Origin of the sequence: Massilia pinisoli, from assembly GCF_024753285.1 — a bacterium.
GTDB classification, from domain to species: domain Bacteria; phylum Pseudomonadota; class Gammaproteobacteria; order Burkholderiales; family Burkholderiaceae_D; genus Telluria; species Telluria pinisoli.
Window position 1 is genome coordinate 57672 of record NZ_JANUGW010000013.1, and the last position, 109672, is coordinate 167343.

The 109672-nt window shown below is 66.4% G+C and carries 113 protein-coding genes (2 of these 113 only partly in view); 68 read left to right on the forward strand and 45 right to left on the reverse strand.

Going from position 1 to position 109672, the window contains the following annotated elements:
- From rho to hutC, 3 genes are all read right to left on the reverse strand, one after another.
- Window positions 1-610, reverse strand: the 5' portion of a protein-coding gene (gene rho / locus NX784_RS17595) for a transcription termination factor Rho (protein ID WP_036236120.1). It extends 653 nt beyond the left edge of the window; 610 of the gene's 1263 nt are visible here — the first part of the coding sequence; its start codon is at window positions 608-610; the stop codon falls past the left edge of the window.
- Window positions 611-748: 138 nt separating this feature from the next.
- Complete coding sequence (gene trxA / locus NX784_RS17600) at window positions 749-1075, reverse strand: thioredoxin TrxA (protein ID WP_036236119.1); 327 nt, start codon at window positions 1073-1075, stop codon at window positions 749-751.
- Between the two features lie 342 nt (window positions 1076-1417).
- Window positions 1418-2137 (reverse strand): histidine utilization transcriptional repressor HutC, encoded by a 720-nt coding sequence (gene hutC, locus NX784_RS17605; RefSeq protein ID WP_258817993.1) that lies wholly within the window; start codon window positions 2135-2137, stop codon window positions 1418-1420.
- 159 nt (window positions 2138-2296) lie between these two features.
- Here hutC and ada point away from each other — a divergent pair, with 159 nt between their 5' ends.
- The 3 genes from ada to NX784_RS17620 all read left to right on the forward strand — a co-directional run bounded on the left by ada (window position 2297) and on the right by NX784_RS17620 (window position 4736).
- Window positions 2297-3421 carry a bifunctional DNA-binding transcriptional regulator/O6-methylguanine-DNA methyltransferase Ada gene (ada, locus tag NX784_RS17610; RefSeq protein WP_258817994.1) on the forward strand — a complete coding sequence of 375 codons (1125 nt, stop codon included), beginning with the start codon at window positions 2297-2299 and terminating at the stop codon, window positions 3419-3421.
- Entirely contained in the window at window positions 3418-4107 is a 690-nt protein-coding gene (locus NX784_RS17615; protein WP_258817995.1) for a 2OG-Fe(II) oxygenase, read from the forward strand. The genes ada and NX784_RS17615 overlap by 4 nt, the downstream gene beginning before the upstream one ends.
- 128 nt (window positions 4108-4235) lie before the next feature.
- Window positions 4236-4736: a hypothetical protein gene (locus tag NX784_RS17620; protein ID WP_258817996.1), complete on the forward strand. Its 501-nt coding sequence runs from the start codon at window positions 4236-4238 to the stop codon at window positions 4734-4736.
- A gap of 20 nt (window positions 4737-4756) precedes the next feature.
- Here the strand turns inward: NX784_RS17620 and NX784_RS17625 are convergent, their stop codons facing one another.
- Complete coding sequence (locus tag NX784_RS17625) at window positions 4757-5395, reverse strand: glutathione S-transferase family protein (RefSeq protein WP_258817997.1); 639 nt, start codon at window positions 5393-5395, stop codon at window positions 4757-4759.
- Between the two features lie 183 nt (window positions 5396-5578).
- Between NX784_RS17625 and NX784_RS17630 the strand changes: the two genes are divergently transcribed.
- From NX784_RS17630 to NX784_RS17670, 9 genes are all read left to right on the forward strand, one after another.
- The gene (locus tag NX784_RS17630) at window positions 5579-7249 is read left to right on the forward strand and encodes an amidohydrolase (RefSeq protein ID WP_258817998.1); all 1671 of its coding nucleotides are present in this window, start codon (window positions 5579-5581) and stop codon (window positions 7247-7249) included.
- A 20-nt stretch (window positions 7250-7269) separates the two neighbouring features.
- Window positions 7270-7950 carry a hypothetical protein gene (locus NX784_RS17635; protein WP_258817999.1) on the forward strand — a complete coding sequence of 227 codons (681 nt, stop codon included), beginning with the start codon at window positions 7270-7272 and terminating at the stop codon, window positions 7948-7950.
- A gap of 92 nt (window positions 7951-8042) precedes the next feature.
- Window positions 8043-9749 carry a urocanate hydratase gene (gene hutU / locus NX784_RS17640; protein WP_258818000.1) on the forward strand — a complete coding sequence of 569 codons (1707 nt, stop codon included), beginning with the start codon at window positions 8043-8045 and terminating at the stop codon, window positions 9747-9749.
- A 16-nt stretch (window positions 9750-9765) separates the two neighbouring features.
- A complete protein-coding gene (hutH, locus tag NX784_RS17645; protein ID WP_258818001.1) occupies window positions 9766-11307 on the forward strand; it encodes a histidine ammonia-lyase in 1542 nt (513 codons plus the stop codon).
- A gap of 16 nt (window positions 11308-11323) precedes the next feature.
- A complete protein-coding gene (gene hutG / locus NX784_RS17650) occupies window positions 11324-12124 on the forward strand; it encodes an N-formylglutamate deformylase (RefSeq protein WP_258818002.1) in 801 nt (266 codons plus the stop codon).
- Window positions 12121-13482, forward strand: a complete 1362-nt coding sequence (locus tag NX784_RS17655; RefSeq protein WP_258818003.1) for a formimidoylglutamate deiminase — start codon at window positions 12121-12123, stop codon at window positions 13480-13482. Before hutG ends, NX784_RS17655 begins: the two co-directional genes overlap by 4 nt.
- A 43-nt stretch (window positions 13483-13525) precedes the next feature.
- Window positions 13526-14143 (forward strand): HutD/Ves family protein, encoded by a 618-nt coding sequence (locus NX784_RS17660; RefSeq protein ID WP_258818004.1) that lies wholly within the window; start codon window positions 13526-13528, stop codon window positions 14141-14143.
- Window positions 14136-15347, forward strand: coding sequence for an imidazolonepropionase (gene hutI, locus NX784_RS17665; protein ID WP_258818005.1), 1212 nt, complete (start codon window positions 14136-14138; stop codon window positions 15345-15347). The genes NX784_RS17660 and hutI overlap by 8 nt, the downstream gene beginning before the upstream one ends.
- 45 nt (window positions 15348-15392) lie before the next feature.
- Window positions 15393-16931, forward strand: coding sequence for an ABC transporter permease/substrate-binding protein (locus tag NX784_RS17670; RefSeq protein WP_258818108.1), 1539 nt, complete (start codon window positions 15393-15395; stop codon window positions 16929-16931).
- Here the strand turns inward: NX784_RS17670 and NX784_RS17675 are convergent.
- From NX784_RS17675 to NX784_RS17700, 6 genes are all read right to left on the reverse strand, one after another.
- Window positions 16919-17110, reverse strand: a complete 192-nt coding sequence (locus tag NX784_RS17675; protein ID WP_258818006.1) for a hypothetical protein — start codon at window positions 17108-17110, stop codon at window positions 16919-16921. The genes NX784_RS17670 and NX784_RS17675 overlap by 13 nt on opposite strands.
- 240 nt (window positions 17111-17350) lie before the next feature.
- Window positions 17351-17842: a GNAT family N-acetyltransferase gene (locus NX784_RS17680; protein ID WP_258818007.1), complete on the reverse strand. Its 492-nt coding sequence runs from the start codon at window positions 17840-17842 to the stop codon at window positions 17351-17353.
- Window positions 17839-18780 (reverse strand): DMT family transporter, encoded by a 942-nt coding sequence (locus tag NX784_RS17685; protein ID WP_258818008.1) that lies wholly within the window; start codon window positions 18778-18780, stop codon window positions 17839-17841. The genes NX784_RS17680 and NX784_RS17685 overlap by 4 nt, the downstream gene beginning before the upstream one ends.
- Before the next feature lie 48 nt (window positions 18781-18828).
- Window positions 18829-19284 (reverse strand): outer membrane lipoprotein, encoded by a 456-nt coding sequence (locus tag NX784_RS17690; protein WP_258818009.1) that lies wholly within the window; start codon window positions 19282-19284, stop codon window positions 18829-18831.
- Window positions 19285-19384: 100 nt separating this feature from the next.
- Window positions 19385-19822, reverse strand: a complete 438-nt coding sequence (locus NX784_RS17695) for an Mpo1 family 2-hydroxy fatty acid dioxygenase (protein ID WP_258818010.1) — start codon at window positions 19820-19822, stop codon at window positions 19385-19387.
- Window positions 19823-19867: 45 nt separating this feature from the next.
- On the reverse strand, window positions 19868-20833 hold the full coding sequence (locus NX784_RS17700; protein WP_258818011.1) for a LysR family transcriptional regulator: 966 nt from the start codon (window positions 20831-20833) through the stop codon (window positions 19868-19870).
- Between the two features lie 173 nt (window positions 20834-21006).
- Here NX784_RS17700 and NX784_RS17705 point away from each other — a divergent pair, with 173 nt between their 5' ends.
- From NX784_RS17705 to NX784_RS17730, 6 genes are all read left to right on the forward strand, one after another.
- Complete coding sequence (locus tag NX784_RS17705) at window positions 21007-21222, forward strand: hypothetical protein (protein WP_258818012.1); 216 nt, start codon at window positions 21007-21009, stop codon at window positions 21220-21222.
- On the forward strand, window positions 21219-22079 hold the full coding sequence (locus NX784_RS17710) for an alpha/beta hydrolase (RefSeq protein ID WP_258818013.1): 861 nt from the start codon (window positions 21219-21221) through the stop codon (window positions 22077-22079). Before NX784_RS17705 ends, NX784_RS17710 begins: the two co-directional genes overlap by 4 nt.
- A 165-nt stretch (window positions 22080-22244) precedes the next feature.
- Window positions 22245-23453, forward strand: a complete 1209-nt coding sequence (locus tag NX784_RS17715) for an efflux RND transporter periplasmic adaptor subunit (RefSeq protein WP_258818014.1) — start codon at window positions 22245-22247, stop codon at window positions 23451-23453.
- Window positions 23454-23482: 29 nt separating this feature from the next.
- Window positions 23483-26692 (forward strand): efflux RND transporter permease subunit, encoded by a 3210-nt coding sequence (locus NX784_RS17720; protein WP_258818015.1) that lies wholly within the window; start codon window positions 23483-23485, stop codon window positions 26690-26692.
- A gap of 1 nt (window position 26693) precedes the next feature.
- Window positions 26694-28220 carry an efflux transporter outer membrane subunit gene (locus NX784_RS17725; RefSeq protein WP_258818016.1) on the forward strand — a complete coding sequence of 509 codons (1527 nt, stop codon included), beginning with the start codon at window positions 26694-26696 and terminating at the stop codon, window positions 28218-28220.
- Between the two features lie 112 nt (window positions 28221-28332).
- Window positions 28333-28827 carry a DNA-deoxyinosine glycosylase gene (locus NX784_RS17730; protein WP_258818017.1) on the forward strand — a complete coding sequence of 165 codons (495 nt, stop codon included), beginning with the start codon at window positions 28333-28335 and terminating at the stop codon, window positions 28825-28827.
- A gap of 10 nt (window positions 28828-28837) precedes the next feature.
- On the opposite strand, the gene NX784_RS17735 is transcribed toward NX784_RS17730, so the two are convergent.
- The 4 genes from NX784_RS17735 to NX784_RS17750 all read right to left on the reverse strand — a co-directional run bounded on the left by NX784_RS17735 (window position 28838) and on the right by NX784_RS17750 (window position 33895).
- Window positions 28838-31825, reverse strand: a complete 2988-nt coding sequence (locus NX784_RS17735; protein ID WP_258818018.1) for an EAL domain-containing protein — start codon at window positions 31823-31825, stop codon at window positions 28838-28840.
- A 334-nt stretch (window positions 31826-32159) separates the two neighbouring features.
- Window positions 32160-33290: an acyl-CoA desaturase gene (locus tag NX784_RS17740; RefSeq protein ID WP_258818019.1), complete on the reverse strand. Its 1131-nt coding sequence runs from the start codon at window positions 33288-33290 to the stop codon at window positions 32160-32162.
- A gap of 30 nt (window positions 33291-33320) precedes the next feature.
- Window positions 33321-33653: a CcdB family protein gene (locus NX784_RS17745; protein WP_258818020.1), complete on the reverse strand. Its 333-nt coding sequence runs from the start codon at window positions 33651-33653 to the stop codon at window positions 33321-33323.
- Window positions 33638-33895, reverse strand: coding sequence for a type II toxin-antitoxin system CcdA family antitoxin (locus tag NX784_RS17750; protein WP_258818021.1), 258 nt, complete (start codon window positions 33893-33895; stop codon window positions 33638-33640). The genes NX784_RS17745 and NX784_RS17750 overlap by 16 nt, the downstream gene beginning before the upstream one ends.
- Before the next feature lie 307 nt (window positions 33896-34202).
- On the opposite strand from NX784_RS17750, the gene infA reads away from it, so the two are divergent.
- Complete coding sequence (gene infA / locus NX784_RS17755) at window positions 34203-34466, forward strand: translation initiation factor IF-1 (RefSeq protein ID WP_258818022.1); 264 nt, start codon at window positions 34203-34205, stop codon at window positions 34464-34466.
- Window positions 34467-34540: 74 nt separating this feature from the next.
- Here the strand turns inward: infA and NX784_RS17760 are convergent, their stop codons facing one another.
- Together NX784_RS17760 and NX784_RS17765 are read right to left on the reverse strand one after the other, a co-directional pair.
- Window positions 34541-35719 (reverse strand): tetratricopeptide repeat protein, encoded by a 1179-nt coding sequence (locus NX784_RS17760; protein WP_258818023.1) that lies wholly within the window; start codon window positions 35717-35719, stop codon window positions 34541-34543.
- A 78-nt stretch (window positions 35720-35797) separates the two neighbouring features.
- Window positions 35798-36667 carry an HDOD domain-containing protein gene (locus NX784_RS17765; protein WP_258818024.1) on the reverse strand — a complete coding sequence of 290 codons (870 nt, stop codon included), beginning with the start codon at window positions 36665-36667 and terminating at the stop codon, window positions 35798-35800.
- Between the two features lie 151 nt (window positions 36668-36818).
- On the opposite strand from NX784_RS17765, the gene NX784_RS17770 reads away from it, so the two are divergent.
- Window positions 36819-37388 (forward strand): DNA-3-methyladenine glycosylase, encoded by a 570-nt coding sequence (locus NX784_RS17770; protein ID WP_258818025.1) that lies wholly within the window; start codon window positions 36819-36821, stop codon window positions 37386-37388.
- A 6-nt stretch (window positions 37389-37394) separates the two neighbouring features.
- On the opposite strand, the gene NX784_RS17775 is transcribed toward NX784_RS17770, so the two are convergent.
- Both NX784_RS17775 and NX784_RS17780 read right to left on the reverse strand, forming a co-directional pair.
- Complete coding sequence (locus NX784_RS17775) at window positions 37395-39068, reverse strand: methyl-accepting chemotaxis protein (RefSeq protein WP_258818026.1); 1674 nt, start codon at window positions 39066-39068, stop codon at window positions 37395-37397.
- 44 nt (window positions 39069-39112) lie between these two features.
- On the reverse strand, window positions 39113-39568 hold the full coding sequence (locus NX784_RS17780; RefSeq protein WP_258818027.1) for a cache domain-containing protein: 456 nt from the start codon (window positions 39566-39568) through the stop codon (window positions 39113-39115).
- 293 nt (window positions 39569-39861) lie between these two features.
- On the opposite strand from NX784_RS17780, the gene NX784_RS17785 reads away from it, so the two are divergent.
- Genes NX784_RS17785 through NX784_RS17795 form a run of 3 tightly spaced genes read left to right on the forward strand, consistent with a single transcriptional unit; the run spans window position 39862 to window position 43412 of the window.
- The gene (locus NX784_RS17785; RefSeq protein ID WP_258818028.1) at window positions 39862-41268 is read left to right on the forward strand and encodes a KamA family radical SAM protein; all 1407 of its coding nucleotides are present in this window, start codon (window positions 39862-39864) and stop codon (window positions 41266-41268) included.
- Window positions 41269-41284: 16 nt separating this feature from the next.
- Window positions 41285-42592, forward strand: a complete 1308-nt coding sequence (locus NX784_RS17790) for an MFS transporter (RefSeq protein WP_258818029.1) — start codon at window positions 41285-41287, stop codon at window positions 42590-42592.
- Entirely contained in the window at window positions 42561-43412 is an 852-nt protein-coding gene (locus NX784_RS17795) for a fumarylacetoacetate hydrolase family protein (protein WP_258818030.1), read from the forward strand. The genes NX784_RS17790 and NX784_RS17795 overlap by 32 nt, the downstream gene beginning before the upstream one ends.
- Window positions 43413-43484: 72 nt before the next feature.
- Here NX784_RS17795 and NX784_RS17800 read toward each other — a convergent pair whose 3' ends face one another.
- Window positions 43485-44843, reverse strand: a complete 1359-nt coding sequence (locus NX784_RS17800; RefSeq protein WP_258818031.1) for an aspartate aminotransferase family protein — start codon at window positions 44841-44843, stop codon at window positions 43485-43487.
- Between the two features lie 101 nt (window positions 44844-44944).
- Here NX784_RS17800 and NX784_RS17805 point away from each other — a divergent pair, with 101 nt between their 5' ends.
- From NX784_RS17805 to NX784_RS17820, 4 genes are all read left to right on the forward strand, one after another.
- Window positions 44945-45499: a carboxymuconolactone decarboxylase family protein gene (locus NX784_RS17805; RefSeq protein ID WP_258818032.1), complete on the forward strand. Its 555-nt coding sequence runs from the start codon at window positions 44945-44947 to the stop codon at window positions 45497-45499.
- A gap of 118 nt (window positions 45500-45617) precedes the next feature.
- On the forward strand, window positions 45618-46181 hold the full coding sequence (locus NX784_RS17810; RefSeq protein WP_258818033.1) for a transcriptional regulator: 564 nt from the start codon (window positions 45618-45620) through the stop codon (window positions 46179-46181).
- Window positions 46182-46189: 8 nt separating this feature from the next.
- Window positions 46190-47230, forward strand: a complete 1041-nt coding sequence (locus NX784_RS17815) for a sensor histidine kinase (RefSeq protein WP_258818034.1) — start codon at window positions 46190-46192, stop codon at window positions 47228-47230.
- A complete protein-coding gene (locus tag NX784_RS17820) occupies window positions 47227-47976 on the forward strand; it encodes a LytR/AlgR family response regulator transcription factor (protein WP_258818035.1) in 750 nt (249 codons plus the stop codon). Before NX784_RS17815 ends, NX784_RS17820 begins: the two co-directional genes overlap by 4 nt.
- 4 nt (window positions 47977-47980) lie before the next feature.
- On the opposite strand, the gene NX784_RS17825 is transcribed toward NX784_RS17820, so the two are convergent.
- Genes NX784_RS17825 through yjgA form a run of 4 tightly spaced genes read right to left on the reverse strand, consistent with a single transcriptional unit; the run spans window position 47981 to window position 50070 of the window.
- Window positions 47981-48178, reverse strand: a complete 198-nt coding sequence (locus tag NX784_RS17825; RefSeq protein ID WP_105376471.1) for a hypothetical protein — start codon at window positions 48176-48178, stop codon at window positions 47981-47983.
- A gap of 2 nt (window positions 48179-48180) precedes the next feature.
- Window positions 48181-48849 (reverse strand): alpha/beta hydrolase, encoded by a 669-nt coding sequence (locus tag NX784_RS17830; protein WP_258818036.1) that lies wholly within the window; start codon window positions 48847-48849, stop codon window positions 48181-48183.
- On the reverse strand, window positions 48846-49481 hold the full coding sequence (gene mog / locus NX784_RS17835; RefSeq protein WP_258818037.1) for a molybdopterin adenylyltransferase: 636 nt from the start codon (window positions 49479-49481) through the stop codon (window positions 48846-48848). The genes NX784_RS17830 and mog overlap by 4 nt, the downstream gene beginning before the upstream one ends.
- A complete protein-coding gene (gene yjgA, locus NX784_RS17840) occupies window positions 49465-50070 on the reverse strand; it encodes a ribosome biogenesis factor YjgA (RefSeq protein WP_258818038.1) in 606 nt (201 codons plus the stop codon). The genes mog and yjgA overlap by 17 nt, the downstream gene beginning before the upstream one ends.
- A 93-nt stretch (window positions 50071-50163) precedes the next feature.
- On the opposite strand from yjgA, the gene pmbA reads away from it, so the two are divergent.
- Both pmbA and nfsB read left to right on the forward strand, forming a co-directional pair.
- On the forward strand, window positions 50164-51516 hold the full coding sequence (gene pmbA, locus NX784_RS17845; RefSeq protein ID WP_258818039.1) for a metalloprotease PmbA: 1353 nt from the start codon (window positions 50164-50166) through the stop codon (window positions 51514-51516).
- A gap of 101 nt (window positions 51517-51617) precedes the next feature.
- Window positions 51618-52271 carry an oxygen-insensitive NAD(P)H nitroreductase gene (nfsB, locus tag NX784_RS17850; protein ID WP_258818040.1) on the forward strand — a complete coding sequence of 218 codons (654 nt, stop codon included), beginning with the start codon at window positions 51618-51620 and terminating at the stop codon, window positions 52269-52271.
- 75 nt (window positions 52272-52346) lie between these two features.
- Here the strand turns inward: nfsB and NX784_RS17855 are convergent, their stop codons facing one another.
- On the reverse strand, window positions 52347-53483 hold the full coding sequence (locus NX784_RS17855; protein WP_258818041.1) for a M14 family metallopeptidase: 1137 nt from the start codon (window positions 53481-53483) through the stop codon (window positions 52347-52349).
- 138 nt (window positions 53484-53621) lie between these two features.
- Here NX784_RS17855 and NX784_RS17860 point away from each other — a divergent pair, with 138 nt between their 5' ends.
- On the forward strand, window positions 53622-53876 hold the full coding sequence (locus NX784_RS17860; RefSeq protein ID WP_258818042.1) for a DUF2442 domain-containing protein: 255 nt from the start codon (window positions 53622-53624) through the stop codon (window positions 53874-53876).
- Here NX784_RS17860 and paaX read toward each other — a convergent pair whose 3' ends face one another.
- A complete protein-coding gene (gene paaX / locus NX784_RS17865; RefSeq protein WP_258818043.1) occupies window positions 53877-54803 on the reverse strand; it encodes a phenylacetic acid degradation operon negative regulatory protein PaaX in 927 nt (308 codons plus the stop codon).
- 104 nt (window positions 54804-54907) lie between these two features.
- On the opposite strand from paaX, the gene paaA reads away from it, so the two are divergent.
- From paaA to NX784_RS17930, 13 genes are all read left to right on the forward strand, one after another.
- Window positions 54908-55894 carry a 1,2-phenylacetyl-CoA epoxidase subunit PaaA gene (gene paaA, locus NX784_RS17870; protein ID WP_258818044.1) on the forward strand — a complete coding sequence of 329 codons (987 nt, stop codon included), beginning with the start codon at window positions 54908-54910 and terminating at the stop codon, window positions 55892-55894.
- A gap of 90 nt (window positions 55895-55984) precedes the next feature.
- A complete protein-coding gene (paaB, locus tag NX784_RS17875) occupies window positions 55985-56269 on the forward strand; it encodes a 1,2-phenylacetyl-CoA epoxidase subunit PaaB (protein ID WP_036170214.1) in 285 nt (94 codons plus the stop codon).
- A gap of 7 nt (window positions 56270-56276) precedes the next feature.
- Window positions 56277-57032 (forward strand): 1,2-phenylacetyl-CoA epoxidase subunit PaaC, encoded by a 756-nt coding sequence (paaC, locus tag NX784_RS17880; RefSeq protein WP_258818045.1) that lies wholly within the window; start codon window positions 56277-56279, stop codon window positions 57030-57032.
- Complete coding sequence (gene paaD / locus NX784_RS17885; protein ID WP_258818046.1) at window positions 57032-57553, forward strand: 1,2-phenylacetyl-CoA epoxidase subunit PaaD; 522 nt, start codon at window positions 57032-57034, stop codon at window positions 57551-57553. Before paaC ends, paaD begins: the two co-directional genes overlap by 1 nt.
- Window positions 57554-57560: 7 nt before the next feature.
- Entirely contained in the window at window positions 57561-58640 is a 1080-nt protein-coding gene (gene paaE, locus NX784_RS17890; protein ID WP_258818047.1) for a 1,2-phenylacetyl-CoA epoxidase subunit PaaE, read from the forward strand.
- Between the two features lie 24 nt (window positions 58641-58664).
- Entirely contained in the window at window positions 58665-59456 is a 792-nt protein-coding gene (gene paaG, locus NX784_RS17895) for a 2-(1,2-epoxy-1,2-dihydrophenyl)acetyl-CoA isomerase PaaG (RefSeq protein ID WP_258818048.1), read from the forward strand.
- On the forward strand, window positions 59453-60982 hold the full coding sequence (gene paaH / locus NX784_RS17900) for a 3-hydroxyacyl-CoA dehydrogenase PaaH (protein ID WP_258818049.1): 1530 nt from the start codon (window positions 59453-59455) through the stop codon (window positions 60980-60982). The genes paaG and paaH overlap by 4 nt, the downstream gene beginning before the upstream one ends.
- A complete protein-coding gene (gene paaI, locus NX784_RS17905; protein ID WP_258818050.1) occupies window positions 60975-61418 on the forward strand; it encodes a hydroxyphenylacetyl-CoA thioesterase PaaI in 444 nt (147 codons plus the stop codon). The genes paaH and paaI overlap by 8 nt, the downstream gene beginning before the upstream one ends.
- A gap of 16 nt (window positions 61419-61434) precedes the next feature.
- Complete coding sequence (gene paaK, locus NX784_RS17910) at window positions 61435-62745, forward strand: phenylacetate--CoA ligase PaaK (protein WP_258818051.1); 1311 nt, start codon at window positions 61435-61437, stop codon at window positions 62743-62745.
- A gap of 10 nt (window positions 62746-62755) precedes the next feature.
- The gene (gene pcaF / locus NX784_RS17915; RefSeq protein ID WP_258818052.1) at window positions 62756-63961 is read left to right on the forward strand and encodes a 3-oxoadipyl-CoA thiolase; all 1206 of its coding nucleotides are present in this window, start codon (window positions 62756-62758) and stop codon (window positions 63959-63961) included.
- 1 nt (window position 63962) lies between these two features.
- The gene (gene paaY / locus NX784_RS17920; RefSeq protein WP_258818053.1) at window positions 63963-64556 is read left to right on the forward strand and encodes a phenylacetic acid degradation protein PaaY; all 594 of its coding nucleotides are present in this window, start codon (window positions 63963-63965) and stop codon (window positions 64554-64556) included.
- 10 nt (window positions 64557-64566) lie between these two features.
- A complete protein-coding gene (paaZ, locus tag NX784_RS17925) occupies window positions 64567-66618 on the forward strand; it encodes a phenylacetic acid degradation bifunctional protein PaaZ (RefSeq protein WP_258818054.1) in 2052 nt (683 codons plus the stop codon).
- 42 nt (window positions 66619-66660) lie between these two features.
- On the forward strand, window positions 66661-67251 hold the full coding sequence (locus NX784_RS17930; RefSeq protein WP_307736032.1) for a cupin domain-containing protein: 591 nt from the start codon (window positions 66661-66663) through the stop codon (window positions 67249-67251).
- A gap of 3 nt (window positions 67252-67254) precedes the next feature.
- Here the strand turns inward: NX784_RS17930 and NX784_RS17935 are convergent, their stop codons facing one another.
- From NX784_RS17935 to argH, 3 genes are all read right to left on the reverse strand, one after another.
- Window positions 67255-67926: an HAD-IA family hydrolase gene (locus NX784_RS17935; protein WP_258818055.1), complete on the reverse strand. Its 672-nt coding sequence runs from the start codon at window positions 67924-67926 to the stop codon at window positions 67255-67257.
- 16 nt (window positions 67927-67942) lie between these two features.
- Window positions 67943-68182, reverse strand: coding sequence for a hypothetical protein (locus NX784_RS17940; protein ID WP_258818056.1), 240 nt, complete (start codon window positions 68180-68182; stop codon window positions 67943-67945).
- A gap of 61 nt (window positions 68183-68243) precedes the next feature.
- Complete coding sequence (gene argH / locus NX784_RS17945) at window positions 68244-69641, reverse strand: argininosuccinate lyase (protein ID WP_258818057.1); 1398 nt, start codon at window positions 69639-69641, stop codon at window positions 68244-68246.
- A 161-nt stretch (window positions 69642-69802) separates the two neighbouring features.
- Between argH and NX784_RS17950 the strand changes: the two genes are divergently transcribed.
- The 3 genes from NX784_RS17950 to NX784_RS17960 all read left to right on the forward strand — a co-directional run bounded on the left by NX784_RS17950 (window position 69803) and on the right by NX784_RS17960 (window position 72249).
- Complete coding sequence (locus NX784_RS17950; RefSeq protein WP_258818058.1) at window positions 69803-70411, forward strand: hypothetical protein; 609 nt, start codon at window positions 69803-69805, stop codon at window positions 70409-70411.
- Between the two features lie 93 nt (window positions 70412-70504).
- Complete coding sequence (locus tag NX784_RS17955; RefSeq protein WP_258818059.1) at window positions 70505-70948, forward strand: GNAT family N-acetyltransferase; 444 nt, start codon at window positions 70505-70507, stop codon at window positions 70946-70948.
- An 83-nt stretch (window positions 70949-71031) separates the two neighbouring features.
- Window positions 71032-72249: a cyanophycinase gene (locus NX784_RS17960; protein WP_258818060.1), complete on the forward strand. Its 1218-nt coding sequence runs from the start codon at window positions 71032-71034 to the stop codon at window positions 72247-72249.
- 64 nt (window positions 72250-72313) lie between these two features.
- On the opposite strand, the gene NX784_RS17965 is transcribed toward NX784_RS17960, so the two are convergent.
- The gene (locus NX784_RS17965) at window positions 72314-72601 is read right to left on the reverse strand and encodes a YciI family protein (protein ID WP_258818061.1); all 288 of its coding nucleotides are present in this window, start codon (window positions 72599-72601) and stop codon (window positions 72314-72316) included.
- Between the two features lie 74 nt (window positions 72602-72675).
- Window positions 72676-73638 carry a transcriptional regulator FtrA gene (ftrA, locus tag NX784_RS17970; protein WP_258818062.1) on the reverse strand — a complete coding sequence of 321 codons (963 nt, stop codon included), beginning with the start codon at window positions 73636-73638 and terminating at the stop codon, window positions 72676-72678.
- Between the two features lie 88 nt (window positions 73639-73726).
- On the opposite strand from ftrA, the gene NX784_RS17975 reads away from it, so the two are divergent.
- The 9 genes from NX784_RS17975 (at window position 73727) to NX784_RS18015 (ending at window position 81213) form a co-directional block, all read left to right on the forward strand.
- Complete coding sequence (locus NX784_RS17975; protein ID WP_258818063.1) at window positions 73727-74131, forward strand: rhodanese-like domain-containing protein; 405 nt, start codon at window positions 73727-73729, stop codon at window positions 74129-74131.
- 59 nt (window positions 74132-74190) lie between these two features.
- The gene (locus NX784_RS17980) at window positions 74191-74859 is read left to right on the forward strand and encodes a hypothetical protein (RefSeq protein ID WP_258818064.1); all 669 of its coding nucleotides are present in this window, start codon (window positions 74191-74193) and stop codon (window positions 74857-74859) included.
- Between the two features lie 13 nt (window positions 74860-74872).
- Entirely contained in the window at window positions 74873-76291 is a 1419-nt protein-coding gene (locus NX784_RS17985) for an IgA Peptidase M64 (protein WP_258818065.1), read from the forward strand.
- Window positions 76292-76392: 101 nt separating this feature from the next.
- Window positions 76393-76914 carry a hypothetical protein gene (locus NX784_RS17990; protein WP_258818066.1) on the forward strand — a complete coding sequence of 174 codons (522 nt, stop codon included), beginning with the start codon at window positions 76393-76395 and terminating at the stop codon, window positions 76912-76914.
- A gap of 160 nt (window positions 76915-77074) precedes the next feature.
- The gene (locus NX784_RS17995; protein ID WP_307736033.1) at window positions 77075-77632 is read left to right on the forward strand and encodes a hypothetical protein; all 558 of its coding nucleotides are present in this window, start codon (window positions 77075-77077) and stop codon (window positions 77630-77632) included.
- Between the two features lie 584 nt (window positions 77633-78216).
- Window positions 78217-79155: an EXORDIUM family protein gene (locus NX784_RS18000; RefSeq protein WP_258818067.1), complete on the forward strand. Its 939-nt coding sequence runs from the start codon at window positions 78217-78219 to the stop codon at window positions 79153-79155.
- Between the two features lie 83 nt (window positions 79156-79238).
- Window positions 79239-79751: a nuclear transport factor 2 family protein gene (locus NX784_RS18005; protein WP_258818068.1), complete on the forward strand. Its 513-nt coding sequence runs from the start codon at window positions 79239-79241 to the stop codon at window positions 79749-79751.
- Between the two features lie 5 nt (window positions 79752-79756).
- Window positions 79757-80488: a hypothetical protein gene (locus NX784_RS18010; protein ID WP_258818069.1), complete on the forward strand. Its 732-nt coding sequence runs from the start codon at window positions 79757-79759 to the stop codon at window positions 80486-80488.
- On the forward strand, window positions 80485-81213 hold the full coding sequence (locus tag NX784_RS18015; protein ID WP_258818070.1) for a DsbC family protein: 729 nt from the start codon (window positions 80485-80487) through the stop codon (window positions 81211-81213). The genes NX784_RS18010 and NX784_RS18015 overlap by 4 nt, the downstream gene beginning before the upstream one ends.
- A gap of 51 nt (window positions 81214-81264) precedes the next feature.
- Here the strand turns inward: NX784_RS18015 and parC are convergent, their stop codons facing one another.
- On the reverse strand, window positions 81265-83619 hold the full coding sequence (gene parC, locus NX784_RS18020; protein WP_258818071.1) for a DNA topoisomerase IV subunit A: 2355 nt from the start codon (window positions 83617-83619) through the stop codon (window positions 81265-81267).
- Window positions 83620-83751: 132 nt separating this feature from the next.
- Complete coding sequence (locus NX784_RS18025) at window positions 83752-85752, reverse strand: DNA topoisomerase IV subunit B (protein WP_258818072.1); 2001 nt, start codon at window positions 85750-85752, stop codon at window positions 83752-83754.
- A gap of 274 nt (window positions 85753-86026) precedes the next feature.
- Here NX784_RS18025 and NX784_RS18030 point away from each other — a divergent pair, with 274 nt between their 5' ends.
- Together NX784_RS18030 and NX784_RS18035 are read left to right on the forward strand one after the other, a co-directional pair.
- Complete coding sequence (locus NX784_RS18030; RefSeq protein WP_258818073.1) at window positions 86027-87016, forward strand: gamma-glutamyl-gamma-aminobutyrate hydrolase family protein; 990 nt, start codon at window positions 86027-86029, stop codon at window positions 87014-87016.
- Window positions 87017-87090: 74 nt separating this feature from the next.
- Entirely contained in the window at window positions 87091-87441 is a 351-nt protein-coding gene (locus NX784_RS18035) for a hypothetical protein (protein WP_258818074.1), read from the forward strand.
- Between the two features lie 12 nt (window positions 87442-87453).
- Here the strand turns inward: NX784_RS18035 and NX784_RS18040 are convergent, their stop codons facing one another.
- Window positions 87454-88128, reverse strand: a complete 675-nt coding sequence (locus NX784_RS18040; protein ID WP_258818075.1) for an ArsR/SmtB family transcription factor — start codon at window positions 88126-88128, stop codon at window positions 87454-87456.
- A gap of 73 nt (window positions 88129-88201) precedes the next feature.
- On the opposite strand from NX784_RS18040, the gene NX784_RS18045 reads away from it, so the two are divergent.
- On the forward strand, window positions 88202-88519 hold the full coding sequence (locus tag NX784_RS18045; RefSeq protein ID WP_258818076.1) for an NIPSNAP family protein: 318 nt from the start codon (window positions 88202-88204) through the stop codon (window positions 88517-88519).
- Window positions 88516-88860, forward strand: coding sequence for an antibiotic biosynthesis monooxygenase family protein (locus tag NX784_RS18050; protein ID WP_258818077.1), 345 nt, complete (start codon window positions 88516-88518; stop codon window positions 88858-88860). The genes NX784_RS18045 and NX784_RS18050 overlap by 4 nt, the downstream gene beginning before the upstream one ends.
- 4 nt (window positions 88861-88864) lie before the next feature.
- Here NX784_RS18050 and NX784_RS18055 read toward each other — a convergent pair whose 3' ends face one another.
- The 4 genes from NX784_RS18055 to NX784_RS18070 form a co-directional block, all read right to left on the reverse strand.
- Window positions 88865-89311 carry an SRPBCC family protein gene (locus NX784_RS18055; RefSeq protein ID WP_258818078.1) on the reverse strand — a complete coding sequence of 149 codons (447 nt, stop codon included), beginning with the start codon at window positions 89309-89311 and terminating at the stop codon, window positions 88865-88867.
- 96 nt (window positions 89312-89407) lie between these two features.
- Entirely contained in the window at window positions 89408-90589 is a 1182-nt protein-coding gene (locus NX784_RS18060; protein ID WP_258818079.1) for a vWA domain-containing protein, read from the reverse strand.
- 10 nt (window positions 90590-90599) lie between these two features.
- Window positions 90600-91187 (reverse strand): GNAT family N-acetyltransferase, encoded by a 588-nt coding sequence (locus NX784_RS18065; RefSeq protein WP_258818080.1) that lies wholly within the window; start codon window positions 91185-91187, stop codon window positions 90600-90602.
- The gene (locus NX784_RS18070; protein ID WP_258818081.1) at window positions 91184-92038 is read right to left on the reverse strand and encodes an AAA family ATPase; all 855 of its coding nucleotides are present in this window, start codon (window positions 92036-92038) and stop codon (window positions 91184-91186) included. Before NX784_RS18070 ends, NX784_RS18065 begins: the two co-directional genes overlap by 4 nt.
- Before the next feature lie 235 nt (window positions 92039-92273).
- On the opposite strand from NX784_RS18070, the gene NX784_RS18075 reads away from it, so the two are divergent.
- Together NX784_RS18075 and NX784_RS18080 are read left to right on the forward strand one after the other, a co-directional pair.
- Window positions 92274-92612, forward strand: a complete 339-nt coding sequence (locus tag NX784_RS18075; RefSeq protein ID WP_258818082.1) for a c-type cytochrome — start codon at window positions 92274-92276, stop codon at window positions 92610-92612.
- Between the two features lie 10 nt (window positions 92613-92622).
- Complete coding sequence (locus NX784_RS18080) at window positions 92623-92979, forward strand: c-type cytochrome (RefSeq protein WP_258818083.1); 357 nt, start codon at window positions 92623-92625, stop codon at window positions 92977-92979.
- A 74-nt stretch (window positions 92980-93053) separates the two neighbouring features.
- On the opposite strand, the gene NX784_RS18085 is transcribed toward NX784_RS18080, so the two are convergent.
- From NX784_RS18085 to NX784_RS18105, 5 genes are all read right to left on the reverse strand, one after another.
- Entirely contained in the window at window positions 93054-93479 is a 426-nt protein-coding gene (locus NX784_RS18085; RefSeq protein ID WP_258818084.1) for a DUF1841 family protein, read from the reverse strand.
- A 96-nt stretch (window positions 93480-93575) separates the two neighbouring features.
- Complete coding sequence (locus tag NX784_RS18090; RefSeq protein WP_258818085.1) at window positions 93576-95081, reverse strand: retroviral-like aspartic protease family protein; 1506 nt, start codon at window positions 95079-95081, stop codon at window positions 93576-93578.
- Between the two features lie 32 nt (window positions 95082-95113).
- Window positions 95114-96619, reverse strand: coding sequence for a retroviral-like aspartic protease family protein (locus tag NX784_RS18095; RefSeq protein WP_258818086.1), 1506 nt, complete (start codon window positions 96617-96619; stop codon window positions 95114-95116).
- A 55-nt stretch (window positions 96620-96674) separates the two neighbouring features.
- The gene (locus tag NX784_RS18100) at window positions 96675-98246 is read right to left on the reverse strand and encodes an aspartyl protease family protein (RefSeq protein ID WP_258818087.1); all 1572 of its coding nucleotides are present in this window, start codon (window positions 98244-98246) and stop codon (window positions 96675-96677) included.
- Window positions 98247-98382: 136 nt separating this feature from the next.
- Window positions 98383-99090 (reverse strand): RNA pyrophosphohydrolase, encoded by a 708-nt coding sequence (locus NX784_RS18105; protein ID WP_258818088.1) that lies wholly within the window; start codon window positions 99088-99090, stop codon window positions 98383-98385.
- Between the two features lie 234 nt (window positions 99091-99324).
- Between NX784_RS18105 and NX784_RS18110 the strand changes: the two genes are divergently transcribed.
- Both NX784_RS18110 and NX784_RS18115 read left to right on the forward strand, forming a co-directional pair.
- On the forward strand, window positions 99325-101058 hold the full coding sequence (locus NX784_RS18110) for a proline--tRNA ligase (protein ID WP_258818089.1): 1734 nt from the start codon (window positions 99325-99327) through the stop codon (window positions 101056-101058).
- Window positions 101058-101708: a lytic transglycosylase domain-containing protein gene (locus NX784_RS18115; protein ID WP_258818090.1), complete on the forward strand. Its 651-nt coding sequence runs from the start codon at window positions 101058-101060 to the stop codon at window positions 101706-101708. The genes NX784_RS18110 and NX784_RS18115 overlap by 1 nt, the downstream gene beginning before the upstream one ends.
- A gap of 208 nt (window positions 101709-101916) precedes the next feature.
- Here NX784_RS18115 and NX784_RS18120 read toward each other — a convergent pair whose 3' ends face one another.
- The gene (locus tag NX784_RS18120; protein WP_258818091.1) at window positions 101917-102810 is read right to left on the reverse strand and encodes a LysR family transcriptional regulator; all 894 of its coding nucleotides are present in this window, start codon (window positions 102808-102810) and stop codon (window positions 101917-101919) included.
- An 86-nt stretch (window positions 102811-102896) separates the two neighbouring features.
- Between NX784_RS18120 and NX784_RS18125 the strand changes: the two genes are divergently transcribed.
- Window positions 102897-103661, forward strand: a complete 765-nt coding sequence (locus NX784_RS18125; RefSeq protein ID WP_258818092.1) for a sulfite exporter TauE/SafE family protein — start codon at window positions 102897-102899, stop codon at window positions 103659-103661.
- A 210-nt stretch (window positions 103662-103871) separates the two neighbouring features.
- Here the strand turns inward: NX784_RS18125 and NX784_RS18130 are convergent, their stop codons facing one another.
- Both NX784_RS18130 and ffh read right to left on the reverse strand, forming a co-directional pair.
- On the reverse strand, window positions 103872-104276 hold the full coding sequence (locus NX784_RS18130) for an SWIB/MDM2 domain-containing protein (protein ID WP_160409423.1): 405 nt from the start codon (window positions 104274-104276) through the stop codon (window positions 103872-103874).
- 233 nt (window positions 104277-104509) lie between these two features.
- On the reverse strand, window positions 104510-105877 hold the full coding sequence (ffh, locus tag NX784_RS18135) for a signal recognition particle protein (protein ID WP_258818093.1): 1368 nt from the start codon (window positions 105875-105877) through the stop codon (window positions 104510-104512).
- Between the two features lie 261 nt (window positions 105878-106138).
- Between ffh and NX784_RS18140 the strand changes: the two genes are divergently transcribed.
- The 4 genes from NX784_RS18140 to NX784_RS18155 form a co-directional block, all read left to right on the forward strand.
- Window positions 106139-107113: an ABC transporter substrate-binding protein gene (locus NX784_RS18140; protein WP_258818094.1), complete on the forward strand. Its 975-nt coding sequence runs from the start codon at window positions 106139-106141 to the stop codon at window positions 107111-107113.
- 131 nt (window positions 107114-107244) lie between these two features.
- Window positions 107245-108078, forward strand: coding sequence for an ABC transporter permease (locus NX784_RS18145; protein WP_258818095.1), 834 nt, complete (start codon window positions 107245-107247; stop codon window positions 108076-108078).
- Window position 108079: 1 nt separating this feature from the next.
- Complete coding sequence (locus NX784_RS18150) at window positions 108080-108874, forward strand: ABC transporter ATP-binding protein (protein ID WP_258818096.1); 795 nt, start codon at window positions 108080-108082, stop codon at window positions 108872-108874.
- A 50-nt stretch (window positions 108875-108924) separates the two neighbouring features.
- Window positions 108925-109672 carry the 5' portion of a cytochrome C assembly family protein gene (locus tag NX784_RS18155; protein ID WP_258818097.1) on the forward strand. Its footprint extends 56 nt past the window's final position, so only the first 748 of its 804 coding nucleotides appear in the window; the start codon lies at window positions 108925-108927; its stop codon lies off the right edge, out of view.

Below are 109672 nucleotides of genomic sequence, written 5' to 3' on the forward strand. Positions count from 1 at the left end.
GCGTGCAGTCCGGGTGGTTGGCGGTGATCGCGTGGGCGATGTGCTGCAGCATGACGGACTTGCCCGACTTCGGCGACGCGACCAGCAGGCCGCGCTGGCCCTTGCCGATCGGCGAGATCAGGTCGACGATGCGGCCCGTGATGTTTTCCGCGCCGTTCATGTCGCGCTCGAGGCGCAGCGGCTCGTTCGGGTGCAGCGGCGTCAGGTTCTCGAACAGGATGCGGTGCTTCGAGGCTTCCGGCGATTCGCCATTGACCTTGTCCACCTTTACCAGCGCGAAGTAGCGCTCGCCGTCTTTCGGCGTGCGGACTTCGCCTTCGATCGAGTCACCCGTATGCAGGTTGAAGCGGCGGATCTGCGACGGCGAGATGTAGATGTCGTCCGTCGAAGCCATGTAGCTCGCATCCGGCGAGCGCAGGAAACCGAACCCGTCCGGCAACACTTCGAGCGCACCGTCGCCGAAAATCTGTTCGCCTTGTTTCGCGCGCTTCTTCAGAATCGCGAACATCAGTTCTTGTTTGCGCAGGCGGGCTGCGTTGTCGATATCCAGGCTGATCGCCATCTCCAGAAGGGCGGAGACGTGCATTGCCTTCAGTTCAGATAAGTGCATGTGTCGGGTGTCCCGTGACGGGAAAGTAAAGGTAGGGGAGGGAACTGCGTGGGTTAATCAAAGGGATAGGATCGGAATCGATCGTCTACCCGGTCTGGAACAGGCGGCAGTGCGGGCGCGCTGCCGCCACCAATGGTATCAGATGTTGCTATCGATGAAAGCAGTCAGCTGGCCTTTTGCCATTGCGCCGACTTTCTGGGCGGCTGCCACACCGTTCTTGAACAGGATCAGCGTCGGGATGCCACGGATGCCGAACTTGGCCGGCACGGCCTGGTTCGCATCGACGTCCATCTTCGCGATCAGCAGCTTGCCATCGTATTCTTTCGCGACTTCTTCCAGGATCGGCGCAATCATCTTGCAGGGGCCGCACCACTCGGCCCAGAAGTCGACGAGGACCGGACGCTCGGACTTCAGCACGTCGGTTTCGAAAGATGCATCGCTGATGTGTTTGATGTTTTCGCTCATGTTTTCCTCAAGTGAGGTAGGTCAATTAACGCCTGCAGGTCTTTCATCGACCTTTGTCGATCCTGCTCGGTAGTGTCAGCCGGTTCCCGTACTTGTCAGACTGGCTTGCTGCACAAAGGTGGTGCCAATGTGTGCAATATTCAATAGTGGAAGAGCTGCAAGAGGATATCAGGCGGGGTTTAATCGGAATAATAACCGATTTTTTTGGAACGTGTTCGTAAGCTTTGTACAAAATCTCAACATGCTCACGGTTCCTGATCGAACGCAGTGATGATCGCGAATCCGGGCCGCTATGGCGACGACGGCGGAACTATCTTGTGCGCCGTGGTCCAATCGGCATCGTCAGCCCACGCTGCCCGTGAACTTGTACAAATGGCCCGGGTGCCACATCGTCACGACGGACGCCACCCGGCCGTTCGACGTCGTGCGGCGCTTGAGCACGAGGCACGACGTGCCCGGGGCCACGTCGAGCATCTCCGCCACGTCGCGCGGTGCCGGCAGTGCTTCGATGCTGTAGGTGGCGCCTTGCAACGGCGCCGCTTCCATCAAGTGTTCGTTTGGAGTGATGCGCGCGAAGTCCTGGTCGAGGTAGGCCGGTGCGCATTCCGGGTTGACCCAGCGGTCTTCCACCTGGATCGGCTGGCCGTTCTCGTCGTGCACGATCAACGAATGGAACAGCGTCGTGCCGGGCGCGAGGTCGAATTGGCGCGCCAGCGCTTCGCCCGCAGGGCTTTGTTCCAGCAGGCGTGGACGGCTTGCGTGCACGTGGCCGCGTGCATGGACCTCGTCGGCGATGTTGCGGATCTCGACCAGCGTCGCCTGGTACTTCTGCGGCGCGACATAGGTGCCCGAACCCTGGCGGCGCGTGAGCACTTGTTCCGCCGTCAGTTCGCGCACGGCGCGGTTGACGGTCATGCGCGAGACGCCGAACTGGCGCACGAGCGCCTGCTCGGACGGCACGAGGTCGCCTTCCTTCCAGCGGCCCGATGCGATCTCGCCCAGCAGGAAGTCCTTGATGCGCTGGAAAATGGGCGTGCTGTCTTGCGCGATCTGTTCGTCCAAACTACTCTCCGGAATTCGGGATGCCATCTCGTCGATTAGAGTCGCCATTCTAACACCGCGAACCGGGCCCGACCCGGCCGCGAATTCGAAAGCAAGACCCGAAGTGTTTGCCGCGACGCCCGCGCTTACGATGGGGCCATCGAGAACCTGGAGAACGAGATGAACACAGCCACCATCCGCCGACCGGCCGCCGCACCTGCCTCGCCTGCAACCTATACCACCGACGACGAGCGCTGGGCCGCGGTCGTCGCCCGCGCGCGCGAGGCCGACGGCCAATTCTTTTATTCCGTGCGCAGCACGGGCGTGTATTGCCGGCCCTCGTGCCCTTCGCGCACGCCGCGCCGCGCGAACGTCGCCTTCCACGCGACGACGCACGACGCCGAGGCGGCGGGCTTCCGCGCCTGCCTGCGCTGCCGGCCCGACGAACCGCCGCTGGCGGAGCGCCAGGCCGAGGCCGTGGCGAAGGCGTGCCGGCTGATCGACGCCGCCGAGGAAGAACCGGACCTCGCCAGCCTGGCGACGGCCTGCGGCATGAGCCGTTTCCACTTCCACCGCATCTTCAAGGCCCACACGGGCATCACGCCGAAGGCCTATGCGGCGGCGCGGCGCGCCGAGCGCCTCAAGCAGGGCCTCGCGCAGGCCGGCACCGTCACCGCGGCCGCCTACGATGCGGGCTTCAATTCCAGCGGCCGTTTCTATGCCGCGTCGTCCGGCGTGCTGGGCATGACGCCGAAGCGCTACCGCGCGGGCGGCGGCGGGGAGGCGATCCGGTTTGCCGTCGCGCAGTGCTCGCTGGGCGCGCTGCTCGTCGCGGCGACCGACAAGGGCATCTGCTGCATCCTGCTCGGCGACGACCCGGACGCGCTCGTGCGCGACCTGCAGGACCGCTTCCCGAAGGCGGAACTGATCGGCGCCGAGCCGGGCTTCGAGCGCACCGTCGCGCAGGTCGTCGCGTTCGTCGAGGCGCCGCGCCTCGGCCTCGACCTGCCGCTCGACGTGCGCGGCACCGCGTTCCAGCAGCGCGTCTGGCAGGCGCTGCGCCAGATCCCGGCCGGGCAGACGGTCGGTTACGCGGAACTGGCCGCGCGCCTGGGCATGCCCCAGGGCGCGCGCGCCATCGCGGGCGCGTGCGCCGCCAACCCCGTGGCGGTGGCGATTCCCTGCCACCGCGTCGTGCGCAACGACGGCTCGATCTCCGGCTATCGCTGGGGCGTCGAGCGCAAGCAGGCGCTGCTCCAGCGCGAGGCGAGCCAGGCGGATGCAGGCAAGGTCGAGGCAGCATGAACGGCATCGACTGGGACCGCGTCGGCAACGACCTCGACGCCTTCGGCTGCGCCGTGCTGCCCGCGCTGCTGGATGCCGGGCAGTGCGCGGCCTATGCGGCCGGCTATGCGGACGACGCGCGCTTCCGCAGCCGCGTCGTGATGGAGCGCCACGGTTTCGGGCGGGGCGAGTACCGCTATTACGCCTACCCGCTGCCGGATGGCCTTGCGGCCTTGCGCACGGCGCTGTATCCGCCGCTGGCGCGCATCGCCAACCGCTGGCAGGGGGCGCTCGGGCTGCCCGAACGCTATCCGGACGCGCACGCCGACTACCTGGCGCGCTGTCACGCGGCCGGCCAGTTGCGGCCCACGCCCTTGCTGCTGCAATACGGCCCGGGCGACTACAACTGTCTTCATCAGGACCTGTACGGCGACTTCGTGTTCCCGTTGCAGGTGGCCGTGCTGCTGTCACGCCCGGGCTTTGACTTCGCCGGGGGCGAATTCGTGCTGACGGAGCAGCGCCCGCGCATGCAGTCGCGCGTCGAGGTGGTGCCGCTGGGGCAAGGCGACGCCGTCGTCTTCCCCGTGCACACGCGCCCCGTGAACGGCACGCGCGGCATCTACCGCGTGAACATGCGCCACGGCGTCAGCCGCATCCGTGGCGGTCGGCGGCATACGCTCGGCATCATCTTCCACGACGCGGCCTGAATCGCAATTACGAAATTTGCCGAGCGCCTCAGAATTTTTGCGAGGCGCTACGCATGCATACATTTCGGGCGTAGGATCGACGAACCTGCACCTCAGCAGGCATTACAACGATTCCAATGGAGACAAACATGAGCGTATCGCGTCGCCTATTCCTGGCCGCCCTCGGTGTGGCCGGTGTCGCCGGCGGGAGCCTGGCCCGGGCCGGGGACCTGCCGCAACCCCTCGTCGCCTTTGACGACGAATTGAAGAACGGTTTCCAGAACTGGAGCTGGGCCAAGGTGCAGTTGTCGGTCCCTGCCGGCAGCGGCAAGGCGATCCGCGTCGAAGGCGATCCGTGGAGCGCGCTCGTGCTCCACCACGACGCGTTTTCGACCGAGGGTTACACCAAGCTCACCTTCCTCATCAACGGCGGCAAGGACGGCAACCAACCGCTGATGATCAAGGCCACGGCGGACGGCAAGATGATCGACGCCAGCTACGTCATCCAGCCGAAGGCGAAGACATGGGCCGTCGTCGAAGTGCCGCTGAAGGACATCAACGCGGTGGGCAAGACCATCGACGGCATCACCTGGCAGGCCCAGGGCGACCCGTATTCCGCGTACTTCATCGCGCGCATCCAGTTCGAGTGAATGCGCGCCGCTGACGGCAATCAGGGCAGCTCGCCGCCCGAGAACGGATCGATCGAGTACGGGTACACGGTGCCCAGGAAGCCCGGCTGCGCGCGCACCCGCTCGATCCAGCGCATGACGCCCGGATGGTCGGCCAGCGCCAGCTCCGCCTCGTCGGCCCGGTGGACGTAGGCGAACAGCGACATGTCCGCGATCGTGTAGATGTCGCCCGCGATGAACGGGCGCCCTGCCAGCTCGTGCTCGAGGATCGCCAGCGCCCGGTGCGCGACGTGGCGCAGGCGGTCGACGAGCGCCGGTGCGCGCCGCGCCAGCTTGCCCGTCAGCGTCCAGTGGCGCAGGGTGGCGATCGACGCCACGTGGTCCTGCTCGAACGACAGCCATTGCTGCACCTTCGCCTGCCCGAACGGATCGGCCGGCAGGTATGGCGTGCCGTGCGCCAGATAGGTCAGGATGGCATTCGATTCGGCCAGGGTGCGGCCGTCGTCCAGGCGCAGCGCGGGCACGGCGCCGGTCGGATTCACGGCCAGGAAGCCGGGCTGCTGGCCCTCTCCCTCGAAGATGCGGACGATCTCCGTGCGGTACGGGATGTCGAGGTGGTTCAGCAGCAGGCGCACTTTCCAGGCGTTTTGCGAAGGCAGGTAATCGTAGAGCGTAAGCATTGTCGTCTCCAGTGGTCGGATGCCCATTGGACCATCGCGCCCCTGCCGCGCACGCTCCGAATCTTGCGCTCGAACTCCGGTCCGCCGATGAGCCGCGCATTGACCACGATGTAAATTTATATACACTCTGTTTCTTGCTGTTGAACCGTACCCCGGCTCATCCATCACAAGAACGGAGACCCCATGCGCAAGCCCACAAGGCCCCTGCAGTGTTCCATGCTCGCCCTGGTCGTCGCGGCCGCCGCGGCCCACGCCACCACCGTCATCGACAATGCCAACGGCTACACCTTGAATGCGCAGGGCGACGTCGTCCAGTTCACGTCGCTCGCATTCGACGATGCCGGCCGCATCCTCGCCGTCGGTGCCGCCGCCGACGTGGCGGCGAAAGTGCCGCGGGCCACGCACGTCGACATGGCCGGCCGCACCGTGCTGCCGGGCCTCATCGACGCCCACGGCCACGTGTTCGGTCTCGGCGAGATGCTGACGCAGCTGGACTTGTCCGCCACGACCTCGTTGCCGCAGGCGCTGGCCGCGATCGGCGACTACGCGCGCGCGAACGCGAAGGCCGCCTGGGTGCGCGGGCGCGGCTGGAACCAGGAGAACTGGAAGCTGGGCCGCTTCCCCACGGCGCAGGAATTGGACGGCGTCGTGGCCGATCGCCCCGTCTGGCTGGAGCGCGTCGACGGCCATGCCGGCTGGGCCAATGGCCGCGCGCTGGCGCTGGCCGGCATCGCGGACAAGACGCCCGACCCGGTCGGCGGCAAGATCGTGCGCGATGCGGCCGGCCACGCGACGGGCGTCCTTGTCGACGCAGCGCAGGACATGATCCACAAGGTGCTGCCGCAGCCGACGGCGCAGGAAGCCCGCACGATGCTCGACCGCGCGCTGGCAACGATGGCCAGCGTCGGCCTCACGAGTGCGCACGACGCGGGCATCGGCGTCGGCGAGGACCGGCTGTACCGCGACTACGCCGACCACGGCAAGCTGACGGCCCGGATCTACGCCATGATCGGCGGCACCGGCGCCGATTTCGATCAGCTGGCGAAGAACGGTCCGCTGAACGGCTACGGCCACGACATGTATGCGCTGCGCGCCGTGAAGCTGTACGCGGACGGCGCCCTGGGCAGCCGCGGCGCCGCGCTGCTGGCGCCGTACACGGACGATCCGCATTCGCACGGCCTGCTGTTCCATTCGAACGCGGAGATTGACACGATGATCGCCAAGGCCATGAAGAAGGGCTACCAGGTCAACGTGCACGCGATCGGCGACGCCGGCAATCGCCAGATCCTCGACACGTTCGCGAAGGAGATCCCGGCCAACCACGGGCAGGCGCTGCGCCACCGCATCGAGCATGCGCAGGTCGTCACGCTGGCCGACATCTCGCGCTTCAAGAGCATCGGCATCATCCCGTCGATGCAGCCGACGCACGCGACGTCCGACAAGAACATGGCCGAGCAGCGCATCGGCCCCGAGCGCATGAAGGGCGCGTACGCGTGGCGCACGTTCCTGGTGCAGGGTTCGCGCATCGCGTGCGGTTCTGACTTCCCCGTGGAGGCGCCGAACCCGTTCTTCGGCATCCACGCCGCCGTCACGCGCCAGGACGCGGACGGGAACCCGATCGCGGGCTGGTATCCCGAGCAGGAGATGTCGCTCAAGGAAGCGTTCCGCTGCTTCACGCTCGACGCGGCGTACGCCGGACATCAGGAAAACACGCTAGGCTCCCTCGAAAGAGGCAAGTACGCGGATTTCATCGTCGTCGACCGCGATCTGTTCAAGATTTCGCCCTACGACATCCACAAAACAGTCGTGCTGGAGACGTGGGTCGGCGGGCACCGGGTCTATCGCAAGCAATGACATCGCCATCTGGAGGAACCGTGTTGAAAGCCGTCGCTGCCGTTCCTGTTCTCGCCCTCGCTCTCGCTGCCCCGTCGCCGGCCAGCGCCCAGCAGACCAGCGCGTCGTATGCGCGCATGGTCGTCATCGTGCCCAAGCCCGGCCAGGCCGAGGCGTTCGAGAAGGGGTACGAACGGCACCTGCAATGGCACCGCGGCGCGAAGGATACGTGGACGTGGTATGGCTGGACGTTCGTGCTGGGCAACCGCATCAACCGCTTCATGGACGGCACGTTCGGCCATGCGGCCCTCGATTTCGACGCCGCCGTGCAGCCGGCGGCCGACGCCGCCGACAACAACGTGAACGTGGCGCCGTACGCGGACTTCGTCAGCCACGGCATCTACCAGCGCATGGATGCGATGAGCGCGGGCGAGCCGCTGCCGGATGCGTCGCCGTTCCTCTCGATGACGACCTACCACATCCGCCCCGGCCAGGAAGGGGCGTTCGAGCAGGCGGTGGCGAGCGCGCGCGGCACGGCGGGCCGCCAGACGTGGTACCGGTTGCAGGCCGGCGGCGAGGCGCCGCAGTACGTGCTGATGCGCGCCGTGACGTCGTTCGGTGCCGCCGCGACGCTGGGCACGCCCTACACGCTGTCCGGCCTCGTCGACCGCGTGGACAACGAATTGCTGCGCTATCGGCCGAACCTCAGCTACCGTCCTTGACGGTCGCGCTTGACGTAGTTGTATAGACAACTTAGACTTTCTGGAATGCGGGGCGAGCGTTCGTCCCGCGCATCCTTATCGAGGAGTCTGTCATGACCAAAGCCTCTCCCAGCGGTGATCCGCGTTTCGATCCCACCCGCGTCATCCGCGCCCCGCGTGGCAGCGAGCTCTCCTGCAAGAGCTGGCTGACCGAGGCGGCCTATCGCATGCTGCAGAACAACCTCGATGCCGAGGTGGCGGAAAACCCGCAAGGGCTCGTCGTGTACGGCGGCATCGGCCGCGCGGCGCGCGACTGGGCGTCGTTCGACCAGATCCTCGCGTCGCTGCGCGAACTGGACGACGACCAGACGCTGCTCATCCAGTCCGGCAAGCCGGTCGGCGTGTTCCAGACGCACCCGGACGCCCCGCGCGTGCTGCTCGCGAACTCGAACCTCGTGCCGAAATGGGCGACGTGGGAGCATTTCAACGAGCTCGATCGCAAAGGCCTGTTCATGTACGGCCAGATGACGGCCGGCAGCTGGATCTACATCGGCACCCAGGGCATCGTGCAGGGCACGTACGAGACGTTCGCCGAAGCCGGCCGTCAGCACTTCGGCGGCGATATGTCCGGCCGCTGGATCCTGACGGCAGGCCTGGGCGGCATGGGCGGCGCGCAGCCGCTGGCGGCCACGTTCGCGGGCGCCGTGTCGCTGAACGTGGAATGCCAGCAGAGCAGCATCGACTTCCGCCTGCGCACCCGCTATCTCGACAAGCAGGCGAAGGACATCGACGACGCGCTGGCCATGATCCGCGAACACAAGGACCGCAAGGAAGCCGTCTCCATCGGCCTCTTGGGTAACGCGGCCGACGTGTTGCCGGAACTCGTGCGGCGTGCAAAAGAAGGCGGCCTCGTGCCGGACCTGGTGACGGACCAGACGTCCGCCCACGACCTGATCCACGGCTACCTGCCGCGCGGCTGGACCGTCGAGCAATGGATCTCGGCGCAGCGCGATCCGGCCCAGCATGCGGCGCTGAAGCAGGCCGCGGCCGAATCGTGCGCAGTGCACGTGCAGGCCATCCTCGAATTCAAGGCGATGGGATCGTATGCGGTCGATTACGGCAACAACATCCGCCAGGTCGCGTTCGACCAGGGTGTGAAAAACGCGTTCGACTTCCCCGGCTTCGTGCCGGCGTACATCCGCCCGCAGTTCTGCGAAGGCCGTGGCCCGTTCCGCTGGGTGGCGCTGTCCGGCGACCCGGAAGACATCTACAAGACCGACGCGAAGATCAAGGAACTGTTCCCGCACCACGCGCGCGTGCATCGCTGGCTCGACATGGCGCGCGACCGCATCGCGTTCCAGGGCCTGCCCGCGCGCATCTGCTGGCTGGGCCTCGGCGAGCGCCACCTGGCCGGCCTCGCGTTCAACGAGATGGTGCGCACGGGCGAATTGAAAGCGCCGATCGTGATCGGGCGCGACCACCTGGACACGGGCTCCGTCGCGAGCCCGAACCGCGAGACGGAAGCAATGCGCGACGGCACGGACGCCGTGTCCGACTGGCCGCTGCTGAACGCGATGCTGAACACGGCCGGCGGCGCGACGTGGGTGTCGCTGCACCACGGCGGCGGCGTCGGCATGGGCTATTCGCAGCATGCCGGTGTCGTCATCGTGGCGGACGGCACGGAGGCCGCCGACAAGCGGCTGGCGCGCGTGCTCGTCAACGATTGCGCGTCGGGCGTGATGCGCCATGCGGACGCCGGCTACGAACTCGCGATCGAGACGGCCAAGCGCTTCGGCCTGCGCCTGCCGATGATCAAGTAACACGGACTATCGAACCATGACCCAAGACCACCACCTGACCCTGCAACCCGGCGCCCTGGCGCTGACCGACCTGCGCGCCGCGTGGGGCACGCCCGGCACGCTGGCCCTTGCTCCCGAGGCCTATGCCGCGATCGAGACGTCGGCCGCGACGATCCAGGCCATCGTCGCCAAGGGCGACCCTGCGTACGGCATCAACACGGGTTTCGGCCTGCTGGCCAAGCGCCACATTCCCCAGGCGCAGCTCGAGCAGCTGCAGCAGAACCTGATCCTGTCGCATGCCGTGGGCACCGGAGAGTATCTGCCGGACCACGTCGTGCGCCTGATCCTGCTGACCAAGATCGGCAGCCTGGCGCGCGGCTATTCCGGCGTGCGTCCCCTGATCGTCGACACCTTGATCGCCCTGTACAACGCCGGCATCATGCCCGCGATTCCGTGCCAGGGCTCGGTCGGCGCGTCGGGCGACCTCGCGCCGCTGGCGCACATGACGCTCGCGATGCTGGGCGTCGGCGAGGTGCGCATGCGCGGCGAGATCATGGACGCGCGCACCGCGCTGGCCGCGGCCGGCATCGAGCCGGTCGTGCTGGCTGCGAAGGAGGGGCTCGCGCTGATCAACGGCACGCAGGTGTCGACGGCGCTGGCACTGCACGGTCTGTTCCTCGCCGAGCGCCTGCTGGAAGCGGCGATGGTGACGGGCGCCCTGGCGCTGGACGCCGCGCGCGGCAGCGACGCACCGTTCGACCCGCGGGTGCATGAAGTGCGTGGCCAGCCGGGCCAGATCGCGGCGGCGAAGATCTATCGCCAGCTGGTGGCGGGCAGCGCGATCCGCGCGTCGCACCTCGTCGGCGACGAGCGCGTGCAGGACCCGTACAGCCTGCGCTGCCAGCCACAGGTGATGGGCGCCGTCATGGACCTGATTGCACAGGCCGGCCGGACCCTGCTCATTGAAGCCAACGCCGTCACGGACAATCCGCTCGTGTTCCCGGAAACGGGTGAAGTGATTTCCGGCGGGAATTTCCACGCGGAACCTGTCGCGTTCGCGGCCGACACGCTGGCGCTCGCGATCGCGGAGATCGGCGCGCTGGCCGAACGCCGCATCGCGCTGCTGATCGATTCCACGCTGTCCGGGCTGCCGCCGTTCCTCGTGCGCGAGCCTGGTGTCAATTCCGGCTTCATGATCGCGCACGTGACGGCGGCCGCGCTGGCGTCGGAAAACAAGTCGTTGGCGCACCCTGCCAGCGTCGACAGCCTGCCCACGTCCGCGAACCAGGAAGACCACGTGAGCATGGCGACGTTCGCGGCGCGCCGTCTCGGCCAGATGGCGCACAATACGGGTGTCATCGTCGGCATCGAGCTGCTGGCGGCGGCGCAGGGAATCGAATTCCACCGGCCGCTGACGAGTTCCGGCCATCTGGAACATGTCCATGCCAAATTGCGCGAGCAAGTGCCGGCGTTCGACGAGGACCGGTTCTTCGCGCCGGACATCGAGGCCGCGCGCCGGATGGTGATGGACGGCGCGCTGTCCGCTGCGTGCAAGGACTTGTTCGCCGCGCTGCACTGAAAGGACGGGAGTCACGATGGATTTCAGGTTCAAGCCGGGGCATGTACCGCTGCTGCTGTCGATGCCGCACGCCGGCACCGACATTCCCGACGACATCGCCGCGCACATGGCGCCGTGCGCGCTCGCGCGGGCCGACACCGACTGGCATCTGCCCGACCTGTACGCGTTCGCCGACAGCCTCGGCGCGTCCACGTTGTCCGCGCGCTGGTCGCGCTACGTCATCGACCTGAACCGCCCGCCCGAGGACACGAATCTGTATCCCGGTCAGGACACGACGCGCCTGTGCCCCGTCGACACGTTCGGGCGCGAGCGCCTGTGCCAGGAGGGGCACGAGCCGGACGCGGACGAAATCGAACGGCGCCTCGACCAGTACTGGCGCCCATACCACCGCCAGCTGCGCGCGGAGCTCGACCGGCTGCTGGCGCTGCACGGCCAGGTGGTGCTGTGGGATGCGCACTCGATCGCGTCGGTCGTGCCGCGCTTCTTCGAGGGCCGCTTGCCCGACCTGAACTTCGGCACGGCGGACGGCCGTTCGTGCTCGCTGCAGCTGCAGGGCGAGATGATGCGCGTGGCCGAAGCGCAGGACCGCTATTCGTTCGTCTTCAACGGCCGCTTCAAGGGCGGCCACATCACGCGCTTCTACGGCGACCCGGCTGCCGGCGTGCACGCGATCCAGCTCGAGATGTGCCAGTGCGTGTACATGGACGAAGCGCCGCCGTTCGACTACCTGCCCGACGTCGCCGGCAAGGTGCAGCCGCTGCTGCACGAATTGCTGGAAGCGGCCATTGCGTGGGCGCGCGCGGGAGGGCACGCATGAATGCGTTATTCGCGCGCCACGCGCTGCTGGCGGATGGCTGGCAGCGCGACGTGCTGCTCGAATGGGACGTGCATGGTGACCTGACGAAAGTGGCGCCGGAGGCATCGCCGCCGCTCGGCGTGGCGCGCGTCGACTACGTCGTGCCCGGCATGATCAATCTGCATTCGCACTCGTTCCAGCGCGCCATCGCCGGCCTGACGGAACGGGCGGGCGAGAGTCCCGACAGCTTCTGGACGTGGCGCGACCTGATGTACCGTGTCGCCAACCGCATCACGCCCGAGCAGATGGAAGCCGTGGCCGCGCAGTTGTACGCGGAATGCCTGCGCCATGGCTACACCGCGGTCTGCGAATTCCATTACGTGCAGCGCGCGCCCGGCGGCCACGAGTACGGCAACCCAGCGGAGACGGCGCAGCGCGTCGCCCAGGCCGCGCGCGAGTCCGGCATCGGCGTGACCTTGCTGCCCGTGATGTACGCGTACGCCGGCTTCGACGACGCGCCGCTGCGTCCCGACCAGGAGCGATTTCGCACCGATCCCGCCCACGTGCTGCGCATCGTGGAGGCGCTGGAACCCCTGCGCGGGCCGCAGCTGGAAGTGGGCGCGGCGCCGCATTCGCTGCGCGCCGTGTCCGCGGGCCAGCTGCGCGAGCTCGTGCAAGCGCTGCCGGCCGGGCGCCCGCTGCACATCCACATCGCGGAACAGCAGCTCGAAGTGGCGCAGTGTCTGGAGGCCACGGGCATGCGCCCCGTCGACTGGCTGATGCAGCAGACGGACGTCGACGCGCGCTGGTGCCTCGTGCACGCGACGCATCTGTCCGACGGGGAGCGCGACCGCGTCGCGGCGAGCGGCGCCATCGCGGGCCTATGTCCGACGACGGAAGCGAACCTGGGCGACGGCCTGTTCCCGCTGGCGCCGTATGTCGCGGCCGGCGGCCGCTTCGGCATCGGCAGTGACAGTCACGTGTCGCAAAGCCCCGTGGAAGAACTGCGCTGGCTCGAATACGGCCAGCGCCTTGCGCACCAGCGCCGCAACATCGCCGTGCGCGGTGACGAGCGCGACGTCGGCACGTTCCTGTGGCAGGGGGCGTTGGTCGGCGGCGCGCAGGCGGCGGGGCGTCGCCTCGGCGTGCTGGCACCGGGCCGCCGCGCGGACCTGCTCGTGCTGGACAGCGCGCACCCGAACCTGGACGGCGTGCCGCCGCACGAGGTGCTCGGGCGTTTCCTGTTCAGTGGCAACGACAACCTCGTGCGCGACGTGCTGGCCGGCGGGCATTGGGTGGTGCAGGGCGGCCGCCACAAGGCGCAGGACGCCATCGCCCAGCGCTACAAGGCCGCCGTGCGCACGCTGCACGCGTATTGATGCGACAATCGCTTCCGTTTCAAACGACGATGAGGTGCAAGTCATGACGATGCTGATCCCGTTTGCGGCGCTCGAACCGGTATCGTGGAAGAATGGCGGCGGCAGCACGACCGAGATCGCCGTGTTCCCGCCCGATGCCGGCTTCGACGACTTCGACTGGCGCGTGAGCCTGGCCACCGTCGGCGCCGACGGTCCGTTCTCCGTCTTTCCCGGCATCGAGCGTACGCTGGTGCTCGTCGACGGCCACGGCATGACCTTGGAGATCGACGGCGAGCCCACCCTGCTGTCGAAGGCCGATCCCATCGTCGCGTTCGACGGCGAGTCGCGCGTGGAGGCCAAGCTGAACCGCGGCGCCAGCACCGACTTCAACGTCATGACCCGCACCGACCGCTGCTGGCACCGCTTCGGCCGCCGCCAGCTCGATGGCGACTCGACGTTCGTCGCGCGCGCCGACGTCACCGTGCTGTTCCTCGCCGACGGCGACAGCCTCGAGCTGTGCAGCGACGACCAGCGCATCAACCTCGTGCGCTTCGACGCCGTCGTGATCGACCCCGACACGACCTGGAAGCTGCGCGCGGAGCAGGGCGCCATCTTCATCGTCGACATCCATTACTACGACGACGAGAACGACCTCGAACACGAGGACGGCGCCTATGAGTGAGGTGGCCGACGTCCTGTACGTGAATGCCCGGCTGGCCACGCTGGCGGACGGCTACGGCATCGTGGAGGACGGCGCCGTGGCCGTGCGCGACGGACGCATCGTGTGGACGGGGCCTCGCGCCGGCGCGCCGCAGGCGGCCGCGATCCACGATTGCGACGGCCTGTGGCTGACGCCAGGCCTCGTCGACTGCCACACGCACATCGTCTACGCGGGCAATCGCAGCGACGAATGGGAAGCCCGGCTGAACGGCGCCAGCTACGAAGACATCGCGCGCGCGGGCGGCGGCATCATGTCCACCGTGCACGCTACCCGCGCGGCGTCCGAGGACGACCTGCTGCGGGCCAGCCTGCCCCGCATCCGCGCGCTGCTGGCCGAGGGTGTCACCACGCTGGAGATCAAGTCGGGCTATGGCCTCGACCTCGACTCCGAGGCGAAGATGCTGCACGTGGCGCGCCGCATCGGCGAGCTGCTGCCCGTGACCGTGCACACGACGTTCCTCGGCGCGCACGCGCTGCCGCCGGAATACGCGGGCCGGCCCGACGCCTATGTCGAGATGCTGTGCACGGACATGCTGCCGGCGCTGGCGGCGCAAGGTCTCGTGGATGCCGTCGACGCATTCTGCGAGCGCATCGGCTTCACGCACGACCAGACGGCGCGCATGTTCGACGCCGCGCGCCGGCTCGGGCTGCCCGTCAAGCTGCATGCGGAGCAGTTGTCGGACCAACGCGGCGCGGCCCTGGTGGCGCGGTACGGCGGCCTGTCTGCGGACCACCTGGAATGGCTGTCGCCCGAGGGCGTGGCCGCGATGGCGCAGGCCGGCACCGTCGCCGTGCTGCTGCCCGGCGCCTACTACTTCCTGCGCGAGACGCGCATGCCGCCGCTTGCCGCGTTGCGCGAGGCGGGCGTGCCGCTGGCCGTCGCCACCGATTGCAATCCCGGCACGTCGCCCATGACGTCGCTGCTGCTGGCGATGAACATGGCGTGCACGATGTGGCGCCTCACGCCGCTGGAGGCGCTGCGCGGCGTGACCGTCAATGCGGCGCGCGCGCTGGGCCGCACGGACATCGGCACTTTGGCACCGGGCATGCGTGCCGACTTTGTCCTGTGGGACATCGCCCGCCCGGCTGACCTGGCATACGCGATCGGCGCGAATCCGTGCCGGGGCGTCGTCCAGGCCGGCGCGTGGCGCGATCGGTTATCCTGACCGCTGATCCACAACGCCAACGGAAGCCGCATGCTGAGATTTGCCATGCTGGTGCTGGCCTGCGCCGGCATCCTGTCGTCCGCCCACGCCGGTGAGCCCTTGCGCGTAGGCTCCAAGCGCTTCACGGAGTCTTACATTCTCGGCGAAATCCTCACGCAGACGGCCGCGCGCACGGGACCGGCGGAACACAAGCAGGGTCTCGGCAACACGGCCATCGTGCTGGGGGCGCTGCGCTCCGGTGCGATCGATGTCTATCCGGAATACCTGGGCACCATCGACCTGGAAATCCTCAAGAATCCGCAGCCGACGTCGCTCGACGCGATGCGCGCGGCGCTGCGTCCGCTGGGCCTCGGTGTTGCCGTGCCGCTAGGCTTTTCCAACGGCTATGCGCTCGCGGTGCGGGGCGACGTGGACCTGCGCCGGCTGTCGGACCTGTCGGCCCAGCCGGACATCAAGATCGGCCTGTCGCACGAGTTTCTCGGCCGCGCCGACGGTTGGCCCGGCCTCGCGCGGCGCTACGGCCTCGCACAACAGCCGCGCGGGCTGGACCACGGCATCGCGTACGAAGCGCTGGCGCAGCGGCAGGTGGATGCCATCGACATCTATTCGACGGACGCAAAGATCCGTCAGTACGGCTTGCGCGTGCTGGACGACGACAAGCAGTATTTCCCGCGCTACGACGCCGTGCTGCTGTACCGGCTCGATCTGCCCCAGCGCTTCCCGCAGGCGTGGCGCGCGATCGAGTGGTTGGAGGGCAGCATCAAGGCCGACGACATGATCGCGATGAACGCGGCGGCCGAACTGGACGGACAAAGCTTCGCGGCCATCGCGAAAACGTGGCTGGGTAGGGTGGACGGGTCTCCCGTCCACGCGTTCAACAGGCCGTCGAACGGCGCGGCAATACATGCGTCGGGTGGACGCGTGGACGGCAAAGCGGTCCACCCTACGCGTGATGGCCTGCTCACCAAAACCTTCGGCAATGGCTTCGCGTCACTGGCACGTCAGCACTTGCTGCTCGTCGTTTTCGCAGTCCTGCTCGGCTGTCTCGCCGGCATACCACTCGGCATCGTGGCTGCGCTCGTGCCCCGGCTGCGCCAGGCCGTGCTGGCCGTGGCGGGTGTGCTGCAGACGGTGCCGTCGCTGGCCCTGCTGGCGATCCTGATCCCGCTGCTTGGCCGCATCGGCACGGTGCCCGCGCTCGTCGCCCTGTGCGCGTACGCGCTGCTCCCGATCGTGCGCAACACGTGCACGGGGCTGCTGCAAGTGCCGGTCGGCCTGCGCACGGCGGCGCTGGCGCTGGGGCTGACCCGGCGGCAATCGCTGCTGCAGGTCGAGTTGCCGCTCGCCGCGCCGACGATTCTCGCCGGCATCAAGACGGCCGCCGTGATGAGCGTCGGCACGGCGACCATCGCCGCATTCATCGGCGCGGGCGGCTTCGGCGAACGCATCACGACGGGCCTTGCGCTGAACGATAACGACATGCTCCTGGCCGGCGCCATCCCGGCCGCGCTGCTCGCGTTGCTGACGCAGGCGGCGTTCGAAGTGGGCGAGCGTGTGCTGGCGCGGCGGCGCTACAGCGACTGAAGCTTGGACCGTGTGGTGGAGATCGCGCGGTGCAGGATACGTTCCGCGTGGAAGTCGTTTTCGCGCTGGACGGCGATCGCGTGCAGGTTGCGGGTATAGGTGTCGATCCGGGAACGCAGCCAGGCGCGGTAGACCCATCGGGTGATCGACTTGCTGTGCGGTTTTGTCGGCGGTTTCATCTCCGTGTCCTCGTCGTTGGCCACATTGTCCCGCTCGACGCGCGCTTGCATTTGTGATCACTCAATCGCGTCCGGTCGACCGAATCCAACCATTCTGTTACCGAGGTAAGCATTTGTAAGGAACCTGCAAATGCGGTGGTGTGCGGCTTATATTGAAGCCGTTGGATTCAAGTCTCCCCTCCCCATCCGACGAATGGGTTCACCCACGGCGCTGCGACGCAGCCCGTGGGTTTTTTCTTTTCAACTTTCGGCCAGCGCCGTCAGCGGCGCGCCCGTGACGCGGCAGATGCGCCAGTCGGGCAGGATCTCGGCGCCCATGGACTTGTAGAAATTAATTGCCGGCGTGTTCCAGTCCAGCACGGACCATTCGAAGCGCCCGCAGCCGCGCTCGACCGCGAGGCGCGCCAAGTGCTTCAGCATGCGGCTGCCGTAACCCTGGCCGCGGTGGGTTTGCCGCACATACAAGTCTTCCAGATACAGGCCGCGCTTCGTGAGGAAGGTCGAGAAATTGTGGAAGAACAGCGCGAACGTCACGACTTCGCCGTCGACTTCGCCCACGATGGCTTCGCAGGCAGGATGGGCGCCAAACAAGCCTTCGTGCAGTTTCTCTTCCGTCGCCACGACGAGGTGCTCGAGTTTTTCGAAGACGGCCAGCTCGACGATCATCGATTGGATGTGGGTGACGTCGGCCGGGGTGGCGGGGCGGATCGCGAAGGTGGTATCAAGAGTCATGGAGTCGTTTCGATTGCATCGTTGAGGTTGACGGGTGCGGCGGGTTTCGCGGCAGGCGCGCGCAAGGCCCAGGCGACGCTGCCCAGGCAGACGGCCATGCCCAGCCATTCGGCGGGGCCGGGACGGTAGTGTTCCAGCTTGATCGACAGCAGCACGGAGATCACGGGCGTGATGACACCGATATACACCGCCTTGTTCGAACCGATGCGGTTGATCAGCGTGAAATAGCAGATGAACGCGACGACGGAACCGAAGATGGACAGGTGCAGCAAGCCCAGCACGTAGCTCGCGGTGCGCGGAATGATGAACGGCTGCCCCGTCGCGAGGCACCACACGGCGACCATGCATGTGCCCCAGAACATCGACCATCCGGTCGAGAGCATCAGGTTGTTCGTTTCCTCGCGCACCTTGCCGACGACGATGCTGCCGCCCGCGCTGGCGATCGACGCGACGATGCCGATCAGCAGGCCGAAGATGAAATGGCCCTGACCGCCCTGTTGCAGTTCGCGCAGCGCGTTGGCAAGCGAATGCCAGAACAGCAGCGTGACACCGCCGATCGCGGCCGCGCCGGCGCTCCACGTACGGCGCGGGATCGGCGTGCCGAACGCGAGGCGCGACAGGATCGGCGTCCAGAACACCATCAGCGCGAACAGCACGGCGACGAGCGCCGAGACGACGTATTGTTCGGCGTTATACGTGCAGACGTACGACACGCAGAACGTGAAAAAGCCCTGCAGCAGGAGCCAGCGTTGCGCGCGCCACGGCAGGCGCAGCTTGTCGCCGCGCAGCAGGCAGAACGCGAACAGCGCCAGCGAGGCCAGCGCGAAGCGGTAGACGACCGAGACGGCGGGCGGGACTTCGCCCAGCTCGAGGGTGATCGCAAAGAATGTCGATCCCCATATCAAAGAGGCGATGGCGAACAGGGCGTAGGAGGGCATCGCGAAAGTATATCGCGATCCCTCATCGGTCGTGGCCCGAGGGTCCCGTCAGTGCGTCACGCGCGTCGTGTAGCCGTTGCTGAGCAGCCGCACGCGTTCGCCCGGCCGGAACATTTCGTCGGCGGCCTGCGTGATGGAGCGCAGTTCGCCGTTGTCGAGCTTGACCGTGATCTCGAAGCCGGGGCGGTTGTTGGCCTGGTTCTCGACGTGGTTGCCGATGATGCCGCCCGCGACGGCGCCGATGATGCCGACGGCGGCCGAGCCGTTGCCGTGCCCGACCTGCGAACCACCGAGGCCGCCCAGCGCGGCGCCGGTCATGGTGCCGACACCGGATTCCGGATTGGCGATGGTGACGTTGCGGACGGATTCGACGGTGCCCATGCGCACGATCTGTTCATTCATCGTCTGGGCGCTGCTGTAGACGCTGGCCGAGTTCGACGGGCCCGCGCAGGCGCCCAGCAGCGCGGTCAGCGGGAGCAGGGCGAGGATGGCGTATCGTTTCATGTTCAAAACTCCAATGCGGTCGGATTGACCTAGCTTAACCGTTCGCGTACCGATGTTGGCGCGTACATCTTCGCTGTCGAGCACTGTCAATAGTCTGGCGTCAATAAGCGACGTGAAAACGGCGGTACAGGAAGCCCAGCACGAACAGGGGGCCGATCAGCAGGAAACGCAGGTCGTCGAAGAACGACGGTTTCTTGCCTTCGATCTTGTGACCGATGAACTGGCCGACCCACGCGACGACGAAGATCGCGATCGACAGCGGCAGCACGGTTCCCGCCGGCATCAGCGCCAGCAGGGCCAGCATCACCGCGCTCATCAACAGCATGCCGAACGCGAACGGCGGCGACAGCCGGAAGTAATACACGAGCGCCGCAACGACGGCCGCGACGGCGAGCACCGCGTGGATGCTCCACAGGATGCCCAGCAACGTGAACACGATCACGGGCACGCACACGAAGTGGATGAGCTCGTTGGTCGGGTTGCGGTGGCTGTCGCTGTACTGGTCGAGCAGCACGTCGATGGTGCGCGGCTGGTTCATCGGAGTCTCCTGTTCGTTGTTATGTCTCCGATTCTACACCTGGCCCTAGGCCGTGAGCGGCACCAGCAATGGCGCCGTCGGCGCCGACGTCCGGGGCACGGCGCCCATGTGCATGTACGGGTTCGCGGCGAACAATTCGGCCACCCATTCCACGAACACGCGCACCTTCGCCGACAGGTGGCGGTTCTGCGGATACACGACGTGGACCGGCGCCGGATCGCTGCGCCAGTCGCCCAGCACCTGCAGCATGCGGCCCGTCTCCACGTACTTGTCGAGCATGTAGTCCGTCATCTGGATGATGCCCAGGCCCGCGAGCCCTGCCTGCACGTAGGCGTTGGAATCGTTCAGCGCGATCACGCCGCGCATCGGAATGTCGATGCGTTCGTCGCCGCGGCTGAAGTCCCAGTCGTAGATCTTGCCCGTCTTGGCTGAGAAGTAGTTCACGCAGCGGTGGCGGTCGAGGTCGCGCGGGTGCTGCGGCATGCCGTGGCGCGCGATGTAGTCAGGGGAAGCGGCCGTGACGAAATTGATGACGCCCACGCGCCGCGCGATCAGGCTCGTGTCGGCCAACGCGCCGCCCCGCACGGCGCAGTCGACGCCTTCCTCGACGAGGTCGACGGGGCGGTCGGAACTGCCCAGCTCCAGCATGATATCCGGATAGCGCTCGAAGAACGCGGGCAGGGCGGGCACGAGGATTTCGCTGGAGAGGCCCGTCGGCGCGTCCACGCGCAGCCGGCCGCTGGGCGACAGCCGGGTGCGCGACAACGATTCCTCGGCGTCGCGCACGTCGGACAGGATGCGCAGGCAGCGTTCGTAATAGGCGGCGCCGTCCGTCGTCACCGTCACCTGGCGCGTCGTCCGGTGCAACAGCTTGGCCGACAACGCCCCCTCCAGCGATTGCACGAGCGTCGACACCGTCGCCTTGGGCAGGTTCATCATCTCGGCCGCACGCGTGAAGCTGCCGGCATCGACGACCTGCACGAAGACTTCCATGGCTTGTAGCTTGTTCATGACACAACCTTATCGTTCAGCTCACGCGTTTTTCGCCGTGAGAATGTGTGATTGTTCAAAAATCTGAACAATGGATTCGTAAATCGACTATTTATTGGATTGTAGATGAAGACTATAGTGTCGGTACGGTAGTGATAAAAGCGATTTGTAAAACCCAACGACAGGAGAGCATCATGAAAACGCATCGCGATGCAATCGCGGCAGTGTTCGGGCTGATACTCGGCGTAGTGGCCATGGCAGGCACGGTACTCACCGACGAGTACGCGCATGCAGCCGTTGCCGAGGCACGCGGATACGATGCGTTGTTCCACGTCGTCGCCACGGGCGAGCAATGCGATGCGAAAGAGATCCCCGCCGTGCTGGTCGCAGCCAACGAGGTGAACCGATGAGCGTGGCGCGCAAGGTCGACGATGGCCATACGCTGGCGGTGCGCGACCTGCAGGTCGTGGGCGCGGAAGGACCGCTGGCGGCGCGCCTGTACAAGGCCGCCGTCGACGGCAGGCGCGACGTGCTGATCGTGTTCTTCCATGGCGGCGGCTTCGTCGACGGCGACCTGGAAGATGCCGATCCGTTCCTGCGCCACTTGTCCGTGGCGAGCGGCTATCCGGTCGTGCTGTCGTCGACCTACACGTTGGCGACGGTGAAACCGTTCCCGGCCGCCGCGGAAGATGCGCACGCCGTACTGATGTGGGCAAAGAAGAACAAGACCAAGCTCGGCTGGACTGGCAAGCGCATGCTGGTCGCAGGCATCGAGGCGGGCGCGAACCTCGCCGCCGTGTGCACCCTGATGGCGCGCGACCGGGGCGCGCCGCAGCTGGCGGGACAGATCCTTCTCATGCCGATGCTGGACCCGGGCCTCTCGACGTGCTCGATGCGCGAGATGCCGACGTGCCCCGACAAGGCCAAGGTGTTCGACGAATGCGCCGCCGCGTACCGGGGTTATCTGCCGCACGCGGCCGACCGCAGCCATCCGTATGCGTCGCCGCTGCAGTCGAGCCGTTTGAAGAATTTGCCGCCGGCCTTGATCCTGTCGATCGAGGACGATCCGCTGCGCGACGAAGCGGAAGCCTACGGCGGCAAACTGATCCAGTCGGGCGTGCCGACGACGGTCAGGCGCCTGCATGCGGCGCAAGCCCTGCAGGAACCGAATGCACGCGATACGTGTGCCTGCAGGGGCCAGGCCCTTGCCGAGATCGCCAATTTCATTGCCGGTCTCGACGAGGAAGGCGAGCCGGCCAGCTGTTGATCCTGCGGATGACCCAACTTAATTGATCGCCGCGATCAATTAATCCATCACTAACCATAACAACGTGCCTGCGAGGCGCGAGAGACCTGTCTTTTCCTGAAAAAAGCCTGGGAAGGACCGTTCTCGTCCAACCATTAATAAATAGTTAATAACGGAGGGCTAACCATGAAACCGATTCAACAATTCCAGATGGCCGTGCGTCCCGTCGTGCTGGCGCTGGGTGCCGCCGGCATCGCGGCCCTGATCGCCGGCTGCTCCGACGCGACCGGCAAGGCGGCGGAAGCGCAGGCTCAGGCCCAGGCGCAGGCAGGTCCGCCGGTCTCGGCCTCCGTCGTGCTCGAGAAATCCGTCGCGGAAACGCAGGAATTCTCGGGCCGGCTGGAAGCCATCGAGCACGTCGAGATCCGTCCGCGCGTGTCCGGCTACATCACGGCCGTGAACTTCAAGCCGGGCGCCGAAGTCAAGAAGGGCGACGTGTTGTTCGTGATCGATCCGCGTCCGTACCAGGCGGAAGCCGATCGCGCCGAAGCCGCCGCCAAATCGGCCCGCGCCAAGGCCGAACTGGCCCGCACGGAACTGACGCGTGCCGAGCGCCTGCTGGGCGACAAGGCGATCGCGCAGCGCGAATACGACGCGAGCCTGTCGAGCCAGAAGGAACTGGACGCGTCCGCCCGTGCCGCCGAAGCGCAGGCCCAGGCCGCGCGCCTGAACCTGTCGTACACCCGCGTCGTCGCGCCGATCAACGGCCGCGTGTCGAAGGCCGAGATCACGTTGGGCAACCTGGTCGACGCATCGGCCGTGCTGACGTCCGTCGTGTCGCTGGACCGCATCTACGCGAGCTTCGACGGCGACGAAGAGACGTATCTGCGCGTCGCGAAGGAAGCGCACGACGGCCAGGCCGTGCCGGTGAAGGTAGGCCTCGTCAACGAAGACGGCTACCCGCACGAGGGCAAGCTGGAATTCGTCGACAACCAGCTCGATTCGCAGACCGGCTCCGTGCGCATGCGCGCCACGTTCGAGAACAAGGACCGCAGCATGGCGCCCGGCCTCTTCGCCCGCGTGCAGATCGGCGGCGGCGATGCCAAGCCCGCGCTGCTGATCACGGACCGCGCCGTGGGCACGGACCAGAACCACAAGTTCGTGTTCGTCGTCGGTGCGGACGGCAAGGCCGAATACCGCGAAGTGAAGCTCGGCCCCGTCGTGGACGGCCTGCGCGTCGTGCGTGCCGGCCTGAAGCCGGGCGAGAAGATCGTCGTCAACGGCCTGCAGCGCGTGCGTCCGGGTTCGCCCATCACGGCGCAGGTGGTGCCGATGGTCGCGTCGCTCGCGCCAGCCAAGAAGGACGCGAAGCTGGCCATGGCGGACACGAAGTAATCCCACAAGAATTCGAGGGACAAGAACAAATGAACATCTCACGCTTTTTCGTCGACAAGCCGATCTTCGCGGCCGTGCTGTCGGTGCTGGTCTTCGTGGCCGGCCTCATCTCGATCTTCGAGTTGCCGATCTCCGAGTACCCGGACGTCGTGCCACCCTCCGTGGTGGTGCGCGCCCAGTACCCGGGCGCCAATCCGAAGGTCATCGCGGAAACCGTCGCGACGCCGCTGGAGCAGGAAATCAACGGCGTCGAAAACATGCTGTACATGACGTCGCAGAACACCTCCGACGGCGCGTTGATGCTGACGGTGACGTTTAAGATCGGCACCAACGTGGACCAGGCCGAGACGGCCGTGCAGAACCGCGTCCAGCGCGCGCTCCCGCGCCTGCCGGACGAGGTGCGCCAGATCGGCGTCACGACGGTCAAGAGCTCGCCCAACATCACGATGGTGGTCCACCTGCGTTCGCCGGATGGCCGCTATGACGACCTCTATCTGCGTAACTACGCCACGCTGAACGTCAAGGACGAACTCGCGCGCATCAACGGCATGGGTGAAGTCGCCCTGTTCGGTTCGGGCGACTACGCGATGCGCGTCTGGCTCGACCCGCAAAAAGTCGCCGCCCGCAACCTGACCGCGAGCGACGTCGTGAACGCGATCCGCGAGCAGAACGTGCAGGTGGCGGCAGGTGTCGTCGGCCAGGGCCCGTCGAAAGGTGCGGACTTCCAGCTGACCGTCAACACGCAAGGCCGCCTGCAGTCGGTCGAGGAGTTCGGCAACATCGTCATCAAGACGAACGCCGACGGCGCGACCACCTTGCTGAAGGACGTCGCACGCCTCGAGATGGGTTCGAACTCGTACGCCCTGCGCGCGCTGCTGGACAACCAGTCGGCCGTCGCGATCCCCATCTTCCAGGCACCGAACGCCAACGCGCTACAGCTGTCGTCGGACGTGCGCGCCAAGATGAAGGAACTGTCGAAAGATTTCCCGGAAGGCGTCGAATACAGCATTGTGTACGACCCGACCCAATTCGTGCGCGAGTCGATCCGCTCGGTCATTCACACGCTGATCGAAGCGGTGATCCTCGTGGCCATCGTCGTCATCGTGTTCCTGCAGACGTGGCGCGCCTCGGTGATCCCGCTGCTGGCCGTGCCGGTGTCCGTCGTCGGTACGTTCGCGGTGATGCTCGCCTGCGGCTTCTCGATCAACACGCTGTCACTGTTCGGCCTCGTGCTGGCGATCGGTATCGTGGTGGACGACGCGATCGTCGTGGTGGAGAACGTCGAGCGCAACATCGCGAACGGCCTGAATCCGCATGACGCCACCGTGCAGGCGATGAAGGAAGTCTCCGGCCCGATCATCGCGATCGCCCTCGTGCTGTGCGCCGTGTTCATCCCGATCGCGTTCGTGTCGGGCCTGACCGGCCAGTTCTACCGCCAGTTCGCGCTGACCATCGCCATCTCGACCGTGATCTCCGCGTTCTCGTCGCTCACGTTGGCGCCTGCGCTGGCCGCCGCGCTGCTGAAATCGCACAACGCGCCGAAGGACCGCCTGACGCGCATGATGGACGCCGTGTTCGGCCGCTTCTTCGCCGGCTTCAACCGCTTCTTTGGCCGCTCGTCGCACAAGTACGAAGACGGCGTGAAGGGCGTCCTGAAGCGCAAGAGCGCCGCCCTGGGCGTGTACGTGCTGCTCGCCATCGCCGGTATCTTCATGTTCAAGGCCGTGCCGCCGGGCTTCGTGCCGTCGCAGGACAAGGCCTACCTGATCGGCTTCGCGCAGCTGCCGGACGCCGCCTCGCTCGACCGCACCGACACCGTGATCCGCAAGATGTCCGACGTCGCCAAGCAGATCCCTGGTGTGGAATCGTCGGTCGCGTTCCCGGGCCTGTCGATCAACGGCTTCACGAACGCGCCGAACGCCGGCATCGTGTTCACCACGCTGAAGCCGTTCGATGAACGTAAAGGCAAGGCGCAGAGCGCCGATGCGATCGCCGCCGAGATCAACAAGCGCATGGGCGCGATCGAAGACGCATTCGTGATGGTGCTGTCGCCCCCGCCGGTGAACGGCCTGGGCACGACGGGCGGCTTCAAGATGATGATCGAAGACCGCGCGGGCGTCGGCTACGATGAGCTGTACAAGGCCGTGCAAGCGATCCAGGCCAAGGCCGCCACGGACAAGCGCCTGATGGGCGTGTTCTCGGGCTACCAGATCAACGTGCCGCAGCTGTTCGCCGACGTCGACCGCGTGAAGGCCAAGCAGCTGGGCGTGCCGCTGGCCGCCATCAACCAGACGTTGCAGATCAACCTCGGTTCGCTGTACGTGAACGACTTCAACCAGTTCGGCCGCACGTACCAGGTGCGCGTGCAGGCGGATGCGCCGTTCCGTTCGCAGCGCGAACAGATCGCGCAGCTGAAGGTCCGCAACGACAAGGGCGAGATGATCCCGCTGTCCTCGCTCATGAAGATCAAGGACACGTATGGTCCCGACCGCGTGCAGCGCTACAACGGCTATGTCGCCGCCGAGATGAACGGCGGCCCGGCACCGGGCGTGTCGTCGGGCCAGGCGCAGGCCGCGATGGAAGAAATCGTCAAGTCCTCGCTGCCGAAAGGGATCTCGTATGAATGGACCGACCTGACGTACCAGGACATCCTGGCCGGTAACACGATGATCTATGTGTTCCCGCTGTGCGTGCTGCTCGTGTTCCTCGTGCTCGCCGCGCAGTACGAAAGCTGGACCTTGCCGCTGGCCGTGATCCTGATCGTGCCGATGTCGATCCTGTGCGCGCTGATCGGTGTGAAGCTCACCGGTGGCGACAACAACATCTTCACGCAGATCGCCCTGTTCGTGCTGGTGGGCCTCGCATCGAAGAACGCCATCCTGATCGTGGAATTCGCGCTGGAGCTGGAACACCACGGCCGCAGCATCGTCGCCGCCGCGCTGGAAGCCTGCCACCTGCGTCTGCGCCCGATCCTGATGACGTCGATCGCGTTCATCATGGGCGTGGTGCCGCTGGTGCTGTCGCACGGTGCCGGTGCCGAGATGCGCCACGCGATGGGTGTCGCCGTGTTCGCCGGCATGCTGGGGGTGACGTTCTTCGGCCTGTTCCTGACGCCGGTGTTCTACGTCCTGCTGCGCACGTTGGCCAAGCGTTTCGAGAAGCCCAAGCATGCCCACGCCCACGACGCCGCACCGAATGCCGCCGGTGGCGACCATGCGCCGGCACTGAAAGGACACTGATATGAAAACGATGATTGCAAGGGGCGTGGCGCCGAAGTTAGCTCCATTATTGGCAGCACTGCTGCTGACGGCTTGTGCAGCCCCAGAGTTCAAGCAACCGGACGTCGTCACGCCGACGGCGTTCAAGGAATCGCAGACCGTGCCTGCTGCCGCGGCGAACGACGTGCGCAGCGCCGCCGACGGCACCACGTGGACCGTCGGCCGTCCGGCCGAAGCGCAGCCGCGCGGCGAATGGTGGCGCGCGTTCAACGACGAGACGTTGAATGGCCTCATGGTTGACGCGACCGCGAACAACCAGAACCTGGCGGTGGCCGCCGCCCGCGTGAAGCAGGCCCGCGCCATCGCGGGCATCGCGGAAGCGGACCGCATCCCGCAGGTCGGCGTGGGCGTCGGTGCCGAGCGCACCCGCCTGTCGCCGCTGGAGGCCAACCTGCCGAAGGGGACGAACGTCCCCGCCGCCAACGTGTATTCGGCGCGCCTGTCGGCCAGCTACGAAGTCGACCTGTTCGGCCGCGTCTCGTCGAACGTCGCCGCGGCGCGCGGCGATGCGGGTGCCGTGGAGGCGACGTACCGCTCCGTGCTGCTGTCGCTGCAGGCCGACGTGGCGCAGACGTATTTCCGCCTCCGTTCGCTGGATGCGGAAATCGCGACGGTGAACCACACGGTGCAGCTGCGCGAGGAAAGCGTGCGCGTGACGGGCCACCGCTTCGATGCGGGCGACATCGGCGAATTCGACCTGTCGCGGGCGAAGACGGAACTGGCGACGGCGCGTTCGGAAGCCATCGGCCTGCAACGCCAGCGCGCCACGGCGGAACACGCGTTGGCTGTCCTGCTGGGCAAGCCGGCGTCGAACTTCACCGCGCCTTCGACGCCGCTGCTGGACGCCGCCGCGCTGCCGCTGATCCCGGCGGGATTGCCGTCGACGTTGCTGGAACGCCGTCCCGACATCGCCAGCGCCCAGCGCTCGATGGAAGCGGCCAACGCCCGCATCGGCGTGGCACGCTCGGCGATGTTCCCGGCGCTGAACCTGTCGGCCGGCGCCGGCGGCGTCGGCACGAGCTTCGCCGAGGTCTTCAAATGGAGCAGCCGTTCGTGGCTGCTGGGCGCCGCGCTGTCGATGCCGCTGATCGACGGTGGCCGCAACCGCAACAACGTCGTGCGCAGCGAGGCCGCGCTGGAAGAAGCCGTCGGCTCCTACCGCCAGAGCGTGCTCACCGCGTTCGCCGAAGTCGAGGACAACCTGGCCGGCCTGCGCATCCTGGCAGGGCAGAGCGCCGAGATCGAGGCGGCGGTGCTCTCCGCACGTCGTTCGGCCGACCTGGCGCAGAAGCTGTACGACGCGGGCCGCGGCAGCTACCTCGAACTGCTGGACGCGCAGCGCAACCTGGCCAACGTCGAGCGCAACGCCGTGCAGCTGCGCGGCGACCGCGCGATCACCACCGTGGCGCTGATCCGCGCGCTCGGTGGCGGCTGGGATGCGGCGCCTGCCGTCGCGAAAATCGACGACGCGGCGCAGGCGCGCAACTGATCGAATCGACTGTCCCTGGCCTTACTGCTTACTGATATGCGGTAATGCCCTTTGCGGCGGTACGTGCAAGCGTATCGCCGCTTTTTTCTGGCGCGGACGCTAGAATCGTCGCATGCCGACATCTCCCCAGCTCACGGGCCTCGCACCCGTCATCGCTCCCGACACCCGCATCCTCATCCTGGGCAGCTTCCCGGGCGCCGCGTCGCTGGCTGCCCAGCAGTATTACGCGCATCCGCGCAACCAGTTCTGGAAGCTGGTCGGCGCCCTGATCGGCGAAGACCTCTATTCGCTGCCCTATGCCGAGCGCCTGCCGCGCCTTCTCTCGCACCGCTTCGGCCTGTGGGACGTGCTGGCCGCGTGCGAACGCGAAGGCAGCCTCGATTCCGCGATCCGCAAGCCGGCCGCGAACGATTTCGACCGGCTGCACCGCTTGTGTCCGGAGCTGGAAACGGTGGGCTTCAACGGGCAGACGTCGGGCAAGTTCGCGCCGCAGTTTGCCGAGCATGGCTACCGCACGGTGGTGCTGCCGTCGAGTTCTCCGGCGCATATGGCGATGACGTTCGAGCAGAAGCTGGACGTGTGGCGCCGGTTGCTCGAGCCGCGCTGAACCTGCCGCCTTACTGCGCCTCGGCCGCCATCACCGCCGCCCGCACCTGCGCCTCGAATTCGCCCACGGGCACCGGCTTGCCGAACAAATAGCCCTGGAACGAATAGCACCCCTGCGCCACGAGAAAATCGCGCTGCGCGGTCGTCTCGACGCCCTCGGCGATCACGTCGAGTCCGAGGCCGCGGCCCATATTGATGATCGTCTGCGCGACCATCGCGTCGCGGTGGCTCGCCGGCAGTTCGTCGACGAAGGACTTGTCGATCTTGAGCTGCGTGAGCGGCAGCTTCGTCAGGTAGTTGAGCGAGGAATTGCCGGTGCCGAAGTCGTCGAGCGAGATGCTGAAGCCGTGGTCCCTCAGCGTATGCAGCTTGCGGCTCGAGGATTGGACGTCGCCGATCGCCAGGCTTTCCGTGACCTCCAGTTTCAGCTTGTCCGCCGGTGCCCCCGTGCGCCTGATCTCGGCCAGGATGTCGTCGACGAAGCTGTCCGACTCGAACTGGCGCGCACTGATGTTGACGGCGAGCGTCAGGCCACGCATGGCGTCTTGCCGCGCCCAGGCGGCGAGCTGCCGGCACGCGGTGGCGAGGACCCAGCGTCCGATCGGTTCGATCAGCCCGGTCTCCTCGGCCAGCGGGATGAACGCGGCGGGCGGGATGGCGCCGCGGTCGGGATGGAACCAGCGCAGCAGCGCCTCGGCGCCGATCGGACGATCCTCGGCATCGACCTGGATCTGGTAGTGCAGTGTCAGCTGGTGGTCGCGGATGGCGTCGTGCAACGCCTTCTCGAGCCAGTTGCGGTCGTCGAGTTCGGATTGCATCTCGTGCTCGAAGACGCGCGCCGTGTTGCGTCCGCTGCGCTTGCTCTGGTACAGGGCCAGCTCGGCCTGGCACAGCAAGGCCTCGGGATTCTCGGTGGCGTCGCGGAACAGCGTGATGCCGATCGATCCGGTGCAGGTCAGCCGATGGCCGTCGAGGATCATCGGCTCGGCGATCGTCGCCCTGATCGCATCGGCCGTCTGCAGCGCGCGAGCGGCGGCCGCCTGCCGGTCGGTGCCCAGGCGTTCGGCCAGCAGCACGAAGCTGTCGCCGCTGAAGCGCCCCAGCGTATCGTTGTCGCGCATGATCGAACGGATGCGCCGCGCCATTTCCACGAGCAGCCGGTCGCCTGCCGCGTGGCCGAGGGAATCGTTCAGTTTCTGGAAGTGGTCGAGGTTCACCATCATGACGGCGCCGAATTCCTGGGCGGCGCCGGCCATCGCGCGGGTCATGCGGTCGGCGAGCAGGGCGCGGTTCGGCAAGTCGGTCAGGTGGTCGAACAGCTTGAGGTGCTCGGCCAGGGCGTGGGCCCGCTTTTCCGCCGTGACGTCCTGCAGGTTGCCGACGTAGTGGATCGTCCGGCCCTGCGCGTCCGGTACGGCCGTGATGGACAGGCGCGCCGTGTACAGGCTGCCGTCGCGGTGGCGGTTGATCACTTCGCCGGTCCAGTAGCCGGTCGTCGTCAACTGCGACCACATCGAGGTGTAAAAATCGTCTTCGTGCAGGCCGGAGCGCAGCAGGCGCGGACTGTGCCCGATGGCCTCAAGCGCGGTGTAGCCGCTGATGCGGGTGAAGGCGGCGTTGACGCGCTCGATGCGGCCCTGGGCGTCCGTGATCAGCATGCCGTCCTGGCTTTCGAACGCGACGGACGCGATGCGCAGTTCACGCTCCGCGCGGCGGTGCTCCGTGATGTCGCGCGCGACGGCGAGGACGCCCGCGATCTCGCCCTCATGCGCATGGATCGGTACCTTGATCACGTCCAGGTTGCGCATCGTCCCGTCCGGCCCCGCGAGCTCTTCTTCGTACCGGTGCGTCTGGCCGGTGCGCAGGACGTCGTCGTCGGTTTCCTTGATGAACGCGGCGAACGTCTTGTCCAGGAACAGCTCGTCATCGGTCCGCCCGATGACCTGGTCGCCCGGCAGGCCGAGCAGTGCCTGGGCGCCGGCATTGCAGTGTACGTAGACGTTGTTCCGGTCTTTCAGCACCATGGCGTCCGGGCTGTTCTCGACGAGCGTGCGCAACTGGGCTTGCTCGACCATGAGCGCGCGGGAGGATGCCTCGAGTTGTGCGTTCTTTTGCTGGATCTCGGCGGTGCGCGCGTGGACGGCGCGGCGCAGCGAGCGAATCCACAGCAGCGTGGCCGCCAGCGCCGCCAGCGCGCCGAGACCGACGAACGCGATGATGCGCAGATAGGGCTGGAACTGGATCGGCTGGGTGAACCACTTGTCGCGCAGCGCCTGGCGTTCGTCCGGCGTGATGCGCGCCATGCCTTGCTGGACCAGATCGTAGGCCGCTTGGTCGCCCTTCGCGACGGCCCAGTGAAACTGCGCCGTATAGAGGGTGAAGGCCTTGGCGAACTTCTTCTGGTCGCGATAGAGATAGAGGTAGTAATTCGCCGGGGTGTCGTCCATGCAGAAGATCTTGATGTCGCCGGCCCGCACGGCGTCCAGGATGGCGACATAGCCCGGGTAGGGCACCTGGTTGGTGATCCCTTGCCTTGCCAACTGTTCGGCGCAGGCGTCGCCGCGCTGTACGCCGACGAGGAAGCCGTTCAGCGACTGTACGTCGTGGATACCGGAGATCGATGGGTCGACATAGATCCCGACCGACACCGTGTCGTACGGCGGCGAGTAGTCATACAGGGGTTCGCGTCCCGGGGTGCGGAAAATCATGTCGATCACGTCGGCCTGGCCGTCGTGCATCCGCTGGAGTGCGTTGCTCCACTGCATGGGCTGGAGGTCGACGTGGACGCCGGTCTTGCGCTCCCACAGGTGCCAGAGGTCGACGACATACCCTTCGGGACGTCCGCTCGAATTCAGGTAGAGGTAAGGCGGATAGTTGTTGTCGGTGACGACGCGCAGCGTCCTGGCGTCGGCATGCAATGCGTACGCCAGCAGCGCGATGATCAAGACGAGCCGACGGCGGATCCCGCCCCCTGGCATGATGGGACTCTTCGAGCCCATGAATTCTCCCTCCCGCACGCTGTGCCCTGGCTGCGTGCCGGTACCGGCCTGACCGCGCGGCGGTTATCTATCCTTGTTGATCGCGGCTTCTTTCAGTGGCCGATCTTTATGAACGCAAGCTTAACATGGGATGTTGGGAAACTCGACATGTTTTGGCTGTACGGCAATACTTGTTGTAAATATCGTTCTGCCGACGGTTTCCGATGCCCCATTTTGGAGCATCGCAGTCTGGTTCAGGCTTGGAACTGGCCGCGGACCACTTCGCACATCGTGGCCAGCGGCAGGAGGACGAGCGCGCCGGCGGCCATCCAGACGTTGCGCGAGCCGATGGCGATCAGCACGGCGGGCAGGCCGCGTACGTCGTTGCGGTGGCCGTCGTAGCGCAGGACCAGCCGCGCCTGCGCGGGCGCGCGCACGACGTGCACGGACGCACCGGCCAGGCGCCGCAACGATTGTTCCGACAATCCGACGCACGGCCCCTGCAGCACGACGTGCCCGCGCCGCGCCAGCAGCCGGACGCTCGCCGCGACCGTCGACCGCAGCGTGGACAGTACGGACACGCGCGGTCCGGATACGGCGACGGGATCGCCGTCCCCGTGGTTGCGCAGCTCGGCCGGGTGGGGCAATCGGCGGGCAGCTTGAGGCGCCATGCCCATCCGGCCCGTTCGAGCAGCACGAGCACCCACCAGCCGGGATCCCATTCGCCGGGATACAGGCCCAGTTTCGCGGAGCCCGGCCACGCATGATGATTGTTGTGCCACGATTCGCCCATGGTCAGAAGCGATGCGGCGGTGACGTTGCGCCCCTGGACGGCCGCGCCGTCGACGGTGTGATGCATGCCGCCGTGGTTGTGGGCGAAATACCCGACCAGCCAGTGGCCCGTCACGCCCGTCGCGATACGGGCGCACACGCCCCAGATGACGAACGCCCAGCCGCCGAGGGCGTACAGGACCAGCGCGGGCGGGATCTGCTGCAGCATCCACGTGCGTTCGAGGAAGCGGTAAAACTTGTCGTCGGCAATCGTCGGAGGGACGGGCAGGACCGGCGGATCGGCGAGCGCGAGGTCGCAATGGAGTTGCCACCATCCGTCCCGCCAGAACGACCTGCCGTGGCGGAGATAATCATGGCAATCGGGCTGGCGCTGGGCGTAGTCGCGCAGGTTGTGCTGCGCAAGCAGGCCCAGCGGCCCAGCCAGGCCGACCTGCACGCCCGCGTACACGAGCGCATATTCCAGCCATTTGGGGCAGCCGAAACTGTCGTGGATGAGTTTGCGATGGCTGCCGAGGGAATGGCCGAATAACAGCACCGTGGCGGTTGCCGCCAAAAACAACGTCAACGCCACCCAGCTGAACGTCAGCCATCCGCCGACGACGCTGGCGCACACCATCGCGGTCCACCAGAGCGATTTGGCCGGCGACCAGCGGACGTTGCCGACTGCGACGTTGCCACGATATGTGTGATGCATGACACCTCCACATGAGACCATCCAAGAGCGTCAGTAGGACCCGAACACCCTGTCCAGTGCAGCCTGGATCTCGGACCGGCAATCTTGAGCCGAACCGATCTTTATCTTGAGTTCACTCGATGGTATCGCGCCCAGTTGCGGCGTATCAAGAAAAAGCTCTGTGCCGTCGATGGTGATGAGCGGGAACAGGTCAGGGGGAAGCGTGACCTTGGAAAAACCGGCAAGCTGGCGCAGCGGTATGACGACCCTCGTCGCCAGGCCGCTGATCACATTGCTTTGCACGTCGACCAGATAGGGAATGCTCGCCTTGTTCCTGCCCGGATTTTCGTAGATATCGAAGCGCGCCATCAGAACGCGCGCCATTCCTGCAACGCCACGCCTTCCGTTTCGACCACGCTGTTATAGGTGGCGAGAAAGCCGGCGTGCTGCTCGTTCCACTGTTGTTCCTTGCGTTTCTGTATTTCTTCGCGCAGTTTTTGTTCGCAAAGTTGAGAAATGTTGATACCCATCTCTTTGGCATCCAGGTATACGTCCATCGCCAGAGTGATGTTCGTGGCTTTCTTACCCGGCACTTTCTCTGCAGATGATGAATGTACAAGTTTCATTGTGGGCTCTCAATGCGCATTCAAAATGTGGGGTTGGCATGGGGGTTGCGGGGCAATTGTACTCTCGGCAGACTTAAGGCGCTACCGCATGGCCTTGATGCAGATCGTGCTGTCCCCTTTTTTTCCGGCACGACGTCCCCATATCGAGTGCATCCCCTCCACGGCGCCGCGCTGCAACCGGCGCCGCATTTTTTCCCGACCCTTTGCAGGCAATGCGTGACCGGCGTCCCGAGGATGACGCTGCGATAGCGTATTCCCATCCCCGGCGCGTGTCGAAGCAAGGCGGTACGACATCGAAAGGAACACCATGAAAGAAGATCTGATCGAAATGAATGGCAAGGTCACCGAAGTGCTGCCGGAGATGCGTTTCCGGGTGGACCTCGAGAATGGCCATCAGCTGGTCGCCTACACGTCCGGCCGGATGAAGAAGAACCACATCCGCATCATCGCGGGCGACCGCGTCACGCTGGAGATGTCGCCGTACGACTTGAACAAGGGACGTATCGTGTTCCGCCATCTCGAGACGCGCGGCAGCCCCGCACCGTCGGCTGCGCGCCAGCGCCGCCGCTGATCGATACCGGTCGACGCAGCAACGGCCGCGCCACCGTGTCTGGATGACACGGTCGGCGCGGCCTTTTTACGTCGTCAGTACACCTGCACGCTGTTCGCGCTCTGGCGCCGCAGGTGCGCCAATTTGGCCGAGTAGATCTGGCGATTGTCGGCCTTCGTGCTCGTGTCGATCGCCTGCGTGAGCTGCTCGCGCGCTTCGTTTGCCTCGCCCAGGCGCAGCAGCGTCACCGCCAGCCAGAAGTGGAATTCGTCATAGTAGGGCGCGCGCTTGACCTCGCGTTCGAACAGCTTGCGCGCGGCATCGTAATCGCCTGCCTTGAGCGCCGCCATGCCCTTGTCGAAGTATTCGAACGGAGGCACCGGTTCGATGCTGGCCACGCGCCGCGCCAGCTCGGCCGCTTCGGCCGTGCGGCCCGTCTTCGCCAGCAGGGGGCCCAGGTTCTGCATCACGACGAGGCTTTCCGGCTCACGGTCGAGTGCCACGCGGAACGCCCGCTCGGCCATGGCGAGGTCGCCGTGGCGCTGGTAGATCACGCCCAGCGTGTTGTAGGTGATCGCGTTCGGCGGATTCGTCGCCACCGCTGCGCGCGCCCACCAGTAGGCGTCGTCGAGCCTGCCCAGCACGAGGTTCTCCGCGGCACGGTTGTTGAGGTACAGGGTGCGGAGGTCGTTCTCTTCCAGTTCGCGGCTACGCAGGCGGCTCGCGTCCGGCGGCGGCAGGAAGTCGACGACCAGTTCGTGCTCGGACGTTTCGTCGTACAGGATGCCGTCGGGCTTGCGGTGACCCAGCGCGATGTTGACGTGCGAGGCGACGAGGTAGATGCCGTTGTCGCGGCTCCAGGTGCTGTCCACGAGCACACTGCGGAAATGTACCGTCATGCCGAGTTCGCGCGCGAAGGCGGCCGTCATGACGACGAGCGACAGGCAGTTGCCGGCGCGTGCGGCATAGGTCTCGGACGCCGTGCGCGTGCGCGTGGCATCGTATTCGAGCTTCAGGTCGGTCTTGCTGTACAACGCGTCGATCAGGCCCCGTTCGAGTCCCTTGTTGCGCAACTGCGCGGTGAAGGCGGGACTGTGCGCGTAGGCGCGCATGGCGGGGCTCAAGGTGAACAGGTCTTGCGCGCCGACGGGCTCCGACGGCGGCTTGAACGACGCGTCGGTGAACAGCGGCGGGGTGGGGTGTTGTTGCTCCATGCCGGCACAGCCGGCCAGCAGCAGGGGCAGTGCGATCAGCAGCGACGCCAGGCGTTTCATGTCTCCTCCTCGGCCGGCGCTTCATCGACCGGTCTCGTGAAGGAAGTATCTGCCCGTCCTGACCGGATGTAAAGACGCTTACTGCTCGGCGTGGAAGGCTTCGTGCAGTTCGTCCAGGAGCTCGGCCGTCTCTTCGTCCGACAGGCCCAGGTAGGCCAGCGCGCGTGCGCCGCCCTTGTTCCACTCGAGCGATTCCGCGTCGCCCTGGTATTTGCGGATCGCGTTCTCGGCCAGCAGCGACAGCGCCACCAGCGAGCGCACGGTCGACGACGTGTCGGCATCGTCCAGCACGGCGTAGTCGTGATGGTGCAGGATGGACCAGGCGACCTCTTCGGACAGGCCCCAGTTGCGGGCCAGCAGGGTGCCGATCGCCGTATGACTCGTGCTGTGGCGCTCGTGCTCCAGCGCCGTGAACGGGCATTCCGCCTCCAGCGATGCGGCCGCATAGGTGGCGGCGTACGCTGGGAAGCGGTCCATCAGCAGCGGCACGCCCGTGTCGCAGAACAGGCCGAACGTATGCGCCACGTCGGCCTCGCCGATGCGCAGGCGGCGCGACAGGAACACCATCGCTTCGGCGCGCCGGCTCGACACGTCCCAGAAACTGGCCAGCGCCGCGCTGTTCGCTGGAATCGCCTGGCGTGCAAGCAACCCGGTCATCAGCGACGCGACCTGGTTAATGCCGAGGAACAGGATGGCTTGCTCGATCGACTTGGCCTTGCGCCGGCCGCCGAAGATCGACGAGTTGGCGAGCTTCAGCAGCGCGCCCGACATCCCGACGTCGCTGGCGACAATGCGGGCGATCTCGGCCGGGCTGGGATCGGACGACGCGAGTTCCCGCTGCAAGTCTGCAAGCAGGCTGGGGCGGGGCGGGATACGGATCGACTTGATGAGTGCGTCGACGGGATCCTCGGCGGCGCTCGGACGCGCCAGGGCAGCTGCTGTACTCATGACTGGACGGGAAAACGGATGATGCTGCACGGAAAGACGTGCGAAGCGTGTCACTATAAACCACTGCCGTCGAAGTTGCATCAAAGTATTGCTTTTGTGTAGCGAAACAGACAGTGCGACCGGTCAAATCTTAACAATATAGAATTGCTCCATGTCTTCAACCATCCTTGCCGGCATTGATTTTTCATCACCTTCGCACCTCGTCGCCCGTCAGCTGATCGGCGTCACCGTGCTCGTCGACGGCGTCGGTGGGCGCATCGTCGAGACGGAAGCATACGACGGCGAAGACCCCGCCTCGCACAGCTATTCCGGCCCGACCGACCGCAATGTCGCGATGTTCGGGCCGCCGGCCCACGCCTATGTCTACCGCTCGTACGGCATCCACTGGTGCCTGAACTTCGTCTGCCGGGAAGAGGGACATGGCGCCGGGGTCCTGATCCGCGCGCTGGAACCCGTGACGGGGCTGGAGACGATGGTCGAGCGGCGCGGCACGACGGATCACTGGCTGCTGTGTTCCGGGCCGGGCAAGCTGTGCCAGGCGCTGGGTGTCACGCGCGCCCTGAACGGCCGGTCCCTGGCGGCGGCGCCGTTCGAGCTGGCGCCGGCACCGCCCGGCATCGAGGTGGTCAGCGGGCCACGCATCGGCATATCGAAAGCCGTCGACGTGCCCTGGCGCTTCGGCCTGGCCCACTCGCGCTGGGTCAGCAAGCCGTTCCGCTGAGCGCCGTCAGCCGCCCACGACGCGGCGTGGGCGGGGTGCATCCGCAGCGTCGCCCGCGGGCCCATGCGCGAGTGCGGGCCGGCCGCGCAGCGGGCTGTCCGGTGCGCGCCGTTCGACGGGCGCCTCGTCCCCGCTGTCTTCGATGCGGAAGATGGCGACGGCGCGCGCCAGGTTGACGGTCTGCTCGTGCAGGCTCGCCGCCGCCGCCGCGGCCTGTTCGACGAGGGCGGCGTTCTGCTGCGTCATGTCGTCCATCTGACCGACCGCGCGGTTGATCTCCGCGATGCCGTCGGCCTGCTCGCTGCTGGCGGCGCTGATGCGGTTGATGATGTCGTTCACCTGCTGCACGGACGCGACGACGCTGCCCATGCTCGACCCTGCCTCGCCCACGGCCACGCTGCCGCTGTCGATGATCGCGACGGAATCGGCGATCAGCGCCTTGATCTCTTTCGCGGCGGACGCCGAGCGCTGCGCGAGCGTGCGCACCTCGCTGGCGACGACGGCGAAGCCGCGGCCCTGTTCGCCCGCGCGCGCCGCTTCGACGGCGGCGTTCAGCGCCAGCAGATTCGTCTGGAACGAGATGCCGTCGATGACGCCCGTGATCTCGACGATCTTGCGCGAGCTGGCGCGGATCGACTCCATCGTCGCGACGGCGCGGTCGACGGCGCGCCCGCCGCCGGCCGCCAGCCGCGCCGCCTCGGCCGCGAGTTCCGTCGCGAGGCGGGCGTTGTCGGCATTGCCCTTGACGGCCTGGGTCAGCGTTTCCATCGTGCTCGCCGTCTGCTGCAGCGAGCCGGCCTGCAGCTCGGTGCGGCCCGACAGGTCGAGGTTGCCGCTGGCGATTTCCTGCGACGCCGTGTCGATCGAGCGCACGGCATCGAGCACGCTGCGCAACGTGGTGTTCAGGTTGGCGATGGTCTGGTCGAGCGCGCGCGCCGTGTCCGCGATCTCGTCGCGGCCGTCGTTGCCGGCGCTGGCGCACAGGCGTCCCTCGGCCAGGTCGCCCACGACGACGGAGATGGCGGCGATGTCGCGCAGCATGGCGCGGCGCACGGCCATGGTGACGGCCAGCGAGACGACGATCGACAGCAGCACCAGCGCGGCCATCCACGTGCCGAGGCTGTGGAATTCCGCGCGCGCGGCGGCGTCGGCCTGCTCGCTGAGCGTCTGTTCCAGCGCGGCCAGCTGGGCCAGTTGCTGGTTCAGCACGACGAATTCCTTTTCCGCCTTCTGCATCGAGTTGGTGGCGATCGACTGGTCGACCTGCGCCATTTCGATGGTGTCCTGCACGGCCTTGCGGTAGGCGGCAAGCGCCGCCAGCGACGCCTCGACCGGCTTGCGCTCGGCGCCGTCGGTCGTGCGTGCGAGTTCCTGCAAGCGGGCCTGCACGGCGGCGTGCCGGGCGGCGATGTCGGCGATCAGGGCGTCGAGGCGGTTCTTGGCGAAGCTGCCGTTGATCCAGGCCAGCAGCTGGTAGGCGTTGGCGTGGACGTACTTGGCGTCGCCCGCCACGTCGGCCACGCGTTTCAGCCGCGCCGCGCGGACCTGCACGATGTTTTCCAGCGACGCGTTCTGGCGCACCATCCCGTACCAGGCGGCACCGGACAGCATCAACAGCAGCACCAGCACCAGGCCGGGCGCCAGCAGCAGCTTCGGACCGATCCTTAGTTTCTTCAGCATGCTTCGCTCCGCAAGTCGCAACTCGGGCGTGCCGCCCGCGGGCCTTACTTCTTGTACAGCCCGGCCTCGAGCACGACGCCGTCGACGAGCAGGATGTACGTCGTCTTCGGCTCGATCTTGCCGCTGGCCGGGTTCTTGTACTGGTAGTCGACCCAGCCCTTGCCCTTGGCCGCGGCCAGCTCGATGATCTCGCGCCGGTATTTCTTGCCGTTGGCGTCGGGCACGTCCGTCAAGTCCTTGCCGACGATCGACGGGTTGTACGGATGGGCCAGCACGATGCCGGTCTTGACGTCGCGCATGTCGATGTACAACGAGCCCTGGACAAACTCCGGGTCCTTGGCCGTGATGCGTTTCATGACTTCTTCCTTGCCCTTGGCCTTGACCATGGCGGCGCCGCGCTCGGCCATGGCGATCGCGTCTTTCGTGGTCGGTTCCGAGGCGAGCGCGGCGGCGCAGGACAGGCACAGGACGGCGGCGAATACGGTTGCGGTCGGTTTCATAGGATGTCCTTTCGGGGAAGAGGGATAGGTCTAAAAGTTGCCTATTTGCATTTCGTACTCTACGCCGGGGGTCTCGCCGGGCTGTTGTGCTAACGCAAGCGGTCCCCGATGTGCGGGCGCAAAGGCAACGCTGATCTCGCGCAGTGCGCGTGGAAATGGGTGAGAAACGGAATGTTGACTTGACTCTCGGCAACTCGGCCGGGATGCCGGCTCCCTACTATCGCTTCCTGTCGGCAATTATTTCCATGCGTCACCTTTTGCTGCCACCAACCATTCTCACCAGGAGAACTCCCGTGACCCTCGACGCGACGCCCGCCAAGTTCAAGCCCTATACCCGCCAATCGATCCAGAACGCCCGCCAGTGGCAATGGATGAGCCCCGACCTGCAGGAAGCGGTGCAAGTGGTCTCCCATGTGCTGCCCTTCCGGACGAACGAATATGTGATGGACCACCTGATCGACTGGAACAATATTCCCGACGATCCGATCTACCGCCTGACGTTTCCCCATCGCGACATGCTGCCCGCCCGCGAATACGAGCAGTTGCGCGACCTCGTGCTGTATAAAAAGGACGACGCCGCGATCGCAAAGCTCGTGCACGACATCCGCATGCGCATGAATCCGCATCCGGCCGGCCAGATGACGCACAACGTGCCGCGCGTGAACGACGCGCCCTTGAAGGGCCTGCAGCACAAGTACAAGGAAACCGTGCTGTTCTTCCCCAGCGCGGGCCAGACGTGCCACGCCTATTGCACGTTCTGCTTCCGCTGGCCGCAGTTCGTCGGCATGGAGGAGATGAAGTTCGATGCGCGCGAGTGCACGGAGCTCGTGTCTTACCTGGCCACGCATCCGGACGTGACGGACGTCCTGATCACGGGTGGCGATCCGATGATCATGAATACGCGCTCGCTGGCCGAGTTCATCGAACCGCTGCTGGCACCCGAGCTGGCGCACATCCAGAACATCCGCATCGGCACCAAGTCGGTCGCGTACTGGCCGCAGCGCTACGTGTCGGACAAGGACAGCGACGATTTGATGCGGCTGTTCGAGAAAGTCGTCAACGCGGGCAAGAACCTCGCGCTTATGGGGCATTACAACCACGCCGTCGAGCTGCGCCAACCCATTGCCCAGCAGGCCGTCAAGCGCATCGTCGGCACGGGTGCCACGTTGCGCATGCAGGGCCCCTTGATCCGCCACATCAACGAAGACCCGCACAGCTGGGCCGAGCTGTGGACGACGGGCGTGCGCCTGGGCGCCATCCCGTACTACATGTTCGTCGAGCGCGACACCGGTCCGCGCGAGTACTTCGCGCTGCCGCTGGCGCGCGCGCACGAGATCTTCCAGTCCGCGTACAGCATGGTGTCGGGCCTGTCGCGCACCGTGCGCGGGCCGTCGATGAGCGCCTTTCCGGGCAAGGTCGTGATCGACGGCGTCGTCACGATCAACGGCGAGAAGCTGTTCGCGCTGCAGTTCCTGCAGGCGCGCAATCCGGAGTGGGTCCGCCGGCCGTTCTTCGCGAAATACGATCCCGAGGCCACCTGGCTCGATCACCTGAAACCCGCGTTCGGCCGCAAGAAATTCTTCTTCGAGGGCGGCGAGGACGAGCACGACACCGCGGGCTCACTCGGCCGCGTGATCCCGATCCAGGCTGTATCCGCGCACGACCGGCGCGCCAGCGACAGTCAACCCGACGCGGCCTGAGTCGCAGGAGGTGTCCATGGAAACCGACCAGAGCCAGTCGCGCCTCAACGGGGTGGCAGTGTTTTTCTACGTGTTCCTGCCGTTCGCGCTAGGGCATTACCTCTCGTCGCTGCTGCGCAACGTGAACGCCGTGCTGGCGCCGCATCTGGTCGGCGCGCTGGCGCTGACGCCGGGCCAGCTCGGCCTCCTCACCAGCGCGTTCTTCTTCGCGTTCGCCCTCGTCCAGTTGCCGGTCGGGATCGCGCTCGACCGCTATGGGCCGCGCAAGGTGCAGTTCGTGCTGATGCTCCTGGCCGCGCTGGGCACGCTGCTGTTCGCCACGGGCCGCAACTTCGGCCAGCTGGTGCTGGCGCGTGCCGTCATCGGCTGCGGCCTGGGCGGCTGTTTCATGTCGGCCGTGAAGGCGATCTCCACGTGGATCTCGCCCAAGCGCCTGCCGTCCGTGCAGGGCTATCTGATCGCCGTGGGCGGGCTGGGGGCCGCGTCGAGCACGATGCCCGTGCGGATGCTGCTGCTGCACACGGACTGGCGCGGCTTGTTCGTGCTGCTGGCCGCGCTCACCGCGTGCTGCGGTGCGCTGATCTGGCTCGTCACGCCCAGATCGAACGGCGCCGGCGGCGCGATGCCTACCGTGCGCTCCGTGCTGGACGTGTACCGCGCGCCCGCGTTCCGCACGACGGTCTCCCTCGTGCTCGTGCCGCATGCGATCTTCTTCGGCATCCAGGGCCTGTGGATCGGCCGCTGGCTGTCGGACGTGGCCCGCTTCCCGGACGGCGCCGTCGCCTACCTGCTGTACATGGGGATGGCGTCCGTGATCTTCGGCGCCATCGCCGTCGGCATGATCACGGAATGGGCCGGCCGGCGCGGCATCGAGCCGCTGGACGTGGCCGCCGTCGGCGTCGCCCTGTTCGTGCTCGTGCAGGTGGCGATCGCGTGCAACTGGCGTCCCAGCCTGCAGCTGCTGTCGGTGCTGTTCACGCTCGTCGGCACTATCACGGGCATCGAATACGCGATCGTCGCGCAAAGCCTGCCGCGCGCGCTGACCGGGCGGGCCGCCACGTGCCTGAATCTCCTGATTTTCATCGGCGCGTTCCTCGTGCAGGCCGGCTTCGGGCTGATCGTCGGCGTGTGGCGGCCGGACGCGGGCGGGCACGTCCCGGCGCTGGCCTACCGTGTCGCGTTCGGCGTGCTGGTGGCGCTGCAGCTGCCCGGCCTCGTCGGCTATGCCCTCAACTTCCTTCAGCGGCGTCAAGTAAAATGCCGCATCGTTTTGCTCACACAGAAGGAAGAATATGAGATTGGTTCGCTACGGTCGCCCCGGTAAGGAAAAACCGGGCCTGTTCGACGAGGAAGGCCGCCTGCGCGATTTGTCCGGCGTGATCGAGGACGTCGACGCGTCGGTCTTGTCGGACAAGGCGTTGCGCAAGCTCGCGAAGGTCGACTGGAAGACGCTGCCGCTCGTGCGCGGCAATCCGCGCCTCGGTGTGCCGGTGAAGGGCGTCGGCAAGTTCATCGGGATCGGCATGAATTACTCCGACCATGCGTCCGAAGTGGGCGCGCCGATCCCGAAGGAACCGATCATGTTCATGAAGGCGACGTCGTGCCTGAACGGTCCGGACGACCCTATCCAGCTGCCGAAAGGCTCGAAGAAGACCGACTGGGAAGTCGAGCTGGGCGTCGTCATCGGCACCCGCGCGCAGTACGTGGACGAGAAGGACGCGCTGAAATACGTGGCCGGTTATTGCGTCGTCAACGACGTCTCGGAGCGCGCCTACCAGTTCGAGCTGGGCTCGCAGTGGGATAAAGGCAAGGGCTGCGACACGTTCGGCCCCGTCGGCCCGTTCCTCGTGACGAAGGACGAGATCTTCGACGTGCAGGACCTCGACCTGTACCTGGAACTGAACGGCAAGCGCGTGCAGACGGGGAACACGTCGAAGATGATCTTCACCGTGGCGCAGATCGTGAGCTACCTGTCGCGCTTCATGACTCTGGAGCCGGGCGACATCATCACGACGGGGACGCCGCCGGGCGTGGGCCTGGGCCGCAGCCCGCAGCGCTTCCTCAAGAAGGGCGACAAGCTGCGTCTCGGGATCGCGGGGCTTGGCGAGCAGCAGCAGGAAGTGGTCGCGCATCCCAAATCGTAATCCGATGATGAGTAGGGTGGACGGGTCTCCCGTCCACGCGTTCAACCGGCAAATGCCTGCCCGCGCGTCAATTCAAACGTGATTTGAACGCGTGGACGGGGAACCCGTCCACCCTACCGCGGCGTCGATCGAATCCTTCAGCCTCCCCACGATCTCGCCCAGGTCCCCCTGGGTGACGACGAACGGCGGCGCCAGCAGCACGTGGTCGCCGCAGCGGCCATCGATGGTGCCGCCCATCGGATACACGAGCAGGCCGTTCTCCATCGCGCGCGCCTTGATCGCCGCGTGCAGTTTCAGCTCGGGCGCGAATGGCGTCTTGTCGTCGCGCTCGCGCACCAGTTCCAGCGCGAGGAACAGCCCGCGGCCGCGGATGTCGCCCACGTGCGGGTGATCCTCGAATTCCTCGTCCAGCATGGCGCGCAGCGTTGCGCCGCGCAGGCGCACCTGGGTCAGCAGGTCGTCGCGCTCGATCACCCGTTGCACGGCCAGCGCCGCCGCCGCCGCCACGGGATGTCCGATATACGTATGCCCGTGCAGGAACACGCCGCTGCCCGCGCGCAGGCGCTCGACGATGGTGCCGCTCACGAGCACCGCGCCGATCGGCTGATAGCCCGCGCCCAGGCCCTTGGCCACCGCGATCAGGTCCGGCGCCACGCCGTCCTGCTCGATCGCGTACATCGTACCCGTGCGGCCCATCCCGCACATCACCTCGTCGGCGATGAACAGGATGCCGTACTTGTCGCACAGCGCGCGCACGCCGCGGAAGTAGCCCGGCGTGGGCGGGATGGCGCCGCCCGTCGCGCCCACGACGGGTTCTGCGCAGAATGCGATCACCCGCTCCGGACCGGCTTGCAGCATCGCCGCCTCCAGTTCGTCCAGCAGCATCGCCGTGTACTGGTCGACGGTCTGGTCGTCGGCGCGGCCGCGGTATTCGTAGCAGGCCGAGACGCGCTCGACGTCGATCAGCAGCGGGGCGAACGGCTGGCGGCGCCACTCGTTGCCGCCCACGGCCAGCGCGCCGAGGGTATTCCCGTGATAGCTCTGGCGCCGCGCGATGAACAGCGAGCGCTGCGATTCTCCGGCCTCGACGAAGTACTGGCGCGCCAGCTTTAGCGCGGTCTCCATCGCTTCCGAGCCGCCCGACACGAGGTACACGCCCTCGATACCGTCCGGCGCGTTCGCGACGAGGCAGTCGGCCAGTTCCTCCGCCACCTCGGTCGTGAAGAACGCGGTGTGGGCATAGGCGCAGCGGTCGATCTGGCGGTGCATGGCCGCGATCACGTCCGGATGGCCGTGCCCGAGCGACGAGACGGCCGCGCCGCCGCTGGCGTCGAGATAGCTGCGGCCGTGGTTGTCGTACAGGTAGACGCCCGCGCCGCCGACAGCGACGGGCGGCGTCTGGCGCAGGCTCCTGTGCAGGATATGACTCATGTGGGCTCCCTGAAAGTTGACGTTTGACAAGGATGGAAAATAAGCGGGAAGCGCCCGGATTCCTTTGATTTTTGCCTGAAGGCATGCGAATATTTTCGCCCATGACCGACCGCCTCCGCCCGATCCCCCCGGAAGACTGGACCGACGCCCAGCGCGCCGCCGCCCAGGACATCATCAATGGCCCGCGCGGTGCGCTGTACGGCCCGTTCGTGCCGCTGCTGCGCAGTCCCGAGCTGATGGGCTATGCCCAGAAGCTCGGCGAATACCTGCGCTACCGCAGCGCCATCGGCGTGCGGCTGTCGGAACTGGCGATCCTCGTCACGGCGCGCGAATGGGACCAGCAGGTCGAGTGGGCGATCCACGCGCCCATCGCGCAGCAGGTCGGCATTCCTGCCGACGTCGTCGCGGCCATCGCGCGGCGCGAGCGGCCGGCCGCGCTGCTCGTCGACGAAGCGGTAGTGTACGACTTCTGCCTCGAGTTGCACCGCCACAAGCGCGTATCGGACCGTGTCTACGACGACGCGCTCGCGCTGTTCGGCGAGCAGGGCGTCGTCGACCTGATGGGCGTGAACGGTTATTACACGTTCCTCGCGATGGTGATGAACACGGCGCGCACGGCGGTGCCGGCGTCGAGCGTGGCGCCGCTGCCCGACTAGCTCGTCGGCCACGGGACGCGCCTGTCGCGGCGCGGCGGCCGTCCGTCGCGTGGCCCCGCGGGTCGTCCGCGCCGGCGGCATAGTGACGGCTCCTCAACCACTCGTGAAAGACAAGCCGATGAAACCCCACTACATCCTCGCCGCCGCGGCAGCCGCCACCACCGTCCTCGCGTTGGCCGCGACGCCCGCGCCGCTGCCGCCGAGCTGGCACGTCGCCGGCAACAACCCCGACAAATTCACGGCCGGCGTCGACACGTCGCCGGAAGGGCGGGGCGCCAAGTTCTTGCGCAGTAAGACGAACGATCGCGACGCGTGGGCGTCGCTGCTGCAGTCCGTCCAGGCGCAGCGCTATCTCGGCCAGCGCGTACGCTTCCGCGCCCGCCTGCGCACCGAGGACATGAGCAAATGGGGCGGATTGTGGATGAGCGTGAATGCGAAGGATGGCCGCACGCTGGCCTTCTTCAACACCGCGGGCAAGCCGGTCAAGGGTACCGCCGCCTGGCAGGAGCGCAGCATCGTGCTGGACGTGCCGGCCGATGCGGACATGATCTCGTTCGGCGCCATCGGCGCGGGCACCGGCGAAGTGTGGATGGAGCCGGTCGCCTTCGAGACGGTCGGCCGTGACGTCCCCGCCGACCAGATGCCGCCCGAAGCCGCCCTCCCGACCACGCCGACCTTGTGACCCTAGCGATGAACGACGATTGCACCCGCGCCATCCGCCGCCTGTACGGCTGCTCGTGGCGCCAGGGCCTGCTCAGTGTCCTGTGCCTGGCGCTTGTCGCGGGCGGCGCGCTGCTGCTGGGGCGCCCCGCCTTGCTCGCCCTGTTCGGTGCGATCTTCGTGCCGGGATTCGTGGCATGCGCGCTGCTGCTGCTCGTGGCGCGCATGGCCGGCCGCCGGCTCGGCTGGACGGCCGCTGCCGGCCTGCTGCTTGCCGCGGCCGGCGCCGGCGCGTGGGCCGTGCTGCCCGTCTACCAAAGGACGCTCGCGGCGTGGGACCTGCACGCGCTGCCGGACGCGCAGCTGCTGGCCTGTGTGTTCGGCGTGAACGCGGCCGTGCTCGGGCTGCCGCTGTGGTTCGCCCGCACCCGCGCACGCGCCCGGCAGATGGCGGACCTGCGCAGCGCGGCGCTGGCGGCCGAGCTGAAAGCGCTGCAGGCCCAGGTCGAACCGCACTTCCTGTACAACACGCTCGCCAACACGAGATACCTGGCGCGTCATCAACCGCCGCGCGCCGTCGAGATGCTCGAACACCTGATCGCCTACCTGCACAGCGCACTGCCCGACATGCGCAGCGAGGCGTCGACCTTGGGCCGCGAATTCGAACTGGCCGGGCACTACCTGGCGCTGATGGCGATCCGCTTCGGCGAGCGCCTGCAATACCGGCTCGATTGCCCGTCCGCGCTGGCCGCCATGCCGATGCCGCCGCTGCTCTTGATGACGCTCGTCGAGAATGCCGTGCGCCACGGCGTCGAACCGAAGCCGGGCACCGTGCGCATCGCCGTGACGGCCGCCTGGCAGGCCGACGTGCTGACCATCGTCGTCGCGGACGATGGCGCCGGCATCGGCGACGCGACGCTGGGGACGGGCGTCGGCCTGCGCAACCTGCGCGAGCGCCTGCAGGCGCTGTACGGCACGCGCGCCGGCTTCGTCCTGCGCCGCGGCGATGCCGGCTTGACGGAAGCGGTGCTGACGTTGCCGGCCGTGGTAGGCGTGGAGCTGGCGGCATGACGGCGCCCCGTATCCTCGTCGCCGACGACGAACCGCTGCTGCGCGCGGAACTCGTCGAGGCCCTGGAACGCCTGTGGCCCGAAGCGGCCGTCGCCGTCGCACAGGACGGCATCGAGGCCCTGCGCCTGGGCCGCGAATGGATGCCGGACGTGGCCTTCCTCGACATCCGCATGCCGGGCCTGGACGGCCTCGAAGTGGCGCGCGTGTTCGGTGCGCGCACGCATGTCGTGTTCGTGACGGCCTATGGCGAGCACGCGCTGGCCGCCTTCGACGAAGGGGCCGTCGACTACGTGGTAAAACCGATCGCGCTGGAACGCCTCGCGCGCGCGGTCGAGCGCGTGCGTGCGCGCCTGGCATCGCCGCCGCCGGACCTCACGCATCTCGCGCATCTTGCTGCATCTCGGTTGCGGCCCGTGCCGAAGTCTCCGGCCTGGCTGCAGGCGACGGTCGGCAACACGATCCATTTCATCGACCTGGCGGACGTCATTTATTTTTGCGCCGACGCCAAGTACACGCGCGTCGTGACGGACGGCCTCGAAGCCCACATCCGCCTGAGTTTGAAGGAGTTGGCCGATGCGCTCGACCCGGCCGCATTCTGGCAGATCCACCGCGGCTATATGGTGGCCGTGCGGCGCATCGCCACTGCCGCGCGCGCCGAGGATGGCGCGCTGTGGGTGCACCTGCGCGGCCACAAGGCGCGGCTGCCCGTCAGCCAGCGCTTCCAGCACCTGTTCCGCGGGATGTGAAGGCTTACGCCAGCGCTTCCTTCGCAGCCTGTTCCGGCGTCAAGCCTTCGTAGAACATGTCGGTGAACCACTCGACCTGTTCCTCGATGTGCTCCTGCGCCTGCTTCTGCGTGGCGCCGCCGGCGACCAGGTGGTGCTCGACCTCGATGCACCAGTGGATGAGGGCGAGCGTCTCGTCGTCGAGCTGTTCTTTCTTTGCCATGGTCAGCCCAGTACTTTCTTCAGCCACGCCGAGATGTCCTGGACTTCTTCCAGGCACAGCGAGTGCTGCATTGCGTATTCATGCCATTCGAGCGCGTAGCCCAGCGAGACGAGCAGGTCGCGCGACGCCTCGGCGCGGTTGAACGGCACCACGTTGTCGTAGCGGCCGTGCGCCATGAAGATCGGCGTGGATTTGCCGGCTTCCGTGCGCTCCGTCCCGAGTTGCGCCGACAGCGGCACGTAGCCCGACAGGCACAGCAGGCCCGCCAGCCGTTCCGGATGGCGCAGGCCCGTCTGGATGGCCATCGCGCAGCCTTGCGAAAAGCCGGCCAGCACGATGCGCGACGCGGGGATGCCGCGGGCCTTTTCGCGCGCGATGAAGGCTTCGATGTCCTGCTGCGACGCGCGCAGCCCGTTCTCGTCCTCGCGCCGCGTGAGTTCCAGGCCGCTGATGTCGTACCAGGACCGCATCACGTAGCCGTTGTTGATCGTGACCGGCATCGTCTTCGCGTGCGGGAAGATGAAGCGGATGCCGGGCAGGCCGGCGAGGTCAAGTTCGCGCACCATCGGCACGAAGTCGTTGCCGTCGGCGCCGAGGCCGTGCATCCAGATGATGGCGATCCCGGGGTTGTCGTTGGTCTCGACCTGGATGTGTTCGAGCAGTTCGCTCATGCGGTGTCCTTGGTTCGTTGCGCCGCTTGTCGTTGCGCCGATTTCGGGCGGAAGGCCTTGCAGACCCCGGGATCGGTTTCGGCATACGGGCCGCCGATCAGGTCGATGCAATACGGGACGGCCGCGAAGATGCCGCCGACGACTGTCTTGCCGTCCGCGTCCTTCAAGCCTTCCAGCGTTTCCTTGATCGACTTGGGCTGGCCCGGCAGGTTCATGATCAGCGCGGCGTGATCAAGCGTCTCGCGGATCACGGCCGTCTGGCGCGACAGGATCGCCGTCGGCACGAAGTGCAGGCTGATCTGGCGCATCTGCTCGCCGAAGCCGGGCATCTCCTTCGTGCCCACGGCCACAGTCGCTTCCGGCGTGACGTCGCGCCGCGCGGGGCCCGTGCCGCCCGTCGTCAGCACGAGGTGGCAGCGCACCGTGTCGACCAGTTCGACCAGCGTCTGCTCGATGCTGGCGCGGTCGTCCGGGATCAGCCGGGTCTCGACGCGGAAGGGCGTGACGAGCGCGGCTTCCAGCCACTCGCGCAGGGCGGGGATGCCCTTGTCTTCGTAGACGCCGCCGCTGGCGCGGTCCGAGACCGACACCAAACCGACGACGAGCTCGTCGACTTTATTGTCCAGACTCATCGTCTTCTTCCTCGTCTTCCGAGGCTTCCTCTTCCGCAGCGGCCTTCGGCGCCTTGGCCAGGTCCTTCAGGATCTGGAAGATTTCGCGGTAAGCCTTGGGCGGCTTGTTCTCGGCCTGTTCCTTGCGGGCGTTGCGGATCAGGGTGCGCAGGTGCTGCACGTCCAGATGCGGGTGTTCTTCCAGCAGCTGGGTGAGGGCCTTGTCGTCGGCCAGCAGCTTGTCGCGGCGGCGCTCCAGCGCGTGCAGGGCGGCCGCTTCGGCCTTCGACGTGCCTTTCCAGCTTTCGATGGTGCGCTGGATGACGGCGACTTCTTCCTCGTCGAGGGTGCGCATCAGCTTGCCGACGAATTGCAGCTGGCGGCGCCGGCCTTCGTGGTTGGTGATGGTCTGGCACATGAGGATGGCGTCGCGGACTTCGTCCGGCATCGGGACGCGCTTGACGCGGTCGCGCGGGGCCTCGATGAGTTGTTCGCCGAGCTTTTGCAACTCGTTACTCTGGCGCTTGAGTTCGGACTTGGAAGGGCGGTCGTATTCCTGGTCGAACTCGTCGGAGCGGAAGCCGACGGAGCCGCGGTTGGCATTTGGCATGATGATCTGGATTCGTCAGGCGCACGGCCCGGCGGTAAAAACGGTAAACGGCTGCTATGATAACTGTTTTAGGGCTCGCCACGAAAAACGCACATGAACGACACCGTCTTCACCCACACCCAGGATCAGCTCAAGCAGCTCGCACAGGACGTGCTGGCCATTGCCAAGGAAACGGGCGCCAGCGACGCGTCGGTCGAGATCAGCGAGGGTAGCGGACTGGCGGTGACGGTGCGCAAGGGCCAGGTCGAGACCATCGAACAGAACAAGGACAAGGGCATCGGCGTGACCGTCTACTGCGGCAAGCGCCGCGGCCACGCGAACACGTCCGACTTCTCGCGCGACTCGCTGCGCGCCACTGTCGAGGCCGCGTACAACATCGCCCGCTTCACCGCCGAGGACCCGGCCGCCGGCCTGCCCGACGCCGACCTGCTGGAAACGAACCCCCGCGACCTGCGCCTGTGCTACCCATGGGACATCAATGCCGAGGATGCCGTCGCCATCGCCCAGCGCTGCGAGGCGGCCGCGTTCGCCGTCGACAAGCGTGTGACGAACAGCGAAGGCGCCAGCGTCTACGTGCAACAGTCGCACTTCGTGGCGGCGAACTCGCTGGGCTTCTGCGCCGGCTACCCGTTCTCGCGCCACACGCTGTCCGTCGCGCCGATCGCCGGCAAAGGCGCCCACATGCAGCGCGACGACTGGTATTCGTCGGCGCGCGATCCGAAGAAGCTGGGCGACCCGGAAAAGATCGGCCGCTATGCCGCCGAACGCGCCCTCGCGCGCCTGCATGCGCGCAAGCTCGACACGCGCACGTGCCCCGTGCTGTTCGAGGCGCCGCTGGCCGCCGGCCTGCTGGGCGCTTTCGTCCAGGCAACCTCGGGCGGCGCGCTGTATCGTAAATCGAGCTTCCTGCTCGACTCGCTCGGCAGCAGCATCTTCCCGTCGCACATCCAGATCGTCGAAGATCCGCACCTGATCGGCGGCGTGGGCTCGGCCCCGTTCGACGAAGAGGGCGTGCGCACGCAGCGCCGCAAGGTCGTCAGCGACGGCGTGCTGCAGGGCTATTTCCTGTCGTCTTACTCGGCGCGCAAGCTGGGCATGCAGACGACGGGCAACGCGGGCGGTTCGCACAACCTGGAACTCGTCTCGACCGACACGAAGATCGCCGACGATTTTGAAGGCATGCTGCGCAAGATGGGTACCGGTCTGCTCGTCACGGAACTGATGGGGCAGGGCACGAACTACGTCACGGGCGATTATTCGCGCGGCGCGTCCGGCTACTGGGTCGAGAACGGCGTCATCCAGTACCCCGTCGAAGAGATCACCATCGCGGGCAATATGAAGGACATGTTCCAGGCTATCGTCGGCGTCGGCAACGACGTGCTGACGCGCGGTAACAAGTCGACGGGGTCGATCCTGCTCGAGAAGATGGTCATCGCGGGCAATTAAAAACCGCCAACCGTCGCGCGTGCGGATCCGGGTTACGCCGCACGCGATTGCCGGGTTCCTGCAATAATGTGCAGATGCACATTATTCACGAAAGGAACCCGATGGATATTCTCGCCGCCGCCCGCAAGCGCTACACCGCCAAGGCCTACGACCCGTCCCGCCGCGTGCCGGAAGAGACGATGCAGCAGATCTACGAGGTGCTGCGCAACAGCCCGTCGTCCGTGAACTCCCAGCCGTGGCACTTCATCGTCGCCAGCACGCCGGAAGCAAAGGCGCGCCTGGCCAAAGGCGTGCAAGGACCGTACAGCTACAACGAGGCCAAGATCCTGAATGCCTCGCACGTCATCCTGTTCTGCACGCGCGTCGACGCGGAAGGCGGCCACCTGGACCATCTGCTCGAGCAGGAACAGCGCGACGGCCGGTTCAAGGACGATGCCGCCAAGGCGGGCCAGGCCAAGGGTCGCCTCGGCTACGTCAACCTGCACCGCTACACGCTGAAGGACTTGCCGCAGTGGTTCGAGAAGCAGGCCTATATCGCGCTGGGCAACGCCATGCTGGCCGCCAGTGCGCTGGGCGTGGACACGACGCCGATGGAAGGCCTCGATCCGGCCGCGCTGGACGCGGAACTGGGCCTGCACGAGAAGGGCCTCGCCAGTCTCGTCCTGCTGGCCTTCGGCTACCATGCCGACAGCGATTTCAATGCCGCGCTGCCGAAGTCGCGGCTGGCGCAGGAGCAGGTGTTCACGTTCCTGTAAGCAGCATGAAAAACGCCACGGTGCGCGGAGCGGCCGTGGCGTTCGTCGTTCCAGACGGGGCCAGCGCCCCGTTTTTCATTTCTCCAACTGACGGACCGCTTGCAGCACCGGCTGCAGCACCGCGGCACCGAGGCGCGCACTGCGGGCGCCGTCCCAGCCGACTTGCGGATCGGGGTCGTTGGCGTTGTCCTTGAACGGCAGTTCCAGCGTGAGCGACAGGCAGCCGAACGCGTGCGTCACGTACGGCGAACCCATCGTCAGCACCTCGTCCGTGTATGGCTCCTTCGGGTAGCCGTGGACGTCCTGGAAGTCGGGGCTGGCGATCATGAACGCGTCCGAGAACGCTTTCTGCGCGGCGGCCTGCTCGGCGGTAAAGGTGGGCAGCGCGTCGGAGCCGGCGATGAAGACGTACGGCAGGCCCTCGTCGCCATGGACGTCGAGGCACAGGTCGACGCCCGTCTCTTCCATTTTCTTGCGCACCAGGAAGACTTCCGGGCTGCGTTCCATCGACGGGTTCAGCCACTCGCGGTTCAGGTTGGCACCCGCCGCGTTCGTGCGCAGGTTGCCGCGCACGGACCCGTCCGGGTTCATGTTCGGCACGACGTAGAACACGGTCTCTTTCAGCAGCTGGCGGCCGAACGGGTGGGCCGGGTCGAGCAGGGCGTCGAGCATGCCTTCGACGAACCACTCGGCCATCGTCTCGCCCGGGTGCTGGCGCGCGATGACCCAGACGGTCTTCTTGCCGGCGTCCGGCTCACCGATGACGAGCAGGTTCAGGTCGCGGCCGTCGATGGTCGAGCCGAGGTCCAGCATGCGCACGTGCTCCGACATCTGGGCGCGGTCCAGCAGTTCCAGGTGACGCTCCCACGAATAGGGTTCGAAATAGGCGTAGTAGACGCTGTCCATCGCGGGCGTGTGCTCGATCGTCAGCACCTGGCCGTCGAAGCGGGTCGGCACACGGAACCAGTTGACGCGGTCGTAGCTGGCCATCGCCTGGTAATCCTCCCAGCCCTTCGGATACGCGGACTGGCCGGCGTTGAGCAGGCGGATCGCGCACGGCTCGCCCTGCGCGCCCTGCAGGCGGAAGTAGAACCACTGGGCGAAGTCGGCGTGGGAATCCTTGCGGATGTTCAGGTCGATGGCGTGCGCGCTCGTGGCGTTCACGATCTCGATGGCGCCAGCGTCGAACTGGCTGCTGATCTTGATAGACATGGTGTGTCCTGTTGTTGTTGGCTGTGAGGCGGCATGATACCGCTTTCGCCGGCGGAATCGGATGCTCTGCTCGCGCGCAAAGGATGATGCCGTGGCCTTTGCTACTGTTCTTGCTTGGCCTCATCGAGGAGACGGAGCATGACGACTATCCGCGTGGCGCGGCCGGAAATCACGAGCATCGACCGGCGCGGCTTCTGGCTGCGCTGGCGCGAGGAAGAGCTGTACCTGCCGTTCGCGCTGTTTCCCTGGTTCGAGCATGCGACCGTCGCTCAGCTGTGCCGCATCGAACACCTGGGCCGCGAATGCCTGTACTGGCCTGGGCTCGACCTGGAACTCGCGCTGGACCGGATCCGCCATCCGATGGCCGCCGCGCAGTTCGCCGTCGATTGCTGATCAGCGCAGTCCGCCGAACCGGTCGTACAGGCCCGCATCGGCCTCCGGCGCGTCCGCATCCTCGCGCCGCAGCACATCCATCAGGTGTCGTTCGGCCGGCTCCCAGACGAGACGGTAGATCGCCTGCGCCAGCGCATACGCTTCCGACCCCGGCCAGGGCTGCGGCAGCAGCGCGAGCGGCAGCATCGGATCGTGCAACTGGACGCGGCGGTAGGCATGAATCAAGAGGGTGCGCACGATGAATGCCTGCTGAGGCGCCGGTGCCGGTTCTCCGCGCAGCAGGTCAAGCAACGGGGTGAATTGCTCGATGAAGCGGCGGTAGCCCGTCACGACGGCCGACAAGTCCCAGCCTTCGCGCACAAGTTCCGCCAGCGGGCGCGCGCCGACGTCCGGCAGCTCCGTCGCCGCGCACACGAAGACCTTGCCGCTGGCTTCCACGCGCCGCAACACCTCGGCCACGCCGTCCAGGTCGGCCGCCGGATGCGCGAGCAGGCCCGGCGCCAGCATGGCAAAGCCTTCCCATTCGAGTTCCTTGCGCACGGCCGCGCGCAGGGCGCTGTCGATGCTGCCGTTGGGCGCGAGCAGCAGGGTCCAGCGGCCGTCCCAGTCCACGCCCGGCGCGGCATAGATGCGATGGTTGGCGCGAGCGAAGCGGGGCGCGGCAGCGGGCCGCAGCGCATAGCTGCTGCGCCGGCCCTCGCGCTGCGCGACGAGCCAGCCTTCCTGCACGAGACGGAACACGCTCGTGCGCACGAGCCGGTCCGTCACGTCGAGCGGCGCCATCAGTTCGATCAGGCTGCCCAGCCACAGCCGGGCGCCGTGCGGTGCGATGGCGTCGCCGAAGATCGTCATCACGAGCGATTTGGAACGGGGCGGGTCGGTCTCGAGGAAGTGGGCGATCCACTCCTGGCTGCTGGTCTGGGTCATGGGCTGCGATTCTACCTCGTCTCAATATGATTCAAAATTTCGCTATACATCTCAATTCTTGTATCGTATTATGGATTCAGACAGATCGCAAACGGAGACTGATCATGTATGCACAGATGGTGGACACCGGCCTGAAACAGGTCCAGACCCGCGCCGACATGAGCGAGGAAGAGCAGGCGTTCCAGGCGCGCATCGACGCCGGCGTCAAGATCGAGCCGAAGGACTGGATGCCCGAGGCCTACCGCAAGACCCTGATCCGCCAGATTTCCCAGCACGCGCATTCCGAGATCGTCGGCCAACTGCCCGAAGGCAACTGGGTGACGCGCGCGCCCACACTGAAGCGCAAATCGATCCTGCTGGCCAAGATCCAGGACGAAGCCGGCCACGGTCTGTACCTGTACAGCGCCGCGGAGACGCTGGGCGTGTCGCGCGACGAGCTGCTGGCCGCCCTGCACGCGGGCAAAGCCAAGTACTCGAGCATCTTCAACTATCCGACCTTGACCTGGGCCGACATCGGCGCCATCGGCTGGCTCGTGGACGGTTCCGCGATCATCAACCAGATCCCGCTGTGCCGCTGCTCGTACGGCCCGTATGCACGGGCGATGATCCGCGTGTGCAAGGAAGAGTCGTTCCACGCGCGCCAGGGCTACGACATCATGATGAAGCTCGCGCAGGGCTCACCCGAACAGAAGGCGATGGCGCAGGACGCCCTGAACCGCTGGTGGTGGCCGTCGTTGATGATGTTCGGCCCGTCCGACGCGGAATCCGTCAACAGCGCGCAGTCGAGCGCCTGGCGCATCAAGCTGTTCTCGAACGACGAGCTGCGCCAGCGCATGGTCGACCAGACCGTGCCCCAGGCCGAATTCCTCGGCCTCACGATTCCCGATCCCGACCTCAAATGGAACGAAGAACGGGGCCATTACGACTTCGGCGAGATCGATTGGGAAGAGTTTTATAACGTCCTCAAGGGGAACGGGCCGTGCAACAAGGACCGGCTGCGTACGCGCGTGAAGGCCTACGAGGATGGCGCGTGGTTCCGCGAGGCCTTGGTGGCGCATGCAGACAAACAAGCATCGAGAAAGGCGGCATGACGTAGGGTGGACGGCTCCGCCGTCCACACGGTGATACGCGTCATCAATTCCGCCGCAGCCGCACAGAACACCAGAAACATGGAGACAGCAATGAGCAAAGAATGGCCCCTGTGGGAAGTCTTCATCCGCAGCCAGCACGGCCTGGCCCACAAGCACGTGGGCAGCCTGCACGCGCCGGATGCCGAGATGGCGATCAACAATGCGCGCGACGTCTACACGCGACGCAACGAAGGTGTATCGATCTGGGTGGTGAAGGCCGCCGACATCGTCGCCTCGAGCCCGGCCGACAAGGACGCGCTGTTCGAACCGTCGAACAGCAAGGTCTACCGCCACCCGACCTTCTTCCCGATGCCGGAAGAAGTCAAGAACCTGTGAGTCGGCCGTGGATGCCAACAAATTCGACTACCTCCTTCGCCAGGGCGACAACGCCTTGATCCTGTCGCAGCAATTGTCGCAGCTGTGCGGCAAGGGCCCGGCGCTCGAAGAAGACATGGCGCTGACCAACGTCGCCCTCGACCTGCTCGGCCAGACCCGGATGTGGCTCACGTATGCCGGCGAGCTCGAAGGCGAGGATCGCGACGAGGACCGCCTCGCCTACCTGCGCGACACCCGCGACTTCCGCAACTGCCTGCTCGTCGAGCAGCCGAACGGCGACTACGCGCAGACGTTGACGCGCCAGTTCCTGTTCGATACGTGGCATTACTTCCTGATGCGCGGCCTGGCCGATTCCAGCGACCGCCGCATCGCGGAGATCGCGGAAAAATCGATCAAGGAAGTGACGTACCACCTGCGCCGCAGCGGCGACCTCGTCGTGCGCCTGGGCGACGGCACGGACGTCAGCCGGCGCAAGATGCAGGACGCGCTGGACGAGCTGTGGACCTACGCCGGGGAGATGTTCATCTACGACGACGTCGACCAGGCGATGGTCGAACAGGGCGTCGCGCCGGCTGCCGAAGGGCTGCGCGCAGCGTTCCTCGGCCACGTCGCCGAGGTGCTCGACGAAGCCACGCTGACGATGCCGCCGCCGGATGCGTACGTGCAGCGCGGCGGCAAGCAAGGCCGCCACACGGAGCGCCTCGGCTACATCCTGGCCGAGATGCAGTTCCTGCAGCGCGCCTACCCGGGCGTGGCATGGTGATGGCCGCGTCGCGCATCACGGCCGACCGGGTGCGGGCCTGGCTGGGCGAGGTTCCGGATCCGGAGATCCCGGTGATCTCGGTCGTCGACCTGGGCATCGTGCGCGACGTGGACGTGGCCGACGACGGCGCATGTGTCGTCACGATCACGCCGACGTATTCCGGCTGTCCCGCGATGGACGTCATCGCAGAGGACATCGACAAGGCGCTGCGCGCGCGCGGCGTGGACAACCTGCGCATCGTCACCCGCCTGTCGCCCGCGTGGACGACGGACTGGATGAGCGACGCCGGCAAGGCCGCGCTGAAAGGCTACGGCATCGCGCCGCCGGTGCAGCAGGTGATCGACATCAGCGCGCTGACCCGCGGCGTGAAGCGCCATGCCATCGAGCAGCCGATTGTGGCGTGCCCGCATTGCGGCTCGACGCACACGCGCCTGACCAGCCAGTTCGGTTCGACCCCGTGCAAGGCCTTGTACCAATGCCTCGACTGCCGCGAGCCGTTCGATTACTTCAAATGCCACTGAGGCTGACATGAGCAAGTTCTACCCATTGACCGTGGCGCACGTGAAGCACGAGACGCGCGACGCCATCGCCGTCACTTTCGACGTCCCGCCCGATTTGCGCGACGCATTCAAGTACTGCCAGGGCCAGCACCTGACCTTGCGCGCGACGATCGACGGCGAGGACGTACGCCGCTCGTATTCGATCTGCGCTGCCGTGCAGGACGACAAGCTGCGCGTCGCCATCAAGCGCGTGCAGGGCGGCCTGTTCTCGACCTGGGCCAACGAGGCCCTTCGGCCCGGCGTCACGCTCGACGTGATGCCGCCGGAAGGCCGCTTCAATCTGCCGCTCGAGCCGGACAGCCGCCGCCACTACCTCGCGTTCGCGGCCGGCAGCGGCATCACGCCGATCCTCTCCATCGTCAAGACCACGTTGATCGCCGAGCCGCACAGCCGCTTCACCGTGTTGTACGGGAACCGCGCGTCGTCGTCCGTGATCTTCCGCGACGAGCTGGCCGAGCTGAAGGACCAGTACATGGAGCGCTTGAATCTCGTCTACGTGATGAGCCGCGAGCACCAGGACATCGAGCTGTTCAACGGCCGCATCACGCAGGACAAATGCCGCCAGCTGTTCAAGCACTGGCTGCGCGTGGCAGACGTGGACTACGCCTTCATCTGCGGGCCGGAAGACATGATGCACGGCGTCTCCGCCGCGCTGCAGGAAGCGGGCATGCCGAAAGAGCGCATCCGCATCGAACTGTTCGTCGCCGGCGCCGCGCAAGAGCCGCGCAAGCCGCGCCGCCATGCGGTGGACGACGCGCACCACCTTACCGAAGTCACCGTGATCATGGACGGCAACCACGCCAGCTTCACGATGGACCGCGACAAGGAATCGATCCTCGACGCCGGCCTGCGCGCGGGCCTCGACATGCGTTACTCGTGCAAGGGCGGCGTGTGCTCGACGTGCCGCTGCAAGGTGCGCGACGGGCAGGTCGACATGGACGTCAACTACGCGCTGGAAGATTACGAGGTCGCGCGCGGCTTCGTGCTGAGCTGCCAGAGCTTCCCCGTGACGGACAAGGTCGTCGTCGATTTCGACGTGATCGAGTAAGAGAATAACAACGAGGAGACACGCATGACTTACGAAACGATCCTGTTCACGATCGAACAGGGCATCGCCACGCTCACGCTGAACCGCCCCGATCGCCTGAACAGCTTTACCCAGGCGATGCACCTCGAAGTGCGCGATGCACTCGAGCGCGTGGAACAGGAGAAGTCCGTGCGCGTGCTGCTGCTGACGGGTGCCGGCCGCGGTTTCTGCGCCGGCCAGGACTTGAACGACCGCGCCGTGGAACCGGGCGCGCCCGGCGTCGACCTGGGCGGGTCCGTCGAAAAATTCTATGCGCCGCTCGTGCTGACGTTGAAAAGCCTGCCGCTACCGGTGATCTGTGCCGTCAACGGCGTGGCCGCCGGCGCGGGCGCCAATCTGGCGCTCGCCTGCGACATCGTGCTGGCGGCGAAATCCGCATCGTTCATCGAAGCGTTCTGCAAGCTGGGGCTGATCCCCGATACGGGCGGCACCTGGGTGCTGCCGCGCCTCGTCGGCCCCGCGCGCGCGATGGGCCTCGCCCTGCTGGGCGACAAGCTGCCGGCCGAGAAGGCCGAGCAATGGGGCCTGATCTGGCGCTGCGTGGCGGACGAGTCGCTGATGGACGAAGCGCTGACGCTGGCCCGCCACTTCGCCACCGCGCCGACGAAAGGCCTCGCGTTCACGAAGCGGGCCATGCAGGAAAGCTGGGGCAACACGCTGGAACAGCAGTTGCAGCTGGAAGCCGGGATGATGCGCGAACTGGGCTACAGCCACGATTACCGCGAAGGCGTTGCCGCGTTCATCGCCAAGCGCCAGCCGCAGTTCAAAGGGGAATGAGCATGGCACTGGACAAACGCAGCGTCGTTGCCGTCATCGGCAGCGGCGCGATGGGCTCCGGCATCGCCCAGGTCGCGGCCATCGCGGGACACACCGTGAAGCTGTTCGACACCCGTCCGGAAGCCGTCGACAACGCGATCGCGGGCATCGTCAAGGCGCTCGCGCGGCTCGTCGAAAAAGGCCGCATGGGCGCTGCGGAAGCAGACCTCGCGCGTGAGCGCGTGCACGCGATGCGCGCGCTGGACGACGCGAAGGACGCGGCACTCGTGGTCGAAGCCGTCGTGGAAGACCTCGACGTCAAGCGGACATTGTTCGCGAAACTGGAAGAGGTGGTCGTCCCCGACTGCATCCTCGCGACGAACACATCGTCGATTTCCGTGACCGCGATCGGTGCGCAGTTGAAACGCCCGGAACGCCTGGTCGGCATGCATTTCTTTAACCCCGTGCCGCTGATGGCGCTCGTGGAAGTGATCTCCGGCCTCGCCACCGACAAGGCTGTCGCCGACACCGTGTACGCGACCGCGGCGGCCTGGGGCAAGAATCCCGTGCACGCGAAGTCCACGCCGGGCTTCATCGTCAACCGCGTGGCACGCCCGTATTATGCGGAGGCGCTGCGCCTGCTGCTCGAACAAGCGGCCGACCCGGCCACGATCGATGCCGTGATGCGCGACTGCGGCGGCTTTCGCATGGGGCCTTTCGAACTGATGGACCTGATCGGCCACGACGTCAATTACTCGGTCACGCAATCCGTGTTCAACGCCTATTACGGCGACCCGCGCTTCGCGCCCTCGATCGTGCAGCAGGAACTGGTGAACGCCGGCTTCCTGGGCCGCAAGACGGGCCGCGGTTTCTATCGCTACGGCGATGACGCGGCGATCCCGCAAGCGCAGGCCGAGGCGGCGCAGCCGTGTCCTGCGCAGGTGACGCTCGTCGGCACCCATCCGCTGTTCGATGCAATCAAGGCGCGCCTGCACGACGCCAGTATCCCAGTGGCGACGGCGGATGGCGCGGTGCCGGCCTTCCACGCGGGCGGTGCAATCGTCCTGACGGACGGCCGCAGCGCAACGCAGCGCGCGCTGGATGAGCGCAACCCGAACACGATCGTGTTCGACCTGCTGCTCGACCCGGCCAAGGCCACGCGCATCGCGCTGGCCCGCGCCGACCAGTGCAGCGACGCGGCGTACAACGCGGCCGTCGGCCTGTTCCAGCACGCCGGTTTCACGGTGACGCGTCTCGACGACGTGCCGGGCATGGCCGTGATGCGCACCGTCGCGATGCTGGCCAACGAGGCCCTCGATGCGGTCAGCCAGGGTGTGTGCTCGGTGGCCGCCGTCGACATCGCGATGCAGAAGGGCGTGAACTATCCGCGCGGTCCGCTGGCGTGGGCCGATGCAATCGGCCTGCGGCACGTGCTGACCGTGCTGGCCAATCTCGGCGCCGCGTATGGCGAAGACCGCTACCGTGTGTCGCCGCTGCTGCGCCGCAAGCTCGCGGCCAATCCCGACGGAGCGCGCATCCATGCATAACGATCCGCAAGCAGTGGCTGTCCTCGCGGGCAAGACCATGTACGAGCGCGACCCGGCCAGCCAGGCATTGGGCATGACGCTCGACGCGATCCGCCCCGGCTACGCGCGCATGCGCATGCGGGTGCGCGACGACATGCTGAACGGCCACGGCACCTGCCACGGCGGCTACATCTTCATGCTGGCCGACAGCGCCTTCGCGTTCGCCTGCAATTCGCACAATTTCAATACCGTGGGCGCCGGCTGCACGATCGACTACCTCGCGCCGGGACGCGCGGGCGACGTGCTCGTGGCCGAAGCCGTCGAGCAGGCGTTGTCCGGCAAGACGGGCGTCTACGACGTCGTCGTGACTGACCAGGACGGGCGCAAGATCGCGCTGTTCCGCGGGAAGTCGCACCGCGTCGCCGGCCACGTGGTGCCGGTCGACGCGGCCATGTGAAACGGAGGAGGACACGATGGTGCAACACATCCCGCAACCCGGCGATCTGGAGCCGATCGAGCGCGCGAGCCGCGACGAACTGCAGGCCTTGCAGCTGGAGCGGCTGAAATGGAGCTTGAAACACGCCTACGACAACGTGCCGCACTATCGCCGCGCGTTCGATGAAGCGGGCGTCCATCCGGACGATTTGACAACGCTGGCGGACCTCGCGAAATTCCCGTTCACGGAGAAGAAGACGCTGCGCGAACAGTATCCCTTCGGGCTGTTCGCCGTGCCGCGGGAGCAGGTCGTGCGCGTGCACGCGTCGTCCGGCACGACAGGCAAGCCGACCGTCGTCGGCTACACGCAGCGCGACATCGACACGTGGGCCGACATCGTCGCCCGCTCGATCCGCGCCGCGGGCGGCCGTCGCGGCGACATGGTGCACATCGCCTACGGCTACGGCCTGTTCACGGGCGGCCTCGGTGCCCACTACGGCGCCGAGCGCCTCGGTTGCACGGTCGTGCCGATGTCGGGCGGGCAGACGGAAAAACAAGTCCAGCTGATCCAGGATTTCAAGCCGTCGATCATCATGGTGACGCCGTCGTACATGCTGAACATCGTCGAGGAATTCAAGCGCCAGGGGCTCGATCCGGCAAGGTCGTCGCTGCAGATCGGCATCTTCGGCGCCGAGCCGTGGACAGACGCGATGCGCCGCGAGATCGAGGAACGCGCGGGCATCGATGCCGTCGACATCTACGGCCTGTCCGAAGTGATGGGGCCCGGTGTCGCGAGCGAATGCATCGAAGCGAAAGACGGTCCCGTGATCTGGGAGGATCACTTCTACCCCGAGATCATCGACCCCGACACGGGCGAGGTCCTGCCGGACGGCGCGGAGGGCGAACTCGTATTCACGTCGCTGACGAAAGAAGCGCTGCCGATCATCCGCTACCGCACGCGCGACCTGACGAAACTGCTGCCGCCGACGGCACGCTCGATGCGCCGCATGGGCCGTATCAGCGGCCGGTCGGACGACATGCTGATCATCCGCGGCGTGAATGTGTTCCCCAGCCAGGTCGAGGAACTCATTTTGCAGATGCCGGCGCTGGCGCCGCACTACCAGCTCGTCGTCACGCGCGACGGCCACCTCGATGCGCTGGCCGTCCATTGCGAACTGCGCGAGGGCGGTGCCGACAACGTGGATGCGCTGGCCAGGGACCTGCAGCACCGCATCAAGACGTATATCGGCGTGACGACGGCCGTGACCTTGCTGCCCCCGCTGGGCATCGAGCGCTCGCTGACGGGCAAGGCGCGCCGCGTCGTCGACAAGCGGCCTAAAAACAACTGAGGAGATTTCAATGACTGACGCATTCATCGTCGACGCCATCCGCACCCCGTTCGGCCGCTTCGGCGGCGCCCTGTCCGGCGTGCGCGCGGACGACCTGGCCGCGCTGCCGATCGCCGCACTCATCGCCCGCAACCCGGGCATCGACTGGTCGCAGGTCGACGACGTCCTGTACGGCTGTGCGAACGGCGCCGGCGAAGACAACCGCAACGTGGCCCGGATGGCCGCGCTGCTGGCCGGCTTGCCGCCGAGCGTACCCGGCTCCACGATCAACCGCCTGTGCGGTTCGAGCCTGGACGCCGTCGGCAGCGCCGCGCGCGCCATCCGCGCGGGCGAAGCGAACCTGATCGTCGCGGGCGGTGTCGAGAGCATGACGCGCGCCCCGTTCGTGATGGCCAAGGCCGACAGCGCATTCTCGCGCACGGCGAAGATCGAGGACACGACCATTGGCTGGCGCTTCGTGAACCCGAAGATGAAGGCGCAGTACGGCATCGACTCGATGCCGGAGACGGCGGAAAACGTGGCGCGCGACTTCGGTATCGCACGGGGCGACCAGGACGCGTTCGCGCTGCGCAGCCAGCAGCGCTGGGCGGCGGCGCATGCGGCCGGCATCTTTAAAGACGAGATCGTGCCGGTGACGCTGCACGGTAAGAACGGCGAGTCGCGCGTATTCGATACGGACGAGCACCCGCGTCCGGACGCGAGCCTAGAATCGCTGGCCCGTCTGAAAGGTGTCGTGACGCCGGACGGCACGGTCACGGCGGGCAATGCGTCCGGCGTCAACGACGGTGCCTGCGCCGTGCTGGTGGCGTCCGGCACCGCGATCGATAAATTCGGCCTGACGCCGCGCGCCCGCATCGTCGGCATGACGACGGTGGGCCTGGCGCCGCGCATCATGGGCTTCGGCCCCGCGCCCGCGACGAAGAAACTGCTGGCGATGACGGGGCTCACGATCGGCCAGATGGACGTCATCGAGTTGAACGAAGCGTTCGCGTCGCAGGGCCTGGCCGTGTTGCGCGACCTGGGCCTGCCGGACGACGCGGCGCACGTGAACCCGAACGGCGGTGCGATTGCCATCGGCCACCCGCTGGGCGCATCGGGCGCGCGGCTCGTGACGGCGGCCGTCAATCAATTGCACCGCACGGGCGGCCGCTACGCGCTGTGCACGATGTGCATTGGCGTAGGTCAAGGCATCGCCCTCATCGTGGAACGCGTCTAGCATGGTCAAGGTCTATGAAATCGATGGGCTGCGTCCCGTCGTGCATCCGACGGCGTACGTGCACCCGACGGCGGTGCTGATCGGCGACGTGATCGTCGGCCCGCGTTGCTACGTGGGCCCGCTCGCGTCGCTGCGCGGCGACTTCGGGCGGTTGATCCTGGAAGAGGGGGCGAACGTGCAGGACACGTGTGTGATGCACGGTTTTCCGGAAGACGACACGGTCGTCGAAGTGGACGGCCACATCGGCCACGGCGCCGTGCTGCACGGCTGCCGCGTGGGACGCAATGCGATGGTCGGGATGAATGCCGTCGTGATGGACAAGGCCGTCGTCGGCGCGGAATCCATCGTCGGTGCCGCGGCGTTCGTGAAGGCCGGCATGGTGATCCCGCCGCGCAGCCTCGTGCTGGGTGCGCCGGCGAAGATCGTGCGGGCGGTGTCCGACGAGGAGATTGCCTGGAAGAGCTATGGCACGCGGCAGTACCACGATTTGAATGTGCGCTCGATGCGCACGATGCGCGAAGTCGAGGCGCTGGCGGAAGTCGAGCCAGGCCGGCCGCGCATCGTGTTCGATGAGCCGCACAAGCCAAAACAATGAGGAGACGAGGATGCACACCCCAACCACCCTGCAAAGCCTGATCGCCGGCCGCTGGCTCGGCACGGAAGCGCACCAGCCGCTGCACAGTGCCCTGGACAACCAGCTGATCTACCACACGCACGCCGACAAGATCGCCTTCGGCGAAGCCGTCGCGTATGCGCGCAAGACGGGCGTGCAGGCGCTGATGCAGATGGATTTCCAGAAGCGCGCCCAGCGCCTGAAAGCGCTCGCCGCCTACCTGATGGAGCGGAAGGAAGAGCTGTATGAAATCTCGCACCTGACCGGGGCCACGCGGCCCGACAGCTGGGTCGACGTCGAAGGCGGCATCGGCACCTTGTACGCCTACGCCAGCATCGGCGGGCGCGAACTGCCGTCGTCGAACGTGCTGCACGAAGGCCCGGCCATGGCGCTCGGCAAGCGGGGCGGTTTCGCGGGCACGCACATCCTCGTGCCGCGCGGCGGCGTCGCCGTGCACATCAACGCGTTCAATTTTCCGATCTGGGGCCTGCTGGAAAAATTCGCGCCGAGCTTCCTCGCCGCGATGCCCTGCATCGCCAAGCCGGCCACCGCGACGAGCTATCTCACGCACGCCGTCGTCAAAATGATGATGGAGTCGGGCCTGTTGCCGGAAGGCTGCCTGCAGCTCGTCATCGGCTCGACGGGCGACCTGCTGGACCGCTTGAACGGCTTCGATGCCGTGACGTTCACGGGCTCCGCCGACACCGCCGCCAAGCTGCGCGGCAACGCGAACCTGATCCGCGAATCCGTGCCGTTCACGGCCGAGGCGGACTCGCTGAACGCCGCGATCCTCGCGCCGGACGTCACGCCGGACGACGAGGAACTGGACCTGTTCGTCAAGGAAGTGGCGCGCGAGATGACGGGCAAGGCGGGCCAGAAGTGTACCGCGATCCGCCGCGTGATCGTGCCCGAGCACCTCGCGGACGTCGTGGGCGAGCGCCTGCGCGCGCGTCTTGCGAAGATCGTGGTCGGCAATCCGAAGGTCGAGGGCGTGCGCATGGGCGCGCTCGCGTCGCTGGACCAGCACCGCGACGTCAGCGAGCGCGTGGAGATGCTCGCGCGCGGCAATGAAGTCCTGTTCAGTGCCCGCGACGGCTTCCAGCCCGTGGGCGACGGCGTCGCGGCCGGCGCGTTCTTCGCGCCCACGTTGCTGCTGTGCCGCAACGCGATGGTCAACGACGCCGTGCACGATATCGAGGCGTTCGGCCCCGTCAGCACGATGATGACCTACCGCGACGTCGACGAAGCGCTGGCGCTGGCCGCGCGCGGCAAGGGCAGCCTTGTCACGACGTTGGTCACGAAAGACCCGGCCATCGCGGCGCATGCGGTGCCCGTGGCGGCCGCGTCGCATGGCCGCGTGCACATCCTCGACCGCGTCGCGGCCGTGGACTCGACGGGCCACGGTTCGCCGTTGCCGATGCTCAAGCACGGCGGTCCGGGTCGCGCGGGCGGTGGCGAGGAACTCGGCGGTATCCGCGCGGTCAAACACTTCCTGCAGCGGGCGGCCGTGCAGGGTTCGCCGACGATGCTGGCGGCCGTCACGGGCGAGTATGTGCGCGGCGCGGCCGTCAAGGAATCGGACGTGCATCCGTTCCGGCGTTACTTCGAAGACCTGGAGATCGGCCACTCGCTGCTGACGCACCGCCGCACCGTCAGCGAGGCCGACATCGTCAACTTCGGTGGCGTCTCGGGCGATTATTTCTACATGCACTTCGACGAGATCGCCGCGAAAGACACGCAATTCGGCAAGCGCATCGCACACGGCTACTTCGTGCTGTCGGCGGCGGCGGGCCTGTTCGTGTCGCCGGCCCCGGGCCCCGTGCTGGCGAACTATGGTCTCGACAACCTCCGTTTCGTCGCGCCGGTGGCGATCGGCGACACGATCCGCGCACGCCTCACGTGCAAGCGCAAGGTCGACCGCAACCGCACCGACGACCAGGGGCGCGGGCAGGGTGTGGTCGCGTGGGATGTCCAGGTAACGAATCAGAACGACGAACTCGTCGCAAGTTACGATATCCTGACGCTGGTGCAAAAGCGCGGCTGAGGAAGGGCCAAGGCCGCGCGTGAACTGATAAGGAGTGATCCAATGTCGCGGCTAGACCTGAGCAGTATTCCCGTGCTGACCGGTACCGGGTATCCCGATCCCTTCGCCGAAGCCGTCAATGGCCGCAGCAAACAGGCGCTGGGCGACGCCGGCGGCCTGACGCAGTTCGGCGTCAACCTCGTCGAGCTGCAACCCGGCGCCGCCTCGTCGCAGCGCCACTGGCATACGCACGAGGATGAATTCGTGACGGTCGTCTCCGGCGAGTTGACGCTCGTCACGGACGAAGGCGAAACCTTGATGCGCGCGGGCGATTGCGCGGCATTCCCGGCCGGGCGGCCGAACGGCCATCAGCTCATCAATCGCGGTTGGGGCAACGCGCTGTTCCTGTGCGTGGGCTCGCGCATTCCCGAGGACAAAGCCCACTATCCGGATATCGACCTCATGTACGACGGCAAGACCGACAGCTATGCCCACCGCGACGGCACGCCGTACCCGAAGCGCGATACGCGCGCATCGGCGCTGCCGGCCGCAGGCATGGGTACGCCCATCGAAACGGACGAAAAGACCCTCAAGCCGCGCGTCTTCCAGGCCGACCATGGCGAGCAGGCCGGCATCAGTCAGCACGAACCCTGATCGTTACGGCCGCCGCTGCACGCGCAGCAGGCCGTCCGCCGTCGTCACGGCACGCAGGTCCACATAGTCAAGTACCGCAGCGACGTCGGTGTCGAGCGGATGCGTGTGCGTGACCGTCACGACGATGCTCGCTATGCCGGCCGCGGCCGCCGAGCGCAGGCCGGCGAGTGTGTCTTCGAACACGAGGCAATCTTCCGGCTTCACGCCCAGCTTGCGCGCGCCCAGCAGGAACGGGTCGGGTGCGGGCTTGCCCCGTTCGACGTCCTCGGCGGCCACGAGCACTGCGGGCAGCGGCAGGCCGGCCGCGGCGATGCGCGCCTCGGCCAGGGCGCGCGGTGCCGACGTGACGATGGCCCAGCGTTCGGCCGGCAGGCTCGCGATGAAGGCGGCGGCGCCTGCGATGGCTTCGATCCCGGCCACGTCCTCGATCTCGGCGAGCGTGATGCGCGCGGCTTCCGCCACAGGGTCGACGCCGGGCAAGTCCAGCGCGCGGATCGTTTCTTCCGTGCGCTTGCCGTGGATGGTGGGCAGGAAGGCGGCCACGTCGAGCCCGTGGCCGGCGGCCCAGTCGCCCCAGACCCGCTCCGCGGCCTTGATCGAAGTGAGGATGGTGCCGTCCATGTCGAACAGGAAGGCGGCGAAGTCGCGCTGGGGCAGGGCTGGCGTTGCGGTCATGGATCTCTCTTGTGGATTAATGCCGGCGTGAGTTTATCTTGCGGGCGTAGCGGTCGTGGACGTGCTGGCTGATGAAGCTCGACAGTCCGCGTCCGGCACGTGCCAGTTCCTGCATCGTGGCGATGTTGGCGGCGCCGGCGCTGTCTTCCGTGTAGAGATAGCGTTCGCCATTGCGGAACTGGACGATGATCTGGCCGGCATCGATGTCGTAGGCGACGACGCCGGATTCGCGGCTCTGGTTGCCGTAGCGTTGCATGGTGCTCTCCGAAATGGTGGGGCGGACATCCGTGCCCACCCCACGCGAGCACCGGATGGCGTTATTCCGCCAATTGTGCCCGCACGCGCGCGATGGCCGCGCGCACCTGGTTCGGCGCCGTGCCGCCCACGTGGTCGCGCGCCGCGACGGAGCCTTCCAAGGTGAGCACGGCGAACACGTCCTGCTCGATCAACGGCGAGAACTCGCGCAGGCGTTCCAGCGACATCTCCGACAGGTCGCACTTGGCCTCGTCGCACGCGCGCACGGCATGCGCCACGGCCTCGTGGGCGTCGCGGAACGGCAGGCCCTTCTTGACGAGGTAGTCGGCCAGGTCGGTCGCCGTCGCGTAGCCCTGCAGGGCGGCGGCGCGCATGTTCTCGGCCTGGACCGTGATGCCGGATGCCATGTCGGTGAAGATGCGCAGGGTGTCCAGCACGGTGTCGACCGTGTCGAACAGCGGTTCCTTGTCTTCCTGATTGTCCTTGTTGTACGCGAGCGGCTGGCCCTTCATCAGGGTCAGCAGGCCCATCAGGTGACCGTAGACGCGGCCCGTCTTGCCGCGTGCCAGTTCCGGCACGTCCGGGTTCTTTTTCTGCGGCATGATCGACGAGCCGGTGCAGAAGCGGTCGGCGATGTCGATGAAGCCCACGCGCGGGCTCATCCATGTCACCAGCTCTTCCGACATGCGCGAGATGTGCATCATCAAGACCGATGCGGCTGCCGTGAACTCGATGGCGAAATCGCGATCAGATACAGCGTCGAGCGAGTTGTGGCAGACGTCCTCGAAGCCGAGGGTCTTCGCGACACGCAGGCGGTCGATGGGGAAGGTGGTGCCCGCCAGGGCGGCGGCACCCAGCGGCAGGCGGTTCACGCGGCGGCGCGTGTCCTGCATGCGCTCGGCGTCACGGCCGAACATTTCCACATAGGCCAGCAGGTGGTGGCCGAAGGTCACCGGCTGCGCGACCTGCAGGTGCGTGAAGCCCGGCATGATCGTGTCCGCGTTGCGTTCCGCCAGGTCGGTCAGGGCGCCGCGCAGGCTGTTCAGCAGGCCGAGGATGTCGTCGATGGCGGCGCGCATGTACAGGCGGATGTCCGTCGCCACCTGATCGTTGCGCGACCGACCCGTGTGCAGGCGCTTGCCGGCGTCGCCGACCAGTTCCGTCAGGCGTTTTTCGATGTTCAGGTGCACGTCTTCCAGGTCGAGCAGCCACTCGAACTTGCCCGCTTCGATTTCGCTGCGGATCTGGGCCATGCCGCGTTCGATCTCGGCGCGGTCCTGGGTACTGATGATGCCCTGGGCGGCCAGCATCTCGGCGTGGGCGAGCGAGCCCTGGATGTCGAACAGTGCGAGGCGGTTGTCGAAGAAGACGGACGCGGTGTAGCGCTTGACGAGGTCGGAGACGGGTTCGGAGAAGCGGGCCGACCAGGCTTCCGCTTTTTTGGCAAATTGATCAGTCATGATGGGGGGCGGGTGACGGGATTTTCTTGAATTCCTGATTATAAACTGTGCAGCCGCGACCCCGCCGATCGGCGCCGCGCACGTTTCCATACACTTTCCGGCGCAAATGCCCGATCATGTGTCTGTTCCTGATAGTTCATAAACATAACGAGGAGACGCATATGCGAACCGGGTACTGGACGGGTTGGGTCACGGCGATGGTAATGGCGCTTGGCGGCGTCGCGAATGCGCAGCCAGGGCAGGCAGAGCAGGCAGCGCCGCAGCCAGCGGCAGCGGCGGCAGTGGCAGCGCCTGCCCCGGCCGCCGCAGTGAGCGCCCGCCCGGCCGACGTCGCCACAGTCGACGGCATCGTCGCCGCACTGTATGACGTCATCTCCGGCCCGGCCGGCCGCCCGCGCGACTGGGACCGGATGCGCTCGCTGTTCGCGCCCGAGGGCCGGCTGATGGCCGTCGGCGCGCGACCGGAAGGCGTGTACGCGTTACGCACGATGACGGTCGACGACTACATCGGCCGCAACGCGAAGGCGTTCGCCACGATGGGCTTCTTCGAGCGCGAGGCGGCGCGAAGCACCGAGGCGTTCGGCCAGATCGTGCACGTGTTCAGCACGTACGAGTCGCGCCATGCGCCCGGCGACGCCGAGCCGTTCCAGCGCGGCATCAACAGCATCCAGCTCGTCAACGATGGCAAGCGCTGGTGGATCGTCAACGTGCTGTGGCGCGCGGAGGATGCGTCGCTGCGTCTGCCGGAACGCTATCTGCCCCGGCGCTGAGCGGCGATGCACGCACGATTGATGGAATCGTCCATGCGCCCCGGAACGGGGCTAGAATTGGTTTTTTTACCAGATTGACGGTGCAGCGTGTCCATGATTCCAACCACCAACGATTCCAGTTTCCAGATCAGCACGGACCGGACGCGGCTCGATATCGCGATGATCTACCGCTTCCTCAGCGAGCAATCGACCTGGGCCGTGGGCATCTCGCGTACCGTGGTCGAGCGCTCGATCGAGAATTCGCTGTGCTTCGGCGGCTATCTCGACGGCCGCCAGATCGCGTTCGCGCGGGTCGTCACCGACTATGCCACCGTGGCCCACCTGGAGGACGTGTTCGTCGTGCCGGAGTACCGCGGACGCGGCTACGCCAAACAACTGATCCGCATCGTGATGGAGCATCCGAGCCTGCAGCGGCTGCGGCGTTTCACGCTCAACACGGGCGATGCGCACAGCCTGTTCGCCCGGTTCGGCTTCGCGCCATCGCAACGTCCCGACAGCCTGATGGAGCGCTACTACCCGAACATCTATCTTTCCTGAGCCGACTCAACACGGCGACAGTCCTCTACAATCAGTCTTACGATCGGTCTGTCCGTGCAATGTTGAAGTTGGGAAGGAAATCAATGTTTCGGTACGTGCTGCGTCTTCTGCTGGCCGTGTTGCTGCTGGCCGGCGCGCCTTGGTGCGCCGCTGCCGACGCGCCACCGCCCAAGGGAACTCTCGTCATCATCGGCGGCAATTTGCGCCCCGCGAATGCGCCCGTGTGGGAGCGCATCGTCCAGCTTGCGGGCGGCAAGGGCGCGCGCATCGCCGTGTTCGCGTCCGCCTCCGGCACGCCGGAACGGTCCGGCAAGAGTCTCGTCGAGCGCCTCAACAGCTATGGCGCGAAGGCGTTCTTCGTGCCCGTCGCGGTGAAACTGTCCGGCAGCGATTATCAGGCGGCGGCCGACGACCCTGGCCTGGCCGAGGCCGTGCGCGGCGCGGGCGGCGCCTTCTTCGCCGGCGGCGACCAGAGCCGCATCACGCGCGCGCTGCGCCACGAGGACGGCAGCAATACCCGCGTGCTCGATGCGTTGTGGGACATGTACCGGCGCGGCGGCATGATCGCAGGCTCCAGCGCCGGCGCCGCCATCATGAGCAGCACGATGTTCGGCCGGCCCAAGGCCGTGCTGGCCACGCTCAAGCTGGGCGTGGAAGAAGGGGAGGAGATCACGGATGGGCTTGGCTTCGTCGGCGACGATGTGTTCGTCGACCAGCACCTGCTCGTGCGCGGCCGCTTCGCGCGCATGCTGCCCGCGATGCTCAAGAAAGGCTACAAGCTGGGCCTCGGTATCGACGAGGACACGGCCATGGTCGTGCTGCCCAACCGCGACGTCGAAGTGATCGGCTACAAGGGCGCACTCGTGCTCGACCTGTCGAATGCCACCGTGCACGAAGGCGCATTCAACGTGACGAACGTGCAAGTCAGCTATCTCGACAATGGCGACCACTTCAACATCGTCACGCGCGAATGCATACCGTCCGACGACAAGGCCGACAACAAGCTCGACCCGTCGCGACCTTACTACCGCGAGCCTCTGTTCACGGCCGACATCCTCGGCAACACGACCGTCGTCGACCTGATGAGCAAGCTGATCGACAGCGACCAGCCGGACGCCATCGGCATCACGCTGGGCAGCCCGAACGGCGTCCAGCCCGACCTCGGCTTCGAATTCCGCTTCACGCGCACGGAGGACAGCGTCGGCTACCAGTCGTCGTCGATGGAGTCCTATTCGATCTACAACGTGCGCATGGACATCCGGCCGATTCTCATCCGGCGTCCGCTGTATCAGTACAAATAGCGTCGCGCGGGGACGTGAATCGCCTGCGTGCCTGCGCGACCGTCCACCGGGATGAACATTGTGCTCATGCGAGCAGGAATTCCAGCCGGGGATCGACCTTGCCGGGTTTGATCTCGAGGACCTCGGCCTGGACGATGCCGTGGGCGACGAACGGATCGGCATCGATCCGCGCTTGCAGCTCTGCCAGCGATTCGCCGTGCGCCACGATCGCGCCGCCCAGGTTCGGCTGCAGGCTGCCCACGACGAGGAACACGCCGTCGTCGAGGCCGCGCTTGATCCAGGCATTGTGATCCTGCATGAAGTCGCTGGCCTTGCTCTTGTTTTCCGCAAATTTCAGAAGCACCACGTACATTGGACACCCCGATCGATTCGTCAAAACGCTTATTGTAATGATGAGACCGCCGATCGATCTCTCCAAAAATCACGTCAGGACAGCACCTGTTCGCTGCGCTCGCGGCGATACCGTCCCGGCGGCGCCAGGCCGTGCGCGCGGAAATGTCGCCGTAGCGATTCGGCCGAGCCGAGCCCGGCCAAGTCCGCGATCGCGTCGATGGCCAGCTTGGGCCGCGATTCCAGCAATTGCGCGGCCAGCGCGACGCGCTCGCGCACGAGCCAGGCGAGCGGTGCGAGCCCCGTCCTCTCCTTGAACTTGCGCTGGAACGTGCGCGTGCCGAGGCGTGCGTCGGCCGCCATCGAAGCGACCGTGTGACCGACGCGGATGTTCTCGCGCACTTGGTCCATCAGGCGGGCGATCGTGTCCGTGCCGGCATCGGGAAGGGGACGTGCGACGAGCTGCGCCTGGTCGCCGTCGCGATGCGCGGGGATCACGAGGCGCTGCGCGACCTTGTTGGCGACCTCGGCGCCGAAGTCGGACCGCACGAGGTGCAGCAGCATGTCGAGGCCGGCCGCGGACCCGGCCGACGTGACGATGCCATCCGCTTCGACGTACAGCGCGGACGGATCGATGCCGATGCGGGGAAAGCGCGTGCGCAGATCGTCCAGGTAGCGCCAGTGCGTCGTCGCCTGGCGGCCGTCGAGCAGGCCGGCGTAGGCGAGCACGTACGCGCCCGAGCAGATCGAGCAGATGCGCGCCCCGCGCGTGTGTGCGGCGCGCAGCGCGTCGACGAGGGCGGCCGGCGGCGCTTCGGTCCGGTCGCGCCAGCCGGGGATGACGATCGTGTCGGCGTGCGCGAGCGCGTCGAGCCCGTGCGGCACGTGCACCGTGAGCCCGCCCATGGCGCGCAGCGGGCCGGGCTCGATGGCACACACGGCGTGGCTGTACCAGCGCACGCCCAGTTCCGGGCGCTCCAGGGCGAACAGCTCGATGGCACAGCCGAATTCGAAGGTGCACAGGCCGTCGTAGGCGACGATGGCGACATGATGGGACATGGCGCGATCTTACCAATTTCTGTCACGCAAGGCACTGCCGGGGCGGCGCCGCCGCTGCGACACTGGCGTCTCACTGAAAGGAGAACATATGACGTCATCCGTAGCCGCCATCGCCGCCGCTTCCAGCGACCGCGCCATCGCCCACTTCGGCACCGCCTTCGAATTCGAGACGGATTGCTGGGACGTGCACGACGCCATCACCGGCGGTCGCCAGGATTTCGTCCTGTTCGACGCGCGCAGCCCCGACTTGTATGCGCGCGGCCATGTACCGCAGGCGATCAGCATGCCGCATGGGAAGATCGTCGAGGCAAAATTGCGCGACTATCCGACGGACACCTTGTTCGTCGTCTATTGCGCGGGCCCGCATTGCAACGGCGCGCACCGCGCGGCGTACCGGCTCGCGAAGCTGGGGCGTCCGGTGAAGCTGATGATCGGCGGCATCACGGGCTGGATCGACGAAGGCTTCGAACTGGCTCGTGGCAGTGGCGATTGATTGTCAGAAAACAAAACCTGCGCTAGATTGCACGTTTTATATCCCGCGCAGGTGCAAGCATGCATTTCGAGGTTCCGAAGTCGAAGAAGCTGAAGGAGTTCGGCGGCGAGTACGTGATGATCGTCATCAGTATCCTCACCGCCCTGGCGCTCGAACACGCCGTGCAAGCCGTTCACCACAGGCAGCTCGCGCACGAAGCGGGCGAGCGGATCGAGGCCGAACTGCACCTCAATGCGAAGGACGTCAGCGACGTGCTCGAGCGTAATGAGCGCGACCTGAAGGAGATCCAGCGGGTCCGCGCCGAGCTGCTGAAGGGCATCCAGGGCAAGGTGCCCGACGCCGAGCTGATGGCGCACTTCAAGTCCGACTGGAAGGCCGGTCTCACGCTCGGCATCAAGGTGCCCACGCTCCGCCACGAGGCGTGGGACGCCGCCGTCGCCAACCAGGCCGTGACGTGGATGCCGGACGCGCAGCTGCAGCGCTACGTGACCGCGTATGCGGACATGCGCGACGTGCAGACCCTGATGATGGGGGGCGGCTCGACCTTCGTCGATGGCCCGCGCCTGATGGACACGTTGAGCGACCTGGACACGGGCACGGCGACGCCGCACCAGATGCTCAAGACCTTGTCCCAGCTGCGCAGCGCCTACGGCAGCGTCGACGGCAACCTGCACGGTTTGCTGAAGAGCCTGCCGAAGGCGGGCGCGGTCCTGGCCGATGCCCATTGACGACGGAGCGAGCATGATCCGATCACTATTCCCCCTGCTGGCCGCCTGGGCCTTCCCCGCGCTGGCGCTGGCCCAGGCAACCCAGCCGGCCACCGTCCGCCTCGACTACATCCACAGCGGCAATGCGCTGTCCGAACAGTACGCCATCGAGCGCGTCCTGATCGAACCGCTGCCGTGGCCGGGCGACATGGCGCGGCCGTTCGACGACACGAACCGCGGCAACAACCGCGTCGAGGTGGCCGATGCGAAGACGGGCGACTTGCTGTATTCACGCGACTTTTCCACCGTGTTCGGCGAGTGGAAGACGACGGAGGAGGCGAACAAACTCAGCCGCGGATTCCACGAGTCCGTGCGCTTCCCGAAGCCCGACCGGCCCGTGCGCGTGCGCATCCTGAAGCGCGACGAGCGCAACCAGTTCTCGGTCGCGTGGAGCGTCGACGTCGACACGGACGCGCAGGACGTCGTGCGCGCGCAAGGACCGGCGCCGGCGCAGCCGATCCCGATCCGTGTCAGTGGGCCGTCGCCGCGCAAGGTCGACCTGCTCGTGCTGGGCGATGGCTATACGCGGGCCGAGATGCCGAAATTCGAAGCCGACGTGCGCCGCCTCGCGCAGCATTTGTTCGAGGTGTCGCCGTTCAAGGAGCGCGCGAACGATTTCAATGTGTGGGCACTGGCCGTGCCGACGCCGGAATCGGGCGTGTCGCGGCCGTCGACCGGCGTGCACCACGCGTCCGCGCTCGGGACGCGCTACGACATCTTCGGCAGCGAGCGCTACGTGCTGACGCTCGACAATCGTGCGCTGCGCGACATCGCCCAGTACGCGCCGTACGAATTCATCGAGATCCTCGTCAACAACGACACGTATGGCGGCGGCGGGATCTTCGGCCAGTTCAGCACGGCCGCGGCAGGCAACGACTGGGCGAACTACCTGTTCGTGCACGAGTTCGGCCACCACTTCGCGGGGCTGGCCGACGAGTACTACACGTCGCCCGTCGCGTATCAATCCAGCGGCGCGCGCATGGAGCCGTGGGAGCCGAACGTGACGGCGTTGCGCGACCCGGCCCACCTGAAATGGAAGCATTACGTGAAGGCCGGCACGCCGCTGCCGACGCCGTGGCCCAAGGCCGAGTACGAAGCCTATTCGCGCGAGTACCAGAAGAAACGTGCGGCGCTGCGGGCCGCGAACCGGCCGGAGTCGGAGATGAGCGCGTTGTTCCGCGAAGACCTGGCGCACACGAAAGCCTTGTTCGCGCAGGCCCCCTACCGCAAGGCGATCGGCGCGTTCGAGGGCGCGAACTACGAGGCGACGGGCTATTACCGCCCAGCCATGCAGTGCATCATGTTCGACCGCAGCGAGCAGTTCTGTCCCGTCTGCCAGGACGGCATCAGCGACATCATCGACCTGTACGCGGGCCATCCGGCCAAGAAATAGCGCCTGCGCAAAGCCGCCCTGGGTGCGCTCCCGAACAGAGCCGCCCGGGCGGCGCTCCTATCCTCGTTTCGATCTGTCACCACCTATGAAACGAGATCATCATGAACACATTCCTTTCTGCGCTCGCGTGTGCCCTGCTGGCGTCGTCGGCCTGGGCTCAGACCACTGCGGACACACCGCCGATCGGCCAGGCCGTGTCCGGCCATAACACGACGGCCGCCGGCGTATCCGGCACGGGCTTGCGCACGGACGGCTCCGCGAGCACGCGCTCGAAACATGGCGACACGGGTCGGCAGGCGGCCGGCGTCGATACGTCGGGCAAGGTCGTCGACAAGAGCACGGCGGTGATCAATCCGGCGCCCGGCAACGCGGACGACGTGAACGCCCAGGCCACCAACACGACGGCGCCGAACAGCAAGGACAAGCAAGCGGCTGCCACGGGCGGACGCGGCGAAGTCGGCACGAAGGCCGAGAGCGACATCATGCATGCCAACGCGCGGGCCGTGAAGGAGCCGCCGGGCAGTCGCCTCAAGACAGAGGCCGCGGTGAAGGCGAGCAAGAAAAAACATGCCGAGTCACGGCGCAAGGGCGCGGAGAAGGCGGCCGCACGGTCCGGTTCGTGACGCCTGAAAAATCTGGTCACAATTTGGATGATGGCCGGTATGTACTGCGTGCGCTGGCGAACAGAGACGAACGGGCACGAGGCCTATTCTGAAGGCTCGAGTTAACAAAAACACACGGCGCCTTCGCGCGCCTCCTCACCATAGTCACTTCAGGAGAATCATGATGAATAAACTGCTCGCCACCCTGATCGCCGGCCTGTTCGCCACCTCGGTCTATGCCCAGACCGCCGCCCAGAGCACCACGACGGCACCGGCCACCCCGGTCACGACCACCGTACCGGCCACGACCACGGCGATGGGCCAGAGCGGCGCGGCCGGCATGACGTCGACCGGCGACGCGAAGGCCGACAAGAAGATCAACAAGGCGGACGAGAAGGAAGCCAAGGAGGTCTCGAAGCAGGACGAGAAGATCAGCAAGGCCACCAGCAAGGCCAACGAGAAGAAGGCGAAGGCTCAGGCAAAGGCCGAGAAGAAGATCGCGAAAGCGAACGAGAAGGTCGCCAAGGCTGATCCGGAAGACAAGACCAAGGCTGAAGCCAAGGCCGAGGAAAAGACCGCCAAGGCCGACTACGACGCCCAGAAGACCATGATCAAGGCCGATGAAAAGGCGCAGAAGAAGATCGTGGACGCCAACGCAGACAAGGCCAAGGCCCACGCCAAGGCTGGCGAGAAACGCGCCGAAGCCGCGGCTGAAGCCAAGAAGGATGCCGCCAAGTAATCCCGGCATCGTCGACGGACGGGGAGGCCCGTCCTCACCACGAAAAACGGACCTGCGGGTCCGTTTTTCGTTTGGTACATGCATATAAAGACAAAGTTTATTTCTCAGGTTTGCCGTGCATATAAATCAAGTTTGGCATGCATATAAATCGCGTTTAGCTGTTGATTTTTCTCAGGTTTTTTCCTCATTGTTGTTTTTGCGAACATTAAAAAACGGTAATGTTGCGCGTCTTGTATGCGTATCTGTGTCTGCGTACACTCGATCGCTCAACACTTTATTACATTTCATTACAAATTCCATCGGAGGAATTGGACGATGCAACCTCGCCAGTCTTATCCGCATCGGTTTGTCCTCCACGCTGCGCGCGCGCACGAGCGATTGCGCCCGCGCTGATCCACCACTTCACAGAATCGACTGATTCCGCCGCGGCAACGCAGGACGGAGTTTGCAAGGCATTCGAGCGCCAGGACGCGTCACGTCCGTCGCTGGGATAGGTCGCCGGTGCAGGCCACAAGCCTGGCGGGCGGTCGCTGGATAGCCCGATACGGGCGCGTTTCTAAAAAAACCTTTATGAAGGAAAAATAATGAAATTTAGCCGCAAACTCAGCCTGTTGACCGTCAGCCTGGCATGCGCATTCGCAGCGCACGCCCAGACCGTAAAAGAAACGCCGAATTCCCAGTTCAAGCCTACCGGCAAGGGCTGGGGCGAACTCGACAACGTCGCTACCGCGGCGTCGAACGGCAAAGCAGGCGGCGGGGGCAATGCATCGACGCGCAGCAATCTGTCGTACCACGGCGGCCCCGTGATGACCGCGCCCAAGAACCTGTATTACATCTGGTACGGCTCGCAATGGGATGCCGCGTCGCAGAACGTGTTGACCAATATCGGCCAGCATCTCGGCGGCTCGCCTTACTTCAACATCAACTCCACGTATTACGATGCCGCGGGCACGCACGTGCAGAACAGCCTGACCTTGGCCGGCACGACGGCCAACAGCGGCACGTACGGCACGCAGCTGAGCGACGCGAACATCGCATCGATCGTGTCCGACGCGATCACGTCCGGCAAGCTGCCGGCCGATGCGAACGGCGTGTACGTCGTGCTGACCGACCATTCGACCACGGCGACGTCCGGCTTCTGCACGCAGTATTGCGGCTGGCACGACCACACGACGATCAGCGGCAAGGACATCAAGTACGCCTTCGTCGGCAATGCGGAAACCCAGTGCGCGTCGGCGTGCGGCGCCACCAGCCCGAGCCCGAACAATACGCCGGGTGCCGATGGCGCCGCGAGCGTGCTGGCGCACGAAGTCGAAGAAGCGGCCACCGATCCGGACCTGAATGCCTGGTATTCGAACCTCGACGGTTCGGAGAACGCCGACAAGTGCGCGTGGAACTTCGGCACGACGTCGGTTGCATCGAACGGCGCCCAGTACAACCAGACGTTCGGCACGATGAAATACCTCATCCAGCAGAACTGGCTGATTGCCAGCACCCAGCGTTGCGTGCAGCATTACCCTTAAGCGACGGGCCTGATCGCATCGTACGATGAGTATGCGGCGGCCGCGTCCGCGGCCGCTGCTTTTCCCATTTTTATCTTGAGCCTATGAAACGATTCCTGATTGCGCTGGGCATGCTCGCCGCGTTCGGCGGTGCGCTCGCGGCGGAGCAGGCGACGCCGAGCGGCCGTGGTGCCGTCGTGACGCCGACCCGCAACGTCCTCATCTTCACCAAACTGGAAAACGAGTGGCAGGACGCCATCCGGCGCCACGACGCGCAGGCGATCCGGCGCTACGTCACGGACGATTTCGAGATCCGCGCGAGCCCCACCCCCGGCGTGCCGACCGCGCTCGCCGATGCGCTGGACCAGTGGGGCCGCGCGCCGGCCACGCAATCGTCGATCGGCCAGATGGCCGTGCACGAGTACGGCGACCTGATGCTGGTGAGCTTCAAGTGGACGCTCGCCGACGGCCCGTCGTACTTCGTCGTCGACGCGTGGAAGCGCGTCGGCACCGAGTGGAAGGCGACCGTGCGCTATGCGGCGCCGGTGGACGAGAACGCCCCCCTCGTGCCGGGCGTCGTCACGCCCAGCGCACAGTCGGTGCGCAAGAAGCCTTGAGCGCCATGGCGTCGCTGTTGGACAGCAAAGCGGCGATCGGCCTGGCGTGTGTCGTCGCGATCGCGGTCGGCGCCGGGTCGGTCGTGTGGCTGCATGGCGACGGTGTCGGACCCGCCGCGGCGCCCACCGCACCGCAGGCCGGTTGGGATGGCCCCATCGGTCCTAGCGTCGTTGCCGCACAGGCGCCGGCCACGCTGGACGGCCCGCCGCTGACGGATGCCGCGGGCAATCTGCGCATCGACGTGGCCTTGCACACGCTGTTCGACAGCCATCTGGCGAAGCCCGGCGGCGCCGCGGCCTTGCGTACTTACCTGGACCGCCGCCTCGCGCCGCCCGCGCGCGCGCAGGCCGCCGACCTCGCCGACGCGTACGTGCGCTACCTGCAGGCCGACGACGCGTTGCGCGCGCGCGTGCGCGTGACGCGGCCCGACCCGTCCGGCCTGAGCGAGGCGCAAGTCGCGGAGCTGCTGGCCTGGCAGCGGGACCGCGAGCAACTGCGGGCCCGCATGCTGGGCACGGCCGTGGCGCAGGCGTGGTTCGGCGTCGACGATGCCGATTGCCGGATCGCGCTGGAAGACTGGCGCAAGATGCGCGCGGCGGTGGGCAGCGACGAGGTGGATTCGAACGAACTGCAAGCGCGCCGCAGGCACGGCGCCGTGCTGGAGCAGGGCCGCAACGAGCGTGCGCAGGCGTGCGCGCAGCGTCTGCTCGCTGGACATTCTGGAGAAAGACAATGAAGCATCTATTGGCGCTGGCCGCAGCATTGGCCCCCGCATTGGCCGCGACGGCGAGGGCGCAGGCCGAAACGCCGGACGAGGCGCGCGTGCACAAGCTGGTGGAACCGCGCATGGGCAGCAACGTGAAGGTCGACGCCGTGAGCAAGACGGGCTATGGCGGCCTGTACGAAGTGCGCGCCGGCGGCGACATCTTTTATACGGATGCAGGCGCGCGCTACATGTTCGTCGGGAAGATCGTCGACCTGACCACGTTGCAGGACCTCACGCGCGCGCGCGCCGACGAGCTGGCCGCGATCCGCTTTGCCGACCTGCCGCTGGACATGGCGATCAAGACCGTCAAGGGCAACGGCCAGCGCGTGATGGCCGTGTTCGAGGATCCGAACTGTCCGTACTGCCGCAAGCTGCACCAGACCCTGGGCCAGATCGACAACGTGACCGTCTACACGTTCCTGCTGAATATCCTGTCGGACGATTCGGCCGCGAAGTCGAAGAACATCTGGTGCGCGCCCGACCGGTCGCTCGCGTGGCAGCAGTGGATGACGGAAGCGAAGCCGGCACCCGGCGCGTCCGCCGCCTGCATCACGCCGAACGAGCAGGTGCTGGCGCTGGGCCGCAAGCTGCACGTGCAGGGCACGCCGACGATTTATTTCGCCGACGGTTCGCGCAGCGGCAGCGGCTTCGATGCGGCCACCCTGGAAGCGCGCCTGAACCACGCGGCCCGCTGAAACAACAAATGCGCCCGCGGGCGCATTTGTTCAGGTCACGACGAAGCGCGGTCAGGCGCCGTCGCCGGTGGTGCGCATGGCGAGATCCTTGGCCTTGAGCTTGGCCGACAACGGCTTGCCCTTGTTGGCGCGCTTGCCGAAGTGCGGCTCCAGGCCGGACGCGAACAGCTCCACCGTACGCGGCTTGTCGCCGGCCCAGGTGCCGACCACGTTCAGGCCCTTCGGGCTGATCGGCTGAACGGCCAGCAGCTTTTCCTTCGGGTCCAGGCCCATCAGGATCACGCCGCGGCCGCCGTTCTGCAGCACCTTCATCTCGTCGATGCCGAACACGAGCACGCGGCCCTTCTCGGACAGGCAGGCGATGGCGCCCGCGTTGTCCGGCACGACGCGCGGCGCCAGCGGCACGGCGCCGTCGTCCAGGGTGATGAACGATTTACCCCCTTTCAGGCGCGTGATCATGTCGCCGGCCTTCGTGATGAAGCCGAAGCCCGTGGACGTCGCGAGCAGCAGGCGCGTGTCGCCAGTGCCCGCGAAGTAGTACAGGATGCGGGCGGACGGCGTAGTCCCGCCGCCCGAGATGTCGACGAGCGTCGTGATGGGCACGCCGTCGCCGCGCGCGCCGGGCAGGGCAGCCACGGGCACGGAATAGACTTTGCCGTTGTCGCCGACGCACAGCAGCGTGTCCACAGTCCTGCATTCGAACGCGCCGTACAGCGAGTCGCCCGCCTTGAACGTGAACTGGGCCGGATCGTGGCCGACGCCGGTACGCGCGCGCACCCAGCCTTTTTCGGAGACGATGACGGTCACGGGTTCGTCGATGATCTTCTGCTCGGCCACGGCCTTCTGCGCTTCCTCGATCAAGGTGCGGCGGTCGTCGCCGTACTGCTTCGAGTCGGCTTCGATCTCGCGGATGATCAGGCGCTTCATCGACGACGGGTTCTCGAGGATGTCTTCCAGCTTTTCCTTCTCGCCGCGCAGCTCGGCCAACTCCTGCTGGATCTTGATCGCTTCCAGGCGCGCCAGCTGGCGCAGGCGGATCTCGAGGATGTCCTCGGCCTGGCGGTCGGACAGGCGGAAGCGCTCGATCAGCGCGGCCTTCGGGTCGTCGGAGTTGCGGATGATGTGGATGACTTCATCGATGTTCAGCAGGACGGTCTCGCGGCCTTCCAGGATGTGGATGCGGTCGTTGACCTTGCCCAGCCTGAATTCCGTGCGGCGGCGCACGGTGACGAAACGGTAATCGATCCACTCCTGCAGGATCTCGGACAGGCCCTTCTGGCGCGGGCGGCCGTCGCCGCCGATCATCACGAGGTTGATCGGGGCCGACGTTTCCAGCGACGTGTGCGCCAGCAGCATCAGCATGAATTCCGTCTGATCCTGGTTCTTCGACTTCGGCTCGAACACGAGGCGCACCGGCGCTTCGCGGCCGGATTCGTCGCGCACGGCGTCCAGCGCGCCGAGGATCGTCTGCTTCAACGTGAGCTGCTCGGGCAACAGCGTCTTCTTGCCGACCTTGATCTTCGGGTTCGTGAGTTCCTCGATCTCTTCCAGCACGCGCTGCGACGACACGCCCGGCGGCAGTTCGGTGACGACGGCCTGCCACTGGCCGCGCGCCAGTTCCTCGATCTTCCAGCGCGCGCGCACCTTCATCGAACCGCGGCCGGCCGCGTACATGTCGGCGATGTGCGTGGCCGGGGTGATGATCTGGGCGCCGCCCGGATAGTCCGGACCGGGTATCAAGGTCATCAGCTCGGCGTGCGTGATCTTCGGGTTGCGGATCATCGCGACGGCGGCGGTGGCCACTTCGCGCAGGTTGTGCGACGGGATCTCGGTGGCCATGCCGACCGCGATGCCGGACGCGCCGTTCAGCAGCAGCATCGGCAGGCGCGCGGGCAGCGTACGCGGTTCCTCGCTCGAACCGTCGTAGTTCGGCTGGAAGTCGACGGTGCCCATGTCGATTTCGTCGAGCAGCAGGCGCGAGACAGGCGTGAGGCGCGCTTCCGTGTAACGCATCGCGGCGGCACCGTCGCCGTCGCGCGAGCCGAAGTTGCCCTGGCCATCGATCAGCGGGTAGCGCAGCGAAAAGTCCTGGGCCATGCGCACGAGGGCGTCGTACACGGACTGGTCGCCGTGCGGGTGCAGCTTACCGAGCACGTCGCCGACGACGGTCGCGGACTTGCGCGGCTTCGCCGTCGGGCCGAGGCCCAGTTCGTTCATCGAGTACAGGATGCGGCGCTGGACGGGCTTCTGGCCGTCCGAGACGTCCGGCAGCGCGCGGCCTTTCACGACCGAGACGGCGTAGTCGAGGTAGGCGCGCTCGGCGAAAGTCGAGAGCGTCAGCGTCTCGGCATCGTCGCCGCCGCCGCCGGGTGGGGTAGTTTGTTCGAATAAGCTTGCTTGCGTCATGATCTTTTAATGTTCGATTCTTTTCGGGCCGGAACGCGTGGGCTCGGGGAGCCCACCCTACGTATCATTCCGCGGCGCGATTGATCCGTATATCGTAGGGTGGGCGGCCTCCGCCCACGCGTTACGCACGTATCAGATATCCGCCTCGGTCTCGTTGCCGTGTTCTTCGAGCCACGCCCGGCGGGCCGCGGCTTCGCCTTTACCCATCAGCATGTTGAAGCGGGCCGACGATTCGGCCAAGCCGTAGTCGCCGAGCGCCACGGGCAGCAGGCGGCGCGTGTCCGGGTTCATCGTCGTTTCCCACAGCTGCTCGGCGTTCATCTCGCCCAGGCCCTTGAAGCGGGAAATGCTCCACACGCCTTCCTTGAGGCCTTCTTTCTTCAGCTTGTCCTCGATGGCGAGCAGCTCACCGTCGTCCAGCGCGTACAGCTTCTGGATCGGCTTCTTGCCGCGCGCCGGCACGTCGACGCGGTACAGCGGCGGGCGCGCGACGCACACGTGGCCATTCTTGAAGAGGGCCGGGAAGTGCTTGAAGAACAGGGTCAAGAGCAAGACCTGGATGTGCGAGCCGTCCACGTCCGCATCGGACAGGATGCAGATCTTCCCGTAGCGCAGGCCCGACAGGTCCGGGCTGTCGTCCGGGCCGTGCGGGTCGACGCCGATGGCCACCGCGATGTCGTGGATCTCGTTGTTGGCGAACAGGCGGTCGCGGTCCGTTTCCCACGTGTTCAGGACCTTGCCGCGCAGCGGCAGGATCGCCTGGAATTCCTTGTCGCGGCCCATCTTCGCGGAGCCGCCCGCCGAGTCGCCCTCGACGAGGAACAGCTCATTGCGCGTGATGTCCGTCGATTCGCAATCCGTCAGCTTGCCCGGCAAAACGGCGACGCCGGACGATTTCTTCTTCTCGACCTTTTGCAGCGAGCGGAGGCGCGACTGCGCCTGCTTGATGACGAGTTCCGCCAGCTTGCGGCCGTATTCGACGTGCTGGTTCAGCCACAGTTCAAGCGGCGGCTTGGTGAACGTCGACACGAGTTTCACGGCGTCGCGCGAATTCAGGCGTTCCTTCGTCTGGCCCTGGAATTGCGGGTCGAGCACCTTCGCCGACAGCACAAACGAGACGCGCGCGAACACGTCTTCCGGCAGCAGCTTGACACCTTTCGGCAGCAGCGAGTGCATCTCGACGAAGCCCTTCACGGCGCCGAACAGGCCGTCGCGCAGGCCCGATTCGTGCGTGCCGCCGCTCGGCGTGGGGATCAGGTTGACGTACGATTCGCGCACGACGGCGCCTTCTTCCGTCCACGCGACGACCCACGCCGCGCCTTCGCCTTCCGCGAAACCTTCATCGCCCGCGGCCGCGTATTGCGCGCCTTCGAACAGCGGGATCAGGGTCTGGCCGCCGCCCGCCGTCTGCGCCAGCGCTTCCGTCAGGTAGCCGCGCAGGCCTTCGTCGTAGCGCCAGGTCTGCTTGTCGCCGGTCTTCGCATTGGTTAAGGTGACGGTGACGCCCGGCAGCAGCACGGCCTTCGAGCGCAGCAGGCGCTGCAGCTCGCTCATCGGGATGTTCGGCGAATCGAAGTATTTACCGTCCGGCCAGGCGGTGACGCGCGTACCGTTCTTCTTGCCGCCGCGCTCGAACGGTTCCGACGTCAGCGGCTCGATCACGTCGCCGTCGGCGAACACGAGCTTGTGCTGGCCGTTGCCGTCGTCGTCCTTGCGCCACACGGTGATTTCGAGACGCTTGGACAGCGCGTTCGTGACGGACACGCCCACGCCGTGCAGGCCGCCGGAGAACGCGTACGCGCCGCCGGAACCCTTGTCGAACTTGCCGCCGGCGTGCAGGCGCGTGAACACGATCTCGACCGTGGACACGCCTTCTTCCGGATGCAGGCCGACGGGAATGCCGCGGCCGTCGTCCTCGACGGTGATGGAACCGTCCGCGTTCATCGTCACATCGATGTTCTTGCAGTAGCCGCCTAGCGCCTCGTCCGAGGCGTTGTCGATCACTTCCTGGATGATGTGCAGCGGATTCTCGGTGCGGGTGTACATGCCCGGACGCTGCTTGACGGGCTCCAGTCCTTTCAGGACGCGGATGGATGATTCGCTGTAATCGGGTGCGGGTTTCTTGGTGGCCATGCTTGATCTTCAATCATTCGAATGCTGCGCATTCTATCTTGTCACGCGGCAAATAAGCGAAGCGGGCCGCGCGAGACGTTGTTGTTTTGGGAGACGGGAAGCGTCGCGCTGGCAAAACAACTGTATGGAAATACAGTATTCTTGCCTGCCGGGCGCAAGTTTGCAAGTCCTCATTGCACGGATTGCCAAGTCGGCTGCGCTTGAGTTCATTACTAAAACGATATTTTTTACAAATCCGAATCGTGCGCGACCGCCGCAAGGATATATTGAGATCATGGCTCAGGACAATGACAAGCACGCTGACAAGCCAAGCGAACCCGACCCGCTGCAGGATGGCCCGTCGGGCCCGCCGCGCGTGCCTGACCGTCGTGCCGGCAACCGCGCGTCGCGCTACCTGCGCACGGACGACACCCCGCTGAACCTGGCCGGCCGCGTGCTGCGTTCGCGCTGGCGCGCCCTGAGCGACAAATTCAACCGCGACTTCATGCGGCGCACGCTGCGCATTGGCGTGTCTGCCCGCATCTTCCACCCGGAACCTGGCGCGTTGGGCCTGCGCAGCAAGAACCTGCAATATCTCGAGGAGTCGATCGCGCAATGGGTGATGTCGCGCGACGTGCTCGTGTTCATGGTCCCGACCGTCAACACGAACGGGCTGCTCCACCCCAGCAACATCACGATGCGCCATTACGCGCGCCACCTGGACGGCCTCGTACTGCAGGGCGGGGCGGACGTATCGCCGATGACGTATTCCGAGACGCCCACGCGCCCCGAGTGGAGCGGCGACCGCGCGCGCGACGTGTACGAGCTGGAGCTGCTGCACGAATTCGTCGATGCCGGCAAACCCGTGCTCGGCATCTGTCGCGGCTGCCAGCTGATCAACGTCGCGTTCGGCGGCACCCTGCACCAGGACGTGGCCACGGACGTCCCCGGCGCCCAGCCGCACGTGCACGACTTGTACGATGCGCACCGCCACGCCATCGTGTTCCCGCAGGGCTCGTCGCTGCGCAAGATGTTTCCCAGGCACGAGCGCGCCGTCGTGAACTCGATCCACCACCAGGCCGTCAAGGACCTCGGGCGCGACATCCACGTGGAAGCGATGTCGGAGCCCGACGGCATCGTCGAGGCCATCCGCTACCAGCGCGCGCCGTTCGTGATGGGCCTGCAGTGGCATCCCGAATTCCACCGCGCCAAGGGCGGCGACCTGCTCGACTGCACGCCCGTGCTGGACGAATTCCTGCGCGCGGCGCGCGAAACCAGGCTCTGAATCCGCTTGCCTTCGTTCGTCTTCCGCCTCATAATCTAAATGAGAATCATTCTCATATATTTCGAGGAGGTCGTATGGGCGATGATGTGCTGGACGAACTGAACGCGCCGGCCGCGCGGCGCACCCCGCGCCACGAGTTGCTGGTGGCGGCGCTGCTGCACCTGATGTCGCAATACACGGTGAATAACGCGGACGCATGTGACCGTGCCAGCGGCGACGGCCCGTGCGTGAAGCTGGCGTCCGTGATCGAACGTCATTTGAACGCACTGGCGCGCCTGCCGGATGCCGACCCCGTGCTGCGCGCCACGTGCGAGCAATTGAGCGTCAAGTGGGCGGCCCTCATCGACCGCGCGCTGCCGGCGCCGGCCCGGCGACCGCTGCTGGCGCGCATCCTGGGGCAGGGCAGGCCGGCGCCTGCAGCCTGAGCTGGGCCGGCGTCAGCCCAGCCAGGCCCGGAGCGCCGCCTCGCCGTCCCCGCTGAACGCGAGCACGCGCGAATCGGGCACGCGGCGCGCCCAGCCCAGCTCCTGGAAGCGCTCCAGCAGCGCCGTCCCGAGGGCGCCGGCCAGATGGTGACGGCGCTCGCTCCAGTCCAGGCAATGGCGGCACAGCGGACGCCGGACGGCACTCGGCAGCGGATCGATGCCGACCTGCGCGACGAGCGCGCGCCCCGCATCCGTGAGCGCGACGCCGCCCGCATCCAGTGCGAATGCGCCGCGGCGGGCCAGGCTTTCGTAGACGAGCACACCGAGTTCGCCGGCGAGATGGTCGTAACAGACGCGCGCCTTGCGCAGCGCCGGTTCGCGCGGACTGCTGCGCACGCGCACGGCGCCCGTGCCGAACGCGACGCCCATCAGCGATTCCAGCAGCTGGGCGACGTCGGCGTCGGCGATGCGGAAATAGCGGTGCCGGCCCTGCGCCTCCACGGCCAGCAGCCCCGCTTCGCGCAGTTTGGCAAGGTGCGTGCTGATCGTCTGGCGCGTGACGCCGGCGGCGTCGGCCAGTTCGGTCGCCGTCAGCGCCATGCCGCTCATCAGCACGTTCAGCACCTCGGCGCGCGCCTGGTCGCCGATCAGGGCGGCAATGTTGGCGATGTTCGGTCCGTCTCTCATGGTTCGATCTTAGCCGAAGCATCGGGCCAGGGCCAGCGACTACGATGAGGCTTCGAACCTACGAGGAGCCATCATGCCCATCACCTGCTTCATCCGCTACGAGATCGACCCCGTCCAGCGCGACGCCTTCCGCCAGTACGCCGAGAACTGGGGCCGCATCATTCCCCGTCTCGGCGGCCGCCTGCTCGGCTACTTCCTGCCGCACGAGGGCACGAATTACGAGGCGTGGGGCCTCGTCGGCTTCGACAGCCTGGCCGCGTACGAAGCGTACCGGCTGCGCCTGAAGGAAGACGGCGAGGCGCGCGCCAACTTCGCCTTCGCGCGCGAACAACGCTTCATCCTGCGCGAGGAGCGCACGTTCACCGAACCGGTGGAAGGCACGTTGCCATGATCGTCGTGATCTTCGAAGTCGAGCCGGATCCCGCGCGGCGCCAGGACTACCTGGATGCGGCCGCCGCGCTGCGTGCCGAGCTGGAAGCGATCGACGGCTTTCTTTCCATCGAGCGTTTTGCGTCGCTCGCGCAGCCGGAGAAGATCCTGTCGCTGTCGTTCTGGCGCGACGAGGACGCCGTCAAGCGCTGGCGCACATTACCGTCGCACCGCGCGATGCAGACGGCCGGCCGCGCGGGCATCTTCCGCGGCTACCGGCTGCGCGTGGCCGCGGTCGTGCGAGACTACGGCATGCACGACCGCGCCGAAGCCCCGCTAGACGCGCGGGCCGTGCACGGTTGAGGCTTTATTCCTTGATCTCGGGCTCGACGAGTTGCGCGAGGAGCTGCAGCGATTCCTGCCAGCCGAGGTAGCACATCTCGACGGGGATCGCGGCGGGAATGCCTTCCTGCTTGATTTTCACTTCGACGCCGCAGAACACGTCGCGCAGCTGCACGGTCGTCTGCATGCGGCCGGGCAGGTTCGGGTCGTCGAATTCGGCCGTGTAGACGAGGCGCGCGCCCGGCTCCAGTGCCAGGTATTCGCCGCCGAACGAGTGGCCGCCACCCGTCGTGAAATTCGTGAACGACATCTGGTAGCGCCCGCCGACGCGGCTGTCCTGCTCGTGCACGGTGCAGGTGAAGCCGTGCGGCGGCAGCCATTTGGCGACGGCGGCGGGCGTGAGGAAGGCGCGGTAGACGCGGTCGGCGGTGGATTTCAGAACGCGGTGCAGCTCGACGGTATTCGTGGACATGATGGTTTCCTTGGCGTGAAGGCAGAGGACGTCCCTCTGATGCTACGACGATCGGGCGACTGGCGGATCGACACGCGGTGCGACTTATTTGCTGGGTTATTTGCTCAATAACCGCATCGCCCGTTCCAGCCCGTCGATCGTCACGGGAAACATGCGATTGCCCATGATCTGCCGGATGACCGCGATCGACTGCCGGTACTGCCACAAATGCTCGGGCTCCGGGTTCAGCCACGCGAACTTGGGGAACGAATGGCAGAACCGCGCCAGCCATTCGGCGCCCGGCTCGTCGTTCGCGTATTCGACGGAGCCGCCCGGCGCGAGGATCTCGTACGGGCTCATGGTGGCGTCGCCGACGAAGATCAGGCGCGTGTCGGGCGGGTACGTGCGCAGCACGTCCCACGTGGGGAAGCGCTCCGCGTGGCGGCGGCGGTTGTTCTTCCACAGGTGGTCGTAGACGCAGTTGTGGAAATAGTAGAACTCCATGTGCTTGAACTCGGCCTTCGCCGCCGAGAACAGCTCCTCGGTGCGCTCGATGTGGTCGTCCATCGTGCCGCCCACGTCCAGCAGCATCAGCACCTTGATGCGGTTGCGCCGCTCCGGCTGCATCCGGATGTCGAGCCAGCCGGCGTTGTTGGCGGTAGAGCGGATCGTCTCGTCCAGCGCCAGCTCGTCGGGCGCGCCCTGGCGCGCGAAACGGCGCAGGCGGCGCAGCGCGACCTTGATGTTGCGGATGCCCAGTTCGCGCTCGCCGTCGTAGTCGCGGTAGGTGCGCTGGTCCCACACTTTCACGGCGGACCGGTTCCCCCCTCGCATTTTCTCTTCCTTGCCGATGCGGATGCCTTGAGGGTTAGTGCCGCCATTGCCGAACGGGGACGTGCCGCCCGTGCCGATCCACTTGTTGCCGCCTTCGTGGCGCTCCTTCTGTTCCTTCAGCAGTTCTTGCAGGCGTTCCATCAGCTTGTCGTAGCCGAGCTTCTGCAACTGCGCCTTCTGCTCAGGTGTCAGCTCGCGTTCGAGGCGTTTCAACAGCCAGTCCAGGGGGATGTCGGCCTTGGCATCGAACACGGTCTCGATGCCCTTGAAGAACGCGCCGAACGCGCGATCGAACTTGTCGAAATGGGCTTCGTCCTTCACCAACGTGAGGCGCGCGAGATAGTAGAACTCGTCGAGCGACGGCGCGATCACCTGCTGTTGCAGCGCTTCCAGTAGCGTGAGGAATTCCTTGATCGAGACGGGGACCTTCGCGTCGCGCAGGGTGAAGAAGAAGTCGATCAGCATGCGCGCCTCGTTACTCGGCGTGGCGCGCCAGGCGGTAATGCAGGTGCGACTTGATCTCGTGCCACTCGCCGCGCACGATGCTGTACATGACCGTGTCGCGCACGGTCCCGTCGCGGCGCGGCGCGTGGTGGCGGATCACGCCATCCTTCTTCGCGCCCAGGCGCTCGATGGCGGCCTGCGACGCGTAGTTGAAATTATCGGTGCGCAGGCCGACGACGGCGCAGCCCAAGGTGTCGAACGCGTGCGACAGCAGCAGGAGCTTGCAGCTCGTATTGACGTGGCTTTTCTGGCGGCTCTTCGCGTACCACGTGTAGCCGATCTCCACGCGGTCGATCGCGGGCATGATGTCGTGGTAGCTCGTCGTGCCAACCACGGTGTCGCTGGAGGCGTCGACGACGGCGAAGGCGACGCGGTTCGTCATCTCCAGCGCGGTGCGCACATAGGTTTCCGTCTCGTGCGGCGCGGGTACGGACGTGATCCGCAGGTTCCACAGCTCGCCGTCCCCGGCCGCCGCGCGCAGGCCGTCCACGTGGTGCAGGCCCAGCGGCTCCAGGCGCACGCCGTTGAATTCGAGGGTGACGGGATCGACGTGGATCATCGGTTGTGCCTCGCCATCGCCACGAGGCGCTCGAACAGGCTCACGTCCTGCTCGTTCTTCAGCAGCGCTCCGGCCAGCGGCGGCACGATCGCCTTGCCGTCCTGGCTGCGCAGGATCTCGGGCGGAATGTCCTCGGCGAGCAGCAACTTGAGCCAGTCGAGGAATTCCGACGTCGACGGCTTCTTCTTCAGGCCCGGCACGTCGCGCAGTTCATAGAAGCTTTGCAGCGCGGCCGACAGCAGGTCGGCCTTCAAGGTCGGGAAGTGGACCTTCACGATGTCGGCCATCGTGTCGCGGTCGGGGAATTTGATGTAGTGGAAGAAGCAGCGGCGCAGGAAGGCGTCCGGCAGGTCCTTCTCGTTGTTCGACGTGATGATGACGAGCGGGCGGTGCTTCGCGACGACCATCTCGCGCGTCTCGTACACGTAGAACTCCATGCGATCGAGTTCGCGCAGCAGGTCGTTCGGGAATTCGATGTCGGCCTTGTCGATCTCGTCGATCAGGAGGACGACCGGCTCGGGCGCCGTGAACGCCTGCCACAGCACGCCCTTGACGATGTAGTTGTGGATGTCGCGCACGCGCTCGTCGCCCAGCTGCGAATCGCGCAGGCGCGAGACGGCGTCGTATTCGTACAGGCCTTGCTGGGCCTTCGTCGTCGACTTGATGTGCCACTGCAGCAGCGGCATGTTCAGCGCGGCCGCCACTTCCTCGGCGAGCATTGTCTTGCCGGTGCCGGGTTCGCCCTTGATGAGCAGCGGGCGGGCGAGGGTGAGGGCGGCGTTGACCGCCAGTTTCAGGTCATCGGTGGCGATATAGTTATCGCTGCCTTCGAAGCGTCGGAGTGCGTGCATGGGCCTGAGAGCGTGATAGGGAAATGCCAACGAGTATATGCCAGAATGGCGCGGCGGGCGGGCCGTCCATGCTGCGGTGCCCAATGGACTCGACCATATTCTTCGGATAGAATCGGCCGGCTCGTAATATAAATGCCAAGTGTTTTGCAGTCGCAGTACCGGGGGTCTCGAAAACCTGCTGCCGCCGCACGGGTCGCAAGGCGCCCTATCGATTCAACCCAACGATAGGTCATCCATGAAAATTTCAACAGCTTTACTCGTGCTTGCCGCCGGCGCCTCGATGGCCGGCACGGCTGGCGCGGCCGACATCGTCGGCAATCCGAAAGCAGCACCCAACAAGATCGAGATGTGTATCGGCTGCCACGGCATCCCCGAATACAAGGGCAGCTTCCCGGAAGTCTATCGCGTACCGAAGATCGGCGGACAGTCGGCCAAGTACATCGAAGCCGCGCTGCAGGCGTACAAGAAGGGCGACCGCAACCACCCGTCCATGCACGGCATCGCGGCCAGTCTGTCCGACCAGGACATCGCCGACATCGCCGCGTACTACTCGCAACAGTCCCCGTCCAAGTAAGGAGCGCGCCATGAACAAACTGATCGTCGCGCTGACCCTGGGCGCCGCAACCCTCGCCTTGTCCGGCCAGGCCCTCGCATCGGGCGACGCCGCCAACGGCGCCGCACTGGCGAAAAAATACAACTGCGCGTCGTGCCACGGCGCCGACTTCAAGACCCCGATCGACCCGAGCTATCCCAAGCTGGCCGGCCAGCACGGCGACTATCTCGTGCACGCGCTGACTGCGTACAAGCGCGGCAACAAGGCCGCCAACGGTCGCAACAACGCGATCATGGCCGGCATGGCCCAGCCGCTGTCCGACCGCGACATGGCCGACATCGCCGCCTACCTGGAAAGCCTGCCGGGACCGCTCGTCACGAAGCGTTGAACGGACATCGCCCATGAAAAATCCCTCGCGCCGGCATACCCGGGGCGAGGGATTTTTTTCGTAGGGCGTCCCGCTCAGCGCACGCGCCTGCGCACGCACGCGACGTACGCATCCGTGTCCGGCTGCGTGCCGTGGCGCTGCGCCGACCAGATCATCTCGCCCAGGCATTCCATCATCTCGTGGTGCGCCTCGTGCTCGCCGACTCGCGCGGCCAGCGCTTCGAACGCGGCGCGGATGCCGCGCGGCTGGTCGATCGACACCTGTTCCGTGATCGACAGATGCATCGACAGGTGCAGGAACGGATTCGGCTGGCCGCCCTCGACGCCGTAGTCGCGTGCCACGGCTTCTTCCGCGTCCGCCAGCGCGTCGTGGTATTCGGGATGCTGCTCGATCCAGTCGGCCGCGATGGCGTCCATCGGGGTCAGGATCTCGCCGGCGCGGCGCTTGCGGTAGGCCTCGCAGAAAAAGCGGCGGACGTCGTGGGAGGAGGGGGTGAACATGGCGGGACCGTCGGAAAAACAGGGGGAAGGCCGCCATTGTAGCGCGCCGGCGCTTGCCGCGCCGTGCATCGCCGCGGGCAGGCGGGGCGCGCCGGTTCAGGGCGCAGCGGCGCGGCAGTTCGCCTGTACTGCCGCCTGCAGCGTGGCAGCTTCGGCCTTGTCGCCGCGCGCCTCGTACCATTCCGCCATGTACGACTGCGCCATGCACGTCCGGTCGTGCGCGCGTTTCTCGTCCTTGCGCGCTTCTTCCAGCAGGCGCGCCGCGCCGATCCTGCCGAGGTAGAACTCGGCGATGGGCACGGGCCAGCCGTCTTCTCTCTGGCGCTTGCGCGCGGCCGCTAGTTCCGTCTGCGCCAGCGCCGCTTCGCCGTGGCGCACGCGCGCGAGGTACAGCCACAGGGGGCCGATGCGGTCGGCGGGCAACTGGTCGAGCGCGCCGCGCAGTTGCGCGATCGCCGTGTCCAGATGCCCGTCCAGCATCTGCTGGCGGCCGAGCAGCATGCCGGCGTTCGGCTGGCCGCCGGCCGCCGCCTTGTCCAGCCAGGCGCGCGCCTGCTCAAGGTCGGCCGTCACACCGTCGCCGTCCTCGTACATCATGGCGAGCGCGTACTGGGCATCCGGGTTGCCGTGGTCGGCTTCCGCACGCATCCAGGGTTCCAGCCCCGTGCCGCGCGTGAACACGTCGCCGCCGAGGTACGCGATATACAGCTTTTCCTGGCTCATCGCGAACAGCACACGGTGGGCGCGCAGGAAGTCCTGGCCCAGCAGCAGGTCGAAGTCGTTCGCGCCCTGCGGGTCGATGACACCGATCTCCACGTTCTGGATCGTCTCGTCGCCGAACTGCACTTTCCTGACGGGGGCGATCCAGTGCGGCGCGCGGGTCGTGCCGATGCCGCCGACGTCGCCCAGGCGGACAGCACCCGGGCCGTTGACGTCGATGCCGGCCCGCTTCGCCGCCTTCAGCGTCATGACGCTGCGGTGCGCACCGGAGTCGATCACGGCGTCCATCTCCTTGCCGTTGACGACGACGGTGAAATGCGGATTCGGACTCGGATCGTCGCTGCGGTCGAACGGCAGCATGATCGTCGGTTCCTGCCACAGCAGCAGCGCGGTCTTGCTGCAGTCGTGCGCGCGGAAGAACGTCATCCGCTTGTTGCGCAGGTCGAATTCCAGGTCCATCTGCAGCAGGAACGGGGCGCCGAGGATGGCGTCGAACGCCGGGGTGAACGAGGTGCTGCCGATCACGGTCAGTTCCGTGCGGTCGTTGTTGTGCGCCGGGCCGAGCGAGAATTCCTTCACGCGCGTCCTGTACAGCAGCGCACCGCCGCCGATCCCCTCGACCCACACCCCGGTGAGGAACAGCGGCAGGTCGCGCCGCGTGGCGCCGTTCATCGTCAGCGACGTCTGCGAGGAGCCGGTGTCGACGAGCATGACGGAAGGCAGGCCGTTGATGCTGCCGGCGACGGCGGGCACGAGGCTTTCGCCCACGTAGCGGAGGGGCAGGCTGCCCACGTCCGTATAAGTGCATTCCGATGCGACGCCCGCGGCGTGCGCGAGGCCGGACATCAGGCAGAACAGCAGCGGGGCGAGACGGTGGATCATGGTCGTGGTCGGGTACGTTGGATCATCGTGTGTCAGGGAGCGGTCGCGCAGCTCTTGTTCCAGGCCGCCTTGAATGGCTCGGCCGCTGCGGCGTTGCCCTGTGCGAGGTGCAGGCCGGTCATCTCGTCGAGGGCATCGCAGCCGCGTTCGCGGGCGAAGTCCGCGTCCGCCGCTGCCAGCGCCTGCAGCCGCGTGCCATCGATGTGCCCGAGGAAGTACTCGGCGATGGGCGCCGGCCAGGCCGCTTTGTCGAAGCGGGCGAAGCGCGCCGCCAGCTCCTCGGCGCCGAGTGCCTGCTGGCCGCTGCCGACCCGCGCCCGGTACAGCGCCAATGCCTCGAAGCGGCCATCGTCGGTCTTGGCGAGGACTGCCTGCAGGCGCGATGCGGCGTCGGCATAGCGTTCGGCCTTCAGCTTGCGGTAGCCGTCGGTCAGATTGGCTTCCACGTGGCCGAGCGCGGCGGCCTTGTCGAGCCAGACCTGGGCCTGGACCTCGTCCCGTGCCACGCCTTTGCCGTGCAGGTAGTGCCGCGCGAGCCGCATCTGGGCGTCGGGGTTGCCGTTCTCCGCTTCCTTGCGCATCCACGGTTCGATGGTGGCGCGCGGCATGAAGACGTCACCGCCCAGGTAGCTCAGGTAGATGTTCTGCTGGCTGATCGCGAACAGCACGCGATGGGCGCGCAGGAAGTCGGCCCCGAGGATGACATCGACGTCGGAGCGGCCGCGGTCGTCGATGACCTGGATGTCGGCGTCGAGGATGGTTTCGCCACCGATCTTGATCGACTGCGTGTGCGTGATCCAGGTCGGGACGCGCCGCGTACCGCCGCCCGTCGTGTAAGACAGCTCCTTGGGATCGGGCTTGGAGGTCGCGAGCCCGAACTTCCTGGCGGCGTATGCGGTGATGGTGCTTGCCGTCGTCCCCGTATCGATGATGGCGCTCATCAGGTTGCCATTGATCTCGATGGAGAACACCGGCCAGGGCGCACCCTGACGCCGATACGGGATCTTGACTGCGTTGCGGTCCCAGTACGCGAGAAACGCGTCATCGCAACCCGACGCCTGGAAAAACCTGAGTTCCTTGTCGGCCAGGGCCACTTCCAGGTCCGTCTGCATCAGGAAGGGTACGCCGGCGATGGCATCGTAGGGGGGCTTTTCGCCCATATCTTCCACCACCCGCGCCCAGCCTTTTGCCGGCCGGGTCCCTCCGATCGAGAACTCGTCGAGATAGGCTTCGTGCATGTCGGACCTGCCGCCGACGCCGATCGCGTATTCGAATGCTTCCCTCCGCTTCAGCTGGAACGCTTCCGCACCGGGCGCGGTCAGGAGGATGGCATAGGCGCCCGTATCGGCGAGCATTGTGGCAGGTTTGCCGTTGATCCGGCCATCGACTGTGATCTCGAGACCAGCGCCGCGATAATGGATCGGCAGCTTTGCCAGCTGCACGTACTGGCAGCTGCCGGCCGCGTATGCCGGTGCGCCGTGAAGGAGGGCGGCGCACAGGGCGGCGCCGCACCGGGTCAGGAATTTTGTGTTGAGCATGCTGGATCGACTATGAAAAACGTTGAACGTTGAGATGCCTGCGCAAGCGCAGCGCTCACGGCGCCGCACCGCCGGTCGGCAGCGGCTCGGTCGCCGGCTTCGGGGCCGCCGGGGCCGAAGCCGGCGGCGCGCAAGTCGCACGCAAGGTGGCCTTCAGCGCGATGGCTTCCGCCGTTTCGCCGCGCGCGTCGTGCAGTTCCGCCATATAGGCATCGACCATGCACGTGCGCGCGTGCGCGAGCTTCGGGTCCTTGCCCGCTTCTTCCAGCAGCTGCGCCGCGTTGGCCTTGCCGAGGTAGAAGTCGGCGATCGGGGCCGGCCAGTCGTCGTTCTTTTGCCGCTTCAGCGCCGCTTCCAGTTCCGTCTTCGCGAGGTCTGCCTCGCCGTGGCGCACGCGCGCGACGTACAGCCATAAAGGGCCCAGCCGGTCGGCCGGCAGCTGGTCGAGCGCACTCCTGAGTTGCGGGATCGCCGTGTCCAGGTGCCCGGCCAGCATCTGCTGGCGCGCGACGAGCAAGGTCGCATTCGGCTGGCCGCCGGCCGCCGCCTTGTCCAGCCAGGTCTTTGCCGCGGCCGGGTCGCGTGCCACGCCCCGGCCGTTGACGTACATCGTGGCCAGCGCGTACTGGGCGTCCGCGTTGCCTTCGTCGGCCTCCTGGCGCATCCACGGTTCCAGTCCGGTGCCGCGCGTGAACACGTCGCCGCCCAGGTAGGCGACGTACAGTTTTTCCTGGCTCATCGCGAACAGCACGCGGTGCGCGCGCAGGAAGTCCTGGCCCAGGTACACGTCGGCGCCGTGCGAGCCCTGCGAGTCGATCACGCCCAGCTCGACGTTGGCGATCGTTTCGTCGCCGAGGGTGATGCTCTTGACAGGGACGATCCAGTACGGCGCGCTGTCGGAACCGACGCCGCCTGCGTTGCCGATGCGGACGGCGCCCGGCCCCTTGACGTCGATGCCGGCGCGCTTCGCCGCATCCAGCATCATGAAGCTGCGGTGCGCACCCGAGTCGATCACGGCGTCCAGCTCCCTGCCGTTGACGACGACCGTGAAGTGCGGGTTCGGACTCTGGTCGCTGCTGCGTTCGAACGGCAGCACGACGGTGTCTTCCTTCCACAGCAGCAGCGCCGTCTTGTCGCAGTCGCGCGGACGGTAGAACTTCATGCGACGGGCGCGCAGGTCGAGTTCGAGGTCCATCTGCAGCAGGAACGGCGCGCCGAGGATGGCGTCGAAGGACGGGGTGAACGTCGTGCTGCCGATGACGGCCAGCTCCGTGCGGTGGCCGCTGTGGATCGGACCGATGGAAAAATCCTTCAGCCTGGCCGTGTAGAGACGCGACCTGCCGCCGATCCCCTGCACCCACCGTCCCGTCATGAACAGGCCCAGGTCGCGCCGCGTCGCACCATTCCTCGTCAGCGACGTGTCGAACGCGCCCGTGTCGACGAGCATGACGGCCGGGGTGTCGTTGATGGTTCCCTCGACGGCGGGCATCAGGCTTTCGCCCACGTAGCGGATCGGCAGGCCGCCCACGTCGACATAGGTGCACCGCTTGACGTCGTCCTCGGCGCGGGCGATGCCCGACAGGCACAGCAGCATGGCGGTGGCGCGGACGACGGGGGAATGGAGCATGGCGCGAAAAATTATCATACCGATAATTCTACAGCGCAACTTTTCAAAAAAGACATTCCAAAAAAGCAAAAAGGCAAAGACAACCGCTCGCACGGCTGCTTCGCCTTTATTTTGTTGCTTCTGCGCTACTCGCGCATCATTCCTTGCGCGTGGCCCCTTGCTGCGCCAACACCGCCTTGGAACTGCCCGCCGCGTCGGCGATGGCCTTGCTGGCCGCCGCCACTGCCTTGCTGCTGGCATTGGCGTTGGCGTTCGCGCTATTGGCCGCGGCCTTGCTGCCGCCATTGCCATTGCCGCCATTGCCGCCACTGCCGCGCCGCTCGTGCGGCTGGCGCAGGTAGCGCGAGCTGTGGCGGCGGTCGCCGTTCGCGGGCCACGTGATGAAACGCGACAGTTCCTGCAGGGCGCGCTGGTACACGTCGCGCTTGAACTCGATGACGACGTCCAGCGGGACCCAATAGTCGTGCCAGCGCCACGCGTCGAACTCGGGGTGGTCGGTCAGGCGCAGGTTGACGTCGTTGTCGCGCGCGACCATGCGCAACAGGAACCAGATCTGCTTCTGCCCGCGATAGTGACCACGCACTTCGCGCTTGATGAAGTGATCGGGCACCTCGTAGCGCAGCCAGTCGCGGGTGCGACCCACGATCTTGACGTGCTCCTGGCGCAGGCCGATTTCTTCCTCGAGTTCGCGGTACATCGCCTGTTCCGGCGTCTCGCCGTATTTGATACCCCCTTGCGGAAATTGCCAAGAATGCTCACGCACCCGCTTGCCCCACCACACTTCGTTGTTGGCGTTCAGCAGGATGATGCCGACGTTGGGGCGGAACCCTTCACGATCGAGCATAATTCACCTCGAAACTTTCTGCCGGCCGATTCCTCTTAGTTTTTACTTACAAATCCCCGGAGACTTGCTGAACCCGCAAGGCTCCTCAGGTGCTGTAGTCGTTTACCTGCATAGGAACAACAGTCTGCACCACTTGTTTTGGATCCATTTGTATAAAGATTGGATGCATCAGCCAGCTAATCCTTTAAAATTAGGTCGATTATAACCCTCTCTTTTTAAAAAGAATTCACCGATATGCGCGCCTCACGATTTTTTATTTCAACGCTCAAAGAAGCGCCCTCCGACGCCGAGATCGTCAGCCATAAACTGATGATGCGTGCCGGGATGATCAAGCGACTCGGCTCCGGCATCTATACGTACATGCCGCTGGGCCTGCGCGTCATCCGCAAGGTCGAGGGCATCATCCGCGAAGAGATGAACAATGCAGGCGCGATGGAACTGCTGATGCCGATGGTGCAACCGGCCGAGCTGTGGCAAGAGACGGGCCGCTGGGACAAGATGGGGCCGGAACTGCTGCGCCTCAAGGACCGCCACGGCCGCGACTTCGCGCTGCAGCCGACGTCGGAAGAGGTGATCACGGACGTCGTGCGCACGGAAGTGAAATCGTACCGCCAGCTGCCGTTGAACTTCTATCACATCCAGACGAAGTTCCGCGACGAGCGCCGTCCCCGCTTCGGCCTGATGCGCGGCCGCGAGTTCACGATGAAGGACGCGTACTCGTTCGACCGCGACGTCGAAGGCATGCAGAAGTCGTACGCGACGATGTTCGATGCCTACGTCCGCATCTTCAACCGCTTCGGCCTGAAGTTCCGCGCGGTGGCTGCCGACAACGGCGCCATCGGCGGCACGGGCTCGCATGAATTCCACGTGATCGCCAGCACCGGCGAGGACGCACTGGTCTACTGCCCGCAATCGGACTACGCCGCCAACATGGAGGCCGCCGAGGCGCTGCCGCTGATCGCCCAACGCGGCGCGGCCACGCAGACGCTGACCAAGGTGTCGACGCCGAACATGACGAAGTGCGAGCAGGTCGCCAAGCTGCTCGGCATCGACCTCGCGCAGACCGTCAAGTCGATCGCGCTGACGGTCGAGAACGACGTCGATGGCAAGCAGGTCAAGGAAAACTGGCTGCTGCTGCTGCGCGCCGACCATGAGCTGAACGAAGTCAAGGTCACCAAGGTGCCGGGCCTGAAGGACTTCCGCTTCGCCACCGAAGCCGAGATCCAGGAAGCCTACGGCACGGTGCCGGGCTACCTCGGCCCGATTAATACGAAGCAGCCCGTCAAGGTCGTGGCCGACCGCACGGTCGCCAACATGGCCGACTTCGTGTGCGGCGCCAACGAGGCCGGCTACCACCTGAGCGGTGCCAACTGGGGTCGCGACGTGGCCGAACCGCTCGTCGCCGACCTGCGCAACGTGGTCGAAGGCGACGCGTCGCCGGACGGCAAGGGCACCCTCGCCATCGAGCGCGGCATCGAAGTGGGCCACGTGTTCCAGCTCGGCACCGCGTACTCCGCCGCGATGAACTGCGTCTACCTGGACGAGAAAGGCCAGCCGGCCCCGATGCAGATGGGCTGCTACGGCATCGGCGTGACCCGCATCCTGGGCGCCGCCATCGAGCAGAATTTCGACGACAAGGGCATCGTCTGGCCGGACGCCATCGCGCCGTTCGAGCTGGTGCTGTGCCCGATGGGCTACGACCGCAGCGACCTGGTGAAGGCCGAAACGGATCGCCTGTACGCCGGCCTGCAGGCGGCTGGCGTGGACGTCATCGTCGACGACCGCGGCCTGCGTCCGGGTGCCATGTTCGCCGACTGGGAACTGGTGGGCGTGCCGCACCGCGTCGTCATCGGCGAGCGCGGCCTCAAGGAAGGCAACCTGGAATACCAGGGTCGCCGCGACACCGAGGCTACCGCGGTTCCCGCCGCGGACATGGTCGGCTTCATCAAAGGCAAACTAGGTAAGTAATGGCACGACGGTTGATTGCCCGGGCAGCAGCCCGGCTCGGTCCGGTCTTGCTCGCCGCTGCGTTGTTGAGCAGCGGCGCGGCGCAGGCCGGCAACCAGAAGGAAGAGCTGCTGGGCGACGCTGTGCGTCTGGCGCTCGAACACGCGATCCGCGACGGCCGTCCGCCGAAGCCGGTGTTCCGCGACGAGGTCGCACGCGTGCGTTATCAACAGTGGTTCGACGCGATGTCGGCGCGCCTCAAGCGCCGCCTGCCGGACGACCAGACACGCACGGAATTCCTCGAATCGGCGTGGTACGAGGCGACGCGCGCGGGCCTCGATCCGGGGCTCGTGCTCGGACTGATCCAGGTGGAGTCGGCGTATCGCAAGTACGCCGTGTCGATGGTCGGCGCGCGCGGCTACATGCAGGTGATGCCGTTCTGGACGAAGGTGATCGGCGATTCGAACCGGCGCGCGCTGTTCGACATGCAGACCAACCTGCGCTACGGCTGCTCGATCCTGCGCATGTACATCGACATGGAAGGCGGCAACCTGTACCTCGCGCTGGGCCGCTACAATGGCAGCCGCGGCAAGCCGGAGTATCCGAATGCGGTGCTGGCGGCGTGGAAGAATTGGGAGTTCAAGCAGGACGTCATGGTGTCGAGCCGATAACGGACGCGTTGCGGTAGGGTGGACGGCTTTGTCATTGAGTCCCCCGGACTCGATGACTCCACGCGTCCAAACCACGTTTGAATTGACGTACCGGCCTGCACGGGCCGGTTGAACGCGTGGACGGGGGACCCGTCCACCCTACCGGTCACGCACGCAGCCAGGTAGGGTGGGCGCGGCCGACGTAGGCACCCCGTGCCCACCATGCGCGTCACGCACGGAGTTCTTCAACTAATTGCTGCGCATGCCGCGGCAACCCATCGAAGCTGCGCATGCATAGCGTGAGCTGGCGCACCGCCCACGCGTCGGCCAGCGCCAGCACGGCGATGTCCATCGTGCGTGCGCAGCGCCGCGCTGCCGGCTCGGACACGATCCCGATCCCGACCCCGCTCTCCACCATCCGGCACACCGCGTCGAAGCTGCGCAGGCGCACGCGCGCGCGCAAGGTGCGGCCCGCGCGTTCGGCCTGCTGGCTCAGGTAGCGGAACAGCGCGCTGTCGCCCGTCAGCGCGATGTGGTCGAAGTCCACGAGGCGTGCGAACGCCACCGCCTGGCCGTCCTGCGTGACGAGCGTGCGCGCCAGCGCCGGCGGCGCGACGGCCACGAGGCGGTCGGTGCAGAACGGGAAGGTGTCCAAGCCAGCCAGGTCCACCGTGTCGGCCACGATGCCGAGGTCCGCACCGCCTTCGCGCACGGCGCGCGCGATGTCACTGGACAGGCGCTCTTCCAGGTCGACGTCGACGTCCGGATGACGCGCCATGAAGCCGGCCAGCGCCTCCGGCAAGTACTCGGACAGCGCCGCCGTATTGCACAGCAGCCGCACCTGGCCCTTCAGCCCCGCCGCGTGCTCGCCCAGTTCCGCGCGCAGGCGCGCGAGTTGCTGGAACACGAGGCGCGCGTGGCGCTGCAGCGCGAGGCCCGCGGCCGTCGGCTGCACGCCGCGCCGTCCGCGCACGAGCAGCGGCACGCCCAGCGCCGCTTCCATGTGCTGGATACGCTCGCTGCTGGACGCCAGCGCCAGGTGCGCTCGCGCCGCGCCGCCCGTGATGCTGCCCGCGTCCACGACGTGCAGGAACAGCTGCAGGTCCACCAGATCGAATCGCATCATCCCTCCGTGATTTCGGCTGGGCCGAAGGCTGGCTGCGGAAATTCCGCATTGGCGGGCGCCCCTGTCCGGGGCAGAATCGCCACATGGATACTATCCCGTTCGCGCACGGTCCGCATGACCTCGTGCTGATCTTCTCCGTGTTCGTGCTGGCAGGACTCGTCAAGGGTGTCGTCGGGCTCGGGCTGCCGACGGTGGCCGTGGGCCTGCTCGGCATCGTGATGGCGCCGCGCGAGGCCGCCGCGCTGCTCGTCGTGCCTTCGCTCGTGACGAACGTCTGGCAACTGCTGGCCGGACCCGCGTTCGGGCCTCTCGTGCGCCGTTTGTGGCCGATGCTGGTGGCGATCGTCGTCGGCACGGTCGGCGGCGGCTTGCTGCTGCCGGGCGCCGGCGGCGCCGACGCTGCCGCCGCGCTGGGCGGGGCGCTGCTGCTGTATGCGGCGGCCGGGCTGGCGTCGTTCGTGCTGCACGTGCCGGCCGGCGCGGAGCGCGGCGCGAGCCCGCTCGTGGGCCTCGTCACGGGGATCGTCACGGCGGCGACGGGCGTCTTCGTGATCCCGGCCGTGCCTTATCTGCAGGGCCTGCGCCTGGAACGCGATGCGCTCGTGCAGGCGCTGGGCCTGTGCTTCACGGTGTCGACGGTGGCGCTCGGCGCGTCGCTGCTGCTGGCGGGTGAGTATCCGGCGGGGGCGGCCGGGATGTCGCTGGCGGCGCCGGTGCCCGCGATGATCGGCATGCTGTGCGGCCAGTGGATACGGGGGCGCATCCGGCCGGCGACGTTCCGGCGCTGCTTTTTCATCGGGCTGCTGGGATTAGGACTGCACCTGATGCTCAGGCCGTTCTTTGCGTAGGGTGGACGGCTATGCCGTCCACGCGTCCAGCCGGCACATGGACACCGCACGTTAAATGAAGCGTGATTTGAACGCGTGGAGTCATTGAGTCCGGGGGACTCAATGACAAGCCGTCCACCCTACGTACCGGGGCATTTCACGCAAAACAAAAAGCCCCGGCTCGCCGGGGCTTTTCGTATCGGGGCCGGTGGGACGGCCAGCGAGGTGTTCTTATTTGAGGTGATCCGAGATCAGCTTCGTCATTTCGAACATCGACACCTGCGCCTTGCCACCGAAGACGGCTTTCAGCTTGTCGTCGGCGTTGATCATGCGACGGTTGGCCGCGTCTTGCAGGTTTTGTGCCTTGATGTAGTCCCAGACTTTCTTGGTCACTTCCGTACGCGGCAGCGGTTTCGCGCCGACGACGGCGGCCAGCGTTGCCGACGGGGTCATCTCTTTCATGAAAGCGGCGTTCGGCTTGCGGGCCGCTGCCGGCTTCTTTGCTGCTGCGGTTGCTTTCGGTGCTGCTGCTTTGGCAGGAGCTGCTGCCTTTTTCGCTGCGGGCTTCGCCGCCGCAGCAGGCTTGGCAGCGGCTTTCTTAGCGGGTGCTGCGGTGGTTTTTTTGGCTGTTGCCATCTTCGAGCCTCCTATACGGAACACATGGAAATTTGCGCGTGAGCGCACCCGGCTTATATTGGTAGGGTTTTAGTGTTCGTGCAAGTCTTTTTCGAAATTTTTTCACTCTTACAAGGGCTAAATCGACCGCTTGTGTTACCCGGGGCTCCCTGGAGCGGAAAAACGGGCGTCCCAAACGGAAAAAAGCCGTGCGGACGGTCGTCGCGCACGGCTTTCGCAGAAGGGGGCAGGGATCAGCGCATGCCCGGCATCATGCCCTTCATACCACGCATCATCTTCATCATGCCACCGCCCTTGAGCTTCTTCATCATCGTGTTCATCTGCTCGTACTGGGTCAGCATGCGGTTCACCTCCTGCACCTGCACGCCCGCGCCGGCCGCGATGCGGCGCTTGCGGTTGGCCTTGATCAGCTCCGGCTTGGCGCGTTCGGCCGGCGTCATCGAATCGATGATGCCGCACATCCGGCGCACCTGCTTCTCGGCTTGATCCATGTTGGCGCCGCTCGCGGCCTGCTGGAACTGGGCAGGCAGCTTATCGAGCAGGCCGGCCATGCCGCCCATCTTCTTCATCTGCGCGAGCTGGGCGCGGAAGTCGTTCATGTCGAACTTGCCGCCCGATTTGATCTTGTTGGCCATGTCGGCCGCGGCCTTCATGTCCACGCCCTTGCGCGCTTCCTCGACGAGGGCGAGGATGTCGCCCATGCCCAGCACGCGGTTGGCCATGCGGGCCGGATCGAAGGCTTCCAGGCCGTCCAGCTTTTCCGACACGCCGGCGAACTTGATCGGCTTGCCGGTCACGTGGCGCACGGACAGTGCCGCGCCGCCGCGCGAATCGCCATCGAGCTTGGTGAGGATCACGCCCGTCAGCGGCAGCGCGTCGTTGAACGCTTTCGCCGTGTTGATCGCGTCTTGACCGACCATGGCGTCGACGACGAACAGCGTCTCGATGGGGTTCACGGCCGCGTGCACGGCGGCGATCTCCTGCATCATCGCTTCGTCGATCGCGAGACGGCCCGCCGTGTCGATGATGACGACGTCGTGGTAGTGCTTCTTCGCCCAGTCGATCGCGTTCTTCGCGATATCGACCGGCTTGTCGCTGGCGGTGGACGGGAAGAAGTCGGCACCGACCTGCTTCGTCACCGATTCCAGCTGCGCGATCGCGGCGGGGCGGTACACGTCGGCGGAGACGGTCAGGACCTTTTTCTTCTTCTCTTCCTTCAGGTATTTCGCGAGCTTGCCGGTGGTGGTCGTCTTGCCGACGCCCTGCAGGCCGGCCATCAGGATCACGGCCGGCGGCTGCTGCGCGAACGACAGCTGCGATGCGTCCGGGCCGAGGTCGGCGCCCATCAGCGCGCCCAGTTCCTTCTGCACGACGCCGACGAGGGCCTGGCCCGGCGACAGCGAGCCGATGACCTCCTCGCCCAGCGCCTTTTCCTTCACTTTCGCGATGAATTCGCGCACGGCCGGCAGCGCCACGTCGGCCTCGAGGAGGGCCAGGCGTACTTCACGGAGCATCTCGGCGGTATTGGCCTCGGTCAGGCGGGCCTCGCCGCGCATCGTCTTGACGACCTTGGCAAGGCGTTGGGTCAGGTTATCCAGCATGTTCTACCTTTTGTACTGATATATATATGAGCGGGCAACGCGCAAACTCCAATTTTACCTTATGTGAGGGCGTGTTTTCCCCTTCGCAAGCCGTCCGGTCAAGCGTTTCGTTTGATTCTTGGTAAACGCTGCCGGGACGGTTTGACAATGCATTGCTTCCCGTTTATTTTCCAGAGGTCCACGGCGGCCACGTCCGTTCGCGGCCGCAGCAGCACACGCAGTCATTCCAATAATGATCGTACCCAATCGGAGAGAGAGGCAATGAAAGCAAACGTCTTCCGCAAGACCCTCGTCGCCGCCGCGCTGCTGGCCGCGGGCGGTGCCCAGGCCCAGGACGTCGTCCGGCTCGGCAATCTCAAGTTCGCACACTACGGTGCCGTCTCGTACATCAAGGAAATCGCGCCAAAGTGCGGCATCAAGGTCGAGGAGCGCGTGTTCGCGAAGGGCCTGGATGTGATGCAGGCCATCATCGCGGGCGAGCTCGACGTCGGTGCGACGGCGTCCGAGGCTGCCATCTCGGGTCGCGCCGGCGGTGCACCGATTTACGTCGTGGCCGGCTTCGCCAAGGGCGGCGTGCGCCTCGTTGCGCGCCCGGACGGCGGCATCAAGGGCGTGAAGGACCTCAAGGGCAAGAAGGTGGGCGTGACGCGCGGCGGCATCCAGGAGGTGCTGTTGATGGCCGAGCTGCAGAAAGCGGGCCTGACCGCCGACGCCGCGCCCGGCAAGGACGTGCAGATCATCTACCTCGCCTACGCCGACCTCAACCAGGCACTGCTGGGCAAGAACATCGACGCCATGATGCAGTCGGAGCCGCAGTCGTCGCAGGCGATCAACAAGGGCTTCGGCGTCGAAGTCATCAAGCCGTACGACACGCCGATCGGCGAACCGGTGCGCACGATGGTCATGACCGAGAAGTTCTACGGCACCAAGCACGCGGTGGCCGAGAAATTCATGCGCTGCTTCGTGATGGCGACCAACGCCTTCATCAAGGACCCTGCGCTGGCCGAGAAATACGTGCGCGAAACCGTGTTCAAGGGCCAGATCACGAAGGACGATTTCGACGACGCGATCAGCAATTCGCCGTACACCTACGACATCACGCCGGCGCACATCCAGACCACGACGGACATCATGGTCAAGACGGGCGTGGGCCGGATGGCCAAGCCGCCGGTGGCGACGCAGTGGGTCAAGACGGACCTGCTGGACGAGGCCAAGAAGAGCCTCAACATCAAATAACGGTAGGGTGGACGGGTTCCCCGTCCACGCGTTCAAATCACGTGTGCGTTGATGCGCGGTGTGCATGTGCCGGTTGAACGCGTGGACGGCAGAGCCGTCCACCCTACGTGGAATCTCGTGGGGGAATTGGAATGGTTAAACGCAGGTGGCAGGACATCGCAATCGGCATGGTGGTGCCGGTCGTCGCGATCGCGATCTGGCAGTGGGTGGCCGGCATGGGATGGGTCAACGAGAACATCCTGCCGTCGCCGCTGCAGGTCTGGCGCAAGTGGGTCGCGTACCTGCTGCCGCTGCAGGACTTCGCGACGTGGCGCGAGATCAACCACGGCGGCTGGCTCGCGTGGGCCGTGTCCGGCGAGTTGATCACGGATGCCATCGGCAGCTTGTACCGCGTGATCGTCGGCTTCCTCGTCGGCGCGGGTCTCGCGCTGCCGGTGGGCCTCGTCATGGGCGCGAGCCGCGTCGCGTACGGCTGGCTGAACCCGTTGTTCCAGCTGTTGCGGCCCATTCCACCCATCGCCTACATCCCGCTGTCGATCCTGTGGTTCGGCCTCGGCAATCCGCCCGCCATCTTCCTCATCGCGCTGGGCGCCTTCTTCCCCGTGCTGATGAATACGATCGCGGGCGTGCGCCAGGTCGACGGCATCTATTTGCGCGCGGCCCGCAACCTCGGTGCGAGCGGGCCGACGATGTTCCTGCGCGTGATCCTGCCGGCGGCCGTCCCGTACATCCTGACGGGCATGCGCATCGGCATCGGCACGGCGTTCATCGTCGTGATCGTGTCGGAGATGATCGCCGTGAACAACGGCCTCGGCTTCCGCATCCTCGAGGCGCGCGAGTACTTCTGGTCGGACAAGATCATCGCCGGCATGATCACGATCGGCCTGCTGGGCCTCGCCATCGACTCTGGCATGAATCTGCTGAACAACTATCTGCTGCGCTGGCACCGCGGCCTGGAGCATTGACATGGCCGCACACATCGTGATCGACAAGGTGAGTAAAGTGTTCGACGGCGACGGCCGTAAGATGGTCGCGCTGCAGGACATCACGCTCGAGATCCCGCGCGGCCAGTTCGTCTGCCTGCTGGGGCCTTCCGGCTGCGGCAAGTCCACGCTGCTGAACGCCGTCGCCGGCTTCGCGCCACCGACGTCGGGCACCGTGCTGGCCGACGGTGTGCCCGTCACCGGACCCGGACCGGAGCGGGGGATGGTGTTCCAGGAATACGCGCTGTTCCCATGGATGACGGTGGAGCAGAACGTCGGTTTCGGCCTGGAGATCAAGGGCATGGCGCGCGCGCACATCGCGGCCCGCGTGGCCGAGCTGCTGAAACTCCTGTCGCTGGAAGACTTCGCGAAGCGCTACCCGAAGGACCTGTCGGGCGGCATGCGCCAGCGCGTGGCGATCGCGCGCGTGCTGGCGCTCGACTCGCCGATCCTGCTGATGGACGAGCCGTTCGGCGCGCTCGACGCGCTCACGCGCCGCAACCTGCAGGACGAGCTGCTGCGCCTGTGGGCGGAACTGAAGAAGACGGTCATCTTCGTCACGCACAGCATCGAGGAAGCGATCTACCTGGCCGACCGCATCGTCGTCATGACGTACCGGCCGGGCACGATCAAGCGCGACATGCTCGTCGAGCTGCCGCGCCTGCGCGATCCGGCCGCGCCGGAATTCAATGCGCTCAAGCGCGAACTGGGGCTGATGGTGATGGAAGAGCAGCAGCGCCACCACGACGCCGAAATCAAGGCCGCGACCGTCGATTAACAAAAAGCCAAGCTGTTCCTGCCCATTCCGGATGGTGTAGACTCGCTCGTATGCAACTCACCCTATTCATCGCCGCGGCCATTCTGTACGCGGTATGCGCCCTGCTGCCGTCGCGGCGGGGCTCGGCCATTTCGGCCGTGACTGCCGTCGCCTGGGCCGTGCATGGCCTGGCGCTGTGGCCGGACATCGTGTCGAACGGCACGTTGCGCGTCGGCTTCGCGTTCATGCTGTCGGCCGCGCTGTGGATTTCCGTCGCCGCGTACTGGATCGAGAACCGCAACTTCGCGCTGGACGGCATGCGGCGCATGGTGATGCCGTGCGCGGCCGTCGCGGCGATCCTGCCGCCGCTGTTCCCCGGCAACCTGATGCCCGTGCAGGACCAGTCGCCCGCGTTCGGCTGGCACGTCGCGGTCGCGGTGTCGGCGTACAGCACGCTCACCATCGCCGCCTTCCACGCCGTGCTGATGGCGCTGCAGGAGGCGCGGCTGCACACGAAGAGCGCAAAGAAAGGCTGGTTCACCGGCGCGCTCGACCAGCTGCCGGCGCTGCTCACGATGGAGCGGCTGCTGTTCCGCATGATCGGCATCGGCTTCGTCCTGCTCAGCCTCACCGTCCTGTCGGGCGTCGTGTTCTCCGAACAGCTGTTCGGCCGCGCGCTGCGCTGGGACCACAAGAATTTCTTTGCGCTGCTGTCGTGGTTCCTGTTCGCCGCGCTGCTGGCCGGACGCCGCTGGCGCGGCTGGCGCGGCAAGACGGCGCTGCGCTTCACCCTGGCGGGATTCGCCACGTTGGCGCTGG

Excerpts from the sequence above, each read along its gene's own strand:
- trxA (WP_036236119.1), bottom strand. The coding sequence starts at position 1,075 with ATGAGCGAAAACATCAAACACATCAGCGATGCATCTTTCGAAACCGAC.
- ada (WP_258817994.1), top strand. The coding sequence starts at position 2,297 with ATGAACACAGCCACCATCCGCCGACCGGCCGCCGCACCTGCCTCGCCT.
- NX784_RS17615 (WP_258817995.1), top strand. The coding sequence starts at position 3,418 with ATGAACGGCATCGACTGGGACCGCGTCGGCAACGACCTCGACGCCTTC.
- NX784_RS17620 (WP_258817996.1), top strand. The coding sequence starts at position 4,236 with ATGAGCGTATCGCGTCGCCTATTCCTGGCCGCCCTCGGTGTGGCCGGT.
- NX784_RS17625 (WP_258817997.1), bottom strand. The coding sequence starts at position 5,395 with ATGCTTACGCTCTACGATTACCTGCCTTCGCAAAACGCCTGGAAAGTG.
- NX784_RS17630 (WP_258817998.1), top strand. The coding sequence starts at position 5,579 with ATGCGCAAGCCCACAAGGCCCCTGCAGTGTTCCATGCTCGCCCTGGTC.
- hutU (WP_258818000.1), top strand. The coding sequence starts at position 8,043 with ATGACCAAAGCCTCTCCCAGCGGTGATCCGCGTTTCGATCCCACCCGC.
- hutH (WP_258818001.1), top strand. The coding sequence starts at position 9,766 with ATGACCCAAGACCACCACCTGACCCTGCAACCCGGCGCCCTGGCGCTG.
- hutG (WP_258818002.1), top strand. The coding sequence starts at position 11,324 with ATGGATTTCAGGTTCAAGCCGGGGCATGTACCGCTGCTGCTGTCGATG.
- NX784_RS17655 (WP_258818003.1), top strand. The coding sequence starts at position 12,121 with ATGAATGCGTTATTCGCGCGCCACGCGCTGCTGGCGGATGGCTGGCAG.
- NX784_RS17660 (WP_258818004.1), top strand. The coding sequence starts at position 13,526 with ATGACGATGCTGATCCCGTTTGCGGCGCTCGAACCGGTATCGTGGAAG.
- hutI (WP_258818005.1), top strand. The coding sequence starts at position 14,136 with ATGAGTGAGGTGGCCGACGTCCTGTACGTGAATGCCCGGCTGGCCACG.
- NX784_RS17670 (WP_258818108.1), top strand. The coding sequence starts at position 15,393 with ATGCTGGTGCTGGCCTGCGCCGGCATCCTGTCGTCCGCCCACGCCGGT.
- NX784_RS17675 (WP_258818006.1), bottom strand. The coding sequence starts at position 17,110 with ATGAAACCGCCGACAAAACCGCACAGCAAGTCGATCACCCGATGGGTC.
- NX784_RS17680 (WP_258818007.1), bottom strand. The coding sequence starts at position 17,842 with ATGACTCTTGATACCACCTTCGCGATCCGCCCCGCCACCCCGGCCGAC.
- NX784_RS17685 (WP_258818008.1), bottom strand. The coding sequence starts at position 18,780 with ATGCCCTCCTACGCCCTGTTCGCCATCGCCTCTTTGATATGGGGATCG.
- NX784_RS17690 (WP_258818009.1), bottom strand. The coding sequence starts at position 19,284 with ATGAAACGATACGCCATCCTCGCCCTGCTCCCGCTGACCGCGCTGCTG.
- NX784_RS17695 (WP_258818010.1), bottom strand. The coding sequence starts at position 19,822 with ATGAACCAGCCGCGCACCATCGACGTGCTGCTCGACCAGTACAGCGAC.
- NX784_RS17700 (WP_258818011.1), bottom strand. The coding sequence starts at position 20,833 with ATGAACAAGCTACAAGCCATGGAAGTCTTCGTGCAGGTCGTCGATGCC.
- NX784_RS17705 (WP_258818012.1), top strand. The coding sequence starts at position 21,007 with ATGAAAACGCATCGCGATGCAATCGCGGCAGTGTTCGGGCTGATACTC.
- NX784_RS17710 (WP_258818013.1), top strand. The coding sequence starts at position 21,219 with ATGAGCGTGGCGCGCAAGGTCGACGATGGCCATACGCTGGCGGTGCGC.
- NX784_RS17715 (WP_258818014.1), top strand. The coding sequence starts at position 22,245 with ATGAAACCGATTCAACAATTCCAGATGGCCGTGCGTCCCGTCGTGCTG.
- NX784_RS17720 (WP_258818015.1), top strand. The coding sequence starts at position 23,483 with ATGAACATCTCACGCTTTTTCGTCGACAAGCCGATCTTCGCGGCCGTG.
- NX784_RS17725 (WP_258818016.1), top strand. The coding sequence starts at position 26,694 with ATGAAAACGATGATTGCAAGGGGCGTGGCGCCGAAGTTAGCTCCATTA.
- NX784_RS17730 (WP_258818017.1), top strand. The coding sequence starts at position 28,333 with ATGCCGACATCTCCCCAGCTCACGGGCCTCGCACCCGTCATCGCTCCC.
- NX784_RS17735 (WP_258818018.1), bottom strand. The coding sequence starts at position 31,825 with ATGGGCTCGAAGAGTCCCATCATGCCAGGGGGCGGGATCCGCCGTCGG.
- NX784_RS17740 (WP_258818019.1), bottom strand. The coding sequence starts at position 33,290 with ATGCATCACACATATCGTGGCAACGTCGCAGTCGGCAACGTCCGCTGG.
- NX784_RS17745 (WP_258818020.1), bottom strand. The coding sequence starts at position 33,653 with ATGGCGCGCGTTCTGATGGCGCGCTTCGATATCTACGAAAATCCGGGC.
- NX784_RS17750 (WP_258818021.1), bottom strand. The coding sequence starts at position 33,895 with ATGAAACTTGTACATTCATCATCTGCAGAGAAAGTGCCGGGTAAGAAA.
- infA (WP_258818022.1), top strand. The coding sequence starts at position 34,203 with ATGAAAGAAGATCTGATCGAAATGAATGGCAAGGTCACCGAAGTGCTG.
- NX784_RS17760 (WP_258818023.1), bottom strand. The coding sequence starts at position 35,719 with ATGAAACGCCTGGCGTCGCTGCTGATCGCACTGCCCCTGCTGCTGGCC.
- NX784_RS17765 (WP_258818024.1), bottom strand. The coding sequence starts at position 36,667 with ATGAGTACAGCAGCTGCCCTGGCGCGTCCGAGCGCCGCCGAGGATCCC.
- NX784_RS17770 (WP_258818025.1), top strand. The coding sequence starts at position 36,819 with ATGTCTTCAACCATCCTTGCCGGCATTGATTTTTCATCACCTTCGCAC.
- NX784_RS17775 (WP_258818026.1), bottom strand. The coding sequence starts at position 39,068 with ATGCTGAAGAAACTAAGGATCGGTCCGAAGCTGCTGCTGGCGCCCGGC.
- NX784_RS17780 (WP_258818027.1), bottom strand. The coding sequence starts at position 39,568 with ATGAAACCGACCGCAACCGTATTCGCCGCCGTCCTGTGCCTGTCCTGC.
- NX784_RS17790 (WP_258818029.1), top strand. The coding sequence starts at position 41,285 with ATGGAAACCGACCAGAGCCAGTCGCGCCTCAACGGGGTGGCAGTGTTT.
- NX784_RS17795 (WP_258818030.1), top strand. The coding sequence starts at position 42,561 with ATGAGATTGGTTCGCTACGGTCGCCCCGGTAAGGAAAAACCGGGCCTG.
- NX784_RS17800 (WP_258818031.1), bottom strand. The coding sequence starts at position 44,843 with ATGAGTCATATCCTGCACAGGAGCCTGCGCCAGACGCCGCCCGTCGCT.
- NX784_RS17805 (WP_258818032.1), top strand. The coding sequence starts at position 44,945 with ATGACCGACCGCCTCCGCCCGATCCCCCCGGAAGACTGGACCGACGCC.
- NX784_RS17810 (WP_258818033.1), top strand. The coding sequence starts at position 45,618 with ATGAAACCCCACTACATCCTCGCCGCCGCGGCAGCCGCCACCACCGTC.
- NX784_RS17815 (WP_258818034.1), top strand. The coding sequence starts at position 46,190 with ATGAACGACGATTGCACCCGCGCCATCCGCCGCCTGTACGGCTGCTCG.
- NX784_RS17820 (WP_258818035.1), top strand. The coding sequence starts at position 47,227 with ATGACGGCGCCCCGTATCCTCGTCGCCGACGACGAACCGCTGCTGCGC.
- NX784_RS17825 (WP_105376471.1), bottom strand. The coding sequence starts at position 48,178 with ATGGCAAAGAAAGAACAGCTCGACGACGAGACGCTCGCCCTCATCCAC.
- NX784_RS17830 (WP_258818036.1), bottom strand. The coding sequence starts at position 48,849 with ATGAGCGAACTGCTCGAACACATCCAGGTCGAGACCAACGACAACCCC.
- mog (WP_258818037.1), bottom strand. The coding sequence starts at position 49,481 with ATGAGTCTGGACAATAAAGTCGACGAGCTCGTCGTCGGTTTGGTGTCG.
- yjgA (WP_258818038.1), bottom strand. The coding sequence starts at position 50,070 with ATGCCAAATGCCAACCGCGGCTCCGTCGGCTTCCGCTCCGACGAGTTC.
- pmbA (WP_258818039.1), top strand. The coding sequence starts at position 50,164 with ATGAACGACACCGTCTTCACCCACACCCAGGATCAGCTCAAGCAGCTC.
- nfsB (WP_258818040.1), top strand. The coding sequence starts at position 51,618 with ATGGATATTCTCGCCGCCGCCCGCAAGCGCTACACCGCCAAGGCCTAC.
- NX784_RS17855 (WP_258818041.1), bottom strand. The coding sequence starts at position 53,483 with ATGTCTATCAAGATCAGCAGCCAGTTCGACGCTGGCGCCATCGAGATC.
- NX784_RS17860 (WP_258818042.1), top strand. The coding sequence starts at position 53,622 with ATGACGACTATCCGCGTGGCGCGGCCGGAAATCACGAGCATCGACCGG.
- paaX (WP_258818043.1), bottom strand. The coding sequence starts at position 54,803 with ATGACCCAGACCAGCAGCCAGGAGTGGATCGCCCACTTCCTCGAGACC.
- paaA (WP_258818044.1), top strand. The coding sequence starts at position 54,908 with ATGTATGCACAGATGGTGGACACCGGCCTGAAACAGGTCCAGACCCGC.
- paaB (WP_036170214.1), top strand. The coding sequence starts at position 55,985 with ATGAGCAAAGAATGGCCCCTGTGGGAAGTCTTCATCCGCAGCCAGCAC.
- paaD (WP_258818046.1), top strand. The coding sequence starts at position 57,032 with ATGGCCGCGTCGCGCATCACGGCCGACCGGGTGCGGGCCTGGCTGGGC.
- paaE (WP_258818047.1), top strand. The coding sequence starts at position 57,561 with ATGAGCAAGTTCTACCCATTGACCGTGGCGCACGTGAAGCACGAGACG.
- paaG (WP_258818048.1), top strand. The coding sequence starts at position 58,665 with ATGACTTACGAAACGATCCTGTTCACGATCGAACAGGGCATCGCCACG.
- paaH (WP_258818049.1), top strand. The coding sequence starts at position 59,453 with ATGAGCATGGCACTGGACAAACGCAGCGTCGTTGCCGTCATCGGCAGC.
- paaI (WP_258818050.1), top strand. The coding sequence starts at position 60,975 with ATGCATAACGATCCGCAAGCAGTGGCTGTCCTCGCGGGCAAGACCATG.
- paaK (WP_258818051.1), top strand. The coding sequence starts at position 61,435 with ATGGTGCAACACATCCCGCAACCCGGCGATCTGGAGCCGATCGAGCGC.
- pcaF (WP_258818052.1), top strand. The coding sequence starts at position 62,756 with ATGACTGACGCATTCATCGTCGACGCCATCCGCACCCCGTTCGGCCGC.
- paaY (WP_258818053.1), top strand. The coding sequence starts at position 63,963 with ATGGTCAAGGTCTATGAAATCGATGGGCTGCGTCCCGTCGTGCATCCG.
- paaZ (WP_258818054.1), top strand. The coding sequence starts at position 64,567 with ATGCACACCCCAACCACCCTGCAAAGCCTGATCGCCGGCCGCTGGCTC.
- NX784_RS17930 (WP_307736032.1), top strand. The coding sequence starts at position 66,661 with ATGTCGCGGCTAGACCTGAGCAGTATTCCCGTGCTGACCGGTACCGGG.
- NX784_RS17935 (WP_258818055.1), bottom strand. The coding sequence starts at position 67,926 with ATGACCGCAACGCCAGCCCTGCCCCAGCGCGACTTCGCCGCCTTCCTG.
- NX784_RS17940 (WP_258818056.1), bottom strand. The coding sequence starts at position 68,182 with ATGCAACGCTACGGCAACCAGAGCCGCGAATCCGGCGTCGTCGCCTAC.
- argH (WP_258818057.1), bottom strand. The coding sequence starts at position 69,641 with ATGACTGATCAATTTGCCAAAAAAGCGGAAGCCTGGTCGGCCCGCTTC.
- NX784_RS17950 (WP_258818058.1), top strand. The coding sequence starts at position 69,803 with ATGCGAACCGGGTACTGGACGGGTTGGGTCACGGCGATGGTAATGGCG.
- NX784_RS17955 (WP_258818059.1), top strand. The coding sequence starts at position 70,505 with ATGATTCCAACCACCAACGATTCCAGTTTCCAGATCAGCACGGACCGG.
- NX784_RS17960 (WP_258818060.1), top strand. The coding sequence starts at position 71,032 with ATGTTTCGGTACGTGCTGCGTCTTCTGCTGGCCGTGTTGCTGCTGGCC.
- NX784_RS17965 (WP_258818061.1), bottom strand. The coding sequence starts at position 72,601 with ATGTACGTGGTGCTTCTGAAATTTGCGGAAAACAAGAGCAAGGCCAGC.
- ftrA (WP_258818062.1), bottom strand. The coding sequence starts at position 73,638 with ATGTCCCATCATGTCGCCATCGTCGCCTACGACGGCCTGTGCACCTTC.
- NX784_RS17975 (WP_258818063.1), top strand. The coding sequence starts at position 73,727 with ATGACGTCATCCGTAGCCGCCATCGCCGCCGCTTCCAGCGACCGCGCC.
- NX784_RS17980 (WP_258818064.1), top strand. The coding sequence starts at position 74,191 with ATGCATTTCGAGGTTCCGAAGTCGAAGAAGCTGAAGGAGTTCGGCGGC.
- NX784_RS17985 (WP_258818065.1), top strand. The coding sequence starts at position 74,873 with ATGATCCGATCACTATTCCCCCTGCTGGCCGCCTGGGCCTTCCCCGCG.
- NX784_RS17990 (WP_258818066.1), top strand. The coding sequence starts at position 76,393 with ATGAACACATTCCTTTCTGCGCTCGCGTGTGCCCTGCTGGCGTCGTCG.
- NX784_RS17995 (WP_307736033.1), top strand. The coding sequence starts at position 77,075 with ATGATGAATAAACTGCTCGCCACCCTGATCGCCGGCCTGTTCGCCACC.
- NX784_RS18000 (WP_258818067.1), top strand. The coding sequence starts at position 78,217 with ATGAAATTTAGCCGCAAACTCAGCCTGTTGACCGTCAGCCTGGCATGC.
- NX784_RS18005 (WP_258818068.1), top strand. The coding sequence starts at position 79,239 with ATGAAACGATTCCTGATTGCGCTGGGCATGCTCGCCGCGTTCGGCGGT.
- NX784_RS18010 (WP_258818069.1), top strand. The coding sequence starts at position 79,757 with ATGGCGTCGCTGTTGGACAGCAAAGCGGCGATCGGCCTGGCGTGTGTC.
- NX784_RS18015 (WP_258818070.1), top strand. The coding sequence starts at position 80,485 with ATGAAGCATCTATTGGCGCTGGCCGCAGCATTGGCCCCCGCATTGGCC.
- parC (WP_258818071.1), bottom strand. The coding sequence starts at position 83,619 with ATGACGCAAGCAAGCTTATTCGAACAAACTACCCCACCCGGCGGCGGC.
- NX784_RS18025 (WP_258818072.1), bottom strand. The coding sequence starts at position 85,752 with ATGGCCACCAAGAAACCCGCACCCGATTACAGCGAATCATCCATCCGC.
- NX784_RS18030 (WP_258818073.1), top strand. The coding sequence starts at position 86,027 with ATGGCTCAGGACAATGACAAGCACGCTGACAAGCCAAGCGAACCCGAC.
- NX784_RS18035 (WP_258818074.1), top strand. The coding sequence starts at position 87,091 with ATGGGCGATGATGTGCTGGACGAACTGAACGCGCCGGCCGCGCGGCGC.
- NX784_RS18040 (WP_258818075.1), bottom strand. The coding sequence starts at position 88,128 with ATGAGAGACGGACCGAACATCGCCAACATTGCCGCCCTGATCGGCGAC.
- NX784_RS18045 (WP_258818076.1), top strand. The coding sequence starts at position 88,202 with ATGCCCATCACCTGCTTCATCCGCTACGAGATCGACCCCGTCCAGCGC.
- NX784_RS18050 (WP_258818077.1), top strand. The coding sequence starts at position 88,516 with ATGATCGTCGTGATCTTCGAAGTCGAGCCGGATCCCGCGCGGCGCCAG.
- NX784_RS18055 (WP_258818078.1), bottom strand. The coding sequence starts at position 89,311 with ATGTCCACGAATACCGTCGAGCTGCACCGCGTTCTGAAATCCACCGCC.
- NX784_RS18060 (WP_258818079.1), bottom strand. The coding sequence starts at position 90,589 with ATGCTGATCGACTTCTTCTTCACCCTGCGCGACGCGAAGGTCCCCGTC.
- NX784_RS18065 (WP_258818080.1), bottom strand. The coding sequence starts at position 91,187 with ATGATCCACGTCGATCCCGTCACCCTCGAATTCAACGGCGTGCGCCTG.
- NX784_RS18070 (WP_258818081.1), bottom strand. The coding sequence starts at position 92,038 with ATGCACGCACTCCGACGCTTCGAAGGCAGCGATAACTATATCGCCACC.
- NX784_RS18075 (WP_258818082.1), top strand. The coding sequence starts at position 92,274 with ATGAAAATTTCAACAGCTTTACTCGTGCTTGCCGCCGGCGCCTCGATG.
- NX784_RS18080 (WP_258818083.1), top strand. The coding sequence starts at position 92,623 with ATGAACAAACTGATCGTCGCGCTGACCCTGGGCGCCGCAACCCTCGCC.
- NX784_RS18085 (WP_258818084.1), bottom strand. The coding sequence starts at position 93,479 with ATGTTCACCCCCTCCTCCCACGACGTCCGCCGCTTTTTCTGCGAGGCC.
- NX784_RS18090 (WP_258818085.1), bottom strand. The coding sequence starts at position 95,081 with ATGATCCACCGTCTCGCCCCGCTGCTGTTCTGCCTGATGTCCGGCCTC.
- NX784_RS18095 (WP_258818086.1), bottom strand. The coding sequence starts at position 96,619 with ATGCTCAACACAAAATTCCTGACCCGGTGCGGCGCCGCCCTGTGCGCC.
- NX784_RS18100 (WP_258818087.1), bottom strand. The coding sequence starts at position 98,246 with ATGCTCCATTCCCCCGTCGTCCGCGCCACCGCCATGCTGCTGTGCCTG.
- NX784_RS18105 (WP_258818088.1), bottom strand. The coding sequence starts at position 99,090 with ATGCTCGATCGTGAAGGGTTCCGCCCCAACGTCGGCATCATCCTGCTG.
- NX784_RS18110 (WP_258818089.1), top strand. The coding sequence starts at position 99,325 with ATGCGCGCCTCACGATTTTTTATTTCAACGCTCAAAGAAGCGCCCTCC.
- NX784_RS18115 (WP_258818090.1), top strand. The coding sequence starts at position 101,058 with ATGGCACGACGGTTGATTGCCCGGGCAGCAGCCCGGCTCGGTCCGGTC.
- NX784_RS18120 (WP_258818091.1), bottom strand. The coding sequence starts at position 102,810 with ATGCGATTCGATCTGGTGGACCTGCAGCTGTTCCTGCACGTCGTGGAC.
- NX784_RS18125 (WP_258818092.1), top strand. The coding sequence starts at position 102,897 with ATGGATACTATCCCGTTCGCGCACGGTCCGCATGACCTCGTGCTGATC.
- NX784_RS18130 (WP_160409423.1), bottom strand. The coding sequence starts at position 104,276 with ATGGCAACAGCCAAAAAAACCACCGCAGCACCCGCTAAGAAAGCCGCT.
- ffh (WP_258818093.1), bottom strand. The coding sequence starts at position 105,877 with ATGCTGGATAACCTGACCCAACGCCTTGCCAAGGTCGTCAAGACGATG.
- NX784_RS18140 (WP_258818094.1), top strand. The coding sequence starts at position 106,139 with ATGAAAGCAAACGTCTTCCGCAAGACCCTCGTCGCCGCCGCGCTGCTG.
- NX784_RS18145 (WP_258818095.1), top strand. The coding sequence starts at position 107,245 with ATGGTTAAACGCAGGTGGCAGGACATCGCAATCGGCATGGTGGTGCCG.
- NX784_RS18150 (WP_258818096.1), top strand. The coding sequence starts at position 108,080 with ATGGCCGCACACATCGTGATCGACAAGGTGAGTAAAGTGTTCGACGGC.